The organism is Streptomyces flavidovirens DSM 40150 (genome assembly GCF_000429085.1).
GTDB classification, from domain to species: domain Bacteria; phylum Actinomycetota; class Actinomycetes; order Streptomycetales; family Streptomycetaceae; genus Streptomyces; species Streptomyces flavidovirens.
On the sequence record NZ_AUBE01000011.1, the window covers coordinates 133,905 to 249,247 of the forward strand.

The 115,343-nt window shown below is 69.8% G+C and carries 98 protein-coding genes, 1 tRNA gene and 8 pseudogenes (1 of these 107 only partly in view); 41 read left to right on the plus strand and 66 right to left on the minus strand.

Features of this window, described 5'->3' with window-relative positions; translation table 11 throughout:
* Positions 1–264: 264 nt before the first annotated feature.
* The 3 genes from icmA to G412_RS0117195 form a co-directional block, all read right to left on the minus strand.
* Positions 265–1,965: a coenzyme B12-dependent isobutyryl-CoA mutase large subunit gene (icmA, locus tag G412_RS0117185; protein ID WP_028813169.1), complete on the minus strand. Its 1,701-nt coding sequence runs from the start codon at positions 1,963–1,965 to the stop codon at positions 265–267.
* A 97-nt stretch (positions 1,966–2,062) separates the two neighbouring features.
* Positions 2,063–2,389, minus strand: coding sequence for a DUF3817 domain-containing protein (locus G412_RS0117190; RefSeq protein WP_037649066.1), 327 nt, complete (start codon positions 2,387–2,389; stop codon positions 2,063–2,065).
* A 69-nt stretch (positions 2,390–2,458) separates the two neighbouring features.
* Entirely contained in the window at positions 2,459–2,968 is a 510-nt protein-coding gene (locus G412_RS0117195; RefSeq protein WP_028813171.1) for a MarR family winged helix-turn-helix transcriptional regulator, read from the minus strand.
* Between the two features lie 241 nt (positions 2,969–3,209).
* Between G412_RS0117195 and G412_RS0117200 the strand changes: the two genes are divergently transcribed.
* Positions 3,210–4,271 carry a glycoside hydrolase family 6 protein gene (locus G412_RS0117200; RefSeq protein ID WP_028813172.1) on the plus strand — a complete coding sequence of 354 codons (1,062 nt, stop codon included), beginning with the start codon at positions 3,210–3,212 and terminating at the stop codon, positions 4,269–4,271.
* A gap of 102 nt (positions 4,272–4,373) precedes the next feature.
* Here the strand turns inward: G412_RS0117200 and glxA are convergent, their stop codons facing one another.
* The 4 genes from glxA to G412_RS0117220 all read right to left on the minus strand — a co-directional run bounded on the left by glxA (position 4,374) and on the right by G412_RS0117220 (position 8,902).
* A complete protein-coding gene (gene glxA, locus G412_RS0117205; RefSeq protein ID WP_028813173.1) occupies positions 4,374–6,329 on the minus strand; it encodes a radical copper oxidase GlxA in 1,956 nt (651 codons plus the stop codon).
* Between the two features lie 3 nt (positions 6,330–6,332).
* Positions 6,333–8,108 (minus strand): glycosyltransferase family 2 protein, encoded by a 1,776-nt coding sequence (locus G412_RS0117210; protein WP_028813174.1) that lies wholly within the window; start codon positions 8,106–8,108, stop codon positions 6,333–6,335.
* Positions 8,109–8,267: 159 nt separating this feature from the next.
* Positions 8,268–8,561, minus strand: a complete 294-nt coding sequence (locus tag G412_RS0117215; RefSeq protein WP_028813175.1) for an MTH1187 family thiamine-binding protein — start codon at positions 8,559–8,561, stop codon at positions 8,268–8,270.
* Entirely contained in the window at positions 8,558–8,902 is a 345-nt protein-coding gene (locus G412_RS0117220; RefSeq protein ID WP_028813176.1) for a DUF3817 domain-containing protein, read from the minus strand. Before G412_RS0117220 ends, G412_RS0117215 begins: the two co-directional genes overlap by 4 nt.
* Positions 8,903–9,061: 159 nt before the next feature.
* Here G412_RS0117220 and G412_RS0117225 point away from each other — a divergent pair, with 159 nt between their 5' ends.
* From G412_RS0117225 to G412_RS0117240, 4 genes are all read left to right on the plus strand, one after another.
* Positions 9,062–9,700: an AIM24 family protein gene (locus G412_RS0117225; RefSeq protein WP_028813177.1), complete on the plus strand. Its 639-nt coding sequence runs from the start codon at positions 9,062–9,064 to the stop codon at positions 9,698–9,700.
* Complete coding sequence (locus G412_RS0117230; RefSeq protein WP_028813178.1) at positions 9,700–10,350, plus strand: AIM24 family protein; 651 nt, start codon at positions 9,700–9,702, stop codon at positions 10,348–10,350. Before G412_RS0117225 ends, G412_RS0117230 begins: the two co-directional genes overlap by 1 nt.
* The gene (locus tag G412_RS0117235) at positions 10,347–11,123 is read left to right on the plus strand and encodes an AIM24 family protein (protein ID WP_028813179.1); all 777 of its coding nucleotides are present in this window, start codon (positions 10,347–10,349) and stop codon (positions 11,121–11,123) included. The genes G412_RS0117230 and G412_RS0117235 overlap by 4 nt, the downstream gene beginning before the upstream one ends.
* Before the next feature lie 107 nt (positions 11,124–11,230).
* Positions 11,231–11,707 carry a MarR family winged helix-turn-helix transcriptional regulator gene (locus G412_RS0117240; protein WP_028813180.1) on the plus strand — a complete coding sequence of 159 codons (477 nt, stop codon included), beginning with the start codon at positions 11,231–11,233 and terminating at the stop codon, positions 11,705–11,707.
* On the opposite strand, the gene G412_RS0117245 is transcribed toward G412_RS0117240, so the two are convergent.
* Positions 11,704–13,092, minus strand: coding sequence for a sensor histidine kinase (locus G412_RS0117245; protein ID WP_028813181.1), 1,389 nt, complete (start codon positions 13,090–13,092; stop codon positions 11,704–11,706). The genes G412_RS0117240 and G412_RS0117245 overlap by 4 nt on opposite strands.
* On the minus strand, positions 13,089–13,751 hold the full coding sequence (locus G412_RS0117250; protein WP_028813182.1) for a response regulator transcription factor: 663 nt from the start codon (positions 13,749–13,751) through the stop codon (positions 13,089–13,091). The genes G412_RS0117245 and G412_RS0117250 overlap by 4 nt, the downstream gene beginning before the upstream one ends.
* Before the next feature lie 114 nt (positions 13,752–13,865).
* Between G412_RS0117250 and G412_RS0117255 the strand changes: the two genes are divergently transcribed.
* A complete protein-coding gene (locus tag G412_RS0117255) occupies positions 13,866–14,381 on the plus strand; it encodes a PepSY domain-containing protein (RefSeq protein ID WP_028813183.1) in 516 nt (171 codons plus the stop codon).
* 266 nt (positions 14,382–14,647) lie between these two features.
* Here G412_RS0117255 and meaB read toward each other — a convergent pair whose 3' ends face one another.
* A complete protein-coding gene (gene meaB, locus G412_RS0117260) occupies positions 14,648–15,604 on the minus strand; it encodes a methylmalonyl Co-A mutase-associated GTPase MeaB (protein ID WP_028813184.1) in 957 nt (318 codons plus the stop codon).
* 72 nt (positions 15,605–15,676) lie between these two features.
* Positions 15,677–16,879 carry an acetyl-CoA C-acetyltransferase gene (locus G412_RS0117265; protein ID WP_028813185.1) on the minus strand — a complete coding sequence of 401 codons (1,203 nt, stop codon included), beginning with the start codon at positions 16,877–16,879 and terminating at the stop codon, positions 15,677–15,679.
* A gap of 136 nt (positions 16,880–17,015) precedes the next feature.
* On the opposite strand from G412_RS0117265, the gene mce reads away from it, so the two are divergent.
* From mce to G412_RS0117300, 7 genes are all read left to right on the plus strand, one after another.
* Positions 17,016–17,456, plus strand: coding sequence for a methylmalonyl-CoA epimerase (mce, locus tag G412_RS0117270; RefSeq protein ID WP_028813186.1), 441 nt, complete (start codon positions 17,016–17,018; stop codon positions 17,454–17,456).
* A 188-nt stretch (positions 17,457–17,644) separates the two neighbouring features.
* A complete protein-coding gene (scy, locus tag G412_RS0117275) occupies positions 17,645–21,952 on the plus strand; it encodes a polarized growth protein Scy (RefSeq protein ID WP_028813187.1) in 4,308 nt (1,435 codons plus the stop codon).
* Between the two features lie 122 nt (positions 21,953–22,074).
* The gene (locus G412_RS0117280) at positions 22,075–23,013 is read left to right on the plus strand and encodes a coiled-coil domain-containing protein (RefSeq protein ID WP_028813188.1); all 939 of its coding nucleotides are present in this window, start codon (positions 22,075–22,077) and stop codon (positions 23,011–23,013) included.
* Positions 23,014–23,180: 167 nt separating this feature from the next.
* Complete coding sequence (locus G412_RS0117285; RefSeq protein WP_028813189.1) at positions 23,181–24,158, plus strand: ABC transporter ATP-binding protein; 978 nt, start codon at positions 23,181–23,183, stop codon at positions 24,156–24,158.
* 3 nt (positions 24,159–24,161) lie between these two features.
* Positions 24,162–24,932: an ABC transporter permease gene (locus tag G412_RS0117290; RefSeq protein ID WP_028813190.1), complete on the plus strand. Its 771-nt coding sequence runs from the start codon at positions 24,162–24,164 to the stop codon at positions 24,930–24,932.
* A 145-nt stretch (positions 24,933–25,077) separates the two neighbouring features.
* A complete protein-coding gene (locus tag G412_RS0117295; RefSeq protein ID WP_028813191.1) occupies positions 25,078–26,322 on the plus strand; it encodes an ABC transporter ATP-binding protein in 1,245 nt (414 codons plus the stop codon).
* On the plus strand, positions 26,319–27,170 hold the full coding sequence (locus G412_RS0117300; protein ID WP_028813192.1) for an ABC transporter permease: 852 nt from the start codon (positions 26,319–26,321) through the stop codon (positions 27,168–27,170). Before G412_RS0117295 ends, G412_RS0117300 begins: the two co-directional genes overlap by 4 nt.
* 18 nt (positions 27,171–27,188) lie before the next feature.
* Here G412_RS0117300 and G412_RS0117305 read toward each other — a convergent pair whose 3' ends face one another.
* Positions 27,189–27,518 (minus strand): hypothetical protein, encoded by a 330-nt coding sequence (locus tag G412_RS0117305; RefSeq protein ID WP_028813193.1) that lies wholly within the window; start codon positions 27,516–27,518, stop codon positions 27,189–27,191.
* Between the two features lie 213 nt (positions 27,519–27,731).
* Here G412_RS0117305 and G412_RS0117310 point away from each other — a divergent pair, with 213 nt between their 5' ends.
* Positions 27,732–28,778: an LLM class flavin-dependent oxidoreductase gene (locus G412_RS0117310; RefSeq protein ID WP_028813194.1), complete on the plus strand. Its 1,047-nt coding sequence runs from the start codon at positions 27,732–27,734 to the stop codon at positions 28,776–28,778.
* 75 nt (positions 28,779–28,853) lie between these two features.
* Here G412_RS0117310 and G412_RS0117315 read toward each other — a convergent pair whose 3' ends face one another.
* Entirely contained in the window at positions 28,854–29,246 is a 393-nt protein-coding gene (locus tag G412_RS0117315) for an SCO5389 family protein (RefSeq protein WP_028813195.1), read from the minus strand.
* 210 nt (positions 29,247–29,456) lie between these two features.
* Here G412_RS0117315 and nucS point away from each other — a divergent pair, with 210 nt between their 5' ends.
* Entirely contained in the window at positions 29,457–30,128 is a 672-nt protein-coding gene (gene nucS, locus G412_RS0117320) for an endonuclease NucS (RefSeq protein ID WP_028813196.1), read from the plus strand.
* 298 nt (positions 30,129–30,426) lie between these two features.
* On the opposite strand, the gene G412_RS34850 is transcribed toward nucS, so the two are convergent.
* The 3 genes from G412_RS34850 to G412_RS0117335 all read right to left on the minus strand — a co-directional run bounded on the left by G412_RS34850 (position 30,427) and on the right by G412_RS0117335 (position 34,748).
* On the minus strand, positions 30,427–33,147 hold the full coding sequence (locus tag G412_RS34850) for an ATP-binding protein (protein ID WP_037649102.1): 2,721 nt from the start codon (positions 33,145–33,147) through the stop codon (positions 30,427–30,429).
* 281 nt (positions 33,148–33,428) lie between these two features.
* Positions 33,429–33,752, minus strand: a complete 324-nt coding sequence (locus tag G412_RS0117330; RefSeq protein WP_028813197.1) for an STAS domain-containing protein — start codon at positions 33,750–33,752, stop codon at positions 33,429–33,431.
* A 147-nt stretch (positions 33,753–33,899) separates the two neighbouring features.
* Positions 33,900–34,748 (minus strand): 3-hydroxyacyl-CoA dehydrogenase family protein, encoded by an 849-nt coding sequence (locus G412_RS0117335; RefSeq protein ID WP_028813198.1) that lies wholly within the window; start codon positions 34,746–34,748, stop codon positions 33,900–33,902.
* Between the two features lie 265 nt (positions 34,749–35,013).
* On the opposite strand from G412_RS0117335, the gene G412_RS0117340 reads away from it, so the two are divergent.
* On the plus strand, positions 35,014–35,586 hold the full coding sequence (locus G412_RS0117340) for a cob(I)yrinic acid a,c-diamide adenosyltransferase (RefSeq protein ID WP_028813199.1): 573 nt from the start codon (positions 35,014–35,016) through the stop codon (positions 35,584–35,586).
* A 211-nt stretch (positions 35,587–35,797) separates the two neighbouring features.
* On the opposite strand, the gene G412_RS0117345 is transcribed toward G412_RS0117340, so the two are convergent.
* Positions 35,798–36,343 (minus strand): hypothetical protein, encoded by a 546-nt coding sequence (locus G412_RS0117345; RefSeq protein ID WP_028813200.1) that lies wholly within the window; start codon positions 36,341–36,343, stop codon positions 35,798–35,800.
* A gap of 156 nt (positions 36,344–36,499) precedes the next feature.
* Here G412_RS0117345 and G412_RS0117350 point away from each other — a divergent pair, with 156 nt between their 5' ends.
* The 3 genes from G412_RS0117350 (at position 36,500) to G412_RS0117360 (ending at position 40,378) form a co-directional block, all read left to right on the plus strand.
* Positions 36,500–37,699, plus strand: coding sequence for a sensor histidine kinase (locus tag G412_RS0117350; RefSeq protein ID WP_244283056.1), 1,200 nt, complete (start codon positions 36,500–36,502; stop codon positions 37,697–37,699).
* A complete protein-coding gene (locus tag G412_RS0117355) occupies positions 37,696–38,346 on the plus strand; it encodes a response regulator (RefSeq protein WP_028813202.1) in 651 nt (216 codons plus the stop codon). The genes G412_RS0117350 and G412_RS0117355 overlap by 4 nt, the downstream gene beginning before the upstream one ends.
* A gap of 181 nt (positions 38,347–38,527) precedes the next feature.
* Positions 38,528–40,378: a glycoside hydrolase family 18 chitinase gene (locus tag G412_RS0117360; protein ID WP_028813203.1), complete on the plus strand. Its 1,851-nt coding sequence runs from the start codon at positions 38,528–38,530 to the stop codon at positions 40,376–40,378.
* 96 nt (positions 40,379–40,474) lie between these two features.
* Here the strand turns inward: G412_RS0117360 and G412_RS0117365 are convergent, their stop codons facing one another.
* The 26 genes from G412_RS0117365 to G412_RS0117490 form a co-directional block, all read right to left on the minus strand.
* Positions 40,475–40,921: a DUF2550 domain-containing protein gene (locus G412_RS0117365; RefSeq protein WP_028813204.1), complete on the minus strand. Its 447-nt coding sequence runs from the start codon at positions 40,919–40,921 to the stop codon at positions 40,475–40,477.
* Between the two features lie 138 nt (positions 40,922–41,059).
* Positions 41,060–41,434 (minus strand): F0F1 ATP synthase subunit epsilon, encoded by a 375-nt coding sequence (locus G412_RS0117370; protein ID WP_028813205.1) that lies wholly within the window; start codon positions 41,432–41,434, stop codon positions 41,060–41,062.
* 138 nt (positions 41,435–41,572) lie between these two features.
* Complete coding sequence (atpD, locus tag G412_RS0117375; RefSeq protein WP_028813206.1) at positions 41,573–43,015, minus strand: F0F1 ATP synthase subunit beta; 1,443 nt, start codon at positions 43,013–43,015, stop codon at positions 41,573–41,575.
* Positions 43,015–43,932, minus strand: a complete 918-nt coding sequence (locus G412_RS0117380) for a F0F1 ATP synthase subunit gamma (protein WP_028813207.1) — start codon at positions 43,930–43,932, stop codon at positions 43,015–43,017. The genes atpD and G412_RS0117380 overlap by 1 nt, the downstream gene beginning before the upstream one ends.
* Positions 43,933–43,952: 20 nt before the next feature.
* Positions 43,953–45,548, minus strand: coding sequence for a F0F1 ATP synthase subunit alpha (atpA, locus tag G412_RS0117385; RefSeq protein WP_028813208.1), 1,596 nt, complete (start codon positions 45,546–45,548; stop codon positions 43,953–43,955).
* 128 nt (positions 45,549–45,676) lie between these two features.
* Positions 45,677–46,492, minus strand: a complete 816-nt coding sequence (locus tag G412_RS0117390) for a F0F1 ATP synthase subunit delta (RefSeq protein ID WP_028813209.1) — start codon at positions 46,490–46,492, stop codon at positions 45,677–45,679.
* Complete coding sequence (locus tag G412_RS0117395; protein ID WP_028813210.1) at positions 46,489–47,031, minus strand: F0F1 ATP synthase subunit B; 543 nt, start codon at positions 47,029–47,031, stop codon at positions 46,489–46,491. Before G412_RS0117395 ends, G412_RS0117390 begins: the two co-directional genes overlap by 4 nt.
* 39 nt (positions 47,032–47,070) lie before the next feature.
* Positions 47,071–47,307 carry an ATP synthase F0 subunit C gene (gene atpE / locus G412_RS0117400; protein WP_028813211.1) on the minus strand — a complete coding sequence of 79 codons (237 nt, stop codon included), beginning with the start codon at positions 47,305–47,307 and terminating at the stop codon, positions 47,071–47,073.
* A gap of 76 nt (positions 47,308–47,383) precedes the next feature.
* A complete protein-coding gene (gene atpB, locus G412_RS0117405; protein WP_028813212.1) occupies positions 47,384–48,202 on the minus strand; it encodes a F0F1 ATP synthase subunit A in 819 nt (272 codons plus the stop codon).
* A gap of 225 nt (positions 48,203–48,427) precedes the next feature.
* Positions 48,428–48,865, minus strand: coding sequence for a Cg1360 family ATP-synthase-associated protein (locus tag G412_RS0117410; protein WP_028813213.1), 438 nt, complete (start codon positions 48,863–48,865; stop codon positions 48,428–48,430).
* A 264-nt stretch (positions 48,866–49,129) separates the two neighbouring features.
* Positions 49,130–50,458, minus strand: coding sequence for an MraY family glycosyltransferase (locus tag G412_RS0117415; RefSeq protein WP_037649103.1), 1,329 nt, complete (start codon positions 50,456–50,458; stop codon positions 49,130–49,132).
* A gap of 105 nt (positions 50,459–50,563) precedes the next feature.
* A complete protein-coding gene (locus tag G412_RS0117420; protein WP_028813215.1) occupies positions 50,564–51,826 on the minus strand; it encodes a serine hydroxymethyltransferase in 1,263 nt (420 codons plus the stop codon).
* 99 nt (positions 51,827–51,925) lie between these two features.
* Complete coding sequence (locus G412_RS0117425; protein WP_028813216.1) at positions 51,926–52,573, minus strand: arsenate reductase/protein-tyrosine-phosphatase family protein; 648 nt, start codon at positions 52,571–52,573, stop codon at positions 51,926–51,928.
* On the minus strand, positions 52,570–53,217 hold the full coding sequence (locus G412_RS0117430) for an L-threonylcarbamoyladenylate synthase (protein WP_028813217.1): 648 nt from the start codon (positions 53,215–53,217) through the stop codon (positions 52,570–52,572). Before G412_RS0117430 ends, G412_RS0117425 begins: the two co-directional genes overlap by 4 nt.
* Before the next feature lie 44 nt (positions 53,218–53,261).
* Positions 53,262–54,107 (minus strand): peptide chain release factor N(5)-glutamine methyltransferase, encoded by an 846-nt coding sequence (gene prmC, locus G412_RS0117435; RefSeq protein ID WP_028813218.1) that lies wholly within the window; start codon positions 54,105–54,107, stop codon positions 53,262–53,264.
* Positions 54,108–54,149: 42 nt separating this feature from the next.
* Positions 54,150–55,238: a peptide chain release factor 1 gene (gene prfA, locus G412_RS0117440; protein ID WP_028813219.1), complete on the minus strand. Its 1,089-nt coding sequence runs from the start codon at positions 55,236–55,238 to the stop codon at positions 54,150–54,152.
* 128 nt (positions 55,239–55,366) lie between these two features.
* Entirely contained in the window at positions 55,367–55,585 is a 219-nt protein-coding gene (gene rpmE, locus G412_RS0117445) for a 50S ribosomal protein L31 (protein ID WP_028813220.1), read from the minus strand.
* A gap of 136 nt (positions 55,586–55,721) precedes the next feature.
* Positions 55,722–56,837, minus strand: coding sequence for an LCP family protein (locus G412_RS0117450; protein ID WP_028813221.1), 1,116 nt, complete (start codon positions 56,835–56,837; stop codon positions 55,722–55,724).
* Between the two features lie 202 nt (positions 56,838–57,039).
* Positions 57,040–58,704, minus strand: coding sequence for a trypsin-like serine protease (locus G412_RS0117455; RefSeq protein WP_425274483.1), 1,665 nt, complete (start codon positions 58,702–58,704; stop codon positions 57,040–57,042).
* Between the two features lie 325 nt (positions 58,705–59,029).
* Complete coding sequence (gene rho / locus G412_RS0117460; RefSeq protein ID WP_028813223.1) at positions 59,030–61,111, minus strand: transcription termination factor Rho; 2,082 nt, start codon at positions 61,109–61,111, stop codon at positions 59,030–59,032.
* Between the two features lie 335 nt (positions 61,112–61,446).
* A complete protein-coding gene (gene thrB, locus G412_RS0117465) occupies positions 61,447–62,367 on the minus strand; it encodes a homoserine kinase (RefSeq protein ID WP_028813224.1) in 921 nt (306 codons plus the stop codon).
* Positions 62,368–62,649: 282 nt separating this feature from the next.
* Positions 62,650–63,720 carry a threonine synthase gene (gene thrC / locus G412_RS0117470; RefSeq protein ID WP_028813225.1) on the minus strand — a complete coding sequence of 357 codons (1,071 nt, stop codon included), beginning with the start codon at positions 63,718–63,720 and terminating at the stop codon, positions 62,650–62,652.
* Positions 63,721–63,726: 6 nt separating this feature from the next.
* Positions 63,727–65,028, minus strand: coding sequence for a homoserine dehydrogenase (locus tag G412_RS0117475; RefSeq protein WP_028813226.1), 1,302 nt, complete (start codon positions 65,026–65,028; stop codon positions 63,727–63,729).
* Between the two features lie 122 nt (positions 65,029–65,150).
* The gene (gene lysA / locus G412_RS0117480) at positions 65,151–66,542 is read right to left on the minus strand and encodes a diaminopimelate decarboxylase (RefSeq protein ID WP_028813227.1); all 1,392 of its coding nucleotides are present in this window, start codon (positions 66,540–66,542) and stop codon (positions 65,151–65,153) included.
* Between the two features lie 16 nt (positions 66,543–66,558).
* Positions 66,559–67,536: an ArgS-related anticodon-binding protein NrtL gene (nrtL, locus tag G412_RS0117485; protein ID WP_028813228.1), complete on the minus strand. Its 978-nt coding sequence runs from the start codon at positions 67,534–67,536 to the stop codon at positions 66,559–66,561.
* 420 nt (positions 67,537–67,956) lie between these two features.
* Positions 67,957–68,445, minus strand: coding sequence for a response regulator (locus G412_RS0117490; protein WP_078607096.1), 489 nt, complete (start codon positions 68,443–68,445; stop codon positions 67,957–67,959).
* Between the two features lie 151 nt (positions 68,446–68,596).
* Between G412_RS0117490 and G412_RS0117495 the strand changes: the two genes are divergently transcribed.
* Positions 68,597–68,668: transfer RNA gene (locus G412_RS0117495), tRNA-Arg, on the plus strand.
* A gap of 213 nt (positions 68,669–68,881) precedes the next feature.
* Positions 68,882–69,589, plus strand: coding sequence for an HNH endonuclease signature motif containing protein (locus G412_RS38130; RefSeq protein WP_157839114.1), 708 nt, complete (start codon positions 68,882–68,884; stop codon positions 69,587–69,589).
* A 110-nt stretch (positions 69,590–69,699) separates the two neighbouring features.
* Here G412_RS38130 and G412_RS38135 read toward each other — a convergent pair whose 3' ends face one another.
* The 3 genes and pseudogenes from G412_RS38135 to G412_RS40190 form a co-directional block, all read right to left on the minus strand.
* The gene (locus G412_RS38135) at positions 69,700–69,906 is read right to left on the minus strand and encodes a hypothetical protein (protein ID WP_157839115.1); all 207 of its coding nucleotides are present in this window, start codon (positions 69,904–69,906) and stop codon (positions 69,700–69,702) included.
* Between the two features lie 555 nt (positions 69,907–70,461).
* Positions 70,462–70,932: a FadR/GntR family transcriptional regulator gene (locus G412_RS37205; RefSeq protein ID WP_078607078.1), complete on the minus strand. Its 471-nt coding sequence runs from the start codon at positions 70,930–70,932 to the stop codon at positions 70,462–70,464.
* Positions 70,933–71,444: 512 nt separating this feature from the next.
* Positions 71,445–71,679: pseudogene (locus G412_RS40190) on the minus strand (replication initiator); the annotation flags it as partial.
* A 614-nt stretch (positions 71,680–72,293) separates the two neighbouring features.
* Between G412_RS40190 and G412_RS37210 the strand changes: the two are divergent.
* Positions 72,294–72,766: pseudogene (locus tag G412_RS37210) on the plus strand (NUDIX hydrolase).
* A gap of 316 nt (positions 72,767–73,082) precedes the next feature.
* On the opposite strand, the pseudogene G412_RS41625 reads toward G412_RS37210, so the two are convergent.
* Positions 73,083–73,223 (minus strand): annotated as a pseudogene (locus G412_RS41625) (phosphohydrolase); the annotation flags it as partial.
* Positions 73,224–73,998: 775 nt separating this feature from the next.
* Between G412_RS41625 and G412_RS34865 the strand changes: the two are divergent.
* Entirely contained in the window at positions 73,999–75,225 is a 1,227-nt protein-coding gene (locus tag G412_RS34865; RefSeq protein WP_037649069.1) for a DNA cytosine methyltransferase, read from the plus strand.
* A 54-nt stretch (positions 75,226–75,279) separates the two neighbouring features.
* On the opposite strand, the gene G412_RS38150 is transcribed toward G412_RS34865, so the two are convergent.
* Positions 75,280–76,041 carry a hypothetical protein gene (locus tag G412_RS38150; RefSeq protein ID WP_078607080.1) on the minus strand — a complete coding sequence of 254 codons (762 nt, stop codon included), beginning with the start codon at positions 76,039–76,041 and terminating at the stop codon, positions 75,280–75,282.
* Positions 76,042–76,305: 264 nt separating this feature from the next.
* Between G412_RS38150 and G412_RS38155 the strand changes: the two are divergent.
* A pseudogene (locus G412_RS38155) lies at positions 76,306–76,877 on the plus strand (transposase family protein); the annotation flags it as partial.
* A 183-nt stretch (positions 76,878–77,060) separates the two neighbouring features.
* Here G412_RS38155 and G412_RS34870 read toward each other — a convergent pair.
* From G412_RS34870 to ku, 4 genes and pseudogenes are all read right to left on the minus strand, one after another.
* A pseudogene (locus G412_RS34870) lies at positions 77,061–77,452 on the minus strand (LuxR C-terminal-related transcriptional regulator).
* Between the two features lie 38 nt (positions 77,453–77,490).
* Positions 77,491–78,709 (minus strand): annotated as a pseudogene (locus tag G412_RS40950) (sensor histidine kinase).
* Between the two features lie 167 nt (positions 78,710–78,876).
* Positions 78,877–80,937, minus strand: coding sequence for a phosphocholine-specific phospholipase C (locus G412_RS0117545; protein ID WP_028813233.1), 2,061 nt, complete (start codon positions 80,935–80,937; stop codon positions 78,877–78,879).
* A 214-nt stretch (positions 80,938–81,151) separates the two neighbouring features.
* Positions 81,152–82,204, minus strand: a complete 1,053-nt coding sequence (ku, locus tag G412_RS0117550) for a non-homologous end joining protein Ku (protein ID WP_028813234.1) — start codon at positions 82,202–82,204, stop codon at positions 81,152–81,154.
* 52 nt (positions 82,205–82,256) lie between these two features.
* On the opposite strand from ku, the gene ligD reads away from it, so the two are divergent.
* From ligD to G412_RS40955, 9 genes and pseudogenes are all read left to right on the plus strand, one after another.
* Positions 82,257–83,150, plus strand: a complete 894-nt coding sequence (gene ligD, locus G412_RS0117555) for a non-homologous end-joining DNA ligase (protein ID WP_028813235.1) — start codon at positions 82,257–82,259, stop codon at positions 83,148–83,150.
* Positions 83,151–83,155: 5 nt separating this feature from the next.
* Positions 83,156–84,076, plus strand: a complete 921-nt coding sequence (locus G412_RS0117560) for an ATP-dependent DNA ligase (RefSeq protein ID WP_051338423.1) — start codon at positions 83,156–83,158, stop codon at positions 84,074–84,076.
* 188 nt (positions 84,077–84,264) lie between these two features.
* The gene (locus G412_RS0117565) at positions 84,265–84,573 is read left to right on the plus strand and encodes a zinc-ribbon domain-containing protein (protein WP_028813237.1); all 309 of its coding nucleotides are present in this window, start codon (positions 84,265–84,267) and stop codon (positions 84,571–84,573) included.
* Positions 84,574–84,665: 92 nt separating this feature from the next.
* Positions 84,666–85,448: a hypothetical protein gene (locus G412_RS34880; protein WP_037649070.1), complete on the plus strand. Its 783-nt coding sequence runs from the start codon at positions 84,666–84,668 to the stop codon at positions 85,446–85,448.
* The gene (locus G412_RS34885; RefSeq protein ID WP_051338424.1) at positions 85,445–86,752 is read left to right on the plus strand and encodes a sensor histidine kinase; all 1,308 of its coding nucleotides are present in this window, start codon (positions 85,445–85,447) and stop codon (positions 86,750–86,752) included. The genes G412_RS34880 and G412_RS34885 overlap by 4 nt, the downstream gene beginning before the upstream one ends.
* Positions 86,753–86,877: 125 nt before the next feature.
* Positions 86,878–87,264 carry an SH3 domain-containing protein gene (locus G412_RS0117580; protein WP_028813238.1) on the plus strand — a complete coding sequence of 129 codons (387 nt, stop codon included), beginning with the start codon at positions 86,878–86,880 and terminating at the stop codon, positions 87,262–87,264.
* Positions 87,265–87,431: 167 nt separating this feature from the next.
* Positions 87,432–88,811: an FtsW/RodA/SpoVE family cell cycle protein gene (locus G412_RS0117585; RefSeq protein ID WP_028813239.1), complete on the plus strand. Its 1,380-nt coding sequence runs from the start codon at positions 87,432–87,434 to the stop codon at positions 88,809–88,811.
* Entirely contained in the window at positions 88,808–90,265 is a 1,458-nt protein-coding gene (locus G412_RS0117590) for a penicillin-binding transpeptidase domain-containing protein (RefSeq protein ID WP_028813240.1), read from the plus strand. The genes G412_RS0117585 and G412_RS0117590 overlap by 4 nt, the downstream gene beginning before the upstream one ends.
* A gap of 54 nt (positions 90,266–90,319) precedes the next feature.
* Positions 90,320–90,506 (plus strand): annotated as a pseudogene (locus G412_RS40955) (DUF3291 domain-containing protein); the annotation flags it as partial.
* On the opposite strand, the gene G412_RS0117595 reads toward G412_RS40955, so the two are convergent.
* Together G412_RS0117595 and G412_RS0117600 are read right to left on the minus strand one after the other, a co-directional pair.
* Positions 90,507–91,382, minus strand: coding sequence for a hypothetical protein (locus G412_RS0117595; RefSeq protein ID WP_028813241.1), 876 nt, complete (start codon positions 91,380–91,382; stop codon positions 90,507–90,509). It abuts the pseudogene before it with no gap.
* 81 nt (positions 91,383–91,463) lie between these two features.
* Positions 91,464–92,567, minus strand: a complete 1,104-nt coding sequence (locus tag G412_RS0117600; RefSeq protein WP_028813242.1) for a ferritin-like domain-containing protein — start codon at positions 92,565–92,567, stop codon at positions 91,464–91,466.
* Between the two features lie 176 nt (positions 92,568–92,743).
* Between G412_RS0117600 and G412_RS0117605 the strand changes: the two genes are divergently transcribed.
* The 6 genes from G412_RS0117605 (at position 92,744) to G412_RS0117630 (ending at position 100,596) form a co-directional block, all read left to right on the plus strand.
* The gene (locus G412_RS0117605) at positions 92,744–93,673 is read left to right on the plus strand and encodes an AurF N-oxygenase family protein (RefSeq protein WP_028813243.1); all 930 of its coding nucleotides are present in this window, start codon (positions 92,744–92,746) and stop codon (positions 93,671–93,673) included.
* A gap of 29 nt (positions 93,674–93,702) precedes the next feature.
* Positions 93,703–94,431, plus strand: a complete 729-nt coding sequence (locus tag G412_RS0117610; RefSeq protein WP_028813244.1) for a TetR/AcrR family transcriptional regulator — start codon at positions 93,703–93,705, stop codon at positions 94,429–94,431.
* Positions 94,432–94,576: 145 nt separating this feature from the next.
* Positions 94,577–94,852 carry a hypothetical protein gene (locus tag G412_RS0117615; protein WP_028813245.1) on the plus strand — a complete coding sequence of 92 codons (276 nt, stop codon included), beginning with the start codon at positions 94,577–94,579 and terminating at the stop codon, positions 94,850–94,852.
* 84 nt (positions 94,853–94,936) lie between these two features.
* Positions 94,937–98,140 carry an outer membrane protein assembly factor BamB family protein gene (locus G412_RS0117620; protein WP_028813246.1) on the plus strand — a complete coding sequence of 1,068 codons (3,204 nt, stop codon included), beginning with the start codon at positions 94,937–94,939 and terminating at the stop codon, positions 98,138–98,140.
* A gap of 221 nt (positions 98,141–98,361) precedes the next feature.
* Positions 98,362–99,129, plus strand: a complete 768-nt coding sequence (locus tag G412_RS0117625) for a hypothetical protein (protein ID WP_028813247.1) — start codon at positions 98,362–98,364, stop codon at positions 99,127–99,129.
* 246 nt (positions 99,130–99,375) lie between these two features.
* Positions 99,376–100,596: a C40 family peptidase gene (locus G412_RS0117630; RefSeq protein ID WP_028813248.1), complete on the plus strand. Its 1,221-nt coding sequence runs from the start codon at positions 99,376–99,378 to the stop codon at positions 100,594–100,596.
* A 241-nt stretch (positions 100,597–100,837) separates the two neighbouring features.
* Here G412_RS0117630 and G412_RS0117635 read toward each other — a convergent pair whose 3' ends face one another.
* From G412_RS0117635 to G412_RS0117655, 5 genes are all read right to left on the minus strand, one after another.
* Positions 100,838–102,085, minus strand: a complete 1,248-nt coding sequence (locus G412_RS0117635) for a styrene monooxygenase/indole monooxygenase family protein (protein ID WP_028813249.1) — start codon at positions 102,083–102,085, stop codon at positions 100,838–100,840.
* Positions 102,086–102,124: 39 nt separating this feature from the next.
* The gene (locus G412_RS0117640) at positions 102,125–102,733 is read right to left on the minus strand and encodes a GTP-binding protein (RefSeq protein WP_028813250.1); all 609 of its coding nucleotides are present in this window, start codon (positions 102,731–102,733) and stop codon (positions 102,125–102,127) included.
* Between the two features lie 85 nt (positions 102,734–102,818).
* A complete protein-coding gene (locus G412_RS0117645) occupies positions 102,819–103,229 on the minus strand; it encodes a DUF742 domain-containing protein (RefSeq protein ID WP_028813251.1) in 411 nt (136 codons plus the stop codon).
* Positions 103,226–103,711, minus strand: coding sequence for a roadblock/LC7 domain-containing protein (locus tag G412_RS0117650; RefSeq protein WP_028813252.1), 486 nt, complete (start codon positions 103,709–103,711; stop codon positions 103,226–103,228). The genes G412_RS0117645 and G412_RS0117650 overlap by 4 nt, the downstream gene beginning before the upstream one ends.
* On the minus strand, positions 103,708–106,710 hold the full coding sequence (locus tag G412_RS0117655) for a sensor histidine kinase (protein WP_028813253.1): 3,003 nt from the start codon (positions 106,708–106,710) through the stop codon (positions 103,708–103,710). Before G412_RS0117655 ends, G412_RS0117650 begins: the two co-directional genes overlap by 4 nt.
* A 379-nt stretch (positions 106,711–107,089) precedes the next feature.
* Between G412_RS0117655 and G412_RS0117665 the strand changes: the two genes are divergently transcribed.
* The gene (locus G412_RS0117665; protein WP_028813254.1) at positions 107,090–107,872 is read left to right on the plus strand and encodes a protein phosphatase 2C domain-containing protein; all 783 of its coding nucleotides are present in this window, start codon (positions 107,090–107,092) and stop codon (positions 107,870–107,872) included.
* A gap of 220 nt (positions 107,873–108,092) precedes the next feature.
* On the opposite strand, the gene G412_RS0117670 is transcribed toward G412_RS0117665, so the two are convergent.
* The 6 genes and pseudogenes from G412_RS0117670 to G412_RS0117690 all read right to left on the minus strand — a co-directional run bounded on the left by G412_RS0117670 (position 108,093) and on the right by G412_RS0117690 (position 114,150).
* Positions 108,093–108,587 carry a MarR family winged helix-turn-helix transcriptional regulator gene (locus G412_RS0117670; RefSeq protein ID WP_051338425.1) on the minus strand — a complete coding sequence of 165 codons (495 nt, stop codon included), beginning with the start codon at positions 108,585–108,587 and terminating at the stop codon, positions 108,093–108,095.
* Positions 108,588–108,822: 235 nt separating this feature from the next.
* Positions 108,823–109,359, minus strand: a complete 537-nt coding sequence (locus G412_RS37215) for an SAM-dependent methyltransferase (RefSeq protein ID WP_051338426.1) — start codon at positions 109,357–109,359, stop codon at positions 108,823–108,825.
* Positions 109,360–109,581: 222 nt separating this feature from the next.
* On the minus strand, positions 109,582–111,984 hold the full coding sequence (lon, locus tag G412_RS0117680) for an endopeptidase La (protein ID WP_028813256.1): 2,403 nt from the start codon (positions 111,982–111,984) through the stop codon (positions 109,582–109,584).
* 117 nt (positions 111,985–112,101) lie between these two features.
* Entirely contained in the window at positions 112,102–113,280 is a 1,179-nt protein-coding gene (locus G412_RS0117685; RefSeq protein ID WP_028813257.1) for a winged helix DNA-binding domain-containing protein, read from the minus strand.
* A gap of 18 nt (positions 113,281–113,298) precedes the next feature.
* A pseudogene (locus G412_RS39705) lies at positions 113,299–113,409 on the minus strand (VOC family protein); the annotation flags it as partial.
* A 21-nt stretch (positions 113,410–113,430) separates the two neighbouring features.
* On the minus strand, positions 113,431–114,150 hold the full coding sequence (locus tag G412_RS0117690) for an NADPH-dependent F420 reductase (protein ID WP_028813258.1): 720 nt from the start codon (positions 114,148–114,150) through the stop codon (positions 113,431–113,433).
* Between the two features lie 93 nt (positions 114,151–114,243).
* On the opposite strand from G412_RS0117690, the gene G412_RS0117695 reads away from it, so the two are divergent.
* Complete coding sequence (locus G412_RS0117695) at positions 114,244–115,203, plus strand: WYL domain-containing protein (RefSeq protein ID WP_037649113.1); 960 nt, start codon at positions 114,244–114,246, stop codon at positions 115,201–115,203.
* Between the two features lie 22 nt (positions 115,204–115,225).
* On the opposite strand, the gene G412_RS0117700 is transcribed toward G412_RS0117695, so the two are convergent.
* Positions 115,226–115,343 carry the final stretch of an MFS transporter gene (locus tag G412_RS0117700; protein ID WP_078607088.1) on the minus strand. 1,166 nt of this gene lie beyond the right edge of the window, so the window shows 118 of its 1,284 coding nt (coding positions 1,167–1,284); its start codon lies off the right edge, out of view — the gene reads right to left on this strand; its stop codon occupies positions 115,226–115,228.

Consider the following 115,343-nt stretch of genomic DNA (forward strand, 5'->3'; position numbering starts at 1 on the left):
GACCTCACGCGCCCCACCCACCGGACCCGCCGCCCGGCAGCGGCGAGCCGCCACTCCCCAAGCCGTCCCGTGGGCTCCCCCCGGGGGCCGCCCCCCAGAAGCATTGCGGCGGAGGTCCGGCGGTCAAGGGTGAAGCGAAGCGCAATCGCCGCAGGCGACGCGACGCAGGAGCGCCCTTTACCGCCGGGCCTCCGCCGCCACACTTACTCCAGGCGGCCCCCACCCCAGACGCAACCACCGCCCCAGGGTCGTACGCCCCACCCCCTAAAACCCCGGCGGCTCCGTATAAACGCCCCACTCCTCGCGCAGTACGCCGCAGATCTCGCCCAGGGTCGCTTCCGCCCGTACCGCTGTCAGCATCGGCTCTATCATGTTCGAGCCGTCGCGCGCCGCCGCCAGCATCGCGTCCAGCGATGCCCGCACCTTCGCGTCGTCCCGAGCCGCCCTGCGCTCCGCCAGCGTCCGGACCTGCGCGCGCTCGACCTCGTGGCTCACCCGAAGGATCTCCAGGTCGCCCGTCACCGAACCGTGGTGGCAGTTCACGCCCACCACCCGCTTGTCGCCCTTCTCCACCGACCGCTGGTACTGGAACGCCGACTCCGCGATCTCACCCGTGAACCAGCCGTCCTCGATCCCGCGCAAGATGCCCGACGTGATCGGACCGATGGGGTGCCGGCCATCCCCGTGCGCCCGAAGACCCCGCTCCTTGATCTGGTCGAAGATCTTCTCCGCGTCCGCCTCGATGCGATCGGTCAGCTGCTCGATGTACCAGGAACCACCCAGCGGGTCAGCCACATTCGCGACGCCCGTCTCCTCCATCAGCACCTGCTGCGTACGCAGCGCGATCTCCGCCGCCTGTTCGCTCGGCAGCGCCAGCGTCTCGTCCAGCGCGTTCGTGTGCAGCGAGTTCGTGCCGCCCAGCACCGCCGCCAACGCCTCCACCGCCGTACGCACAACATTGTTGTACGGCTGCTGCGCGGTCAGCGAGACGCCAGCCGTCTGCGTGTGGAACCGCAGCCACTGTGCCTTGTCCGTCTGCGCACCGTACACATCCCGCATCCACCGCGCCCAGATCCTCCTCGCCGCACGGAACTTCGCGATCTCCTCGAAGAAGTCCACGTGCGCGTCGAAGAAGAACGACAGGCCCGGCGCGAAGTGGTCCACGTCCATGCCCCGCGACAGTCCCAGCTCGACGTAACCGAAACCGTCCGCCAACGTGTACGCCAGCTCCTGCGCGGCCGTCGCTCCCGCCTCGCGGATGTGGTATCCGGAGACCGACAGCGGCTTGTACGCCGGAATCGACCGCGCGCAGTGCTCCATCAGATCGCCGATCAGGCGCAGGTGTGGCTCGGGCTGGAAGAGCCACTCCTTCTGCGCGATGTACTCCTTGAAGATGTCGGTCTGGAGCGTGCCGTTGAGGACGCCCGGGTCCACCCCCTGGCGCTCCGCCGCGACCAGGTACATGCAGAACACCGGGACGGCCGGCCCACTGATCGTCATCGACGTCGTGACGTCGCCCAGCGGGATGTCCTTGAACAGGACCTCCATGTCCGCCGCCGAGTCGATCGCGACTCCACAATGTCCGACCTCGCCGAGCGACTTCGGCTCGTCCGAGTCGCGGCCCATCAGCGTCGGCATGTCGAAGGCCACGGACAGGCCGCCACCGCCGTTCGCCAGGATCATCTTGTAGCGCTCGTTCGTCTGCTCGGCGTTGCCGAAGCCGGCGAACTGGCGGATGGTCCAGGTCCGGCCCCGGTAGCCGGTCGGGTGCAGGCCACGGGTGAAGGGGTACTCGCCGGGCCACCCGATCCGCTCGAATCCCTCGTACGTGTCACCGGGCCGCGGCCCGTACACGGGGTCTACGGGGTCTCCGGAGAGCGTGGTGAAGTCCGCGTCGCGCTTGCGGGCCTTGTCGTAACGGGCCTGCCAGCGGCGGCGGCCTTCCTCAATCGCGTCAGCGTCCATACCTTCGAATTTACTAGGACGTCCTAGTAAATGTCGATGGCTGGCCGCCACAAGCCACGCTTGTGGCGGTGAGAACGCCATCACAAGGGGTGAGTCGTTACGCCTTCGCCGTCGCCGGGCGCGCGTCCGTGATCAGCAGGCGGGCCTCACGGGTGATCTTCGGCTCGACAAAGAAGGAGGCCAGCGGGATGCAGCCGGCCGCCAGTACCCACAGCAGCTTGCCGAACGGCCACTTCGCCTTGGTGCCGAGATCGAAGGCGAAGATGACGTAGATGATGAACAGCACACCGTGGATCTGCGAGATCAGCATGGTGTCGCCGACGTGGAACACGTACTTCGCGATGATCGCGACGGTGAACACCAGCAGCCACACGGCGGTGATGTACGCCATCACCCGGTATCGGGACAGCACATTCGACTTCATGGCGTCGAGCGTAGCGGGGGCCGACGGGCGATCTTCGCGCGGGTTGCCGCTTCTCGCCCGTTTCGTCGCCTACTTCTCCTCGAAGTCGTGCGCCGCCACCCGCAGCGGCCGCAGCATCGCGAAGATCTCCGCGCACTCCTCGGCGTCGTACACGCCGAGCCCGAAGTCCATCGCCATCAGGTCGCGGGTCGCCGCCTCCACCACCTCGCGGCCCTTCTCGGTGATCGAGGCGAGCGTGCCGCGGCCGTCGTTCGGGTTCGGGCGCTTGTCGACGAGGCCGGACTTCACCAGCCGGTCTACGGTGTTCGTGACGGACGTCGGGTGGACCATCAGCCGCTCGCCGATCTTGGACATCGGCAGCTCACCCTGCTTGGAGAAGGTGAGCAGCACCAGCGCCTCGTACCGCGCGAAAGTCAGTCCGTACGGCTTGACGACGGCGTCGACCTCGGCGAGCAGGATCTGGTGCGCGCGCATGATCGACGTGATAGCGGCCATCGAGGGGACGGGTCCCCAGCGCTGCCGCCAGAGTTCGTCGGCTCTGGCGATGGGATCGAACGGGAGGCTGAGCGGCTTCGGCACGGCGTCGACCTTACCGGCCGGTCATATCGTGAACATCCCCGTCTCGCGCTTCGGTCGATTTCGAGCCGCCACCCGGACCACCCGGCCGACGCCGACCACCCGGACACCCCGCACCCCCCACCCCACCCCCCACTCCACCCCACCCCCACCTCAGCGGTGTCGCAGCCATAGGCGATATGCGCACTATGCAACGATTGTCCGGTCCATATCGTCGCCCAGTCGAACCGTTCAAGGGGGCTGGATGTCCGGCCGCAGACCGACCCGCTCGCTCACCGCCGCAGTCGTCGCCTTCCTCGCGCTGGGCGTCGCCGCCTGCTCCGACTCCGGCGGCTCCGGGCCCGGGTCCGGGCAGGCGGGTGAGTCCGCCGCCGCGCAGAGCCGGCAGAACCAGGGAGTGAGCCGGGACTCGTCGCCGTACTGGGTCGACCCGGAAAGCGACGCCGCCCGCCAGGTCAAGGCATGGGACGCGGAGGGCCACAGCGCCGACGCCGATGTTCTGCGGCGTATCTCCGAGCGGCCGGTGGCCGAGTGGCCGGCCGGGGACGACCCGGCGCCCGGCATCACGAACGCCGTACGCGGCGCCGCCAAGGACGGCCGGACCGTCGTACTCGTCGCGTACAACATCCCGCACCGCGACTGCGGCCAGCACTCCGCCGGCGGGGCCGCCGACGCCGACACCTACCGCCGCTGGATCGGCTCGTTCGCCGACAGCATCGGCTCCGCCCCGGCCATCGTGATCCTGGAGCCGGACGCCGTACCGCACATCGTGGACGGCTGCACGCCACCCGAAGAGCACGACGAGCGCACCGCGCTGCTCTCCGAGGCGGTCGACCGGCTCAAGCAGCAGCCGAAGACCAAGGTGTATCTGGACGCGGGCAATCCGGCCTGGATCGATGATCCCGCCAAGCTCGTGGACCCCCTCAAGCGGGCCGGCGTCGACCGGGCCGACGGCATCTCGCTCAACGTCTCCAACTTCCAGACCGACGCCGCCGTCAAAGCCTTCGGCGCCCGGCTGTCCGCCCTCCTCGGCGGCACCGGCGGCACCAACGGCACCCACTACGTCATCGACACCAGCCGCAACGGCAACGGACCGCTCTCCGGCGGCCGTACCGACGCCTGGTGCAACCCCACCGGCCGCGCCCTCGGTACGCCGCCCACCGACCGCACCGGCGACCCGCTGCTCGACGCGTACCTGTGGATCAAGCGGCCGGGCGAATCCGACGGCGAGTGCCGCGGCGGCCCGGCGGCGGGCACCTGGTGGCCGGACTACGCGCTGGGGCTCGCCCGCCGCGCGAAGACGTGAGCCGAGCAGGAAGCCTCACGGCAGGCAGGAGGCCTCACGGCAAGCACGCGGGAAGCCTCACGCACGCACCCCGGAAGCCACACGGCAAGCCCCCCGCAAGCCTCACGGCACGTGAATCCACTTCGCCTCCGACGGCGTCCCCTCGCCGTCCGTGACGAAGAGCATGTACCAGCCGGGCGGCACCAGCGACTTGTCGTCCGGCACCTGCACCGTCACCTCGCCCCTGCCCTTCGTCAGGCCCAGCTCGATCGAGCGCTGCTCGACGTCCGTCGTGTGCGTGACCGCGCTCGGCCGCATCAGCCTGGCCCGCGCGATCCGCTCCGGATGCGCGGTCTTGTACGTCGCCTTCCCCGACGCGGCCAGCTCGCGCGGTCCGGCCCCCAGCGCCGGACGCAGCGCCTTGTCGCGGAAGAGGTACGGCGGCGTGTAGACCTCCATCCGCTGCTCGAACTTGCCGAGTTTTGTGTTGTCCTTGTCGCCGAAAAGCGAATCTGAGCCGAAGGTCACCACCCGGCCGTCGGGCAGCAGCAGCGCCTCGGAGTGGTAGTTGCGGCCCACCGTCGGCTCGGCCGCCTCCTTGAAGGCGTTCGTCTTCGGGTCGTAGAACTGCGCCTTGAGGATGTTGCTGGCGCCGCGTCCCCGGTAGTCCGTCGAACCGCCACTGGTGAAGACGGTGTCGTCCGGCATGATGACGCTGTTCAAGTAGCGGGTGCCCTGCGGCAGTTGGGGTCCGGTCTTGAAGGCCGGGCTGTCCTCGTCCAGGTCGATGATCGCCGTACGGCCGGTCGCCTTGTCGGACTCGCCGACTCCGCCGCCGCCGAGGATCATCACCCGCTGGTCCTGCGCGGGCGGCAGGACCAGTGAGGCCGCGGTCTCGGTCTGGTCGAGATCGGTCAGCCCGCCGACCTTCTTGAAGGTGTTCTTCCGCAGGTCCCAGATGCCTGGCTCGCGGCCCTTGTCGGCCGGCCCGTAGCCGGCGTTCGCACCGGAGTAGAAGAGCTTGCCGCCCTTGGTGAGGAAGAGCGCCGGGTACGTCGGGAAGTACCGGAAGGGCGCCTTCGACCACTTCTTCGTCTTCGGGTCGTAGTACTCGTTGTCACCGGCCAGGATGGCGCCGACGTCGTCGAGCCCGGAGACGGCGAGCACCCTGCCGTCCTGGAGGGTGACCAGCGTCGGGTACCAGCGGGCCTCCTTCATGGGGTCGACGGGTATGTACTTCTCCGCCTTCGGGTCGAATTCGTACGCCGCCCTGATCCCCTGGAAGTCCTGCTTGTCCATGGTGATCGCCTCGGCGAGGCCGTACGTGTTGTCGGCGTCCTCCCCTTTGAGCCCCACGATCTCGTACTGCGCGGACTGCTTCGTGACGGCCCGCGGGCCCTCCTCGACGGCCTCGACGAAGACCCGCGCCTCCGCTGCCTTGACCGTGGTCTTCCAGGGCAGCATGCGCCCGCTCTTGGCGTACGAGATCTTGAATTCGCGCTTCGCCTTCGGCACGGTCACGTCGAACTTCGACACGTACGTGACGCCGGAGGGGGAGCGGAAACGGGTGCCCTTCTTGAAGGTGATGGGCTTGTCCGGGTTCTCGTTCTTGACGCGCATTCCGCCGCCGGCCCGCATGACCTTGTCGCCCAGCACCTCGTAGCGCGCGGTGCCGCCCGCCACCAGCAGCCGTCCGTCGGGCAGTTGGGCGTGCCCGGCGCAGAAGAAGTCCTCCGGGGTCGGGACCAGCTTGAAGGAGTTGTCCTCCGGGTTCCACAGCACGGTCTCGAAGGTGCCCTCGTCGAACTTCTTCTGCTCGTTGCCCGAGCCCGCGATGATCAGCACCTTGCCGGTGTTGAGCAGGGCCGCGTGGATCGCGTTCGTACGGTATTCCTCCGGTATGTCGACGGTCGACCAGGAGCCGTACCGCGCCTTGTAGCCGGGCTGGGCGATCTTGTACGCGTGGTACTTCTCCTCCGCGAAGGACAGCGCCGCCGGGGCGTTGAGTCCAGCGAGCACCACGACGGCTCCGCCGCCCAGCAGGGTCTTCTTGAACTTCTTCGTAGGCCGGTAGCCCATGGTTCAGTTCCCTCCGGTCGTCGTGGCGAATGCGGGCTCCGGCTCCTCGCCCGGCACCGCGCTGCTCGTGGCGACGCCCTTGGCGGGCCTGACCACCTTGGTCGCGGCGCGTTCGCGCGCGGAGGTCCAGCACCACACCGCGACCGGCGAGAGTGCGATGACGAGTGCGAGTACGGCCCAGGTGCGCATCGCCACGTGGGTGTGACCCAGGTGGAAGGACGCGACCAGAGAGCTGACCAGTACGGCCGCCCAGAACAGGTGGATGCGGAACGTCAGCAGCCGGTCGGGGCTCGCCTCGCCGCCCTTGGGTGTGACCACGAAGCTGCCGCGGGTGCGCAGCACCGCCGAGCCGAGGGACTTGGCGTAGATCGGCGCGCAGAGCGCGGACATCGCCATGCCGGCCAGGCCGCCGGAGCCCGCGGGCTCGTGCGGCGAGACGTTGTGCCGCCGGTTCCACAGGTACAGCCCGATCTGGAGGGCCGCCGCGTCGCTGTAGAGCATCAGCCACACCGACGACGACACCTGGGTGCCGGATGCCCCGAACCACAGGAACAGCACGCAGCTGAGGATGCCGAGCAGCCAGTTGACGGCCGTCATCGGGTAGTAGACGAGCATCAGGGTGTACGTGAGCAGCCGGCCCGGCGGCACCCGGAAGGGCGCCTTCCAGAACTGCTTGAACAGCGTCTCGTACGTCCCGCGCGACCACCGAAGCTGCTGCGTGAAGAAGTCGGTCCAGGAGGCCGGTCCCTCGCCGACGGCGAGCACGTCCGGCGTGTAGACGGACCGCCAGAACCGCCCGGTCTCCCGGTTGCGCCTGCGGTGCAGCTCGAAGCCGGTGGCCATGTCCTCGGTGATCGAGTCGTACAGGCCGCCGATCTGCTTGAGGGCCCGGACGCGTACGACGTTGTTGGTGCCGACGAACATGGGGGCGCCGTAGCGGTTGCCGGCGCGCTGGATCAGCGCGTGGAACAGAAATTGCTGCGACTCCGCGGCCTTGGTGACGCACTTGTCGTAGTTGCCGTACACCTGCGGTCCGACGACGAAGGCGATGTCCGGGTCGCGGAAGTAACCGAGCATCCGCTCCAGGAAGTTGGGGAGCGGCACGTGGTCGGTGTCGACGGAGGCGAAGAAGTCGTAGGCGTCGCCGTGCATGGCCAGCCAGGCGTTGTAGTTGCCGTGCTTGGTCCGCGCCCGGTGCGGGCCCTTCCTGGTGTTCCACTCCGGTACGCCGCTGCGGGTGAAGTGCCGTACGCCCAGCTCCGCGCAGAGCGCCCGCGCCTGCTCGTCGTTGCCCTCGTCGAGGAGCCAGATGTCGAGCGGCCCCTCGTGCCGCAGTGCGACCGCGCCTTCGAGGGTGGCGCGCACCATGGACAGGGCTTCCTTGCCCGGTACGTACGTCGTGAGGAACGCGACCCGGGTGCCCGGCTCGGGCGTCACGGGTACCGGGTCCCTGGCGACCATCGTGGCGTGTGCGATCGACACCACGTTGACCAGCATGAAGAACATGATCATGCCGATCGAGGCCAGCATCACCCGGTCCAGATGGACCAGCCAGCGGTCGCCGCCCTCCCGTTCGGTCCAGTGGGTCGGCCAGACCAGGTAGACCAGCAGGAGCGCCGAGAGCAGGGGAGCCAGCGTCATCAGCAGTACGGCGCGTATTCGGTGTGGTTCCTGCGCCATCAGGCTTCGGTACTGAACCCGGTACGCGGTGGTGCCGGGCTCCGTCAGCGGCCCGGCGAGCCGGCTGTGGGTGTCGTAGTCGTAGCCGTTCGGCCGCACTGTGCCTCCCGCAGTCGAGGGCGTTCGATACCCCCACATAAAAGGACATTTGGCGGCGTGTCGAACCGGGTCGTCCGAGCGGGCGGTTTTTGGCGCACGGCAGTTTGAACGACGAAGCCCCCGACCGCGACGGCGGTCGGGGGCTTCGCGTCAACAGGTTCAGGCACTCAGATGGCGCTCCACCGTCTCGACCTTCGAGGTCAGACCGTCGGTGACACCGGGCCGGATGTCGGCCTTCAGGACCAGCGACACGCGCGGCGCGCGGGCCTCGACGGCGGCGACGGCGCGCTTGACGACGTCCATCACCTCGTCCCACTCACCCTCGATCGAGGTGAACATGGCGTCGGTGCGGTTGGGCAGTCCGGACTCGCGCACCACGCGCACCGCGTCGGCGACGTACTCGCCCACGTCCTCGCCGACACCCAGCGGGCTGACGGAGAAGGCGACGATCATGCGCCGACCACGCCTTCCTTGCGGGCGCGGGTGGCGATGACGGCGTCCTCGGCCTCGCGCTTGAGGCGCTTGTCGGCGAAGAAGCCGCCGGCCGGCAGGATGGACATGGCGAAGTAGAAGGCGGCGGTCTTCAGCGGCCACTTGGTCCGGTTCCAGGCATCGGCCCAGAAGAGGACGTACAGGACGAAGAGCAGACCGTGGATCGCGCCCATGACCGGAACCGCGTTGAATTCCGTGGTGCGCTTGAGCACCGAGCAGACGAGCAGCAGCAGGAAGGAGACCGCCTCGGGTACGGACACCAGGCGGAGGCGGCGGAGTGCGGAAGCGGTCTTGATGTCCACGGAGGGGCAACCTTCGTCGTCGCAGGGAACTGTCGATCTTGTGCTGTGCCTTCTGGTGGACTCCCCCGGATCCCCTGACGCACAAGCTCGCGCCCCATTGTGGCAGCCCGCCGGAGCCGCCCTTTATCAGGGTCCGGTTCACGGGATACCGTCACTCATGTGGCTCAGTTCCGACTCCAAGGCAGCAAGGTGCTCGCCGTCGACATGACCGGCGACGCCGTCAAAGCGAAAAACGGCTCGATGGTCGCGTACGACGGCCAGATGGCCTTCAAGAAGATGTCCGGCGGCGGTGAGGGCGTGCGCGGCATGGTGACCCGCCGCCTGACCGGCGAGCAGCTGACCGTGATGGAGGTGAGGGGCCACGGCACCTGCTATTTCGCCGACCGCGCGAGCGAGATCAACCTCGTCTCACTCCACGGCGACAAGCTGTACGTCGAATCCAGCAACCTCCTGTGTACGGACGCGGGCCTGCGCACCGGCACCTCCTTCACCGGGCTGCGCGGCGGCGCGACCGGCAACGGCCTGTTCACCACGACCGTGGAGGGCACCGGCCAGGCGGCGATCATGTCGGACGGCCCGGCCGTCGTCCTGCGCGTCTCCGCCCAGTACCCGCTCCAGGTCGACCCCGGTGCGTACATCGCGCACCAGGGCAACCTCCAGCAGCACTTCCAGTCGGGTGTCAACTTCCGCACGCTGATCGGCGAGGGCTCGGGCGAGGCGTTCCAGATCCGCTTCGAGGGCGAGGGACTCGTCTACGTGCAGCCGAGCGAGCGCAACACCGTCGGGGGCGACGTCTGATGCCGTTCCGCGAAATCAACTCCCGCATGGTCGAGGCACAGATCGCCCCGGGCCAGAAGATGTTCAGCCAGCGCGGCGCGATGCTCGCCTACAAGGGCGACGTCTCCTTCACCCCCAACATCCAGGGCGGCCAGGGCGGCGTGATGTCCATGATCGGCCGCCGGGTCGCCAACGAGACGACGCCCCTGATGACGGTCGAGGGCTCGGGCACGGTGATGTTCGGGCACGGCGGCCACCACATCCAGGTGATCAACCTGACCGGCGACACCCTCTGCGTCGAGGCGGACCGCCTCCTGGCCTTCGACGGCACCCTCACCCAGGGCACGATGTTCATGGGTTCGCAGGGCGGCGTCATGGGCATGGTGCGCGGCCAGGTGACCGGCCAGGGCCTGTTCACCACCACCCTCAAGGGCCACGGCGCGGTCGCCGTGATGGCGCACGGCGGCGTGATCGAGATCCCGATCACCCCCCAGCGACCGATCCACGTCGACCCACAGGCGTACGTCGCGCACCACGGCGACGTACGCAACAAGCTCTCCACCGCACTGGGCTGGCGCGACATGGTGGGCCGCGGCTCGGGCGAGGCGTTCCAACTGGAGCTGTCCGGCCAGGGCGCGGTGTACGTACAGGCCTCGGAGGAAAAGCTGTGACCACCCCCGTGATCTTCGACCCGCACACGCTGCCCTCCGACGACAACGTCAATCCGTACACCTTCTGCGTGGAGCTCAAGGGGAGCCAGTGGTTCCTGCAGAAGGGCAAGATGATCGCCTATTACGGGCGCATCGACTTCAACGGCATCGGCCACGGCCGTTTCGACCGCCTCCTGCGCACCAGCTTCCACTCGCCGCTGCACGCGAGCGACTGGGTGGTGGCGGAGGGCCAGGGCAAGATGCTGCTCGCGGACCGCGCGTTCGACGTCAACAGCTTCGACCTCGACAACGGCAACCTGACCATCCGCTCCGGCAACCTCCTGGCGTACGAGCCGAGCCTCGCGCTCAAGCAGTCGATCGTGCCGGGCTTCCTCACCCTCATCGGCACCGGCAAGTTCGTGGCGGCCTCCAACGGCCCCGTGGTGTTCATGGAGCCCCCGATCCGCGTGGACCCGCAGGCACTCGTGGGCTGGGCGGACTGCCCGTCCCCGTGCCACCACTACGACCACGGATACATGACGGGCGTCATGGGCGGGATCAGGTCACTGACCGGCATCGGCGGTACGTCGGGCGAGGAGCACCAGTTCGAGTTCGCCGGGGCCGGCACCGTACTGCTCCAGTCCACCGAACTCCTTATGGCGGAGCAGGCCACGGGCGCGGTTCCGTCCCAGGCGGGGGTGCCCGGCGGCCAGGGCGCGGGGCAGGGGCATCCGGGCGGCGCACCGCGTCTTCCCGGTCAGCTGGGGGACCTCCAGCGTCGCTTCGGGCTGTGAGCGGTAGTCTGCGGAGTGTGACGTCGAACGTCTGCGCCCCTGCTGCGTGCCGGGCGTCACATTCCGCAACTTCGTCCAGTATTCAACTTCTTAGGTAGAATCCATACATGGAGACCGAGACGGCCACCCCCTGGCTGACCGATGCCGAACAGTGCGCCTGGCGGACCTACCTGGACGCCAACAGGCTGCTGACCTATCAGCTCGAAAAGGACCTTCAGCCCTTCGGGCTCACCATCAACGACTACGAGATCCTCGTCAATCTCTCCGAGTCGCAAGAGCGCCGGCTGCGGATGAGCGACCTCGCGGCAGCGACCCTCCAGTCCAAGAGCCGCCTCTCCCACCAGATCACCCGCATGGAGAGCGCGGGCCTGGTCCGCAGGGAGAACTGCGAGTCCGATCGCCGCGGCCTGTACGCCGTACTGACCGACCACGGCAGCGAAACGATGAAACAGGTCGCTCCACACCACGTGGAGTCCGTACGCCGGCACTTCATCGGCATGCTCTCCCCCGAGGCACTCGCCGACATGAAGGCCGCCCTCACCCCGGTGGTCGAGCAGTTGCGGGGCCGACGCGGAAAGATCTAGCCGGCCGGCAGCCGCAGTGTGAAGAGAGCACCGCCGCCCTCTCCTTCACTCACGGACAGTGAGCCGCCGTGCCGCATGGCGACATCACGCGCGATCGCCAGCCCCAGCCCCGCGCCACCGTCGTCGCGGGTGCGCGCGTCGTCCAGCCGTACGAACCGCTCGAAGATCCGCTCACGCTCCTCCACAGGCACCCCCGCACCGTCGTCGGCGACCCCGAGCACCACCGCGCCACGCTCACGGCGCACGGAGACTGCGACCGAACTCCGCGCATGCCGCTGGGCGTTGTCCAGCAAGTTGCCGAGGACCCGCGCCAACTGCCCACGCGACCCGGACACTTCGAACGAACCGGAGCCCACCACCGTCACCGGCAGCGGGTCGTTCCGCTGCGAGACCTCCTCCCGCACCAGCGCACCCAGGTCGACGCGCCCCTGCCCGGGCCGCTCCCCGGCGTCCAGCCGGGCGAGCAGCAGCAGATCGGCGGCCAGCCCCTGAAGCCGTACGGTGTCCCGCACCGCGCCCTCCACATCCAGCAACTCCGGATGCGCGGCGCCCACTTCCAACTGCGTCCGCAGCGAGGCGATCGGGCTCCGCAACTCGTGCGAGGCATCGGCGACGAACCGCCGCTGCCGCTCCACCGACGCCTCAAGTGCCGCGAGCGTCTCATTGGTGGTCACGGCCAGCCGCGCCACCTCGTCGCGCGCGTCGGGCTCCGGCACCCGCCGCGACAGATCCTCGGAAGCGGTGATCGCGGCCATCTCGCGCCTGATCCCCTCCACGGGCCGCAGGGCCCGCCGCGTCACCAGCCACGTCACCCCGCCCACCACCGCGAGCAGCGCGGGCAGCCCGATGAGCATGGACTCACGCACCGTCCCGACGGCGCTCCGCTCGGCGGCCAGCGGCGCCCCCGCGTACACCGTGACGTCCTCCCCGCGAGCCGTCCGCACTTCGACGGCGGCGAACCGGTAATCGGCCCGCTCACCGTCCACCGTGGCGCTCCCGGACGACATCCGGGGCTCATCAGCGGAAACCTCTCCGTCCCCCGAGTCGTCGTCCTCGCCCGCCCCCCCGCCTCTCACCCTGACCTCGGAACTCCCCGCCCCCTCGATGGCCTCCAGATCCTCACTCACGGCGACCACCCGCCCGTCCTCGTTCACCACCTGCACGGGACGGCCCTCGGGCCAGTCCACATCGGCGTACGAACGGTCCACGGCCATCTGCGAGGCCACGTTCTGCGCGGCCACCTCGGCCTGGAGGTCGGCCTGGTCGATCAGATTGGCCCGCAGCACCAGCAGCACGGCCAGCCCGGCGGCCACCAGCGCCACCGCGACGACCGCCGTGGCCCCGAGTGCCGCTCTGGCCCGTACGGACCCGAAAAGCCGCCTCATCCCGCCACCAGCCGGTACCCGGCGCCGCGCACCGTCTGGATCCGCCGGGCGCCGAGCTTCCGCCGCAGGGCGCTCACGTACACCTCGACGATGTTCGGATCACCGTCGTACGCGAAGTCCCACACATGCTCCAGAATCTGCGCCTTGCTGACCACCTCGCCGGCCCGCACCGCGAACTGCTCCAGCACGGCGAACTCCTTGGCCGTGAGTACGACTTCGTCCTCACCCGCATACACCCGCCGGCTGGCGGTGTCCATCCGCAGATCTCCCACCACGACCACCGGCGAAGCTCCGGCACTCGCCCGCCGCCGCAACAGGGCCTTGACGCGCGCGACCAGCACCACGTACGAGAACGGCTTCGTCAGGTAGTCATCAGCGCCCGTATCGAGCCCCTCCGCCTCGTCGTACTCCCCGTCCTTGGCGGTCAGCATCAGAATCGGCACATCATTTCCCGCGGCCCGCAACGCCGCACACACCCGATAGCCGTTCATGCCGGGCAGCATGATGTCGAGAAGGACGAGATCGTACGAGCCCTCCCCGGCCCGGTGCAGCCCTTCCAGCCCGTCGTGCACCACGTCCACGGCGAACCCCTCGGCAGTGAGCCCCTTGGCCAGGGCCACCGCGAGCCGCCTCTCGTCCTCCACGATCAACAAGCGCATGCGCCAAGGTTCGCAAACCGAACCTGAAGAAGCCTTCAGCACACTTCAGGTCGCCTTCAGCATCCCTCAGCCACATTAATCCCCGTAGCAACCAACCGCTCGGGAGGAAACCTCATGAAGCGCAAGCTCGTCATCGCCACCGCCGTCACGGCCCTGCTCATCGGCGGAGGCACCGCGACAGCGTTCGCGACATCGGACGCACCGGCCACGAGCACGGTGACCCTGGACGAGGCGACGGCAGCGGCCGTCAAGTCCACACCGGGCAAGGTCACCGGAGCGGAACTCGACGACGACCGGCCCATGTGGGAGATCGACGTCTTCGGCAAGGACGCCAAGTGGCACGACGTGGACGTGGACGCCAAGACCGCGAAGGTCCAGGGCACCCACACGGAGGCCGACGAAGACGACCGCGCCCCCAAGGACACGAAGGTCACCATGAGCGAGGCCGCGAAGGCGGCCCTGAAGGCGCGGCCCGGCACGCTGACGTCCATCGACCTGGACGACGACGGTACGTGGGAAGCGGAAATCCGGGCCAAGGACGGCAAGGAGCACGAGCTGACCGTCAACGCCACCACGGCAAAGGTGACGGCGGACCAGGCCGACGCGGACGACGACAACGACTCCGACTAGCGCCGACCCGCCGGCCACCCACCGGGCTGAACCACCTGGGCCCGGGCGCCACCCGCACCGTCATCCCACCGGCGTGAGGGGGCGGGACGCGCAGGGGGCGGTGTTCGGGACGTAAAGCGTGATTTGTGGGCAGGACGCGGGCTTCGCGATTCAGCTCCGTATCGCGCCTAAATCATGCAGTCCCGAACACCGCCCCCGGAGCGGCCCGCCCCCGGCACCACCGCGCCCGCACCACCACACCCGCACCACCGGCCCCGCACCCCCGACTACCCCTCGGTAAGCCCCGCCACCAGCTCGTCCGCCGCCGCGTAAGGATCAAGCTCCCCCGCCACGATCCGCTCGGCGAGTGCCCCCAGCCGCCGGTCGCCCCGCAGGTCGCCGATCCGCTCCCGCAGCGCGGTGACCGCGATCGTTTCCACCTCGTGCGCCGCCCGCTTCGCCCGGCGCTCCCCGAGCACCCCGCGCTCCTCCATCCAGGCCCGGTGCTTCTCCAGCGCCTCGACGACCTCGTCGATGCCCTCGCCCCGCGCCGCCACCGTCTTCACGATCGGCGGCCGCCAGTCCCCGGGCCCTCGGGACTCCCCGAGCCCCAGCATGTGGTTGAGCTCGCGGGCGGTCGCATCGGCCCCGTCCCGGTCGGCCTTGTTGACGACGTACACGTCACCGATCTCCAGGATCCCCGCCTTCGCGGCCTGGATCCCGTCCCCCATCCCCGGCGCCAGCAGCACCACGGAAGTGTCGGCCTGCGAGGCGATCTCCACCTCCGACTGCCCGACACCCACCGTCTCCACCAGCACCACATCGCACCCAGCCGCATCCAGCACCCGAATGGCCTGCGGCGCCGCCCACGCCAGCCCGCCCAGATGCCCGCGCGTGGCCATCGACCGGATGTAGACGCCCGGATCCGACGCGTGCTCGGACATCCGCACCCGGTCCCCCAGCAGCGCGCCGCCGCTGAACGGCGAGGACGGGTCCACCGCCAGCACCCCGACCCGCTTCCCGGCCCGCCGGTACGCCGACACCAGCGCCGACGTGGAGGTCGACTTGCCCACTCCCGGTGACCCGGTAAGCCCCACGACGTACGCGTTGCCGGCGAGCGGAGCCAGTGCCGCCATCACCTCACGCAGTTGCGGGGACGCCCCCTCGACCAGCGAGATCAGCCGGGCAACGGCACGCGGCCGGCCCTCTCGCGCCTGAGCCACCAGCCCGGGGACGTCCTGCATCACAACTCCGCTCCTCGATCAAGCACTACGGAAGGGTTACGCGTCCGTGATTACGTGGATTACGAGCCGTGATTACTGGCCCGCGACCTTGATGATCAGCGCGTCACCCTGACCGCCACCACCGCACAGCGCCGCAGCCCCGACACCCCCACCACGCCGCTTCAGCTCAAGCGCCAGGTGCAGCACAACCCGCGCGCCGGACATCCCGATGGGGTGCCCCAGGGCAATCGCACCACCGTTGACGTTCACCTTTTCCGGGGACACTCCGAGGTCCTTCATTGACTGCACGGCAACGGCCGCGAAAGCCTCGTTGATCTCGATGAGGTCAAGATCCTCAACCCCGATCCCTTCCTTCCCCAGCGCGTGCTCGATCGCGTTCGAGGGCTGGGACTGAAGCGAGTTGTCCGGTCCGGCCACGTTTCCGTGGGCGCCGATCTCGGCGATCCACTCCAGCCCGAGGGCCTCCGCCCTGGCCTTGCTCATGACCACCACGGCCGCCGCACCGTCCGAGATCTGCGAGGCGGTACCGGCCGTGATGGTGCCGTCCTTCGTGAACGCCGGCCGCAGCCTGCCCAGCGACTCCGCGGTCGTCTCGGGCCGGATCCCCTCGTCCTTCGAGAAGAGCACCGGCTCACCCTTGCGCTGCGGGATCTCGACGGGCGTGATCTCCGCCTCGAAGAGCCCGTTCTTCTGTGCGGCGGCGGCCCGCTGGTGCGACTGCGCGGCGAATTCGTCCTGCGGGCCGCGGGCGATCCCGAGCCGGGTGTTGTGCTTCTCGGTCGACTCTCCCATCGCGATGCCCTCGAAGGAGTCGGTCAGCCCGTCGTGGGCCATCGAGTCGAGCATCTCGATCGCGCCGTACTTGAAGCCGTCACGGGACTTCGGCATGACGTGCGGCGCGTTGGTCATGGACTCCTGCCCGCCGGCCACCACCACGTCGAACTCACCGGCGCGGATGAGCTGGTCCGCCAGCGCGATCGCGTCGAGCCCCGACAGGCAGACCTTGTTGACGGTCAGCGCGGGCACATGCATCGGAATCCCGGCCTTCACGGCCGCCTGGCGGGCGGGGATCTGGCCCGCCCCGGCCTGAAGCACCTGCCCCATGATCACGTACTGGACCTGGTCTCCGCCGATCCCCGCCCGCTCCAGGGCCGCCTTGATGGCGAACCCGCCGAGGTCCGCACCGGAGAAGGACTTCAGCGAGCCGAGCAGCCGGCCCATGGGCGTACGGGCACCAGCGACGATGACGGACGTTGTGCGATTCGTTCCAGACATGAGGCACAGCCCCTTGGGATGAGGAGTGAACGACGGTTTACCTCAATGTACTGAGCGGTACGGGCCCGGTCACCGGGCAGCGAGTGTGATCGCGCGCACGTTGCGTAACCACCACCAATCGCGCTGCACTGGACCCATGCTGACGCGAATCGACCACATCGGAATCGCCTGTTTCGACCTCGACAAGACCATCGAGTTCTACCGTTCGACCTATGGCTTCCAGGTGTACCACTCGGAGGTCAATGAGGAGCAGGGCGTACGTGAGGCCATGCTCAAGATCAACGAGACGTCCGACGGCGGCGCCACCTACCTCCAGCTACTGGAGCCCACCCGCGAGGACTCCGCAGTGGGAAAGTGGCTGGCCAAGAACGGTGAGGGGGTCCACCACATCGCCTTCGGCACCCCGGACGTGGACGCCGACGCGGAGGCGATCCGCGGCAAGGGCGTACGGGTCCTCTACGACGAGCCGCGCATCGGTTCCATGGGCTCCCGCATCACCTTCCTGCACCCCAAGGACTGCCACGGAGTACTGACAGAACTGGTCACTTCGGCCCCCGCCTCCACCACGGAGCACTGACCGGAGCACTGTCCCGCTGATCCCACGCCGGTAGAGTGGGCGGTTCCGGTCCGGGGCCGGACCGGGGCCTGTGACTCATGCCTCACTGTTGATCTGAGACCATTCCCCCCGGGGGCCGTCCGATGTCGGGCGGTGCTTGTTCTGAGAGTTCGGAAGAGTTGCGACCAGGGGACGGATGGGACCGCGCAGTGCGGGGCTACGAACGGCACGAGCCTGACGACCATCTCTCGCGGTTCGAAGCCGAGATGGAGCGGCTGAAGACCGAGCGGGAGAAGGCGGTTCAGCACGCCGAGGACCTCGGCTACCAGGTCGAGGTGTTGCGCGCCAAGCTCCATGAGGCGCGCCGCAATCTGGCGTCCCGTCCCGCCTATGACGCGGCGGACATCGGTGACCAGGCCGAGCAGTTGCTCCGTAACGCCCAGATCCAGGCCGAGCAGCTCCGTACCGACGCCGAGCGTGAACTGCGCGACGCCCGGGCGCAGACGCAGCGGATCCTCCAGGAGCACGCCGAGCACCAGGCAAGGCTCCAGGCCGAGTTGCACACGGAGGCGGTCACCCGCCGTCAGCGGCTCGACCAGGAGCTCTCGGAGCGCCGGCAGACCGTCGAGGCGCACGTCAACGAGAACGTGGCGTGGGCCGAGCAGCTCCGCGCCCGTACCGAGGCGCAGGCCCGCCGGCTCCTGGAGGAGTCCCGCGCCGAGGCCGAACAGGCGCTTGCCGCCGCCCGCGCGGAGGCCGAGCGCGTCGCCCGCGAGACCCGGCAGCGGCTCGGTTCCGAGGCGGAGAACGCCCGCGCCGAGGCCGAAGCGATTTTGCTGCGCGCCCGCAAGGACGCCGAGCGCCTGCTGAACGCCGCCTCGAACCAGGCGCAGGAGGCGACGACCCACGCCGAGCGGCTGCGTACGTCGACGACCGTCGAGTCCGACCAGGCGCGCCGGCAGGCCGCCGAGCTGAGCCGCGCCGCAGAGCAGCGGATGCAGGAGGCCGAGGCGGCGCTGCGCGAGGCGCGCGCCGAGGCCGAGAAGGTCCTCACCGAGGCGAAGGACGCGGCGGCCAAGCAGCTCACGTCGGCCGAGTCCGTGAACGAGCAGCGCACCCGTACGGCCAAGTCCGAGATCGCCCGGCTGGTCGCCGAGGCCACGAAGGACGCCGAGGCGGTCAAGGCGGAGGCCGAGCAGGCGCGCGCCGATGCCCGCGCCGAGGCGGAGCGGCTGGTGGCCGAGGCCGCCGAGAAGGCCCGTACGGCCGCTGCCGAGGATTCCGCGGCCCAGCTCGCCAAGGCGGCCCGTACCGCCGAGGAGGTCCTCACGAAGGCGTCGGAAGACGCCAAGGAGACCACCCGCAAGGCGTCCGAGGAGGCCGAGCGGATCCGCCGCGAGGCCGAGGCGGAGATCGAGCGGCTGCGCAGCGAGGCGGCGGCCCAGGCCGACCAGCTCAAGGGCGCGGCGAAGGACGACACCAAGGAGTACCGGGCCAAGACGGTCGAGCTGCAGGAGGAGGCGCGCAGGCTGCGCGGCGAGGCCGAGCAGCTCCGGTCCGAAGCAGTCGCCGAGGGCGAGCGGATCCGCGGCGAGGCACGCCGGGAGGCGGTCCAGCAGATCGAGGAGGCGGCCAGGACCGCCGAGGAGCTGCTGACCAAGGCACGCGGCGACGCCGACGAGTTGCGTACGTCCGCGTCCGCCGAGAGCGAGCGGGTGCGCGGCGAGGCGATCGAGCGCGCCACGACGCTGCGCAAGCAGGCCGAGGAGACCCTGGAGCGCACCCGCGCCGAGGCCGACCGGCTGCGCGCCGAGGCCGAGGAGCAGGCGGCGAGCACGACGGCCGACGCCGAGGAGGCCGCCCGCGCACTGCGCGAGGAGGCCGAGCGCGGCATCGCCGCCCGTCAGGCCGAAGCGGCCGGGGACCTGGCCCGGCTGCACACCGAGGCCGAGCAGCGTGTCACCGCCGCCGAGAAGGCGCTGGGCGAGGCCAGGACCGAGGCCCAGCGGCTGCGCCGGGAGGCCGGCGAGGAGATCGAGCGGCTGCGGACCGAAGCGGCCGAGCGGGTACGTACGCTCCAGGCGCAGGCCGAGACGGAGGCGGAGCGGCTGCGGACCGAGGCGGCTGCCGATGCCTCGCAGTCGCGCGCCGAGGGCGAGGCCGTCGCCGTACGGCTGCGCAGTGAGGCGTCGAACGAGGCCGAGCGGCTCAAGACGGAGGCGCAGGAGAGCGCCGACCGGATCCGCTCGGAGGCCGCCGCCGCCGCCGAGCGCGTCGGCGCCGAGGCCGCCGAGGAGCTGGCCGCCGCCCAGGAGGAGGCCGCGCGGCGCCGCCGGGAGGCCGAGGAGACGCTGGCCACCGCCCGCGAGGAGGCGGAGCGGGAGCGTACGCAGGCCCGCGAGCAGAGCGAGGAGCTGCTGGCCTCCGCCCGCAAGCGGGTCGAGGAGGCACAGACCGAGGCGCAGCGCCTGGTCCAGGAGGCGGACTACCGGGCGACGGAGCTGGTCGCGGCCGCCGAGCAGACGGCCCAGCAGGTACGGGACGCCGTCGCCGGGCTGCACGAGCAGGCCGAGGAGGAGATCGCCGGGCTGCGATCGGCCGCCGAGCACGTGGCGGAGCGGACGAAGAGCGAGGCGCAGGAGGAGGCGGACCGGCTCCGCGCCGACGCGTACGAGGAGAGGGAGCGGGCCACCGAGGACGCGAACCTGCTGCGCCGCCAGGCGCAGGAGGAGACGGACGCCGCGAAGGCGCTCGCGGAGCGCACGGTCGGGGACGCGATCACGGAGGCGGAGCGGCTGCGTTCCGACTCCTCCGAGTACGCGCAGAGGCTTCGCACGGAGGCTTCCGACGCGCTGGCTTCGGCCGAGCAGGACGCGGCGCGTTCGCGCGCCGAGGCCCGCGAGGACGCCAACCGCATCCGTAACGAGGCGGCGGCGCAGGCGGACCGGCTGATCGGTGAGGCGACGGGCGAGGCCGAGCGCATGGCGGCCGAGGCCGTGCAGTCGCTGACGGCCGCCGGGCAGGACGCGGCCCGGATGCGGGCCGAGGCCGAGCAGGTCAAAGCGGACGGCGAGGCCGAGGCCGAGCGGCTGCGTGCCGAGGCGCGCGAGGAGGGTGAGCGGCTTCTCGACGAGGCGCGCGAGGCCGCCGACAAGCGGCGCGGTGACGCCGCCTCCCAGGCCGACAAGCTCGTCTCCGAGGCGGCCAGTGAGGCCGACAAGCTCGTCACCGACGCGAACCAGGAGTCGGAGCGGCTGCGCGCGCAGGCCGAGCGAGTGCTCGCCGAGGCGCGCGAGGAGTCCGACCGGATCCTCGACGCGGCGCGCAAGGCCGCCGGCAAGCGGCGGGGCGACGCCGCCTCCCAGGCCGACAAGCTCGTCTCCGAGGCGAGCAGCGAGGCCGACAAGCTGCGCGCGGAGGCCGAGCGGGTGCGCGGCGAGGCGGGCGAGGAGTCCGACCGGATCCTCGACGCGGCGCGCAAGGCGGCCGACAAGCTGCGCGGCGACGCGGCAGCGCAGGCCGACCGGATCGTCGCCGAGGCGAGCGGCGAAGCCGAACGGCTGCGCGCGGAGGCCGCCGAGATGGTGGGCTCGGCCCAGCAGGCGGCGGAGCGCATCAGGTCCGAGGCGCAGAAGGTCAAGACGGACGCCGAGGAGGCGGCCGAGCGGGTGCGCGGCGACGCGCGGGGTGAGGCGGACCGGCTGCTCGACGAGGCGCGTCAGGCGGCGTCCAAGCGCCGCTCGGACGCGGCGGAGCAGGCCGACCAGCTCATGGCGAAGGCGCAGGAGGAGGCGCTGCTCGCCGCGACGCGGGCGGAGGAGCAGGCCGACACGATGGTCGGCGCGGCCCGCAAGGAGGCCGAGCGGCTGGTCGCGGAGTCGACGGTCGAGGGCAACTCCCTGGTGGAGAAGGCCCGTACGGACGCCGACGAGCTGCTGGTCGGGGCGCGCAGGGACGCCACCGCCATAAGGGCGCGGGCGGAGGAGCTGCGGGCCCGTACCGAGGCCGAGATCGAGGAACTGCACGAGCGGGCCCGCCGGGAGACGTCCGAGCAGATGCGGACGGCCGGCGAGCGCGTCGACAAGCTGGTGAAGGCCGCGACGGAGCAGCAGGCCGAGGCCGAGGCGAAGGCCAAGGCGATGATGGCCGAGGCGAATTCGGAGGCGGGCAAGGTCCGGCTCGCCGCGGTGAAGAAGGCCGAGGGGCTGCTCAAGGAGGCCGAGCGGAAGAAGGCCGAGCTGGTACGGGAGGCCGAGCGGGTGCACGCCGAGGCCAAGGCGGAGGCCGCGCGCATGGTCGAGGAGGGCCAGCGGGAGCTCGATGTGCTCGTACGCCGCCGGGAGGACATCCAGGCCGAGATTTCCCGTGTCCAGGACGTGCTTGAGGCGTTGGAGTCCTTTGAGGCACCGACCGGGGGCGGCAAGGCGGCGTCGAACAGCGGCTCCGGCGGCGGCGGTGTCAAAGCCGGCGCGGCCGCAGGTTCCACTCGATCGGGTGGCAAGTCATCCGACGGTTAGCCACTCAAAAGGGGTGTCATTCTCCAGATCAAACGGGCATTGACTCGATGACACGCCGCTTCGGCCCCTAGGATTCCCCCTAACACCTCACCGGTCACATTCGACAGGAACCCAGGAACCCCATGAGCGACACTTCCTCCCCCTTCGGCTTCGAGCTCGTGCGGCGTGGTTACGACCGCGGTCAGGTGGACGACCGCATTACCAAACTCGTCGCCGACCGTGACAGTGCTCTGGCCCGAATCACTGCTCTGGAAAAGCGCATCGAGGAACTCCACCTCGAGACGCAGAACGCCCAGGCCCAGGTGAGCGACGCGGAGCCGTCGTACGCCGGTCTCGGTGCGCGCGTCGAGAAGATCCTCCGCCTCGCCGAGGAGGAGGCGAAGGACCTGCGTGAGGAGGCCCGCCGCGCCGCCGAGCAGCACCGCGAGCTCGCCGAGTCCGCCGCGCAGCAGGTGCGCAACGACGCCGAGTCGTTCGCCGCCGAGCGCAAGGCGAAGGCCGAGGACGAGGGCGTTCGTATCGTCGAGAAGGCCAAGGGTGACGCCTCTACGCTGCGCGGCGAGGCCCAGAAGGACGCGCAGCAGAAGCGCGAGGAGGCGGACGCCCTCTTCGAGGAGACCCGCGCCAAGGCCGCCCAGGCCGCCGCGGACTTCGAGACGAACCTGGCCAAGCGCCGCGAGCAGTCCGAGCGCGACCTGGCTTCGCGTCAGGCCAAGGCCGAGAAGCGTCTGGCCGAGATCGAGCACCGCGCCGAGCAGCTTCGTCTGGAGGCCGAGAAGCTGCGTACGGACGCGGAGCGCCGTGCCCGTCAGACGGTGGAGACCGCGCAGCGCCAGGCCGAGGACATCGTGGCCGACGCCAACGCCAAGGCCGACCGGATCCGCAGCGAATCGGAGCGCGAGCTGGCGGCGCTCACCAACCGCCGCGACTCGATCAACGCGCAGCTCACCAACGTCCGCGAGATGCTGGCCACGCTGACCGGTGCGGCCGTCGCCGCCGCCGGTGCCCCGGCCGACGACGAGCCGATCACCCGCGGCGTCCCGGCCCAGCAGACCCGCTGACGGCTGTAAGTACCGCGAAAAAGCCCCCCGTCATTCCGGTGGCGGGGGGCTTCGTACGCCCTTAGCGTGGCCGACATGCTGTGCTTTCCCGGCGGACGACCCCCGGACCCCCAGCCGGAGGAACAGGTCGGCCACCTGACCGAGGCGCCTTCGCGAGGTGAGTTTCAGTGATCGAACTGACGGGGCTGACGAAGCGTTACGGCGAGAAGGTGGCCGTCGACCATCTGACCTTCACCGTACGGCCGGGCATCGTGACCGGCTTCCTGGGCCCGAACGGGGCGGGCAAGTCGACGACGATGCGGATGGTGCTGGGCCTGGACAACCCGACGGCCGGTGACGTCCGCATCGACGGCAAGCACTACGCCGACCTCAGGGACCCGCTGAAGTACATCGGCGCGCTCCTCGACGCGAAGGCGATGCACGGCGGCCGCAACGCGTACAACCACCTGCTGTGCCTGGCCCAGAGCAACGGCATCCCGCGCAGCCGGGTCTCGGAAGTCCTGGAGACGGTGGGCCTGACGTCGGTCGCGAAGAAGCGCGCGAAGGGCTTCTCGATGGGCATGGGCCAGCGCCTCGGCATCGCGGGCGCTCTCCTTGGCGACCCCGAGATCCTCATGTTCGACGAGCCGGTGAACGGCCTCGACCCCGAGGGCATCCACTGGATCCGCAACCTGATGAAGGCGCTGGCCTCCCAGGGCCGTACGGTCTTCGTCTCGTCCCACCTGATGAGCGAAATGGCGCTCACCGCCGACCACTTGGTCGTCATCGGCCAGGGCAGGCTGCTCGCCGACACATCGATGGCCGGCTTCATCCGGGAGAACTCGCGCAGTTACGTACGCCTGCGCTCCCCGGAGCAGGAGCGGCTGCGCGATGTCATGCACGAGGCCGGGATCACGGCGGTCAGCGCAGCGAACGGGTCGCTGGAAGTGGACGGCGTGACCTCGGAGCAGCTCGGTGAGCTCGCCGCCAGGCATCAGCTCGTACTCCATGAGCTGAGCCCTCAGCAGGCCTCACTGGAGGAGGCCTTCATGCGGCTGACCGCCGAGTCCGTCGAGTACCACGCTCACTCCGACGGCGACAGGCCCGAACCGCCGGGGGCGGGCTGGGGCGCCGGCGTGCAGCAGCCGAAGAGGAAAGGGGTCTGAGCCATGGCGGCCACACAGGTACTGAAGTCGGAATGGACCAAGATCAAATCGGTTCAGTCCACGATTTGGACACTCAGCCTTGCCGCAATCGTCACAATCGGCCTCGGTGTACTGATCAGTATTCTTTCGAAGAACGAATTCCAGAAGATGAGCGCACAGGACAAGCTCGCCTTCGACCCGACCTTTGTGAGTTTCGCGGGGATGAGCCTCGGCCAGCTCGCGATGATCGTTTTTGGTGTGCTCGTCGTGTCGAACGAATACAGCACCGGCATGATCCGCATGTCGCTCGCCGCCGTCCCGCAGCGCGGCACCTTCCTCTTCAGCAAGATCACCATCGCCTCGGCGCTGGCACTGGCCGTGGGTATGGTGACGAGTTTCGCCTCCTTCTTCCTCGGCCAGGCGATGCTCGGCGACCTGAGGGCGGACATCGGCGACCCGGGTGTGCTGCGCGCGGTGGTCGGCGGCGGCCTCTACATGACCCTGATCGCGCTGTTCTCGATGGGCGTGGCATCGATGCTGCGCAGTCAGGTGCTCGCTCTCGGCGTTCTGATGCCGTTCTTCTTCCTGCTCGCGCCGATCCTGGGCAACGTCTCCGCGACCAAGAAGGTCGGCCAGTACCTCCCCGACCAGGCCGGCAGCAAGATCATGCAGGTGGTCGCCCCGGCTGGCGACGACGCGCCGTACGGCCCGTGGGGCGGGCTGCTGATCATGGCCCTGTGGGTGGCCGCGGCCGTGGCGGGCGGATATGTCCTGCTGCGGAAGCGGGACGCGTAGGCCGGTCGGCGCCGGACAGCTCGCCCGCGTACCGGCTTAGCAGGAACCGTCAGCCGCTGGTTATCCTCCTAACCCTTACGGGGGCGCGTTCGGCCATGAGGTCACAGCCCCGACGACCCGAACCTGTCGATGGGGCTGCACACACATGATCGAGGCAGTCGGCCTGACGAAGCGCTACGGCGCCAAGACAGCCGTGTACAACCTTTCCTTCCAGGTGCGTCCGGGCACGGTGACGGGCTTCCTCGGCCCCAACGGCTCCGGCAAGTCCACGACGATGCGCATGATCCTCGGGCTCGACGAGCCCACGGCGGGCCATGTGACCATCGGCGGCCACCCCTTCCGACAGCTTCCCAACGCCCCCCGGCAGGTCGGCGCGCTGCTCGACGCCAAGGCCGTGCACGGCGGACGCAGTGCGCGCAGCCACCTCCTGTCGCTGGCGCAGCTCTCCGGCATCCCCGCCCAGCGGGTCGACGAGGTGCTCGGGGTCGTCGGCCTCCAGGACGTCGCCAGGCGGCGCTCCAAGGGCTTCTCGCTCGGCATGGGCCAGCGCCTGGGCATCGCGGCGGCCCTCCTCGGCGACCCGCAGGTGCTGCTCTTCGACGAGCCGGTCAACGGCCTCGACCCGGAGGGCATCCTCTGGGTCCGCAACCTCATGAAGTCGCTGGCCGCGGAGGGCCGTACGGTCTTCGTCTCCAGCCACCTCATGAGCGAGATGGCGGTCACCGCCGACCATCTGATCGTGATCGGGCGCGGGCAGCTGCTCTCCGACATGAGCGTGAAGGACTTCATCTCGGCGAACTCCGCGGACTTCGCGCGGGTGCGTACGCCGCAGACCGAGCCGCAGCAGCGCGAGAAGCTGTCCTCCGTACTGACCGAGGCCGGCGGGCACGTCATGACCGAGCAGGACGGGGCGATGCGCGTCACCGGACTGCCGCTGCCGCGCATCAGCGACCTCGCGCACGACGCCGACGTACGGCTGTGGGAACTCTCGCCGCACCAGGCCTCGCTGGAAGAGGCGTACATGCGGATGACGCAGGGCGCCGTGGACTACCGCTCGACGGCCGACCAACTGGCCGGCTTCCAGCAGCCGCAGCAGCAGCCCGGCGGGTACGTCCAGCCCGTCGGCCAGCAGCACGGCTGGTACGCCCCGCCGCCGCCCCAGCCGGGCGGGCAGCCGCCCTTCGCCGGTGCCCCGCTGCCGGGTGGCGGCCCGGCACCCGCCACGGGCTACGCGGCGCCCGCCCAGGCGCCCGCGCCGGGCCACAACCCGTACGCGGCGCCTGCCGCCCCGGCGGCACCTCCCGCGCCGGCTTCCGCGCCGGCGCCCGCGCCCGCGCCTGCCCCCGACCTGACCAAGAGCGACAGCGACAGCCCCGAGGACGCCCGATGACGACCCCGACCCCGTATCAGCAGCAGGCCCCTCAGCAGTACCAGCAGCAGGGCGTCGCGTCGTACGTCTCACCGATCCCGGTGCGCAGGGCGACACTCGGGGACGCGCTCGCCTCCGAGTGGACGAAGATACGGTCGGTGCGCTCCACGATGTGGACGCTCGGCGTGATGATCGTGCTCGTGCTCGGCATCGGGCTGCTCTCGGCGGTGGCCGTCGGCTCGTCCGGCGCCTCCCTCGGTGAGACCCCGGTCCTGAGCCTCGGCTTCTTCGGCGTGCTGCTCGGCGCGATCCCGGTGATAACGCTCGGCGTGATGACCGTCGCGTCCGAGTACGGCACGGGAATGATCCGTACGACCCTCACGGCCTGCCCCAGCCGCTCCCGCGTGCTGACGGCCAAGGCGATCGTCTTCTTCGTGCTGGCCTTCGCCATCACGCTGGTGACCACCGCCATCGTCGGAGCGCTCCAGACGGCGATGCTGGACGGCGTCACGCCCACCGGCGAGGACTGGCTGCGCGCGACGCTCGGCGTCAGCCTCTACGTCGCGACGCTCGGCCTGCTGTCGCTCGCCATCGGCTCGCTCATCCGCCACTCGGCGGGCGCGATCACCATCATGATCGGCGTGGTGCTGCTGCCGCTGGTGCTGGCGATGTTCATGTTCTCCGAGACGCTGGCCGACCTTCAGCAGGCGCTCTTCGAGTACTCGATCCCCAACCAGCTCGGTGTCTTCTACGACGCCTCCGTCACCGACTCCGGACCGTCCGGATGGGACCCGCTGTGGATCCTGCTGGGCGTGACGGCCGTGGCGCTCGGCGGCGCCTTCCTCGCCCTGGAGAAGCGCGACGTCTGACCGCGTAGGCCGCGCCGGTCAGTACCGCGGTGCGTTACGGGACCGCTGCACCTTCGTGGTGCGGCGGTCTCGCGCGTTCCAGCAGGCCTTGTGCCAGTGTCTGCGGTCGTCGACCCCGCCGTACTCCGGCCAGGCCACCAGGTGCGGGACCCCCGACGGGATCTCCTGGTCGCAGCCCGGACAGCGGTAGCGCTTGCCGGCCGCGCTCGCCCCGGCGACGTGGCGCACCGACCACTCCTCGCCCTGCCACGACTCGGTGCTCTGAAGCCCGAACCTGTCTCCTTCCACGCCACTTCGGGACTCGGCCGGACTCTCGCCGCCCCTGGGGCGGTTGCGACGCGGGGACACCTGAAACCTCACGGGTCGGACGGCACTGGTTTCCCCAAGCCTAGGGCCATCCAGCAGGGGTACACGTCCCGCATCGCGTGCGTGACCGCCGCCCACCCGGCGCGGCTTACCGGAAAATCGCAACAACTTCGCGCGCGGCCGTGCCTTTGGCACGTGTCAGACGTTGTTGCCAATAAGGGGGATGCCGCGTCGGCCGCAAGGAGGCAATAGGCGATGCGTGTCGGAACGTTTGTACTGGCGGCCCAGTTCCCGGGCCAGGGCCAAGGGGAGGCACTGCACCGGGCAGTGCGGTCGGCCGAGGTCGCCGAGGAAGCCGGCCTTGACTCGGTCTGGCTCGCGGAGCACCACTTCGTACCGTACGGCGTGTGCCCCTCCGCTGTGACACTCGCCGCGCTGCTGCTCGGCCGCACCCGGCGCATCCGCGTGGGCACGGCGGTCAGCGTCCTGCCGACCGTGCACCCGGTCACCCTGGGCGAGCAGGCCGCGCTGCTGCACCTCACCTCCGGCGGGCGCTTCACGCTCGGCGTGGGGCGGGGCGGGCCGTGGGTGGACCTGGAGGTGTTCGGGCAGGGCCTTTCGGCGTACGAGCACGGGTTCCCCGAATCGCTGGACCTGCTGCTGCGCTGGCTGCGCGAACCGCGCGTCGAAGCGCGGGGCGAACGGTTCGACTTCCGCGAAGTCGCCGTCGTACCAAGGCCGGACGAGCTGCTGCGCGCGGATGGCGATGACCAGGAACCGGGCGGCCCCGAGGTCGTGATCGCATGTACCTCCCCCAAGAGCGTGCGGATGGCCGCCGAGCGCGGGCTGCCGATGCTGCTCGGCATGCACTGCGGCGACGAGGACAAGGCGGAGATGGTCGCGCTGTGGCGCAGGCTGGCACTCGCCGCCGGACATGAGCCGGAAACGGTCGCGCGGGCGGGTCATGTCTCGGCCGGAGTGGCTCAGATCGCGAACAGCGTGGCCGACGCCACGGAAACGCTGACGAAGGCCATGCCCGGCTGGCTCAAGCAGGGGCTCGACGCCCATGTGACGGTCGACGGGCGGCGGCGCGCGATGCGGGATCCGGTCGCGTACACGGAAATGCTGTGCGAACTGCATCCGGTGGGCCCGCCCGGGCTGGCCGCCGACCGGCTGGCGGCCACCGCCGAACGGACCGGGATCACGCGCTTCGCGCTGCTCGTCGAGGGGTCGGGCGATCTTGCGGCAACCGAGGAGAACGTACAGCTGCTGGGGTCCGAAGTGCTGCCCCTGCTGTCCTGATCATGTCGCACCGGCGGGACGCCGCCGCTCCGCATCAGTGCACCTCGCGCGATGCGGAGCGACGACAGCATTGCCTCAGCAGTCCCGCAGTGTCGGTGACTGGTTGAGCAACTGCCCCCTGATCGACGTGAAGCGGCTGAGCCGCTCGTCCGACGAGGAGTCCAGCGGGAACACCGCTACGCGGTGGCAGTTCTGGAATGCAAGACGTACGCCGAAGTGCCGCTGCAGCGCACCGCGAATCGCGTCACTCGCGAGTGCACGCAGCAGCTGACCACGTGCCTGCTCGTCCGGCGGAGGCGTCTGGTTGTCGGCGAACTCGCCACCGTCGACCTTCAGCTGTGCCACCAGAGAGCTGATCATCTCCCATGCGTAAGGCAGGGAGGTCCGGACGCAGTCGACGAATGCGGCTTCGTCGACATCGCCTCGCTCGGCCTGTTCCAACAGTGCCGGTGAGACGTCGAGCGACATGGGTTCTCCTCTCGCGACCCCGGGACCGGGGTCTTACGGGCAGGGAAGACGGACGACGACGCAGAGTGCACGTACGACGACCTCCTGCATCCAAGTTAAGCGTGCGATCCGGGCCGCACCAGGAGATTGGGAACACAACCAGCCAACAACGAACGGGGTCTTACTGGGCGAATCGCGTAGACCGATCGTCGTCGAGTAGCGTTGCGCCTCATGCGTCTCGTCATTGCCCGCTGCTCCGTGGACTACGCGGGCCGGCTCACCGCCCACTTGCCCTCCGCTCCCCGTCTGATCCTGGTGAAGGCGGACGGCAGCGTCTCGATCCACGCCGACGACCGGGCGTACAAACCGCTCAACTGGATGTCGCCGCCGTGCACCCTCAAGGAGGGCACGGGGGACGACGCCGGCACCTGGACGGTGATCAACAAGGCGGGCGAGAAATTGATCATTACCATGGAGGAAGTCCTCCACGACTCGTCCCACGAACTGGGCGTTGATCCAGGGCTGATCAAGGACGGCGTGGAAGCGCACCTCCAGGAGCTGCTCGCCGACCGTATCGACACGCTCGGCGAGGGTTACTCCCTGATCCGCCGCGAGTACCCCACGGCGATCGGCCCGGTGGACATCCTCTGCCGTGACGCGGACGGGGCGACGGTCGCGGTGGAGCTCAAGCGGCGCGGTGACATCGACGGCGTCGAGCAGCTCACCCGCTACCTGGAACTGCTGAACCGCGACCCGCACCTCGCGCCGGTGAAGGGCATCTTCGCGGCGCAGGAGATCAAGCCGCAGGCGCGCGTACTGGCGACGGACCGCGGGATCGGCTGCGTCGTCCTGGACTACAACGCGATGCGCGGCATCGAGGACGACAAGCTCCGCCTGTTCTGAGGGCGGGGGACTTTCCCCCGCCCCACCCCTGCCCGCTGTGACACTGCGCGGCTCCGCCGCGTGGGGGGGCGGGCGCCGCCCCAGCCCCCGGACGCCCTCGGGGGGCGTGTCCTCAAACGCCGGACGGCTGGGTGGTTACCGCAGGGCATGGCGGAACACCACCGCCAGCGCGGGGCGGGTTGTGCGGTCCTGGGCGCGGAACTCGCCCCTGCCCGGTGCCATCCAGCCCCTCCGGCGTTCGAGGAGCGGGGTCTGGGGCAGCGCCCCAGGCGGCGGAGCCGCACAATGTCACGGCCCGCTACTCCGCCGGGGAGCTGTTGCTGCCGTCGGTGGTCGTTCCGCCGTTCGTCGTGCCACCGTCCGTGGTTCCTCCGTTCGTCGTGCCCCCGTCCGTGGTGCCTCCGTCCGTGGTGCCTCCGTCCGTCGTGCCCCCGTCCGTGGTCCCCCCGTCGGAGGTGCCGCCGTCGGAGGTGCCTCCGTCCGACGTACCGCCCGTCGCGGTGGGGCCTCCGGTCGTCGGGCCGCCGGTCGTGGGACCGCCCGTGGTCGGGCCGCCCGTCGTCGGACCACCCGTCGTCGGGCCTCCGGTGGTGGGACCGCCGGTCGTGGGGCCGCCCGTGGTCGGACCACCCGTGGTCGGACCGCTCGTCGTTGGATCGTCCGAGGTCGGCGGCTTGCTGCCCGGCGACGACGAATCGCCGTCCGACGGCTTGCCGCTCTTCGACGGATCGCCCACAGCCCCGCTGCCGCCGCTCTCGCCCGGCTGGGGCTGTCCCGACGTACCGGGACCCGTCGGACGGCCCGGATCGCCCGGGCGCTTGGTCGAGCCCTGGGTCGGCTCGTCGGCCGGCAGGCCGTCCTGCCCCGCGTCCTCGTTGGCGGACTGCTCGGAGGTGACCCTGTTCGTCGGCCCGTCGTCGTCCGAGGCCGCGCCGAGCGTCACCACAGTGCCGAGTACGGCGACCAGGAGCGCGCCCGCGCCCGCCGCGACCATGTTGCGCCGGGCGCCTGTGAGCATGGCGAGAGGGCCACGGCCACCAGCGCCGCCGGTCTCCGCCGAACGGTGGGTGACCAACGTGCTTTGCTCGCCCGCCCGTTCGGGCCTCACCGGCAGCGACGTGGGTACGACCGCCGTCGGTACGCCACCGGGCGGCGACGCCGACTCCTCGTACCGAGCCGCCGGCACCTCCTCCCCCGCGGGCGTACGACCGCCGAGCACAAGCCCACCCGCGACCACACCCGCACCCGCAACCGCACCGGAGCGGTCCGCGACCAGCGCCAGCGCCCTGCGTCCGGCGACCGTGCCGCTCTTGTCGGCCAGGGCGCCGCGCATGGCGACGGACGCCTCCAGCTCGGCGCGGGCCCGGTCCAGATTGCCCGTACAGAGCGCGAGGACACCCAACTCGTGGTGGAAGTACGCCTCTTCGGCGACCTCCCCCGCGATGCGCGCGGCCTCAAGCCCCGTGCGCAGCGCCCGCTCCCACGCACCCCAGCACAGCCCGGCGGCGAACGCGGGCGCCGCCGTACGGGCCAGCAGGACGGCGGCGCTCGCGTGCCCCGCCTCCGTGCCCGGCACCAGCGCGCCCATCGTCGCCACAATCGCGTCGGCCTCCGCGACCACCCGCTCCGGCGAGACCGAGGGATGCCCCGTCCACCAGGCGTAGTGCTGCGCGGCCGCGTGCGCCTGCTCCGTCACGTCGTCCGCGAACCCGGCGGCCTCCAGCTGTACGGCCACCCCCGCCGCCAGCCGGAAACGTCCCCCGGCCGGTGAGAGCAGCCCGCAGCTCATCAGCTCACCGAGCGCGGCGTCCGCGTGGGTGTCGCCCACGAGGGCCGGCAGGTGCGCCTGGTGCGGGACCTCGCCGCCGAGCGCGATGGCGAAGCGCAGGGTGGCGCGGGCGGACTCGCTCAGCCTGGACGCGAGCAGCGCCGCCGGCATCGCTCCCTCGGCGAGCGACGGCAGGGGTACGTCGTGACCGTCCTCCGCGTCGAAGGGCGCGTCGAACGGCTGCTCGTGGAAGTACCCGGACTCGTCGAAGGCGTGAGGGTCCGCGCGAAGCTGGTCGCGCTGCCGCAGCAGCGCACCCGCCTGCGTGAAGCGCAGCGGCAGCCCCTCGGACTCGAACCACAGGTCGCCCGCCCAGTTCGCCTCGTCCTCGGTGAGCGGGCGGTCCACGGCCCGCTCCAGGAGCTCCAGGCTGGCGCTGCGGCCGAGGCCGCCGAGGAACACCTCCTCGATGTGCGAATCGGGCGAGGGAGCGGCGACGCCGGGCGTCGCGGCGAGCAGGAAGGCGCACTCGGGGGTGGCCTCCAGCAGCTCCTCCAGCGCCGCCCCGCCGAACTCCAGGTCGTCGAGGACGACGACGGCTCCGATGTCGTGGACCAGGGCGAGCAGCCCCGCCCGGTCCGGGCGGTGCAGCGGCGCGCTGTACACGGCGGCGAACAGGTCGTGGAGCAGTTCCTCGGGCGTGCGGTGGGCTCCGCAGAGCCGTACGACTCCGTCGGGTGCCAGGTCCGCGCAGTCGGCGGCGACGGCGTCGAGCAGCGCCGTACGCCCGGATCCCGACGGCCCCGTCAGCCGCACGGAGCGGCCGCGGGCGAGCAGCCGTACGAGCCTCTCGCGCTCCTCCTGACGCTCCAGGAGCGGAAGGTCGGGCACCACGGGCCCGGGCGGGATGGGCGGCCTGGCCGCGCGCGCCAGCTCGGCACGGTCGTCGGCGCTGTGCCTGACCGGCTGCGAAGGCCGCTCGCCTGGCGGGCAGACTTCGATCTCGCTGCCGTCGACAGGGTTGACGGTGAGCAGGAAGTCGCCCGCGACGACCTGCACCGTGCGGGCGGGTGCCGACGTGGTCGGACCGCTCCCCTTGATCTGGCTGCTCTGCTTGCCCTGGCTGCTCGGCGCGGGCGCCGGCGCCGGCTCGTCCCGTGGTGACCGGCGCGATCCGTCACCGGTGTCGCTTTCGCCGAATCGGTCCTCGTCATGGCCGTACTCTTCCGGTCCCCGGTTCATCGGGTCCATGGTCAAGCCCCCCAGATGCGTCGCGTGTCGGATGCCCCTCCCGGCCTTTCACACGCCCGCTGTCGCTTCTGGTCCGGTGCCCGCCGTACTCGGGTTCGTCAATCGGCAGGCGACCGAACCCTAGACCTTCGCACAGTATCCGGGAACAGGAGGGGTGCCGCCCCGTCCGGGACGTCACAGTCTCGTGAGGATTGTGCGGCCACCGTACGGATCGCGCCGGTTCGCGCCGGTGCTGTGCCGTCGCTGTGCCGGCACTGTGCCGTCGTTGCCGTGGCTGCCGCTCAGACCCGCGGCAACGCCTCGGCGGCGATGCCGCCCTCGATGGCGAGGATGCGGTGCAGCCTGGTCGCCACCAGCAGGCGCTGCATCTGGGCCGGTACGCCGCGCAGCACGAGCCGGCGGCCCGCCCGACCGGCCCGCCGGTGGGCGCCCATGATCACGCCCAGTCCGGTGGCGTCCCAGGAATCCAGCTCGGTCAGGTCCAGCACCAGATCGCCGACACCGTCGTCGACGGCCGAGTGCAGGACCGTACGGGCGTCCGCCGCGCTGCGGACGTCGAGGCGGCCCCCGACGACCAGCTCGACGTGGTCGCCCCTGATGTGCATATGCGCTCCCCGAGAGTGCGTCAGTTCTCCGTGTCTTGCTTTCTTCCTTGCACCCAACTGACTACCGTGCGGGCAAAGAAGTTGCCGTCCGTAAGCGAACCGATACCGAATTCACCCCTGGGAGTGACCCCAGGGGCTGACGCGGCGTCAGTGCTTGTAGAAGCCCTGCCCGCTCTTGCGCCCGATGTCACCGGCATCAACCATCCGGCGCATCAGCTCCGGCGGCGCGAACTTCTCGTCCTGCGACTCCGTGTAGATGTTGCTGGTCGCGTGCAGCAGGATGTCGACGCCGGTGAGGTCCGCGGTGGCGAGCGGGCCCATGGCGTGCCCGAAGCCCAGCTTGCAGGCGATGTCGATGTCCTCGGCCGAGGCGACGCCCGACTCGTACAGCTTGGCCGCCTCGACCACGAGGGCCGAGATGAGGCGGGTGGTGACGAAGCCGGCCACATCGCGGTTGACGACGATGCAGGTCTTGCCGACGGACTCGGCGAACTCCCGCGTGATGGCGAGCGTTTCGTCGCTGGTCTTGTAGCCGCGTACGAGCTCGCAGAGCTGCATCATCGGTACGGGCGAGAAGAAGTGCGCGCCGACGACCCGCTCCGGACGCTCCGTCACGGCCGCGATCTTGGTGATCGGGATGGCGGAGGTGTTCGACGCGAGCACCGCGTCCGGCCGGACGATCTTGTCGAGCGCGCGGAAGATCTCGTGCTTGACCTCAAGCTTCTCGAAGACGGCTTCGACGACGATGTCGGCATCGGCGACCGCGTCGAGATCGGTGGTCGTGGTGATGCGGCCGAGCGCCGCCTCGGCGTCCGCGGCGTCCAGCTTCCCCTTGGACACGAACTTGTCGTACGAGGCCTTGATGCCGTCACGGCCGCGGGTCAGCGCGGCGTCGGTGACGTCGCGCAGGACGACGTCCCAGCCCGCCTGCGCCGAGACCTGCGCGATACCGGACCCCATGAGTCCGGCTCCGATGACGGCGAGCTTCCTGGCCACGACACACCCCTTGATTCCTTTGGCCTCAACACCTGTTTACTTCAGGCTCTCCGGCGGAGATTAGCGCCCGTGAGGGGCCGAGTGGCGGCGAAGAGATGCGCGTCACGTCCCAGATGGCGGACATCACACCGGTACGCCGCATTCGGGGCCCGTACCGCGTAGTTGAGCCCTGCGATCAGGGCGCCGACGAGCGAGACACGGGTGGCCGCCGTGACGGTGGGCACACGGGCCTGCCGGAAGGCCGGGTCGTAACTAGGCTGGCAGCATGGTCAATCTGACGCGCATCTATACCCGTACCGGCGACAAGGGCACCACTGCCCTGGGTGACATGAGCCGCACCGCCAAGACCGATCTGCGGATCGCGGCGTACGCCGACGCGAACGAGGCGAATGCCGCCATCGGGACGGCGATCGCGCTGGGGCAGCTCGACGAGGCGGTCGTGAAGGTCCTCGTCCGGGTCCAGAACGACCTCTTCGACGTGGGCGCGGATCTGTCGACGCCGGTCGTCGAGGACCCGAAGTACCCGCCGCTGCGTGTGGAGCAGGCGTACATCGACAAGCTGGAGGCGGACTGCGACCGGTTCCTGGAGGAGCTGGAGAAGCTGCGGAGCTTCATCCTTCCGGGGGGTACGCCGGGGGCGGCGCTGCTGCATCAGGCGTGCACGGTGGTGCGGCGGGCGGAGCGGTCGACGTGGGCGGCGTTCGAGGTCCACGGCGAGGTCATGAACCCGCTCACGGCGACATACCTGAACCGCCTGTCCGACCTCCTGTTCATCCTGGCCAGGGTGGCCAACAAGGAGCTGGGGGATGTGCTGTGGGTACCGGGCGGCGAGCGGTAGGGGCCGCGCGCCTGCGGCGGGCCTTTTGCCCTCCCCGCCCCTTCCCGAACCGGGGGCACGCACCCAGGCCCCCGGACGCCTGGCGGGCGTGACCTCAAACGCGGGCCGGGCCGGACTTTGCTGAGCGCGGCACCAATGTGCCGCGCTCAGCGGGCGCATCCCCGCTTGCGGACGCAGCCCCGCGCAGCGGCACCCCGCCCCCTCACCCCGCCTATCCCACCCGCTCCTGCTCCCGCTTCGGGAACACCGTGTACGTCCCCGCGATGATCGCGTTGACGCCGATCACGAAGAGCATCTTCTGCTGCCACATCCGCAGCGGCCCGATCTCCCCGCCCCCGCCCACGTACCAGATCGCCACCTGAAGCAGCCCCATCGCGATCCCCGCCGCCAGCATCCACCGCGCCGCGACCTTCCACTCGTGCACCGCCCGCGCCGTCCCGTACTTCGGCGGCCGCACCGGCGCGGGCCCGCACGCGAAGCGGTGGGCGAACCAGGCGTCGGCCCACTTGACGGCGCGACGGCCGAACGCGACCGTGAAGCCGATGTAGACGGCCGCCAGACCGTGCTTCCAGTCCGGCTCGGCGCCGTTCTTCAGGTCGACGGCCGTGACGACCAGCAGCACGACCTCCAGCAGCGGCTCCATGAGCAGCACGGCAGCCCCGGCGCGCGGCATCTTCGCCAGGTAGCGCAGGGCCAGGCCCCCGGCCAGCAGTACCCAGAAGCCGACTTCGCAGATGATGATCAGCATGACGATCACGGTGTTCACTCTCCTCCCGTTACGCTCCCCACCCTCCCGTCCGCGACGCCGCGAATCGTCGTCGCCAGTGACGAACCGGCACTGCATCCTTCGATGTAGCCCCGGCTCACCCCGCGCGGGGAGGACGAGCCGGTCCGCGCCCTGTTGGATGGTGACGTGACCCGCTTCCCGCGCCCGCACCGCGACGGCGTCCTCCTCGCGGTGACCGGCCTGCTCGGCGGAGTCCTGCTGTGGGGCCTCGGGCTGCACACCACGGCCTTCCGCGACCTCATGCCGTCCTGGGTGACTCTCGTACCGCTCGCGGTGATGGCCTTCCTGGAGCTGCTGCGCCGGTCGTGTCCCCGTACGGCGCTGCTCATCGGCACGGCCGCCGTGATCGCGGACCAGTTCACCCACGGCAATCTGGTGACCGTCCTGATGTACACGGACCTGATGTACGCCGCCGTGGTGTACGGAACGCCCGGCGCGGCCCGCCGGATCCCTGTCATCACCGGCTGGATCACCGTCGCCATGACGATCGCCGCCCTGGCGTGGCTGCGCCGCCCGGAAGCGCTGCTCATCGGCGTCGTCACCGGCCTGGTCTCCTTCGCGCCCGCCCTCACCGGCGCCACCCTGCGCAACCACCGCGAGGCGGCGGAGGCGGCCCGGCTGCGTGCCGAACAGACCGCGCTGCTCGCCGAGATCGACCGCGGTCAGGCCATCGCGGCCGAGCGGTCCCGGATGGCCCGTGAGCTGCACGACATGGTGGCCAACAACCTGTCCGCCATCGCGATTCACTCCACGGCCGCGCTGTCCATCGCCGACCCGAAGGCGTCGGCGGACGCGCTCGCCGTCATCCGTGAGAACAGCGTCCAGGGCCTGTCCGAGATGCGCAGGCTGATCGGTCTGCTCCGCGACAGCAGCGGCGACCAGGAGCCGGCCGTCGCCCCGTCGCTCGACGGACTCGACGCCCTCATCGGCCAGGCCCGTACGGTCGGCGCCGACAGCGGGCTCGTCTTCGTCCTCGACGACGGCCGCACGCCGGGCGGCCGGCTCCCCCCGCCGATCGAGATGGCCGCGTACCGGATCGTCCAGGAGTCCCTCACCAACGCGCTCAAGCACGCCTCCCCCGGCACGGTCACCGTGACGCTCGCGTACACCGACCACACGCTGAGGGTGGGCGTGACCAGCCCGTGCGGCGAGCGGCCCGGCCCGCGCGCGCCCGGTTCCGGCGCGGGTCTGGTGGGGATGCGGGAGCGGGTGTCGCTGCTCGACGGGTCTCTGGAGGCGGGCCCCGTCACCGCGGCGGACGGAACGAAGATCTGGCAAGTACGGGCGCAACTGCCCGCAGAGGACGATACGGAGCTGTCCGCATGACGATTCGCGTGCTGGTCGCGGAAGACCAGTCGGCCGTACGGGCGGGCCTGGTGCTCATCCTGAACAGTGCCCCGGACATCGAGGTGGCCGGTGAGGCCGCGGACGGCGAGGCGGCGGTCGCCTTGGCGCGCGAGCTGCGCCCGGACCTGGTGCTGATGGACGTACAGATGCCGCGTCTGGACGGGGTGTCGGCGACGCGGCAGGTGGTGGCGGAGCAGCTCGCCGATGTCCTGATGCTGACGACTTTCGATCTCGACGAGTACGTTTTCGGGGCGCTGCGCGCGGGGGCCGCGGGCTTTCTGCTGAAGAACACCGAGGCGAAGGACCTGATCGAGGCGGTACGGACCGTGGCGCGCGGCGAGGGGCTGATCGCTCCCGCCGTCACGCGCCGGCTGATCGCGGAGTTCGCCTCGCCCGCGCCCGTACGGTCCGCGAACGCGCCCGGTCCCGAGGCGCTGGAGTCGCTGACCCGGCGCGAGCGCGAGGTGCTGTCGTGTCTCGGGGAGGGGCTGTCGAACGCGGAGATCGCCCGGCGCCTGAGCATGGCCGAGGCCACGGTGAAGACCCATGTGAGCCGCCTGCTGGGGAAGCTGGAGCTGCGCAGCCGGGTGCAAGCGGCCGTACTCGCTCAGGAGTTGGGGCTCTGACGGGCGGATGTCCCCCAGGCAACGGTCTCGCGGACTCCTCTGGTCCAGACCTCTTGACGATTGGTCCAGACCTTCCTACGCTCACCGCACCGCAGTGGTGAGCGAGTCATGTCAAGAGAGCTCGCCCAGCGGCGCAGGTCCTATCCCCGTTCACCGCCGGACCTCTCTCTTGGGAGCACCCTTGAGTACAACCACCCCCCTGCGCACCCGCTTCAGAACCAGAGCGGCAGCCGGTCTCACCGCGCTGATCGTCCCGCTCGCCGCCATGGTCGGCCTCGCCTCCCCCGCACAGGCCGCCGCGTCCGCGACCGCCTCGTACACCAAGGTCTCCGACTGGGGCACCGGCTTCGAGGGCAAGTGGACGGTGAAGAACACCGGCACCACCACCCTCAGCACCTGGACCGTGGAGTGGGACTTCCCCGCCGGTACGTCCGTCACCTCCGCCTGGGACGCCGACGTCACCAACTCGGGCAACCACTGGACCGCCAAGAACAAGAGCTGGGGCGGAAACCTCGCCCCCGGCGCCAGCGCGTCCTTCGGCTTCAACGGCACCGGCACCGGCTCCCCCAGCGGCTGCAAGCTCAACGGCGGCTCCTGCGACGGCGGTTCCGTGCCGGGTGACACCCCGCCGACCGCGCCCGGCACCCCCTCCGCGAGCACCATCACCGACACGTCGGTGAAGCTCTCCTGGACGGCGGCCACCGACGACAAGGGCGTCAAGAACTACGACGTACTGCGCGACGGCGCCAAGGTCGCCACGGTCACCACCACGTCGTACACGGACAGCGGTCTCAGCGCCGGCACCGACTACTCCTATACCGTCCAGGCGCGTGACACCGCCGACCAGACGGGCCCGGTCAGCGGCGCCCGCGCGGTCAGGACCACCGGCGGCGGCACCGACCCGGGCCCCGGCCCCGGCGACCAGGTCAAGCTCGGCTACTTCACCGAGTGGGGCATCTACGGACGCAACTACCACGTGAAGAACCTGGACACCTCGGGCTCCGCCGCGAAGATCACGCACATCAACTACTCGTTCGGCAACGTCCAGGGTGGCAAGTGCACCATGGGCGACAGCTTCGCGGCGATCGACAAGGCGTACACCGCCGACCAGAGCGTCGACGGCAAGGCCGACACCTGGGACCAGCCGCTGCGCGGCAACTTCAACCAGCTGCGCAAGCTCAAGGCGAAGTACCCGCACATCAAAGTGCTGTGGTCGTTCGGCGGCTGGACCTGGTCCGGCGGCTTCACCGAGGCCGTCAAGAACCCGGCCGCGTTCGCCGACTCCTGTTACAAGCTGGTGGAGGACCCGCGCTGGGCCGACGTCTTCGACGGCATCGACCTCGACTGGGAGTACCCGAACGCCTGCGGTCTGTCCTGCGACACCAGCGGCCCGGCCGCGTTCAAGAACATGATGCAGGCGATGCGCGGCAAGTTCGGCACGAACAACCTGGTCACCGCCGCGATCACCGCCGACGCCTCGTCCGGCGGCAAGATCGACGCCACCGACTACGCCGGAGCGGCCGCGTACTCCGACTGGTACAACGTGATGACGTACGACTTCTTCGGCGCCTGGGCGGCGAAGGGCCCGACGGCCCCGCACTCCCCGCTGACGTCGTACCCGGGCATCCCGCAGGCCGGCTTCAACTCGGCCGAGGCCATCGCCAAGCTCAAGGCGAAGGGCGTGCCCGCCAAGAAGCTGCTGCTCGGCATCGGCTTCTACGGGCGCGGCTGGACCGGCGTCACGCAGAAGGAGCCGGGCGGCACCGCGACCGGCGCCGCAGCCGGTACGTACGAGTCCGGCATCGAGGACTACAAGGTCCTCAAGACCAAGTGCCCCGCCAATGGGACGGTCGCCGGCACGGCGTACGCCCACTGCGGGACCGACTGGTGGAGCTACGACACCCCCGCCACCATCGGCTCCAAGATGAGCTGGGCGAAGGGGCAGGGCCTGGGAGGCGCCTTCTTCTGGGAGTTCAGCGGTGACACCGCCCATGGCGAGCTGGTGACCGCGATCAACAACGGTCTGAAGTAGCTCCGCCGTAGTAAAGATCCGCAGCATAAAGGCTTGAAATAGTCGGGGGGACGGGTGATGACCCGCCCCCCCGACTACTTCTTCACGTCTGCGCGGCTACGCCACGTTGACGCGCTGGCCCGGAGGCGCGGCCTCCAGCCAGGCGAGGAAACCGGTGAGAGCGTCCTCGCTCATCGCCAGCTCCAGCCGCGTACCGCGATGCGCGCACACGAGGATAGAGGCGTCGGACAACAGCGCCAGCTCCTCCTCGCCCTCGGGGGCGCGGCGCGAGAGCACCTCGATCGCCGAGCGTTCGAGGACGCGGCGCGGGCGGGGCGCGTACGAGAAGACGCGAAACCAGTCGATGCGGTCGCCGCTGTAGCGGGCGACGCCGTACACCCAGCCCTTGCCCGAGCGGTCGGGTTCCTCGGGGACGTTCCAGCGCAGACTGCAGTCGAAGGTGCCGCCGGAGCGCTGGATCAGCCGCCGGCGCAGTCCGAAGACGAACAGTCCCACCAGTACCAGCGCGACTACCGAGCCGCTCACGAGCAGAGCGAGGAACATCTCCACCGACCTCCTCGCATCATCCAGTGCCAGTACCAGTAACGGAACGAAAGTGCCCCGATGTATCGCTTCAGCCGCGACCCGCCCTGGAGAGTCCAGTACGGGCCGCGGCTGAAGTCAAACTCGTCGTCGCGGGACTCAGTGTCCCGCAACCGCGCGCAGTCGGACGGCGGCGCGGCGCTCGGCGGCGGCATCCGCCTCCGCCTTCGCCCGCTCCAGCGCCCGCTCGGCGCGCGCGGGGTCGATCTCGTCCGCCAGCTCGGCGATCTCCGCGAGCAGAGACAACTTGTTGTCGGCGAAAGAGATGAACCCGCCGTGCACCGCGGCGACGACAGTGCCGCCGTCGCTCGTACGAATGGTCACCGGGCCCGACTCCAGCACGCCAAGGAGCGGCTGGTGACCGGGCATGACGCCGATGTCGCCGGACGTGGTCCGCGCGACGACCAGGGAGGCCTCGCCGGACCAGACGTTACGGTCCGCCGCGACCAGCTCGACGTGCAGCTCAGCAGCCAAGGTGGCTCCTCGGGTCACCACCCGGCGGTTGTGCCGGGTGTTGGGTCAATTCTAGGGGGCGTACGGAGAGGGGCGGGACGCACCCGCCCCTCTCCCACGAGTCACGTGAGTCACTTCGACTCGCGCGGCTCACTGCGTTCAGGAGACGCCGAGCTCCTTGGCCTTGGCCTTGAGGTCGTCAATGCCACCGCACATGAAGAACGCCTGCTCGGGGAAGTGGTCGTAGTCACCGTCGCAGATCGCGTTGAACGCGGCGATCGACTCGTCGAGCGGAACGTCCGAACCGTCCAGGCCGGTGAACTGCTTGGCGGCGTGGGTGTTCTGCGACAGGAAGCGCTCGACGCGACGGGCACGGTGGACAACGAGCTTGTCCTCCTCGCCCAGCTCGTCGATACCGAGGATCGCGATGATGTCCTGGAGGTCCTTGTACTTCTGCAGGATTCCCTTGACGCGGCTGGCCGCGTCGTAGTGGTCCTGCGTGATGTAGCGCGGGTCCAGGATGCGGGACGTCGAGTCCAGCGGGTCGACCGCCGGGTAGATGCCCTTCTCCGAGATCGGACGCGACAGAACGGTCGTCGCGTCCAGGTGGGCGAAGGTGGTCGCCGGCGCCGGGTCGGTCAGGTCGTCCGCGGGGACGTAGATCGCCTGCATCGAGGTGATCGAGTGACCACGCGTCGAGGTGATGCGCTCCTGGAGCACACCCATCTCGTCAGCCAGGGTCGGCTGGTAACCCACCGCGGACGGCATACGGCCGAGCAGCGTGGAGACCTCGGAACCGGCCTGGGTGAAGCGGAAGATGTTGTCGATGAAGAGCAGCACGTCCTGCTTCTGCACATCGCGGAAGTACTCCGCCATGGTCAGGGCGGACAGGGCGACGCGCAGACGCGTGCCCGGCGGCTCGTCCATCTGGCCGAAGACCAGCGCGGTCTTGTCCAGAACACCCGAGTCGGTCATCTCGTCGATGAGGTCGTTGCCCTCACGCGTGCGCTCACCGACACCGGCGAACACCGAGACACCCTCGTGCAGCTTCGCCACACGCATGATCATTTCCTGGATGAGGACCGTCTTGCCGACGCCCGCACCACCGAACAGACCGATCTTTCCACCCTTGACGTACGGGGTGAGAAGGTCGACGACCTTCAGGCCGGTCTCGAACATCTCGGTCTTGGACTCGAGCTGGTCGAAGGCCGGGGCCTTGCGGTGGATCGGCCAGCGCTCAGTGATCTGAGCCTCGGCCTCCGGCTCGTTCAGGATCTGACCAAGGGTGTTGAACACCTTGCCCTTGGTGATGTCACCGACGGGGACGGTGATGCCCGCGCCCGTGTCGGTCACCGGGGCCTGGCGGACCAGACCGTCGGTGGGCTGCATCGAGATCGCGCGGACGAGGCCCTCACCCAGGTGCTGGGCGACCTCGAGGGTCAGCAGCTTGCGCGCGCCCTCCTCGGCCGGGTCGTCAACCGATACGTGCAGTGCGTTGTAGATCTCCGGCATCGCGTCGACGGGGAACTCCACGTCGACGACCGGGCCGATGACCCGGGCGACGCGGCCCGTGGCGGCGGCCGTCTCAACAGTGGTCGTCATTACTTGTCACTCCCCGCGGTCGCGTCGGCCAGAGCGCTGGCGCCACCGACGATCTCGCTGATTTCCTGGGTGATTTCGGCCTGGCGGGCCGCGTTGGCAAGCCGGGAGAGGCTCTTGATGAGATCCCCGGCGTTGTCGGTCGCCGACTTCATCGCACGACGGCGGGCGGCGTGCTCGGAAGCGGCGGCCTGCAGCAGTGCGTTGTAGATACGGCTCTCGACGTAGCGCGGCAGCAGGGCGTCGAGGACGTCCTCCGCCGACGGCTCGAAGTCGAACAGCGGAAGGATCTCGCCCTTACCACCGTCCTCCTCCTGAGCCTTGTCGAGCGAGAGCGGCAGCATCCGGTTGTCCACCGGGTTCTGCGTCATCATCGACACGAATTCCGTGAAGACGATGTGCAGCTCGTCCACACCGCCCTCGGCCGTCTCCGTCTGGATGGCCTCGATCAGCGGTGCGGCAACCATCTTGGCGTCCGCGTAGGTCGGGCTGTCGGTGAAGCCGGTCCACGCTTCCGCGACCTTGCGCTCGCGGAAACCGTAGTAGGCGACACCCTTGCGGCCGACGATGTACGTGTCGACCTCCTTGCCCTCACCGCTGAGCCGCTCACGGAGCCGCTCCGCCGCCTTGATGGCGTTGGAGGAGTAGCCGCCGGCCAGACCGCGGTCGCTCGTGACGAGCAGAACCGCGGCGCGGGTCGGCGCCTCGACCTCGGTGGTCAGGGGGTGCTGGGTGGTGGAGCCGGTCGCCACCGCGGTCACCGCACGGGTGAGCTCGGTCGCGTACGGCATCGATGCCGCCACCCTGCGCTGCGCCTTGACGATGCGCGAGGCGGCGATCATCTCCATCGCCTTGGTGATCTTCTTGGTCGCGGTGACGGCTTGGATGCGACGCTTGTAGACCCGGAGCTGCGCTCCCATGAGTCAGGTCCCTTCCGTCGTCACTTGGAGACGTTGACGGCCGGCGCGTCCTCGCCCAGGAGCTGTCCGTCCGAGGTCTCGAACTGACGCTTGAAGGCCGCGATGGCATCGGCGACGGACTGCAGCGTGTCGTCCGACATCTTGCCGCCCTCGCGGATCGAGGTGAGGAGCTCCTTGCGCTCGCGGCGCAGGTACTCCAGCAGCTCGCCCTCGAACCGGCGGATGTCCTCGACCGGTACGTCGTCCATCTTGCCGGTCGTGCCGGCCCAGACGGAGACAACCTGCTCCTCGACCGGGAACGGCGCGTACTGCGGCTGCTTCAGCAGCTCGACCATGCGCTTACCGCGCTCCAGCGACGCCTTGGAGGCCGCGTCCAGGTCGGAACCGAAGGCGGCGAACGCCTCCAGCTCGCGGTACTGGGCGAGGTCCACGCGCAGTCGGCCGGAAACCTGCTTCATGGCCTTGTGCTGGGCGGAGCCACCGACACGCGAGACCGAGATACCGACGTTCAGCGCCGGGCGCTGGCCCGCGTTGAACAGGTCGGACTCCAGGAAGCACTGGCCGTCGGTGATGGAGATGACGTTGGTCGGAATGAACGCCGACACGTCGTTCGCACGGGTCTCGACGATCGGAAGACCGGTCATCGAACCGGCGCCCATGTCGTCCGAGAGCTTCGCGCAGCGCTCGAGCAGACGCGAGTGCAGGTAGAAGACGTCGCCCGGGTAGGCCTCGCGGCCCGGCGGACGGCGCAGCAGCAGCGACACGGAGCGGTAGGCGTCGGCCTGCTTCGACAGGTCGTCGAAGATGATCAGGACGTGCTTGCCGGCGTACATCCAGTGCTGGCCGATGGCCGAACCGGTGTACGGGGCGAGGTACTTGAAGCCGGCCGGGTCGGAAGCCGGGGCGGCGACGATCGTCGTGTACTCGAGCGCGCCCGCCTCCTCCAGCGCACCGCGAACGGACGCGATGGTGGAGCCCTTCTGGCCGATGGCGACGTAGATGCAGCGCACCTGCTTGTTCACGTCGCCCGAGCGCCAGTTGTCGCGCTGGTTGATGATCGTGTCGACGGCCAGAGCGGTCTTGCCGGTCTGACGGTCACCAATGATCAGCTGACGCTGGCCACGGCCGATCGGCACCATCGCGTCGACGGCCTTGTAGCCGGTCTGCATCGGCTCGTGGACCGACTTGCGGACCATGACGCCGGGGGCCTGCAGTTCGAGGGCGCGACGGCTTTCGGTCGCGATCTCGCCGAGACCGTCGATCGGGTTGCCGAGCGGGTCGACGACGCGGCCGAGGTAACCCTCGCCGACGCCGACGGAGAGCACCTCACCGGTGCGCTGCACCGGCTGGCCCTCCTCGATACCGCTGAACTCGCCGAGGACGATCGCACCGATCTCCCGCTCCTCGAGGTTGAGGGCGAGACCGAGGGTGCCGTCCTCGAACTTCAGCAGCTCGTTCGCCATGGCCGAGGGAAGACCCTCGACCTTCGCGATGCCGTCGCCGGCAACGCTTACCGTTCCGACCTCCTCGCGCGAGGCCGCGTCCGGCTGGTACGACTGGACAAAGTTCTCCAGCGCGTCCCGGATCTCCTCCGGCCGGATCGTGAGCTCCGCCATCTGGGTTCCCTGCTCTCCTTGTTGGGCCCGAAGTTCTTGGGGGTCTGGGGGCCGTCCCCCAGGAATCTTCTGCAATCTCTGCACGGCCCAACCGGGCCGCTAGTGATACGTGTTCAGTTGCTGGCTGGTCAGCCGGCCATGCGGCGGGTCGCCTCTTCGAGACGGTCCGCGATGGTGCCGTTGATGACCTCATCACCGACCTGTACCTGGATCCCGCCGAGGACCGCGGGGTCCACTTCGAGGTTCAGGTGCATCTGGCGTCCGTACAGCTTCGCCAGTGCGGCGCCGAGGCGCTGCTTCTGCTGGTCGGTGAGCGGCACCGCCGTGGTGACGACGGCGACCATGCGGTCGCGGCGCGCCGCGGCGAGCTTGGACAGGGACTCGAGTCCCGCCTCCAGGCTACGTCCACGCGGTTGAACCACGAGACGCACGACCAGACGCTCGGTGACCGGCTGGGCCTTTCCGCCGAGCAGGCTGCGCAGCAGCTCACTCTTGGCGGACACGGAAGCCGACCTGTCGGTCAGCGCGGCCCGCAGCCCGGTGTCGGACGCGACGATCCGGCCGAACCGGAAGACCTCGTCCTCCACGTCGTCGAGCGTGCCGGCCTGCTGCGCCGCGGTGAGGTCGGCGGTGTCCGCCAGCTCCTCGATCGCGTCGACCAGGTCACGCGACCGCGACCAGCGGGTGCGGACCATGCCGGAGACCAGGTCGGCGGCTTCGCCACCCACCTGACCGCTCAGCAGTCGCGCGGCCAGCTGGGCCTTGGCCTCGCCGGCCTGCGCCGGGTCGGTCAGGACCCGGCGCAGCGACACCTCGCGGTCGAGCAGCGCGGTAACGGCGGCCAGGTCGCCCGCGAGCTTCGTCGCGTCGACCGACGTGTTGTCGGTCAGCGCGTCGAGACGCTCACGTGCGGTGGCCAGTGCCTCGCGGCTCGCTCCGTTCATCGGGCGGCCTCGGCCTTCTCCTCGAGCTCGCTGAGGAAACGGTCGATGGTGCGGCTCTGCCGGGCGTGGTCCTCGAGGGACTCGCCGACGAGCTTGCCGGCCAGGTCGGTGGCGAGCTTGCCCACGTCCTGACGCAGCGACTGTGCGGCCTGCTTGCGGTCCGCCTCGATCTGGGCGTGGCCTGCGGCGATGATTTCCTCGCGCTGGCGCTGACCCTCTGCCCGAAGTTCTTCCTTCAGGACAGTGCCCTGTTCCAGCGCCTCCTGGCGCAGGCGGGCGGCCTCGTGGCGGGCCTCGGCGAGCTGAGCCTTGTACTGCTCAAGCACGCTCTGGGCCTCGGTCTGAGCTGCATCGGCCTTCTCGATGCCGCCCTCGATCGCCTCGCGACGCTCGTCCAGGACCTTGTTGATGGCCGGGAGGAGCTTCTTGGCGAGGAAGAAGAAGACGACGGCGAAGGCAAGCAGCCCGACGACGAACTCTGGACCGGGCGGAACGAGGGGATTCTGCTCCTCGGTCGCCGCCAATACCAGCGCGTTCACATCAGTGCCTTTCGTCGAAAAGATCTACGGGGGTGAAGATCACTGACCGTAGACGAACGGCATGACGATGCCGATCAGGGCCAGCGCCTCACAGAAGGCGAAGCCGAGGATCTGGTTGGCGCGGATCAGGCCGGCGGCCTCGGGCTGGCGGGCCAGGGCCTGGGTGCCGTTGCCGAAGATGATGCCGACGCCGACGCCGGGGCCGATGGCGGCGAGGCCGTAACCGATGGAGCCGAGGGAGCCGGTGACGGCAGCAAGGGTCTCAGTGGCAGCCATGCTGATTCTTCCTTCTCTGTACGGACCGGTGGGGGTTGGCCACCGGACGATGGGGGTGGTACTGGGCAGGCGCTGGTCAGTGGTGCTTGGCGAGCGCGCCCTGGATGTAGGTGCAGGCCAGGAGTACGAAGACGTACGCCTGCACAAGCTGCACGAAGAGCTCGAAGACGATCATGACGATGGTCATGACGAACGAGACCCCTGCGGCCGGGACCATCCAGCTGTTCAGCAGGTACCAGCTGGAGACGGTGAACATCACCAGCAGGAGGTGACCGGCGAACATGTTCGCGAACAGTCGGACCATGTGCGTGAACGGCCGGACGAGTACGTTCGAGAAGAACTCGATGACCATGACGAGCGGCAGTACGGCACCGAGCGACTTGTCGTAGCCGGTGACGTTCTTCAGTCCGCCGACGAAACCGTGCGTGCGGAACGTCAGCGACATCCACAGCAGGTAGACGATGAGCGCCAGAGCGGCCGGGAAGGCGATGACCGAGCTCACCGGGAACTGCATGAGCGGGATGACCGACCAGATGTTCATGATCCAGATGAAGAAGAACAGCGACACCATCAGTGGCACGTACTTCTCACCGTCCCTCTTGCCGAGGGTCTCGTAGACGATGCCGCGGCGTACGAAGTCGTAGCCCGCCTCGCCGATCATCTGAAGCTTGCCCGGCACGAGCTTGGGCTTGCTGAACGCCGCCCAGAAGAAGCCGACGACCAGGACGGTCGAAATCAGCGCCAGAAGCATCGGCTTGTTGAACTCGTAGCCACCGACGGTGAACATCGGCTTGAAGAGAAAGGAGTGCAGGCCCGGGGCCGGGAATCCACAGCCGTTGTCGGCGAGGATGCGGCAGCTCCAATCGAAGGCGAGCGTCGTCTTTTCAGCACTCACCGCGGGCTCCTTCAGCGTGGCGCATAGGTACGGCAACCTCGTTGTGTCGGCGCGGCAAGCGGCCGCGGTTCGGCACTGGACTGGTGTAACGGATGTGGGGGCGGCTGTCAGGCATTGAGCCTCGCGATGGAACAGGCGTCAGCTCGGATGCCCGCGCCCGCAGTGCCGCAGTTGGCACCGGACGATAGCAGGATCTCGAACGCGCCTTTATACCGGCCCTACCCTTCACGACGAAGACCCCGAGTTCTTCGGCTTCTGCGCCTCGGAGGATTCCGGTTCGACGTAAAGAATCTTGGCCTTCATGTGCGCACGCGCCTGAGCGGCGATCCACACAAGGGTCGTCGCGACCAATGTGATGGCAAACGCCTTCGGATTGAACAGGGTGGTGTCCTTGAACAGCGCCACGAAGATGAACAGCAGCAGCAGCTGGGCGGTGTAGAGCATCAGCCCCATCGCCTGGAAAAGCTGCGGCAGCGACTTCGCGGTCCGCTGGAGTACGACGAGCCCCACCCCCATGAAGAGGATCACGACCAGCGTCGCGACAACGGCTCCGAGCGCTCCCTTGCCGCCCGCGACCACAGCGCTGACGGCGGCGGCGATCGCGCCGGCGGCAGCGGTGGGTACGGCGGTCTGGAGGAGACTCCGGACGTCGTTGGACGGCATGGCGGCAGCTCCGCTTGGTGGTGGGGGCAAAAGGTGTCGTCATGGACGAGCGTAAGCCGGGACCGAAGTGTCACTTCACGTCCAAAAGGCCGTCGCACTACGGCCCTTCGGCTCTGTCGCCGGGTCTCGTGAACGGTATCACAAACTATTTGATGAGGTCTTTACCAAGGAGTGTGCCAACTGTCACACATGAGAGTGACAGTGCCCGTCTGTGCACGACAGCTCGGCACTATGTCTGCTATTAGGCCCCGACGCGTCAAATCGTCAGCGGGACGTCCCGGCCTTCCGCCGCTCGGGGAAGCGCGAACGGGGCCCGATGGCGGTCGCCCCGTTGACGCCCGCAGGCAGCGGCATACGCTCCTGCGGTTCCTCCACCGCCTCACCGGCCTCGTCCGTACCGCCCCCGTCGGCGAAGGCCCTGGTGCTCCTGCGGTAGCGCGGCGGGATGAAGGACTCCGCCCAGCGCGGGGCGCGGGGGGTGAAGCGGGGCAGGAGCAGGAGCACCAGGCCGACCGCGCTGAGCACGACGATGCCGAGCACGATCCACATGCTGGCCGAGTGCACGGAGTACGCGACGGCGCCGAAGGCGATCAGGGCGGACCAGAAGTACATGATCAGCACCGCCCGGCTGTGCGAGTGGCCGATCTCCAGGAGCCGGTGGTGCAGGTGGCCCCGGTCCGCCGCGAACGGCGACTTGCCCTGCCAGGTACGCCGCACGATCGCCAGCAGCAGGTCCGCGACCGGGATCGCGATGATCGTCAGCGGCAGGAGCAGCGGGATGAAGACCGGCAGCATCGCGTGCGTGACCTCGCGCGTGCTGGCGCCCGCGAAGAGCTTCATCGCGTCCGGATCCACCTGGCCGGTGACCGAGATCGCGCCGGCCGCCAGGACCAGGCCGATCAGCATCGACCCGGAGTCGCCCATGAAGATCCTGGCCGGATGCATGTTGTGCGGGAGGAATCCCACGCACATGCCCATCAGGATCGCGGCGAAGAGGGTGGCGGGCGCGGCTTCCTCGATGCCGTACCCGTACCAGATCCGGTACGCGTACATGAAGAACGCCGTGGAGGCGATGCAGACCATGCCCGCGGCGAGACCGTCCAGGCCGTCCACGAAGTTCACCGCGTTGATGGTGATCACGACGAGCGCGACGGTGAGCAGATTGCCCTGCCAGGCGGTCACCGAGACCTGGCCGATGCCGGGCACCGGCAGCCACAGGATCGTCAGCCCCTGCGCGACCATCACGCCGGCGGCGATGAACTGGCCGCCCAGCTTGATCAGCGCGTCGATCTCGAACTTGTCGTCCAGTACGCCGATGAGCCAGATCACCGCGGCACCCGACAGCAGCGCACGCGGCTCGTTCGACAGCTCGAAGACGCTGCTGAGGTTCTGCAAGTGGTCCGCGACCAGCAGACCGGCGCACAGACCACCGAACATCGCGATGCCACCGAGCCGCGGTGTCGGCTCCCGGTGCACGTCGCGGGCTCGGATCTCGGGCATCGCGCCGGTCGCGATGGCGAACTTCCGCACCGGTCCGGTCAGCAGGTAAGTCACCGCTGCCGTAACGCAGAGCGTCAGCAGGTATTCACGCACGGGCAGCCCCACAGGTATCGCCGGCCATCTCAGCCCCACACCCTAGCTTCGCGACCACATGCTCCAGGACATTCGGGTACCGGTTGATGGTTGCACGACGCGTTCTCAGACGGGATACGGCGGAAAATTCCCGGCCAGATCCCGCGCTTGTGCCGCGACCTTCCTGCCCTCCCCGCGCAGAGCCAGGGAGAAAAGCTCCGCGATGCGCGCCATTTCGGGCTCGCGCATGCCCTGGGTGGTGACGGCCGCGGTTCCGAGGCGGATGCCGCGCTCGTCGCCGTACGGAAGAGCGCAGCAGTCCACCACCATGCCGGCCGCCGCCAGCAGCCCGCGGGCCGTCCGGCCCTCGACGCCCAGCGGGGCGGGATCGGCGGTGATCAGGTGGGTGTCGGTGCCGCCCGTGGTGACGGCGAAGTCCTCCGCCGCCAGAGCGTCCGCGAGCGCGCGGGCGTTGGCGACGACCTGGTGGGTGTACGCCGAGAAGGCGGGGGTCGCCGCCTCGCCGAATGCGACCGCCTTCGCCGCCACCGAGTGCATCTGGGCGCCGCCCTGGGTGAAGGGGAACACGGCCCGGTCGATGCGCTGGGCGAGCTCCGCGCCGCACAGCAGCATTCCGCCGCGTGGGCCGCGCAGCACCTTGTGGGTCGTGGCGCAGACGACATCGGCGTACGGGACCGGGGTGGGCGCCGCTCCCCCGGCCACCAGGCCGATGGGGTGGGCGGCGTCCGCGATGAGGTAGGCGCCGACCTCGTCGGCGATCTCGCGGAAGTACGCGTAGTCGGGGTGCCTGGGGTAGGCGATGGAGCCGACGACGATGGCCCTGGGGCGGTGCGTACGGGCGAGGAGGCGCACCTGCTCGTAGTCGATGAGGCCGGACTCGTGGTCGACGCCGTAGCCGATGAAGTTGAACCAGCGGCCCGAGAAGTTGGCCGGGGAACCGTGGGTGAGGTGTCCCCCGTACGGGAGCCCCATGGCCAGCACGGTGTCACCGGGGCGCAGCAGTGCGGCGTACGCGGCGAGGACGGCGGCGGAGCCGGAGTGGGGCTGGACGTTGGCGTGCTCGGCGCCGAAGAGGGTGGCCGCGCGGTCGATGGCGATGCGCTCGGCCACGTCGACGAGCTCGCAGCCGCCGTGGTGGCGGGCGCCGGGATAGCCCTCGGCGTACTTGTTGGCGAGCGGGGAGCCGAGGGCGGCGAGGACGGCGGGCGAGCAGAAGTTCTCGGCGGCGATCAACTGGAGGCCGGTGGCCTCGCGGCCCATTTCACCGAGGATGACGTCGGCGATCTCGGGATCCTGGCGGCTCAGCGCTGCGAAGCCCGCCCCGAGGACGGGGTGCTCCTGCTGAACGGATGCGGCGGTGACCGGCATGGCTGGCTCCGGGCCTGGCGAAGGGGTGCGGCCCCTCCAATGTAGGCCGCCCCGGCCCACACTGCCCGGCGTACGAGGCGTTCCTTTCCCTGCTGTCCCTCAGGTGCGCGCCGGCGTCCCCGTGAGGGCGGTGACCACCGGGTCGAGCGCCGTGTTGATCTCGTCGCCGATCGAGCGGAAGAAGGTGATCGGCGCCCCGTACGGGTCGTACACCTCGTCGGCCTCGACGCTCGGGGCGAGCAGCCAGCCCCGCAGCGCCGCGGCAGCCCGTACAAGGGCCCTCGCGCGCTCCACCACGCCGTCCTGGAGGGGATCGGGCAGGGTGGCCGGGTCGATGGCCCGTACGAGCCGCGTGAACTCCTTGAGTGTGAACGTGCGCAGGCCCGCCGAGTGGCCCATGGAGATGACCTGGGCGCGGTGGTCGCGGGTCGCCGTGAGCACGAGATCCGCGCGGATGACGTGCTCGTCGAGCAGCTCGCGCCCGGTGAAGCCCGCCGCGTCCGCGCCGAAGTCGGCGAGCACGGCCGCGGCGTTGGCCTCCATGGGCGCGCCCTCGTGCCCCCAGGTGCCCGCGCTCTCCACGACGAGACCGCGGGTGAGCGAGTCGCCCAGGCGGTCGCTGAGGGCATGGCGGGTCAGCCGCTCGGTGATCGGCGAGCGGCAGACGTTGCCGGTGCTGACGTGGAGGATACGGAAGGTGTTCCCGGATATACCTTCGGCTGTGCCACGCCCGTCAAGGGCGGTCAACTGGCCACCTCGAGGTCGGGTACGACCTTGCGCAGCTCCTCGGCGGACAGGGCGCCCGCCCGCAGCAGGACCGGGACCTTCCCCGTGACGTCGACGATCGACGAGGGGACGATGCCGGGGGTCGGGCCGCCGTCGAGGTACACGGAGACGGAGTCGCCGAGCATCGCCTGGGCGGCGTCGCAGTCCTCCGGCGCCGGGTGTCCCGTGAGGTTGGCGCTGGAGACCGCCATCGGGCCGAACTCGGTGAGCAGCTCGATCGCGACCGGGTGCAGCGGCATGCGGACGGCGACCGTGCCGTGCGTCTCGCCGAGGTCCCACTGGAGGGACGGCTGGTGGCGGGCGACGAGGGTCAGGGCGCCGGGCCAGAACGCGTCGACGAGCTCCCAGGCCTGCTCGGAGAAGTCGGTGACCAGGCCGTGCAGGGTGTTCGGGGAGCCGATGAGGACGGGCGTGGGCATGTTGCGGCCGCGTCCCTTGGCCTCCAGGAGGTCGCCGACGGCCTCCGCGCTGAAGGCGTCGGCCCCGATGCCGTAGACGGTGTCGGTCGGCAGGACGACCAGCTCGCCACGGCGGACGGCGGCCGCGGCTTCGCGCAGACCGGTCGTGCGGTCGGTCGCGTCGTTGCAGTCGTATCGCCGTGCCATTTAACGGGCCTCCTCGTGCGGGAACTGGTTGGTGCGGCCGGCGGTCACGGCATGGCCTTGCGGGCGGTCGCGAAGCGGGGCCGGTTGTTGAGGTCGGGGTGGTCGGCCGCGTCGGCCCAGCCACGCTCCTCGGTGAAGATCCACGGCACCTGGCCGCCCTGGGTGTCGGCGTGCTCGATGACGACGACGCCGCCGGGCCGCAGCAGGCGGTGGGCGGTGCGCTCGATGTGGCGGATCAGGTCGAGGCCGTCCTCGCCGGAGAAGAGGGCCATCTCCGGGTCGTGGTCGCGGGCCTCGGGGGCGACGTACTCCCACTCGGTGAGCGGGATGTACGGCGGGTTGGAGACGACCAGGTCCACCTGGCCGTCGAGCTCGGGGAGCGCGTCCCTGGCGTCGCCCTGGTGGATCGTGACGCGCGAGCCCGCGGCGTTCTTGCGGGTCCACTTGATGGCGTCGTCGGACAGCTCGACGCCGTGCACACGCGAGCGCGGGACCTCCTGCGCCATGGCGAGGGCGATGGCGCCGGAGCCGGTGCACAGGTCGACGATGAGCGGCTCGACGACGTCCATGGCCCGTACGGCGTCTATCGCCCAGCCGACGACGGATTCCGTCTCGGGGCGCGGTACGAAGACGCCGGGGCCCACCTGGAGCTCCAGGAAGCGGAAGAAGGCGCGTCCGGTGATGTGCTGCAGCGGTTCGCGGGCCTCGCGGCGCGCGATCGTCTCCCAGTAGCGGGCGTCGAAGTCGGCGTCCTTGACGTTGTGCAGCTCTCCCCGCTTGACGCCGTGCACGAACGCGGCGAGCTCCTCCGCGTCGAATCGCGGTGAGGGCACGCCGGCGTCGGCCAGCCGCTGGGTGGCCTGAGCCACCTCTGCGAGCAGCAGATTCATCCCGGTCCTCCGACTTGCAGGGGGCTTACTGGCTTTGCTGGCTTACTGGCTTTCCTGGGCTGCCGCGAGCTTCGCGGCGGAGTCGGCGTCGACGCAGGCCTGGATCACTGCGTCCAGGTCGCCGTCGAGTACCTGGTCCAAGTTGTACGCCTTGAAGCCCACGCGGTGGTCCGAGATCCGGTTTTCCGGGAAGTTGTACGTACGGATCTTCTCCGACCGGTCAACCGTGCGGACCTGGCTGCGGCGTACGTCGGAGGCTTCCTGCTCGGCGGCCTCCTGGGCGGCGGCGAGCAGCCGCGAGCGCAGGATGCGCATGGCCTGCTCCTTGTTCTGGAGCTGGCTCTTCTCGTTCTGGCAGGAGGCGACGACGCCGGTCGGCAGGTGCGTAATGCGTACGGCCGAGTCAGTGGTGTTGACGGACTGGCCGCCGGGGCCCGACGAGCGGTAGACGTCGATGCGCAGGTCGTTGGCGTGGATCTCCACGTCGACCTCCTCGGCCTCGGGCGTGACCAGCACGCCCGCCGCGGAGGTGTGGATGCGGCCCTGCGACTCGGTGGAGGGCACGCGCTGCACGCGGTGCACGCCGCCCTCGTACTTCAGCCGCGCCCAGACGCCCTGGCCGGGCTCGGTCGCGCCGTTGCCGCCCTTGGTCTTCACCGCGACCTGGACGTCCTTGTAGCCGCCCAGCTCGGACTCGGTGGCGTCGATGATCTCGGTCTTCCAGCCGACGCGCTCCGCGTACCGCAGGTACATGCGCAGCAGGTCGCCGGCGAACAGGGCCGACTCGTCGCCGCCCGCGCCCGCCTTGACCTCAAGGATGACGTCCTTGTCGTCGCTGGGGTCGCGCGGGACGAGGAGCAGCCGCAGCTTCTCCGTCAGCTCCTCGCGCTGCTTCTCCAGCAGCTTCAGCTCGGCGGCGAAGTCCGGGTCGTCGTGGGCGTATTCGCGCGCCGTGACGATGTCCTCGTTCGTCAGCTTCCAGGTCCGGTACGTCCCGATGATCGGGGTCAGCTCGGCGTAGCGCTTGTTCAGCTTCCGCGCGTTGGCCTGGTCCGCGTGGACCGAGGGGTCGGCCAGCTTCTTCTCGAGATCGGCGTGCTCACCGATCAGATCCTCGACCGCCTCGAACATCTTCGGGCTCCTGGGTTGCAAAAACGAAAGGGGACTGCGGCCTGTACGGCGCGAGCCTGTACGTCACGACAAAGCGCCGGTCCTCCCCGCCCCTGTACGGAGCGGCCGAGGACCGGCGCAATGGCTCGCTACTTCGCGGCGGCAGCCTTGCCGAAGCGGGCCTCGAAGCGGGCCACACGGCCACCGGTGTCGAGGATCTTCTGCTTGCCCGTGTAGAACGGGTGGCACTCGGAGCAGACCTCAGCACGGACGGTGCCGCTGGAGATCGTGCTGCGGGTGGTGAACGACGCGCCACAGGTGCAGCTGACCTGCGTCTCGACGTACTCGGGGTGGATTTCGCGCTTCAAGGTGACTCCTAGTTTCGGGAGGGCGCCGGGTCGCTCGCGCGGATTGCGCGGACGTGAACCGGGGCCGACGTACCAGTCTGCCAGCACTGGCCGCATCTCCCAAAACCGGGGACCGGCCGGAACTATTCCCCGCCCGCTACCCGCTCTGTACGACCTTGCCCGCGTCGCCCTTGTCGCCCGCCGAGTCCTTGGTCGCGGAGGCCGGCACGGGCCTGTCCTGGCGCAGGGCGTCCCAGACCTGCTGCGACTGGCGCCGGAGCGGGAGGACCCGGTTGGGGTCGGCCGGGTCGTACTGCACGGGCAGCGTCACCATCTTCATGTCGCCCGCGCCGATGCCCTTGAGGCCGCCCGCGAAGCTCACCAGCTCATTGACCGAGGCGAGGTCCGAGTCGGTGGTGACGGTCCTGGTGGTGCTGTCGGCCAGGTCGTACAGCTTCTTGGGGCTGGTGAGGACGCCGACGTCCTTGACCTGGTTGATCAGCGCCTTCATGAACGCCTGCTGGAGCTGGATGCGGCCGAGGTCGCTGCCGTCGCCGACGCTCTTGCGGGTCCGTACGAGACCGAGCGACTGCTCGCCGTCGAGGGTGTGCGTGCCGGGCTTGAGGTGGAGATGGCTCTTGCCGTCGTCGATGGCCTGCCGGGTGGTGATCTCCACGCCGCCCAGATCGTCGATGAGCTTTTTGAAGCCGGTGAAGTCGACCTCGACGTAGTGGTCCATGCGGATGCCGGACATCTTCTCGACGGTCTTGACTGCGCAGGCCGGACCGCCCACCTCGTACGCCGTGTTGAACATCTGGTGGCCGGCGCCGGGGACGGTCCCGCCGCCGCTGTCCGAGGCGCAGGCGGGGCGGTCGATCAGGGTGTCGCGCGGTATGGAGACGACGCTGGCCTTCTTGCGGCCCTCGTACACGTGCATGACCATCGCGGTGTCGGAGCGGGCGCCGCCTTCGTCCTCGCCGTACTCGGCGTTGTCGCCCGAGCGGGAGTCGGAGCCGAGGACGAGGATGTCGAGGGAGCCGTTGTCGACGTCGTCGGGGCGGTCGCCGCCGAGCTGGGTGTTGATGTCAACACCCTTGAGATTGCCGTTGAGTTTGAAGTACACGTAACCGAGTCCGGTGCCGCCCAGCAGCACCACGCCCGCGGCGGCCCAGGCGGTGGCGGTCAGCGCCTTGGGGCGGCCGCCGGGTTCCGGCTCCTTCCGGCGTTTGCCGGTCCCCCGTATTCGGCTGCTCCTGCTCTGTTCTCCGGCCATGTTTCTCCCCAGCCCTCGTTGGTTCCGATTCCCCCTGCCGTGGCGATCAGGCACGGTATGTCGGCACTTACGACACTTGTCAGACGACGGATCACCGTGAAGGGTTGCACAACGCCCTGTGGCCCCTGCTCGGGGCAGGGGCCACAGGGCGCGCGTGGGCGGTGTGGGCGAGAGGGGCCGAAGTCCCGTCTCACCAGGGTTTTCAGCCGAAGATGTTGTACTGCTGCCAGCCGGTACCGATCTTGATGCGTGTGGCGAAGATCTCCGAGGTGGCCTTGCCGGTGCCCGGGTAGAGGTAGAGCGTGCCGCCGGGCGTACGGGCCAGATAGTCGGCCTTGCCGTCGCCGGTGACGTCACCGGCCGCGTCGAAGGCGTTGTAGCCGCTCCACGTACGGACCTTCACCTTGGCGGCGAAGGCGCCGGTGCCGGCCTTGCCCGTCCCCTTGTAGAGGAACATCTCGGACGTACTGGACTTGCGCGCGATCATGTCGGTCTTGCCGTCGCCGGTGAAGTCACCGTTGCCGCGCACCGAGTTGAACTGGCTCCAGCCACTGCCGACCTGGACGCGGGGCGAGAAGGTGCCGTTGCCCTTGCCCGGGTAGATCCACAGAACACCTGCGGAGTCGACGGACAGGAGGTCGGGCAGGGCGTCGCCGGTCACGTCACCGGGGACGATGATCTGCTTCCTGGAGCCCCAGCCGGACGCGATCTTCGTGTCGGCCCACTCCTCGGTGGAGGGCACGTAGTGCGACCACCAGACGTCTCCGGACTTGGTCCGGATGATCATGTCCTCGTAGTCGTCCCGGTTGAGGTCCGTCTGGAGGATCACGTTGGTGGCGCTGTAGTTGTCGACCGCGACGCGCCCGGCGAACGAGGTGCCCTTGGACGCGTAGTAGTAGAGCGTGCCGTCGGAGGCGCTGCGACGGGCCAGCACGTCGGACCGGTGGTCGTTGGTGATGTTGGCGTCGTCGACCCGCGGGACGACGGATCCGGCGTACCAGCTCACCTTGGAGTAGACGCTGTACGCGCCCTCCTCCACGCAGTTCTCGACGCCCCACGAGACCACACCGACGATCTTGCCGCCGACGACCAGGGGGCCGCCCGAGTCGCCGTTGCAGGCGGTCGTGGTGCCGTCGTCCTGGCCGCTCGCGGGCTGGCCCGCGCAGACCATGTGGTTCCTGATGTACTCGCCGCCGAGCTGCCAGTTCTCGCACGTGGCGTCCGAGTTGACGGGCAGGGTCGCCTTCTTCAGCGTCGGCGAGATGTCGTCGCTGGTGGAGGAGGTGCGGCCCCAGCCGTAGACCGTGGCCATGGTGCCCGGCTTGTACGACGTGGTGTCGTCCGACTTCGTGATGTTGATCGGCTTGGCCGTGACCGGGTAGGCCAGGGTCAGGACCGCGATGTCGTTGTCGAGCGTGTAGTCGCTGTACGACGGGTGGTTCCACTGCCGCCAGACACCGGTGATGGTGCCGCCGTGGTTCGCGTCGGTCGCCAGCGTCTCGGTGCCGGTGACGACGACACCCTTGTTCTTCCAGTCCGCACCCTTGACGCAGTGCGCCGCGGTGAGGATCTTCGTCGGCGCGATGACGGCGCCGCCGCAGAAGAACGAGTTTTCGCCGTCCTCGTAGAAGAGCTGCGCCATCCACGGGGCGGAGCTGATGCTGGTCTCCGTACCGCCGATGACCTTCGCGTCGGCCTTGCCCGACGAGCCGGACGAGAACTTGGCGCCCTTGGACGGCTCCTCGGCCTGCTTGGCCGCGGCCTCCAGACGCGCTTCCAGCTCCGCCTGCGAGGGCGAGGTGACGGCCGGCTTGATCGTGGGCTTGGGCGGCGGCACCGCGGCGGCGTTCGCCGGGGCCATCAGCATCACACCGGCGACAGCGGCCGCGATCGCGGTGGCGGCGGCCGGCACCGCGATGCGTATCCGGCGGCGGTGCTTGCCGCCCTGCTTGCCAGAGATCACTCGGGACTCCTGATTCAGATGTCGATGAGGACGCCCCAAATGGATCCCCCCACCTGTGGCCGAATGATCGTACGACTGACTCCCGTACACCAACAGCCACTTGTGGCCGACTGGTGAACACAACTTGGCAACATCTACGCGCTGGAGGCGTTTGGCGGGCGTGCAGACGGACATGGCAAAGCCGCCCCGCCACTTTCGTGACGGGGCGGCTTTGTTGGCGCTGCGGCGGTCAGTCGCTGCCGTTGCCCGAAGGAGTCGTCTTCGCGATCTGCATCAGGAACTCGGCGTTCGACTTCGTCTGCTTCATCTTGTCCAGCAGGAGCTCGATCGCCTGCTGCGAGTCGAGTGCGTGCAGCACCCGGCGCAGCTTCCAGACGATGGCGAGCTCTTCCGCGTTGAGGAGGATCTCCTCCTTGCGGGTGCCGGACGGGTCGACGTCGACAGCCGGGAAGATGCGCTTGTCGGCGAGCTTCCGGTCGAGCTTGAGCTCCATGTTGCCGGTGCCCTTGAACTCCTCGAAGATCACCTCGTCCATGCGCGAGCCGGTCTCGACGAGCGCGGTGGCCAGGATGGTCAGCGAGCCGCCGTCCTCGATGTTGCGCGCCGCACCGAAGAAGCGCTTCGGCGGGTAGAGCGCGGTCGAGTCGACACCACCGGACAGGATGCGTCCGGAGGCGGGAGCCGCGAGGTTGTACGCACGGCCCAGACGGGTGATCGAGTCCAGCAGGACGACCACGTCGTGACCCAGCTCGACGAGACGCTTGGCGCGCTCGATGGCCAGTTCGGCGACGGTGGTGTGGTCCTCGGCCGGGCGGTCGAAGGTCGAGGAGATGACCTCGCCCTTCACCGACCGCTGCATGTCGGTGACCTCTTCCGGACGCTCGTCGACCAGGACGACCATCAGGTGGCACTCGGGGTTGTTGACCGTGATCGCGTTGGCGATCGCCTGCATGATCATGGTCTTACCGGTCTTCGGCGGGGCCACGATCAGGCCACGCTGGCCCTTGCCGATCGGCGCGACGAGGTCGATGATCCGGGTCGTCAGGACGCCCGGGTCGGTCTCCAGACGCAGTCTGTCCTGCGGGTACAGCGGCGTCAGCTTGTTGAACTCCGGGCGCCCGCGGCCGGATTCGGCCGCCATGCCGTTCGCCGAGTCGAGGCGTACGAGCGCGTTGAACTTCTCGCGGCGCTCGCCGTCCTTGGGCTGGCGGACGGCGCCGGTGACGTGGTCACCCTTGCGCAGGCCGTTCTTGCGGACCTGGGCCAGCGACACGTACACGTCGTTCGGGCCCGGCAGGTAGCCGGAGGTCCGGATGAACGCGTAGTTGTCGAGGATGTCCAGGATGCCCGCGACGGGGATCAGGACGTCGTCGTCGGAGACCGGCGGCGCGTCGCTGCCGAACTCCTCGCGGCCACGACGGCCACGGCGGTCGCGGTAGCGCCCGCGGCGGCCACGACGGCCACCCTCGAAATCGTCGTCGTCCTGCGGCCCGGCGCCCTGGGGGCCGCCCTGGCCGCCCTGACGCTGCTGGCGCTGGCCGCCCTGGTCGTCGCCCTTGCCGCGGTCACGGCGCTCGCCGCGCTCGCCACGGTCCTGGCGGTCGCCGCGGGCGCCGTCACCACGGTCACCGCGCTCGCCACGCTCACGCTGGCGCTCGCGGCGGTCGCCGCGCTGACCGCGCTCCTGGCGGTCACCCCGGCGGCCATCGGTGCCCTCCTGAGGGGACGTGGTAACGGCGGCCTCGGCCTTGGCCTCGGGCTGCGCGTCGGCACGTACCTCGGTCTTGACGTCGGTCTTGGGCTCGGCCTTCACCTCGGTGGCGACAGCCGTCTCGGGGCTGCCCGCCTGGGCGGTGGCCCGGCGCCGGCGGCGCTCGCCGACCGGCTGGTCGTCGCTGGCAGGCTGACCGGGAATGTCGATCTGCTGCTGCGCGACAGCCTTCTCGGCGGCGGGCGCGGCGGCGGTGGCCGCGGCGGCCTCGTCTCCCGTGCGCGCCTTGGAGGTGGCACGGCGCTTCGGCTTGGTCTCGGCAGTGGAGCCGGCGGCCGTCTCGGCGCTCTTTGCCGGGGACGAGCCTCCGGCCTGCGCTTCCTTGATGACCTCGATCAGCTGGCTCTTGCGCATACGCGCGGTGCCCCTGATCCCGAGGCCGGACGCGACCTGCTGCAGCTCGGCCAGGACCATGCCCTCGAGGCCGGTGCCGGAGCGGCGGCGCCGTGCGGCACTACCAGTGGCAGCACCTGCGGCGGACGCGGTGTTGTCGACATTCTTGTCGGCAGTCACGCCCATCAGATCGGTGGTGTCGCTCACGAAGGGTCCTTCCCTGGAGCGGACGTCGGCCTGTCTGGCTCGGCGACCGGTTGTGCTGTCCGACTGCGGTCTTGAAAACCGTGCCGGGGCGGTGGTCCGCCGGATACGGCGGAAGAAATAAACGTGCTGGGGGTCCGGCTCTTGCATTGCCGGTTCCGGAGCGTGCTCAAAACTGCTCAGGCAGGCTGCTCAGGCAGTTGGGGAGGCTCCCGGAAGAATGATGGTCCCGAACGGGGACACGGTGCACCGCGCCACAAGGACGCCGGGTGCAACATTGAGATTAACACTACCGGATCCAATAAATATTCCCCCTCTCGTTCACCGGCAATCGCGTGTCACTGCGCTCCGAGCGGCAGAACACTCGCTCCCGCGGCGTCGAGAGCCAGCCGGTTGGCCGCCCACCCCTCGCCCGCCAGTCGTGCGACCTTGTCGGCCGCACCGTCCTCGACCAGCGCGAGGACCGTGGGCCCCGCGCCGGAGATGACCGCGGGGACGCCGTCCGCACGCAGTCGGTTGACCAGGGCCAGGCTCTCCGGCATCGCCGGGGCGCGGTAGTCCTGGTGGAGTCGGTCCTCGGTCGCCGCGAGCAGCAGCTCTGGACGCCTGGTCAGGGCCTCTACGAGCAGGGCGGCGCGGCCCGCGTTGGCGGCGGCGTCCACATGGGGGACGGTGCGCGGCAGCAGGCCGCGGGCGGTCTCGGTGAGCACCGGCCTGCCGGGGACGAAGACCACCGGAACGATGGAATCCGCAGGGTCCATCCTGATCGCCCTGGCCGCTCCCCCGTCGGTCCAGGCGAGCGTGAAGCCGCCGAGCAGGCAGGCGGCGACGTTGTCGGGATGCCCCTCGATCTCGGTCGCCAGCTCCAGCAGCGCGGCCTCGTCGAGGCGCGCGTCGCCGCCTATGGTCACGGCGCGTGCGGCGACGATGCCGGCGCAGATGGCGGCGGAGGAGGAGCCGAGGCCGCGGCCGTGGGGGATGCGGTTGGCGCAGACGACCTCGAGGCCGCGCGGCTGTCCGCCGAGCAGGTCGAAGGCGGTACGGAGCGACCGTACGAGCAGATGGCTCTCGTCGCGGGGCAGCGTCTCGGCGCCCTCACCTGCGATGTCGACGTGCAGCCCGGAGTCGGCGACCCGGACGACGACATCGTCGTACAGCCCCAGCGACAGGCCCAGGGCATCGAAGCCGGGACCAAGATTTGCGCTGGTGGCGGGGACGCGCACCCTTACGGCGGCGGCGCGGAACGCGGGACCGGCCATCGCTCGACGACTCTCCTTGTGGGACTGCGAAATGTGGGACTGCGAGATGTGTGAGACTGCGACATTTTGACGTACGAACACCCGAAGGCCATGACGGCAACAGCACCCGCGGCATACGCGGCGGGGTGGGTTGAGTACAGCCTATCGAAGGAAGGTTCTGTGACGACATAGGGCGCACAGGAGGCGCACGATGCGTGTCGCGAACCGTCCTGTGCTCCTATGTCTGGCCTTACGGGGCCTTACGTGGCTTTACGCCACCTGCCGGCCCCCGCCGGGCACCTGCTACACCAGGCCGAGGCGTTCCGCGGCCGTCGCGGCGTCCACGGGCACCGTGACCGGCTGCGGCGCTCCGGCCACCGCCCAGTCCGGGTCCTTGAGGCCGTTTCCGGTCACCGTGCACACGATCTTCTGGCCGGGGTCGACCTTGCCCTCGTCGGCGGCCTTGAGCAGACCGGCGACACTGGCTGCCGACGCGGGCTCGACGAAGACGCCTTCCTGCGAAGCCAACAGGCGGTAGGCGCGCAGGATCTCACGGTCCGTCACCTCGTCGATGAGGCCGCCCGACTCGTCGCGCGCCGCAAGGGCGTACTGCCACGAGGCAGGGTTGCCGATGCGAATCGCGGTGGCGACGGTGTGCGGGTCCTTGACGATCTCGCCGCGCACGATCGGCGCCGAGCCGGAGGCCTGGAAGCCCCACATCCGGGGGCTGTGCGTGGAAATCTTGTCCGCCGCGTATTCGCGGTAGCCGCGCCAGTACGCCGTGATGTTTCCGGCGTTGCCCACGGGAAGCACGTGAATGTCCGGGGCGTCGCCGAGCCGGTCGACGATCTCAAAGGCGGCGGTCTTCTGCCCCTCGATGCGGACCGGATTGACCGAATTGACCAGCGCCACCGGGTAGTTGTCCGACAGGCTGCGGGCCAGCGTCAGACAGTCGTCGAAGTTTCCGTCGACCTGGAGGATCTTGGCGCCGTGCACGAGCGCCTGGCCCATCTTGCCGAGCGCGATCTTGCCCTGCGGCACGAGGACGGCGCAGACCATCTGGGCGCGTACCGCGTAGGCGGCGGCCGAGGCGGACGTGTTGCCGGTGGAGGCGCAGATGACGGCCTTCGCGCCTTCCTCCCTGGCGCGGGTGATCGCCATGGTCATGCCGCGGTCCTTGAAGGAACCGGTCGGGTTGGCGCCCTCGACCTTGAGGTACACCTCACAGCCGGTGCGCTCGGAGAGGACCTGCGCCAGTACGAGCGGCGTGCCACCCTCGCCGAGCGTGACGACAGGCGTCGTCTCCGTCACCGGAAGGCGGTCCCGGTACTCCTCGATGATGCCGCGCCACTGGTGGGTGCCGATGCTGGTCATGGGTCCTTACTCCCCTTCAACACGCATGATGCTGGCGACACCGCGCACGGTGTCGAGCTTGCGCAGCGCCTCGACGGTCCCCGAAAGGGCGGCGTCGGGCGCGCGGTGGGTGACGACGACGAGGGATGCCTCGCCGCCTCCGTCCTGCCGGCTCTGCTGGCGCACGGTGTCGATGGAGACACCGTGCTCGGCGAAGACCGTCGCGACCTGGGCGAGAACACCCGGTTTGTCGGCCACATCGAGGCTGATGTGGTACCGCGTGACGACCTCCCCCATGGAGCTGACAGGAAGCTGGGTGTACGCGGACTCGCCGGGCCCGGTGGTCTCGGCGACGAGGTTGCGGCAGACGGCGACGAGGTCACCGAGGACCGCGGAGGCGGTCGGAGCGCCGCCGGCGCCCGGACCGTAGAACATGAGCTGTCCGGCCGCCTCGGCCTCGATGAAGACCGCGTTGTACGCCTCGCGGACCGAGGCCAGCGGGTGGGTCAGCGGGATCATCGCCGGGTGGACGCGCGCGGTGACGGACTTGCCGTCGGCGGCGCGCTCGCAGATGGCGAGCAGCTTGACGGTGCACCCCATGCGCTTCGCGGAAGCGATGTCGGCGGCCGTGACCTCCGTCAGCCCTTCCCGGTGTACGTCGCCGATCCGCACGCGGGTGTGGAAGGCGATGCCGGCCAGGATGGCGGCCTTGGCGGCGGCGTCGAAGCCCTCGACGTCGGCGGTGGGGTCGGCCTCGGCGTACCCGAGGGCGGTGGCCTCGTCGAGCGCCTCGGAGTAACCGGCTCCGCTCGTGTCCATCTTGTCGAGGATGAAGTTGGTCGTGCCGTTGACGATCCCCAGCACCCGGTTGACCTTGTCACCGGCGAGGGACTCGCGCAGCGGCCGGACGAGCGGAATGGCACCGGCCACGGCGGCCTCGTAGTACAGATCCCGCCCGTGCTCCTCGGCGGCGGCGTGCAGGGCGGCGCCGTCCTCGGCGAGCAGCGCCTTGTTCGCGGAGACGACGGAGGCGCCGTGCTCGAAGGCGGTGGTGATGAGGGTGCGGGCCGGCTCGATGCCGCCGATGACCTCGATGACGACGTCGATGTCCCCCCGTTTGACCAGGGCCGTCGCATCAGTCGTGATCAGAGCGGGGTCGATGCCCTCGCGGACCTTGGAGGGGCGTCGCACGGCGACCCCGGCCAGCTCGACCGGGGCCCCGATGCGGGCGGCGAGGTCGTCGGCGTGCGTCGTCATGATGCGCGCCACCTCTGAGCCGACCACACCACAGCCCAGCAGCGCCACCTTCAGCGGACGCGTACGCATCATTCGACCTACGCCTTTCATTGGGCACAGCGTTTCTTGCTTGGTTTCTTGCTTGAGTGTGAACCAGTCTCACTCACCGGACGGGAGTTTCTGTCCCCGGTCCAGATTGCGAGACATCTATTTCATCAGCCGACATCAAGACGCAGGAGATCTTCCTCCGTCTCGCGCCGGACGATCACGCGTGCCTGACCATCATTGACGGCGACAACGGGCGGGCGCAGCGCGTGGTTGTAGTTGCTCGCCATGGAGCGGCAATAAGCGCCGGTGGCGGGCACCGCGATCAGATCACCGGGCGCGAGGTCGGCGGGCAGAAAGGCGTCCCGTACCACGATGTCGCCACTCTCACAGTGCTTGCCGACGACGCGGACGAGCATCGGCTCGGCGTCCGAGGTCCGCGACACGAGCGCCACGCTGTACTCGGCGTCGTACAGCGCGGTGCGGATGTTGTCCGACATGCCGCCGTCCACGCTCACGTACGTACGCAGCCCCTCCAGCGGCTTGATCGTGCCGACCTCGTAGAGGGTGAAGGCGGTGGGGCCCACGATGGCGCGTCCCGGCTCGACGGAGATGCGGGGCGTGGCGAGCCCGGCGGCCTCGCACTCCCGGCTGACGATCTCGTGGAGCGCCTTGGCGATCTCATGCGGCTCGCGGGGGTCGTCCTCGGAGGTGTACGCGATGCCGAGCCCGCCGCCGAGGTCGATTTCCGGCAGCTCGACGCCGTGCTCGTCCCGTACCTCGGCGAGTAGCTGCACCACGCGCCGCGCGGACACCTCAAAACCCGCCATGTCGAAGATCTGCGACCCGATGTGCGAGTGAATGCCGATGAGCTCGATACCGTCGAGCCGCAGGGCCCGGCGTACCGCTTCGGCGGCCTGCCCGTCCGCGAGCGCGATGCCGAACTTCTGATCCTCGTGGGCGGTGGCGATGAACTCGTGCGTATGGGCCTCGACACCCACCGTCACGCGAATCTGCACGCGCTGGCGCTTGCCCAAGCTCTGCGCGATGTGGGCGACGCGGACGATCTCCTGGAAGGAGTCGAGGACGATCCGCCCGACGCCCACCCGCACGGCCCTCTCGATCTCCTCGGCCGACTTGTTGTTGCCGTGGAAGGCGATGCGCTCGGCGGGCATGCCGGCGTCGAGGGCGGTGGTCAGCTCCCCACCGGAACACACATCCAGATTGAGCCCCTCCTCCTTCAGCCAGCGGACGACGGCCCGCGAGAGGAAGGCCTTGCCGGCGTAGAACACGTCGGCGTCCGGCCCGAAGGCCCCGGCCCAGGCGCGGCAGCGGGCACGGAAGTCGCTCTCGTCGAGGAAGTAGGCGGGGGTGCCGAACTCCTCGGCGAGGCGGCTCACTTCGATACCGCCGACGGTGACGACACCCTCGCTGTTACGCCGGACCGTCCTGGCCCAGACCTTCTCGTCGAGGACGTTGAGATCGGCGGCCGGGGCGGTGTAGTGCCCCTCGGGGTAGACATCGGCGTGACGGGGCCCGGCGGGGTGTGCGGAACGGCTCATGTCTGTTCTGTCTCTCTCACAGATGTTCGGGTGCGCTGATGCCGAGCAGGGACAGGCCGCCGGCGAGCACCGTTCCGGTGGCCTCGGCGAGGGCCAGCCGGGAACGGTGGGCGACCGAGGGTTTCTCGTCGCCGGGGGGCAGGACGGGGTGGGTGTCGTGGAAGCGGAAGAAGGCCTCGGCCGCCATGTCCAGGTGCCGCGCGAGCCGGTCGGGCGCGCGGTGGCGGGCGGCGGCTTCGAGGACGCCGGGATAGTCGACAAGAACACGAACGAGCTGGTAGCCCTCCCTCTCCAGGCCCCCCTCCCCGCGCACCTCCCCCTCTCCACCCTCTCCTCCCTCTCCACCCTCGAACCCGAGCGTGCCGGCGTTCCGTACCAGGGCGCGGGTGCGGGCGTGGGCGTACCGGACCCGGAAGAGGGGGTTGGTCTCGCGCTGCACGAGGAGGTCGTCGGGGGCGGCGGTGGCGGTGGGCCAGATGAGACTCCAGACGGCGGCGTCACGCCCGAGCCGGGCGACGAGGGCCGGCGGGAGGGAGCCCGGCTCCCCGGTTTCCGTCCGTACGACGGTCGCCCCCTGGGCATGGGCGAGCCGGGCCACGGCGTCGGCGAGGGGCCCGCGCCCGACCCGGACGACGTCCCCGGCGAGCGCGCCGCCGTGCCCGTAGGCGTGCCCCTGGGTGAGGACCGTACGTACGACGGAAGCGTGCGTGTCCTGCGCGAGCGTGACATTCAGGAACCCGGGCCCGGTGACCTCGACGTCGGAGATCGCCTCGTACCCGATCAGCAGGGCCCGGAGGATCTCGGCGACCTCGCGGGCGGGGCGGCCGGCGGGGCCGGCGAGCTTGAGGGCGACGTTGGTGGCGTAGTCACCACGCCCGCCGGGCCGAGGCCGCTCGACGACGGCGCGCTCCGGCACCGGCGCCCGCAGCACGCCCTCGTCCACGGCGCGACGCACGACGCGCAGCACGGTACGGGAGAGCTCTGCGGGGGTCACGGGACAAGCGTATGGGAGGAGGGGGGTGACAACGCGAACCGGTTTCGCCATCCGGTCACGGACGGGGGCAGGGCGGGGCCGCTCAGCGCGGATCTCAGCTGCGGGGTGCTCGGCCGCAGGGCCCTGGGCTGCGGGGCTCCCTCCACAGGAACCTCAGCGACCAGGACCTCACCGCAGGGACGTCTGCCACCGGGGGTCACCGGGGCCTCAGCCACGCGGACCTCTGCCAATGGGCCCCACCGCGCGGACCTCACCACCGAGCCTCACCCCCAGGGACCACAGCCACCGGGGTCTCACCCCAGCGGCGCCGATGATCGCTGCGGCCTCGGCCGGAGGCAGGCCTGCGCGGGACCTCATCCAGCGGGGGAACCGGGGCCCAGCCGCGCGGACCTCAGCCACCGGGGCCTCAGCCCGCGAACCTCAGCCGACCGTGCGGCCCGCCTGCCCGGCTTCATGCCTGCCGTCGGCTGACGGCGGACCCTCCCGGCGCGTCAACTGCCGTACGAGCCTGACCAGCTCCGCAGGCTCGAAGGGCTTGGCAAGAAAGGCGTCGATACCTGCCGCGAACCCGCTCTCCCCCTCATGCTGCGTACACGCACTGATGATCGCGATGGGCAGATGGGCGGTCCGGGGGTCCTCCCGGAGCCGGGCGGCCGTACGAAGCCCGTCGAGCCGCGGCATCACCACGTCCAGCGTCACGACATCGGGGCAGACCCGGTGAACGATGTCCAGCGCCTCGACACCATCGGCCGCGGTCACCACCTCGAAGCCCTCCAGCTCGAGATTGACCCTGATCAGCTGCCGGATGACCTTGTTGTCGTCCACAACAAGCACGCGGCCGGACACGCCTGGCACAACTCGAGAGTAGGTCGCCGTCCACCACCGCGTCCGGCTTTTCCTCACTTCCACCCGCACGGGGTGCTGACAGCCAACGAGGACCCGCCCCACCCGACCCCACCCCGACCCGTCGCAGCACCGGTGCGGCCTCCCAAAACCTGTTCATGAACACCCGGCCGAAGCTGGTAGTGTTCAACCCGTCGCCGCTTAACCACGGCGGTACGCCCCCGTAGCTCAGGGGATAGAGCAACGGCCTCCGGAGCCGTGTGCGCAGGTTCGAATCCTGCCGGGGGCACTCGCCGGTCAGAGACCCGGAAACGCGGTCTGACCAGGGCGGGAGCCGACAGAACGGGGCGGGAGTCAGTTTCACTGACTCCCGCCCTTTCTCACTGTCGATCACGGTTCGCGTGTGAGGAGCGTGTGAGCCACAGGCCGCCCGATGCCGTACCCGCACGCCTTCGCTCCTGCGTCGCCGCCTCTCGTCAGTGCCGCCGTCTACGATCCCGCCATGCCTGACAACCGCCCCGCAGTGCCACGCCAGTTAGCCCGCGACCTGCTGGTCGAGGCTGGGCACAGGTGCGCTATCCCCACCTGCCGTGCCACCACCCTCGAGCTCGCCCACATCACTCCCTGGGCCAAAACCCGGGCGCACGACTTCGACAACACGATCGCTCTCTGCCCCATTTGCCACACTCGCTTCGACAAGGGAGAGATCGACCGACTTTCGATGCTTCAGTACAAGGCGGAACTCGGCTCCGGAGGTGCGCGAGCAAGAGTTCTCAGCGCATACCGAACGATGCAGGGAGCTCTGGACCGCTGGGGTAAATCCATCGCGATTCTGGCACGCGCTCATGTGGCTTTCGCTCCCGATTTTTATTTTATTATGCAGGCTCGGAGTACATGTGAGCGCGAAGCCGGGCTAACGCATGCCGCGGTTGCCGATCTACAGTCCGCCGGCGATGACACAATCGAACTCATAGCCCATTTCATTTATGACTGGTTTATTCACTGGGCGAGTAGCACAGTCGATATGAAATGGCCCGACTACTCTCAGTCGAGAGAGGAGCGAAATAGCGAATTGAACATCCTCCATGAGGCCCTTCTTGAACTTCACCTGACTGTCGCCGATTTACTCGGATTCGGATTCGATGAGTTGCCTTTCTGGGAGGAGCCTCCCCCTTCTCCGCAGCCACGCCCACTAGGCACCGCTTACTAGTATCACCATGACGCTGCCGACGAAAGGGCGGAAGCCAGGTTCAGTGACTCCGCCCCTTCCAGAGCTCTACCATGGCCGTGCCTGAGCCCCTATTTAATCCACGCGCGGGCTCATGTGCCGCTCGGTGAATCCCACCCCATGGCCATTTCGATCCTCTTATTGTTCTCCTCCTGGCTGTCGTCGATGACACCGGCGTAGCGGCGGTGGATGACCTCCGGCGAGTTGCCGGCGCGCCGGGCCACCTCAGCTACGGGGAGGCCTGCGCGGAGCCAGTTCGTGATGCACGTGGCCCGGAGGTGGTAGGGCTTCCGAGCCAAGGGCGAGTCCACCTTGTCCGGCGGGAACGTCAGCGGTCTTGCTTCCTGTTACACCCGCCAATAGCTGGACGTCCCGAGCAGGTCCCCCCGTTCGTTGGGAAAGAGTCGCCCGTCTTTGGCGGTGCCGAACTCCTTCAGATGCGCTCGGAGCATCGCCACCAGCACGGGCGGAATCGGCACCCGCCGGTCCGTGCCTGGCTCGCGTGACTTCAGCCCCCGCTTATCGTGCCGCTCACCCGAGTCCGTCCACTTCTTTCCGGAGATAGGGCGCGTCTCCCAGAGAGTGAGAGTTCCCCACCCCTTTCAGGAAGATGGCAGTCAGACAGTCTGAGCCCGACGACTTCCGCCGGACGCATCGCCGCGTACAGGATGCAGGCGAAGAAGGCGACAAGGCGCCGCCCCCGGTTCCGGTGCACCGAGCCGACATACGAGACGGCCGTAAGGAGTTGCCGCCCCTGCACCTCGTTGACCAATACCCGCGGGTCCACGGCATCGCTCCCATTGGAGGTAGGCCGCTTCAACCCAGCGAGCGGATTTCCATCTAGGTATCCCTCCTCAATCGCGTAGTCCATGGCCGTGTTGAATCCACGACGATGGCGCTTGTACATATCCGCTGCCGCCGGTTTGCCGTCCAGTTTGAACGACAGCCGATAGTGGACGTTTCGCACGGCCTTGGAGTCTCTGAGAGCCGACAGGGGTGCTGAAGCGCTCACAGAGCTTCGCTTCCGACGGATACGGATCGCCCACCGACAGCGACTCCTCGGCGATCAGGTCAGACATCTGTTCCGCAAGGGAGCGACGATCACCACCCCGCACGATGCGCCACCCAATGCCAGGGGCTGACTCCAGGACACCTTCGGCTTCAAGAACCTTGAGAGCCCGGCGGATCGTGTTGCGACCGACACCGTACTCACGCATCAAGTCAGCCTCCGACGGCAGCACATCGGCGCTCTCGTCTCCTCCGATCAGCTCACGCAGCTTCTCCGAGACGACCAGGTAGGTCCCACACGGAGTGGCCTCCGACACTCCGACTCCTCTCGCTGCCTCCACTACCCGCTGCCAAGAGTGCCACGAAGCGCCCAGGGCATCGCCGGACAGACAGTCCGGCTGTCCGACTGTCCCAGCATGCCAACTGACCTGCACAAATGGCTGGGACAGTCACAAGCGAGAGTGTCCCACCTGTCCGCACTGCCTAGGGAGGGGCTGTAACACCCTGGGTTGTAACAGCATGTCAGTGCGCAATCCTCACGGGAACTCGAATAACAGTCGTCCGTCCTCGGCAGTGCCGAACGTGTCGAGATGCTGCCGGAGGATGGCGACGAGCTGGGAGCGGTACCGGTACGAGCCGAACCTCTTCCGTCGGCCGGTCTTGGGGCCCCGGACGCCCCGGAGTCCGTCCACTGTTTCCCGACGCTGGGACGCGTCCGGGTCCAGCGATACCGCCCCCAGCTGACTTCGAGCAGCTTCAGGTCCGCATCGGTGAGACCCGCAGCCTCAGCAGGGCGGAAGACCCCGTAGTAGATGCAGGCGAACAGGCCGACGAGCACGGTGTCCGGCTCGCGGTCGTCCAGCCGAGGTGGCGTGTTCCTGTGCGGCGCGGTAGTCGGCGCGTGCCTGGCCCAGAGCGCCGAGGGTGGTCGAGTAGCGGCGGGACTCGGAGGAGAACTGGCCGCGGACGCCGAGCATGTGAGCCCACGCCCACAGGCGCCGGTCCGGGTAGAGCACATCGAGCGTCTTGCACGCCTCGATGAGCCGACGGGTGTGGTCGGGCACCGATGAGGTCTACATCCGGCCCGCCGTCCAGAAGCAAGCAGAGTCGGCGAGCACTTCGGATCTGATCACGTACTACTCGCCCCCTGAGGCAGTGCCGGCCAAGTTGTGGGCGTCGCCGATCGAGAAGGCAAGGGACCACGTAGGCATCCTCGTGTAGGCGGGACTGTTCCTCTTTAGCAGCCACCCGGACCTTCCGGACCAGTTGGCGGAGCAGGCCAAGGCCGGTAGACGAGTCCGCGTCCTACTCGGTGACCCCGACTCGGAGGTGGTCCGCCGGCGCGGCGCAGAGGAAGGCATCGGCGGAGATCTGACCGCACGCGGATCACCGGGCTACCTGGCACCGGCCATGACGGCCCCGGGCGTCGATGTGCGGTTGCACGACACGATCCTCTACAACTCGATCTACCAGGTGCGAAGGCGAGGTGTTGGTGAACCCGCACGTACTCGGAGCGCCCGCGGGGCAGAACCCGGGCTGCACTTCCGCTACATCCCGGGGGGGGGGGACGGGCGTTCCAGCACTACATGCGGAGTTTGACTATGCGTGGGAGCGTGGGCGAACCGAGTAGGCAGCTAGGGCACGTCATCCACCCGGCGGAGCGTGTATGGCTTGGCACATGGCCCGAGTCGACTACTTCGACGATCCGAACGCCCCGAAGGCGAACAGCATCGTTCCGTCCGTCACGCAGTGGCGCTCAACGATGCCGGGGAAGTCTTGCTGATCCACAAGACGGACACCAACCTGTGGGCACACCCCGGCGGTGGCGCCGACGTCGGCGAGTCAGCCCCCGATGCCGCTCCGTACGTGAGACCAAGGAAGAGACCGGGGGTTCGACATCGAGGTGACGGGACTGGTCGGCATCTTTACCAATCCGGCGCACCTCATGGCGTATGACGACGGGGAGGTGCACCGACAGTTTTCGATCTGCTGCCGGCCCGCATCGTCGGCGGTGAGCTGCGTACGAGCAGCGAGAGCAAGGAGGTGGCGTTGGTCCACCCCAGCCGGCTGGACGGTCTGAACATCCACCCGTCGATGCGGATGCGGAGTGATCGCGGGCTGACTGATCGCCCCGATCCCTACATCGGCTGATCAGCGAGGCGAGAGGGCGTCCGATCAACGGCGGCCCCGAGGCCCGGACGCGCCTTGCTGGTTGCGTTGTGCACCTCGCTGCCCGGCTCGTACCGCACCAGGATCTCGTCAATGCGGTGATCGAAGTTGAACGACGTCCGACCGACCCAGTCGTCATGTCCGCATAGATCAGCGCGTCGAGGACGGGACAGTCCTCCCGCTCGTACACGTCCAGCTGGGCGGTCAGCCCACGCTGCTCAGCCTCGTACACCGCTCCGGAGCGATGGGCAACGAGGCGTACGAGCCGGGAGAGCGCCGCCCCGAGGCTTCCCAGATGGCGAGCACCGTCGAGCGGGTGGAAGCCCGTGTCTCGCAGCTCCGGGGCGTAGCCGATGTCATGCAGCCAGGCAGCGGCGACGAGTAGATCACGGTCGCCTTCGGACACAGCCGCGGATGCTTCGCTTGTACGAGCCGCCACCTCCTGAGTGTGCAGCCAGCGGTTCCCGAGGAGGCAAGAGCGACTCGGCCAGTTCAGCCGCGCCTTGAGACGTATCCAATCCAGAGGGCATAGATCGCACGGCAGCCTGATGAGCGTGTAGCCGACAGCCTGGGATCGGCCGCCCAGGGCATTGCGGGTAAGAGTTTTCCTGCTTCATCAAGACCCCGCGCACGGCGCCGGCGCGCGCCGCCTTGCGGCGCGCTGCGTGCTCGGGGTGGTTAGGAGACCCGTTGCGGGGCGGTCGGCTCCACGGCTTTAGGCAGCCACTTTGGGGTCGCGCCCCAAAGCAGCTCCAGCCCAAAGCCGCTCCGCCGACCGCGCGTAGTGGTGCCCGTGCCCGATCAAGCGGGGACCGACGGGATGGCAGCGGCGTCAGCGCAGGTGGGAAACGTCACAGGTCAGCGACCATCCGCGTGCGGGATGTTCCAAACAAGTACACAAGGGCCCGGTGCCGGCGCTTGACGGTGTCAGTGAGACTCCACCGACCTGTGGCCGCGCTCTCGGCCTGTCTGGGCAAGCAACCGAATCGACAGCACAACGTAGACTCGCTAACCGCAAAAGGATCTGTCGCCAGCTAGCACTGGCAATTGTCCAGCTCCTCCGGCCATGGCTGCGGACGGATGAGGCGACAGCGCTCGCCGCGATGTCAGTGGCTCCCGCCACAATGGATGTGCTCATGGGATGCCCATCGAGCGTGACGAGGTCGCTAAGATCACAGCGCGACTGCTGCAGTCGCCACGGAAGGGACATCTGGATGCATCGATGGACGTTCGCCGACCTTTTCAGTGGCGCCGGCGGGATGAGTTATGGGTTTCATGCACATGGCGACTTTGAGCTTGTCGGGGCCGTTGACGCCCAAGTAGGCAAGCCCAGCAGCGGCAGAGGGACGCTGGAGTGCAACGACACCTACGCAGCCAATATGCAAGTTCAGCCGTTCGAAGAAGACATCGCTGCGCTTTCCGGATCAAAACTACGGTCACTGCTGGACCTGCGGCTTCAGGGTCGGGAACTCGACGTACTCAGCGCTTGCCCACCTTGCACCGGTTTGTCACGAGCCAACCCGAAGAACCACATCGCGGACGATGCCCGAAACTCACTGATCGGGAAGACGGCAGAGTTTGTCGCCGAACTGATGCCCTCCATCTTGGTGATGGAGAACGCACGGGAGATGCTCCAGGGGAACTTTCGGCATCATTTCGAGCAGCTCCGTGCGGACCTAAAGGACATGCACTATAGCGTCCACGCCAGCACCCACACGCTCACCAGGTTCGGACTGCCGCAGCAGCGTGAGCGCGCCTTGGTAATCGCCGTGCGTGAGGATAAGCAGTTTCATACCCTTGAAGAGCTGTGGGGCGATTCGATGGTGAAGCCGGAAGCCATCTCAGTGCGACGGGCGATCAGTCATCTACCTCAGGTAGCAGCAGGCGAACGCCACTCAGCCGATCCGATGCACGTCTCACCTTCAATTGGTACAGACGTCACGCTCAGGCGACTTCAGGCTACCCCTCGCGATGGCGGATCTTGGATCGATATGCGAGAACATCCGGACGCCGACATCGTATTGACGCCAGCAATGAAAAGGACGATCGCCGCTAGCAAGTTCGGCTCTTATCCAGATATTTACGGGCGTTTGTGGTGGGATAGGCCTGCACCCACCATCAAGCGGGAGTGCTCACATTTCGGCAACGGAAGGTACTCGCATCCCGAACAGGACCGGCTTTGCACCGTTCGTGAACTCGGCCTTCTGTCGGGCTTTCCGGAGAACTTCATCTTCAAGGCGCGGGCAGTCTCCAACATGTACCGCCACATCGGCGACGCGGTACCGCCGCTCATCTCGTACCAACTGGCGCATGTCGCCGAGTGGGTGTTGACAGGAGCGCGTCCTGAACTGGAAAGCGTCGTACTCCCTGGAACAAGCCTGCGAGCGGATGACATCGTGCGGTCGAACCAGCCGGTACAGCTGGATCTCGTCGCAGTTTGATGTCAGCACGGCGGAGCGCCGTTTGACCGCGCTCCGCCACACGCTGCACCCCGTCTATTCCTCAATTTCAGGAATAGTAGGCACTGTCCAACTCGAATGAAATCGGCAGCGCTTGACTGGGAGCCGACTTAGGGTGACCTTTTCCACACTGCCGTCAAGAACCACCTTAAAGGCGATACCACTAGAGTCCCTGACGAGCGCGGAGCTACCCCCGTTCTTCGTTCGGGGCGTGAAGTCGTCTTCACCGAGATCAGCCACGCGCACCAAGAGGCTTTTCGGTATCTCTATGAGCTCATAGCGCACGAGTTCGGGCCCCATTGAAAACGCGCGCAGCGTGGCGATTCTGTCGTACTCGTCCAGATGCCGAAGAAACCTTGGCACGCATTCACGGGCAAAATCACTGGGCGTCTCACAATCGCGAATCCAGCGAGCCTCAGAGAACTTCGATACTCCAATAGTGGACTTGCTTATTTTGGCCGACGCCTCCGTCTTCAGCGACCAGCGCACCCCGTCAACCGCGGCGTCAGCACCTTGGAAGGTTTGCGATTTTGTCTTGTTCGCCGAGACACCCGAGTACCTAGCTGCAGCAATGAAGGCATATTCAAAGGAAGCCTTCTTAAACTTCTCTTCTGACGTCGCGTGGTGAATCTTCAGACGATTCAAAAAGTAGTCGCTAAATTTACCGCCAGCTAGATCAGAAGACGGATCAACTCGAACCTGGCACGGCGCCCGCAAAGCCTCGGCCATCTCCCCGAGCATCTCCAGCTGCGCATCATCCAAGAGTTGCGCTTCCGTCATCAAACGCTCCAGCGTCACTCAAACCCCTCACGTTAACACCAGCGGGGGAACTATGTGATCATCTGGCCTTGAACGCTGTCAACTAGTTCACTTGGTCACCTGCGCCGGCATTCAACAGCCCCAGCTGGCTCCTATAAGCATTCAGAACGGGTCAATACTGCTAGGCGTTCCCCACCTGGCTGTATTGATCACGAGCGTTGTCGACTGTCATGGTCTTGATCATGGAGAAGACCTCCGGTGTGGTGGAGGTATCTAGGCTCCACACCACGCACGGAGGTCTTCGTGTCACACCGTAATGCCCGTCTGACCGTTCACGGCAGGCGACTGTCGGTCGAATGTGCCGTTCCCAGCCGGCCTGGCACTACACCGCACCGGACCTCGGCCGTGACCGAGGTGCGTGTCTGCGAGCTCCGCCGCCCGAAGCCCGGCCCGGCCCGCATCGGCCCGGCCCTCGGCCTGCCCGCTTCGACGGTGCACCGCGTTCTTGCCCGGCACGGGCTGAACCGGCCTGCGTTCCTGGACCGGCCACCAGGACGGTGATCCGCCGTTACGAACGCGACCGTCGCGGAGAACTGCTGCACGTCGACGTCAAGAAACTCGGCCGCATCCCAGACGGCGGCGGCCACAATGCGCTCGGCCGCCAGGCCGGCCGCGACACCGCAGCGGCATGGGATTCGACTACGTCCACTCCGCCGTGGACGACCAACCCACCTGGCCTACAGCGAGATCCACGACGACGAAAAGGCCGCCACCTGCGCAGGCTTCTGACGCGGGCCGCCGCGTTCTTCGCCGGCCACGGCATCGACCGGGGTGTCCCATGGCGGTCGGGAGCTGCGGCCGCCCAGACCGGCCTGCGAGCTGATGGCCTCGACCAGCGCGTGGCCGTCACTGCGATTCCGAAGACGAAGACGAATAGCAGCGCGGGCCAGCAGGGTCGGGCGCCCCCTGGTCTTGGGCAGGGGGCCCGTGGTGCTCGCGTGCATCAGTAGTCGGCGTACGGTCGCCCTCCGCGCTCGCGCGAAGCCCTGCGCGGGGGATCAGGCGCGTAGGAATGTGAGTACCGCCAGGACGCGGCGGTGGGATTCGTCTGCGGGGGGTAGGTTCAGTTTGGCGAGGATGTTGCCTATGGGCTTGCCCACCGCCGCCTCGGAGACCACCAGTTGACGGGCTACCGCCGCGTTGGACTTGCCCTCCGCGACCAGTGCCAGTACTCCCTTTCGCGGAGCGTTAGCGCTCCAGGGGGTCGCGGCGGCGGCGCAGGAGATGGCGTACCACTTCCGGTCTACGACCATACCGTCGGCGGCGACCTCCTGGAGGGCCGTCTGGAACTCCTCGACCTGGCCGACCCGGTCCTTGAGCAGGTAGCCGATGCCGGTGCCGTCGCCGACGGCCGCCGCGACCTCGTGGCGAAGCGGGCCAGCAGAGCCATCAGTCCTTCACGCAGCAGCACGCTGTCCTCGGCCAGGACTACCCGCAGCGCTCGGTCGGCTCGGTCGGCTCGGTCGGCTCGCAAGGGATCTCCACTCCCAACAGGGGTGGGCGCCAAGGGGGCTGGGCAGGGCAAGAATGCCATCCAGTACTGACACCCGGTCGGCGAGACCGGTCAGGCCGCTGCGTCCCTCCGCGTGCGCGCCGCCCCTTCCGTCGTCGCGTATCTCGACCACCAGACGGCCGTCGGCATGCCGGCCGGTCACCTCGGCGCGCCGCGCCCCGCTGTGCTTGCCGATGTTCGCGAGTGCCTCGCAGACGACGAAGTACGCCGCCGCCTCGACCGATTCGGGGAGGCGACCGGGAAGGTCGAGGGTTACGTCGACGGGGATGGCGGACCGGTCGGCCGCGTCGGTGACGGCCGCTGCGACACCGTAGTCGGCTAGCAGCTTGGGGGGGATGCCCTGGATCAGCTCGCGCAGTTCGGCCAGCGCCTTGCCCGCTTCGTCATGGGCCTTGGCGAGCTGGTCCGCGAGCGGGCCGGGGAGTGCGTCGAGGCGCGCCAGGCCGAGGGCCATGGTCAGGGCGACGATGCGCTGCTGGGCGCCGTCGTGCAGGTCGCGCTCGATGTGGCGCCGCTCCGCCTCGAAGGCGTCGACCAACCGGACCCGTGAGCGTACGAGTTCGGTGACTCGCGCCCGCAGGTTCGGCGCGGGCGGGGCGATGAGGAGTCGGGTGAGTTCCGCCCGGGCGACCGCCATGATGCCCAGGACCCAGCCGCACACGGGGAACATGAGGAGGCCGACGACGGCGGTGGCGATCGCCTCCGGCATCGAGGTCGCCGTCCACATCTTCAGTACGCGGGCCTCCTCGCCGCCGCCGACCGTCATCATCAGCACCGGAGTGGCCAGCAGGCCCAGCGGCCACAGGACCGTCGCGAACACCAGCGTGTAACCAGCAGCCCCGGCGCGGCGGGCACCTGGTGCGGGGTCGGAGCGGGCCGGTTGTCGACCGGCCGCAGCCGCAGCCGCTCCGTCGCCGCCACCGGCACTCCGGAGAGCGCCAGCAGGGCGAGCAGTGGCAGGCCGATCAGTACGACGGCGAGTACGGTGCCGACCGACGCCCCGACGGTGATCGCCACCAGCGCCGCCAGGCCGACCGACGCGCTGCTGAGCAGGTAGCCGGCCGACCGCCAGGGCCAGGGCGTCAGCAGGTAGCGGGGCCGGGCCAGGGCCTGCCACACGTTGATCGGGCGCATGGCCTCACCGTAAAGCCGGGGCCGGGCCATACCCATCCCACCAGGTGGAGGTGAGGGGTATGGCCTGCCCTACCCGTGCCCCGGTCAGGCGGTGAGGGTGGCCGGGGCCTCACGCCGGGGGCGCCGTCAAGTGGTGAGGGTGGCCGGGGCCCACGCCAGGTGCGCCGTCAGGTGGTGAGGGTGGCCGGGTCGCTCACGCCGGGGGTGCCGGTTTCCACGTGGCCGGCGAAGCGGCGCAGGAACGTGGTGTTCGTGTCGGAGACCACGGACACGTCGTACCAGCGCTTGGTGGCGCGCAGGTCCACCGTGTGCGTCACCGTGGCGCCCGCGCGCACCGTGAAGGTCTGCGGCTGGCCGCCGTACGCGTTGCTGACGGTGAGGTGGGCGGTCGTGGTGCCCGGATTGGTCAGCGTCAGGTCGAGGTTCCCGGTGGTCGCGTTGTGGCGGGCCGTCGCCTCTGGGCACGCGGTCTTGGCGGGGCTGCGGAAGGTGCGCAGGAAGCCGTTCGGGCCGTGGACCGTGAGGTTGTGCGTGACCTTGGAGTACGCCGAGTTCCAGGTGTCGGAGATCTTCTTGCCGGCCTCGGCGGTGTACGTCCACGGGGCGTCGGTACGGTTCGCCGACGTGACGTAGAACTGCGCCCCGGCCACCGCGCCCGGGCTGAAGGTAAGGGCGATCCGGCCGTCGGCCGTGTTGACGGCACCGTCGACGTAGGGCGCGTACGGCAGTGCGCGGGCCGGGCGCGCGCCGGGCTCCTGCCTGGGCATGCTGCCGACGGCGGGCGGTGTGGGCCGGTAGTCGGGGTGGCGCTCGTGGTCCGGCGGCTCGTACGCGGCGGTGTCGGGCAGTTCGGCCGGCCGCGCGTCGGAGGCGCTGAAGTCGAAGGCCGAGGTGAGGTCGCCGCAGATGGCGCGGCGCCACGGGGAGATGTTGGGCTCGTTCACGCCGAAGCGGCGTTCCATGAAGCGGATGATCGAGGTGTGGTCGAAGACCTCGGAGCAGACGTAACCGCCCGTGCTCCAGGGGGAGACGACGAGCATCGGGACGCGCGGGCCGAGGCCGTAGTTGCCCGCCGCGTACGACGTGCCGCCCGCGTACTGCTCGGCGGAGGTGTCGACGGTGGACTTGCCCTGCGCGGCGGAGGCCGGCGGGTACGGCGGCACGATGTGGTCGAAGAAGCCGTCGTTCTCGTCGTACGTGATGAACAGGGCCGTGCGGCTCCACACCTCGGGGTCGGACGTCAGCGCGTCCAGCACCTGCGCGATGTACCAGGCGCCGTAGTTCGACGGGAAGTTGGAGTGCTCGGTGAAGGCCTCGGGGGCGGCGATCCAGGAGATCTGCGGCAGCTTGCCCGCCTGCACGTCGGCCTTGAGGTCGTCGAAGTAGCCGTCGCCGTTCTTGACGCTGGTGCCGGTGCGGGCCTTGTCGTACAGCGGGTCGCCGGGCTTGGCGTTGCGGTACTGGTTGAAGTAGAGGAGGGAGTTGTCGCCGTAGTTGCCCCGGTAGGCGTCGTTTATCCAGCCCCAGTGGCCGGCGGCGTCCAGGCCGTCACCCGTGTCCTGGTAGATCTTCCACGACACCCCGGCCTTCTCCAGCCGCTCGGGGTACGTCGTCCAGCCGTAGCCCGCCTCCTCGTTGCCGAGGACGGGGCCGCCGCCGGTGCCGTCGTTGCCGGTGTAACCCGTCCACATGTAGTAGCGGTTGGGGTCGGTGGCTCCGATGAACGAGCAGTGGTACGCGTCGCACACCGTGAACTTGTCGGCGAGGGCGTAGTGGAAGGGGATGTCCTCCCGCGTCAGGTAGGCCATCGTCGTCGGCGTCTTGGCGGGCACCCACTGGTCGTACTTGCCCTTGTTGATCGCCTTGTGGCCGCCGGCCCAGTCGTGGTTGAGGCCCTGGAGGAACTGCATGCCGAGATCGTCGGCGGTCGGGTGGAACGGCAGCGTCACCTTCTTGTTGCCGTCCGCCTGGTGCCAGACCGGCTTGCCGCTGGGCAGCGTCACCGGGCGCGGGTCTCCGAAGCCCCGTACGCCCTTCATCGCGCCGAAGTAGTGGTCGAAGGAACGATTCTCCTGCATCAGTACGACGATGTGGTCGACGTCCTGGATCGTGCCGGACACGCGGTTGGCGGGGATGGCGGCGGCACGGTCGATGCTGCTCGACAGGGCGGCGAAGCCCGCGGTCGCGCCGGCGATCTGGAGGAAGCGGCGCCTATTGAGTTCTGGCATGGGTGTGGGGCCTCTTGGGGGTGAGGAGTCAGAAGCGAACAGAATGTTCCAAGAGGACCGGGTGGAAAGGAAGAGGTAGGGAAGGGGTGGTGGCGTCACCGTAAAAAATTGCGGTATACCTCGCCAACACGGGTGCCGGGCAAGGCCGGGCGTCAGGCCCCAGGCATCAGGCGTCAGGTGCAGGTGTCAGGGGTCAGGTGTCAGGTGTCAGGTGTCAGGCCGAGGTGCGCTTCCTGGGGGCCGCCTTCTTGGCAGTGCTCTTCTTCGTCGCGGCCTGCTGCGACTCCTTCTGCCCGGCGGACTGCTTCTGAGACGACGCCGAGGCCGTCTTCTTGGCCGCGGTCGTCTTCTTCGCCGTGGCCGCCTTCTTCGCCGCCGGCTTCTTCTTCGCCTCCGTGGAGGACGCCGCCGCCTTGCGCCTCTCCGTGCCCCTCTCCTTGCCCCGCGCCATCTGCGTGACCTCGGCGACCTCCTCGCCCTCCTCCTCGCCGCGCGACTCCTTCGCCGCCCGTACGCTCTTCTCCAGCGCCGCCATCAGGTCGATCACCTGGCCGCCGCCGGCCGCCGGCGGGGCCTCCGCGGGAAGCTCGCCGCCGGAGGCCTTGGCGGCGATCATCTCCTCGACCGCCTCGCGGTAGTCGTCGTGGAGCGATTCGAGGTCTACGTCGCCCAGGGTGTTCATCAGGGCGTCCGCGAGGTCGAGTTCGGCGTCGCGCACCGTCACGTTCGTCTCCGGTGCGACGCCCTCGGGCTCCCGTACCTCGTCGGGCCAGAGCAGGCCGTGCATCACGATCGCGTCGTCCACGACGCGCAGCATGCCGAGCCGCTCGCGGCCGCGCAGCGCGAACTTGGCGACCGCGACCTTGTCGCTGCGCTTGAGTGCCTCGCGCAGCAGGACGTACGGCTTGGCGGCGGGCACACCGCTCGCGGACAGGTAGTACGCCGAGTCCATCTGGAGGGGGTCGATCCGGTCGGCCGGCACGAAGGCGACGATTTCGATCGTCTTGGCCGTGGGCAGCGGGAGTGCGGCCAGGTCGTCGTCGGTGATCGGCATGATCCCGCCGCCCGGTTCCTCGTACCCCTTGCCGATCTCGGACGCCGGGATCTCCTCGCCGTCGAGCTCGCAGACCTTCCGGTAGCGGATCCGGCCGCCGTCGGCGGTGTGGATCTGGCGGAACGAGATCGAGTGGTGCTCGGTGGCGTTGACCAGCTTGATCGGGATGCTGACCAGACCGAAGGAGATGGCGCCGTTCCAGATCGACCGCATGTTTCGCCCCTTTGAAACGCATTTATCGATGAATACGTGGGATTGTCATCGTATGTCGCCTATCACAGAGGTGGAGGGGCGGCGCCTGGCGCTCAGCAACCTGGACAAGGTCATCTATCCCGCCACCGGGACCACCAAGGGCGAGGTGCTGCACTACTACGCCGTCACCGCGGACGCGTTCCTCCCGCATCTGCGCGACCGGCCCATCTCGTTCCTGCGCTATCCGGACGGGCCCGACGGGCAGCTCTTCTTCACCAAGAACCCGCCGCAGGGTACGCCCGACTGGGTGCGGACGGTGGAGGTGTCGCGCTCCGAGGGCCAGCTCGCGCGGCAGGTGATCATCCAGGATCTGCCGACGCTGATGTGGGCGGCGAACCTCGTGGTGGAGTTCCATACGCCGCAGTGGCTCGCCCCGGAGCCCGGCGTCGCCGACCGGCTGGTCCTCGACCTCGACCCCGGTGCGCCGGCGAGCGTCGCGGAGTGCTGCGAGGTCGCGCTGTGGCTGCGGGAGCGGCTCGCGGCGGACGGCATCGAGGCGTACGCGAAGACCTCCGGCTCCAAGGGGCTGCATCTGCTGGCCGCGCTGGAGCCGACGCCGTCCGAGGAGGTCTCGGCGTACGCGAAAGGGCTCGCGCTGGAGGCGCAGGAAGCGCTCGGGGAGCTGGTCGTGCACCGGATGACGCGGGCGCTGCGGCCGGGGAAGGTCTTCGTCGACTTCAGCCAGAACGCCGCCGCGAAGACGACCGCGGCGCCGTACACCCTCCGGGCGAGGGTCGAGCCGACCGTGTCGGCGCCGGTGACCTGGGACGAGGTGGAGGAGGGGCGTGCGGACCCGGCGCGGCTCGTCTTCCGGGCGACGGACATCGGCGTACGGCTGGAGCGGTACGGCGACCTGCTCGGCCCGCTGGTCTATCCGGGCCGGGCCCGGCCGCTGCCGAAGGGGTGAGCGCGGTGGTCACGGTCGTACCGCCCGTCGAGGTCATGCGGCCCCGCGCGGCCGCGGAGATTCCGGCGGCGAACGGGCTGGCGGGCGGCGTGCAGTACAGCATCAAGCTGGACGGGTTCCGGTGCGTGGCGTTCGCGCGGGGCGGCCGGGGTGCGGGACCGGGCTCCGGCCCGGCCGTTCTGCAGTCCCGCTCCGGGCGGAACATGGCGCTCGACTTCCCGGACGTCGCGGCGGCGATCGGCGCGCTGCCGGCGGGGCTCGTACTGGACGGGGAGGTGTGCGCGTGGGCGGACGGGGCGTTCGCCTTCGCGCAGCTGATGCGGCCGCACGCGGCGCGGGTGGCTGACGGCGTCGTGGTCGCGTACGTCGCCTTCGACGTACTGGCCGTGCCGGGGCGCGACGTACGCGAACTGCCGCTGGCGCAGCGGTGGGAGCTGCTCACCGCCGCGCTGGAGGATGCGGGTCCGCAGGTGCAGCGGGTGCTGGCGACGACCGACCGCGAGCAGGCGCTGATCTGGTACGAGGCGCTGCTGGGCCAGGGGGTGGAGGGGCTGGTGTGCAAGGGCCTGGCGTCGCGCTACCGGCCTCGGGACGCCAAGTCCTGGGTGAAGGTGCGGCATTCGGACACGCGCGACGCGGCTGTCGTCGGCTACACGGGCCCCGTGGCGCACCCGCGGGCGCTGGTGCTCGTGCTGCCGGGCGACGCGGACCCCCTGCTGTCGAGCCCGCTGACACCGGCGGTGCGGGCGCAGGCGCGGGAGGCGCTGGCGGGGGTGCCGGACGAGGGTGAGGAGCGGATCGTCGCGATCGGGCTCGGTGATGTGCCGTACCGGCGGGTGGGCGCGGGTCTGCTGGCGGAGGTACGCCAGAACGTCGGCCGCCACGGCACCTCGGCGGTCCAGCGGCTGCGCTACGGGGACCGCTGAGCGGCCCCGCGCCCACCCCCCGCCCACACCCGCCGGTAGATTCTCAGTCCCGTGCATGCCTCGTCACCGCCCCATGCCCATGGGAGCGGTACTGGAGCAGCGGGGGCATTGCCCCTTCCCGGTCCGGTTGGTGCAGACTCGACAACAGGGCACGTCACGGCACGTCACGGCACGGAGGGGACCACCGAATGATCATCTTTGGCAGCAAGAGCTACCTCTACCAACTGGCCATGCTCACGCTGGTGTGCGGGCGCTGCGGCAATCCCGCCGCGCACACGCTCAGGAAGCGGGTGGCCAAGTTCACGCTGTTCTTCGTTCCGCTGTTCCCGTTCTCCACGAAGTACACGACTCAGTGCACCTTCTGCGGCGCCGAGGAGCGGCTGAGCAAGGAGCAGGCGGAGTATCTGGAGGCGACGCAGGCGCAGGGCGGCGGCGGTCAGGCGTACGCGCAGCCGCCGCAGCAGGACCAGCCGGGGCGGAATCCGTATCAGCGCTGAGCCGAGCCGCCCACGAAGTAGAAAAGCCACTTTCCTGCACATATGGTCTACGGGACGACTCGCACGACCTCGGCCCCGCTGAGAGGGAAGCCTTGAGCGCGCACCGCCCCGCCCGCGCGGCACTGCTGCTCCTGACCGCCGCCGCAGCGCTGTCGGCGCTGTCGGTGTTGTCCGGCTGTGCCGACGCGGGCAAGCTGGAGAGCGCCGGGCCCACACCCACCGCCATCGGTCCCACCCGGCTGTGGCCCGAGCGGCAGCCCGCCTCGATCCCTCCCCTGGACTACGGCGAGGGCGAGACGGAGACGGTTCGCGGCATCAAGGTGCCGGGCGACGACGTGCGCGAGGTGAAGCCGGTGGACGTCGTCCGGGCCGAGCAGGCCGCGCATCCCGACGCCCTCAGCGGGCCCGACGGGATGTACGAGGAGACCGTCCGGCAGCTCCGGGACTGCGACACGAAACCGAAGTCGTGTCCCGTACTCAAGGCGTACCACCGCGACCTCACCGGCGACGGCAGCGCCGAACTGATCATCGGCGTCTCCATGCCCGAGGGCCAGCTCTCGGTCCGCTGCTACCTGGCCGAGAAGGGCCGGCTGACCCGCATCATGGGCACCAGCGACGCCGTGATCGGGGTTTCGCTGGCGGGCCGCGACCTCATCATCCGGGCGCCGTCGAACCTGCCGGGATACGAGTACAGGACGGCCTGGTCCTGGGACGACCACCAGCACGCCATGCTCCCCACCCACGACGAAATCCTCCGGGTGGACAAGGAGAGCGGCGAGACGCTGCCCTCCCACTCCCACACGACCACCCCCACGGCCACCACTCCCACAGCCACCACCCCCCCAGCCACCACCACGCCCGGCGGCCGCCCATGAGACCCCGCCTGCCCGCCTGGACCGCGCGCCTCACCTGGAAGGCCGCGGCCTTCATCACCGTGATGTGCTGCGCGCTCGCGGCGCTCCTCGGCGCGCTCGTGCACGTCTCCGTAACGCATCAGACGCTCAACCAGGCCCGCGAGAAGGCGCTCACCAGGCTGGAGGAGGCGACTCGGGCGTACGAGGCCGGCGACCCGCTGCCGCCGGACACCGGCATCGACCCGGAGGGGCTGCCCTCCTCACTGCGCGACCTCGCCCTGTCCGGCCGGCACGGCACGATCGTCAGCGAGCACGACGGCCGCCCGACCATGTGGGCGGCGGCCCCGGCCGACCGGCGCGCCATGGCCGCCGAGATCGACTACAGCCAGGGCGTCAGTACGATCACGGGCCTGGACCGCGCCATCGTCGGCTCGTCCCTCCTCGCCATCTCCGCGACGCTGCTCGTCGGCGTCTTCGCCGTCACCCGCGTGACCCGCCGCCTGCACCAGACCGCCGGGGTGGCGCGCCGGATCAGTGCGGGCGACCTCGACGCACGCGTCAACGACCCGCGCACGAAGGACCCTTCGCGCCCCCAGGACGAGGTGGCCACGGTCGCCGGCGCCCTGGACACGATGGCCTCCACCCTCCAGGGCAAGCTCCAGAGCGAGCAGCGCTTCACCGCCGATGTGGCCCACGAACTGCGCACCCCGCTGACCGGCCTGCACGCGGCGTCGGAGCTGTTGCCGCCCGGCCGGCCGACCCAGCTCGTCCAGGACCGGGTACGGGCGCTGCGGCTGCTGACCGAGGACCTGCTGGAGATCTCCCGGCTCGACGCGCGCAGCGAACAGATCAGCCCGGACGTGCACCGGATCGGACCGGTCGCCGAGCGCGTGGCGGGCGCGGCGCGCGGGACGGGGGCGCCGACGCAGGTGCGGATCGTACGGGACACGTCCGTGGAGACCGACCGGCGGCGGCTGGAGCGGGTGCTCGGCAATCTGATCAGCAACGCCCACCAGCACGGCCGCGAGCCGGTCGTACTGACCGTGGACGGCCCCGTGGTGACAGTTCGCGATCACGGCGAGGGCTTTCCCCCGTACCTGGTGGAGCACGGTCCGCAGCGCTTCAGGACCGAGCCGCGCGCGGGCGCCAAGGGGCACGGTCTTGGCCTGACGATCGCCGTGGGGCAGGCGGAGGCCATCGGCGCGGAACTGACGTTCACGAACGCGCCGGACGGCGGGGCGGTCGCGACGCTGAAGCTGCCCGAGGTCCCCGACGAGGAAACCCCCGGCGGGATGGGCAGCGGGGGCAATCGGCACGCACAGTGACATATTGCGATCAGAGAGTGTCGAAATTAGTGTGAATCGGGCGAGTCGAGGACCGGTTCATTACGGACCGGAGTCCCCCGCCGTCCTTCGCCACGGCGAAGGCCTCTCACCCGTCAGGAGCCAACATGCCCCTGCTCCCCCGGTCTCCGCTCTCCAGGCTCGGCCTGTACGCCGCCACAGGCGCCGTCGCCGCCCTCACCGCCGCGGGCCCCGCGCTCGCCGCGGCGGACCCAGAGAAGCCCCCGGCCGCCCCGGCCGCCCCGGCCGAGAGTTCCTACGCGTACAAGGGGCGCGTCATAGCCAAGTCCGGGCTGCTGCTGCGCGACAAGCCCACCCGCGCCAGCCGCGTCATCGGCAAGAAGCACTACGGCGCGATCGTCCACATCTTCTGCAAGACCCGCGGCGGCAACGTGCACGGGAACGACCGCTGGTACCTGCTCACCGACGGCACCTGGGCCTGGGGCTCGGCGCACTACATCGCGAACATCGGCGCCGCCCCGCGCTGGTGCTGACGCCCCGCCAGAGCCACGCCACAGCACCCGTCGGCGCACATCACAGGCACCCCGCTCACGCCCGAAGAGTCCGGCTCCCGCCGGGCGGAACCCGTCGGGCGTGAGCAGACATTTCGTGAGCAGACATATACGGTGATACAGCCTGCCCGCTTGCTACGTTGCCTGACATGACCGCAACGACGGTGGACGATCCCCCGCCCGACGTACGCCTCCCCAAGCGGCGCGGCGTCGAACTCTCGCTCCTCGTCGGCGCCGTCCTGATCGCCGTGTACGGCTACATCGACGTGGGCCTCACCAAGAACGGCGCCGTACCTCCGGACGCCGCCGGCTACGGCGCGGGTCTCGGCGTGCTCGCGCTCCTCGCCCACCTCGCCGTCCGCTTCCGCGCCCCGTACGCCGACCCGCTGCTGCTGCCCATCGCGGTCCTCCTCAACGGCCTCGGCCTGGTGTTCATCTACCGCCTCGACCTCGAAACCCCCAGTGACCAGGCGACCCCCACCCAGCTCGTCTGGTCCACGCTCGGCGTCGCCCTCTTCATCGGCGTCGTGCTCCTGCTCCGCGACCACCGGATCCTCCAGCGGTACGCCTACCTCTCGGTCGCCGCCGCCCTGGTCCTGATGACCGTGCCGATCTTCTTCCCCGCCATCAACGGCGCGAAGATCTGGATCCGCGTCGGCGGCTTCTCCTTCCAGCCCGGCGAGTTCGCGAAGATCCTGCTCGCCGTCTTCTTCGCCGCCTACCTCGCGGCGAACCGCAACGCCCTCGCCTACACCGGCCGCAAGATCTGGAAACTCCAGCTCCCCACCGGCCGCGTGCTCGGCCCGATCGTCGCGATCTGGCTGCTCAGCGTCGGCGTACTCGTCCTGGAGCGCGACCTCGGCACCTCGCTGCTCTTCTTCGGACTCTTCGTGATCCTGCTGTACGTCGCGACGGGCCGCACCGGCTGGATCGCCGTCGGCCTGCTCCTCGCCGCGGTCGGCGCCTTCGTCGTCGGCTCGCTCGAACCGCACGTCCACAGCCGCGTCCAGGACTGGCTGCACCCCTTCGCCTCCATCGAAGCCGGCCAGGGCCCCGGCCAGCTCGCCCAGTCACTCTTCGCGTTCGCGGCCGGCGGCATGCTCGGCGCGGGTCTGGGGGCGGGCGAGTCCATCCTCATCGGCTTCGCGGCCAAGTCCGACTTCATCCTGGCGACGGCGGGCGAGGAGCTCGGCATGACCGGACTGACGGCCATCTTCCTGCTGTACGCCTTGCTCGTCGCCCGCGGCTACCGGGCCGGCCTCGCGCTGCGCGACCCGTTCGGGCGGCTGCTCGCGATCGGCCTCGCCTCCATCCTCGCCCTCCAGGTGTTCGTCATCGCGGGCGGCGTGATGGGGCTGATCCCGCTGACCGGCATGGCGATGCCGTTCCTCGCGCAGGGTGGCTCGTCCGTCGTCACCAACTGGATCATCGTGGCGCTGCTGATCCGGGTCAGCGACTCCGCCCGCAGGCCGGAGCCAGAGCACGTCGAGACCGGCGTCATCGCGACCGTCGGGGAGGACGACCAGTGATCCGCTACATCCGCCGCGCGGCCGGGTTCTGCCTGCTGCTGCTCATCGCGCTGCTGCTGAACGCCGCCCGTATCCAGGTCTTCCAGGCGGAATCGCTCGACGACAACCCCGCCAACCGCCGTAAGACCATCGGCCGTTACGAGCAGCCGCGCGGCACCATCATGGTCGACGGGCAGCCGGTCACCGGGTCCAGGGACAGCGGTGAGCAGCTTCGGTACGAAAGAACGTACCGGCACGGCCCGTTGTACGCGCCCGTCACCGGCTACGCCTCCCAGACGTACGGCACGACTTTCATCGAGAACGCCGAGGACGACATCCTCGCCGGCACCGACTCGATGCTCGCCCCGCTCCCCCTGTGGAACGAGATCACCCGCTCGCGCCAGCCGGGCGGCCACGCCGTCACCACCATCAAGGGCGCGGTCCAGCGGGCGGCGTACAACGGGCTCGGCGGCCGCAAGGGCGCCGTCGCGGCGGTCGAGCCGTCGACGGGGAAGATCCTGGCGCTGGTCAGCAGCCCGTCGTACGACCCCGAGGAGATCGCCGGGACCGGGAAGCGGGTCACGGACGCGTGGGCCCGGCTGAACGGCTCGCCGAGTCAGCCGATGCTCAACCGGGCCATCCGCCAGACGTATCCGCCGGGGTCCACGTTCAAGATCGTGACGGCGGCGGCGGCGCTCGACACCGAGGTGGTGACGGACATCGACGCGCCGACGAAGACTCCGGAGCCGTACGTCCTGCCCGGCACCAGCACCACGCTCCCCAACGAGGCGAGCGGCTGCCGCGACGCGTCGCTGGAGCACGCGATCCGGGTCTCGTGCAACACGGTGATGGCGGAGCTCGGCGTGCGGGTCGGACTGGCCGGAATGCTCGACACGGTGGAGAAATTCGGCTTCAACGACGACGCGCTGAAGATCCCGTCCGGGGTGTCCAGGAGCCACTTCGACACCGAGATGACCGCCGACCAGCTCGCGCTCTCCTCCATCGGCCAGTACGACACGAGGGCGACGCCGCTCCAGATGGCGATGGTCGCGGCGGCGGTCGCCAACGGTGGCGAGCTCAAGTCCCCGTACCTGGTGGACAGGACGACGGACTCGGACGGCGACACCGTCTCGCACTACCGTCCGAAGTCCCTGCACCAGGCGATGAACCCGTCCACGGCCATCCAGCTCCAGCAGATGATGGTCGACGTCGTGGAGAACGGGACGGGCACGAACGCCGCCATCCCCGGGGTCCGGGTCGGAGGCAAGACAGGCACGGCGCAGCACGGCATCGACAACACGGGGACGCCGTACGCCTGGTTCATCTCCTGGGCGCAGGAGCACGGCGACGGCCGGCCCGCTGTCGCCGTCGCGGTCGTCGTGGAGGACGCGTCGGCGGACCGCGCCGACATCAGCGGCGGTGGCAGCGCGGCGCCGATCGCGCGGGCGGTGATGCGGGCGGCGCTGGACGACTGACCGGGTGATCGTCCCGGTCCGCGAATCACCACGGAGCGGGCCGGTGGTACGCCCAGCCGGCGCAACGAGTGGTTCGAGCGCGTCAAGGAGTCGATGACGGCGCTGTGGTGGTCGAGGCGGGCTGCCGCCCGGCGGTGGCGGACGCCGAGAAGGCGCTCCTGCGCTGCGCGAACACGGCCCGACGCCGGAGGCCTTCACGTTGCGTACGTCGTTCCCGGCCCCCGGCGGCGCATCGGCGTGATCAGCCGATCGGCTGGCGCGCTTCCTCGCGCACCTTGAGGGTGGTCGCGGCGATCTCGTCGAGGTCGACGGACTCGGGGTCCTGCTTCGCGGTCTCGGGGGTGACGACGGCGACCGAGGCGCCCGTGTTCTCGTCCGCCCAGGCGCACATCGGCATGGTGACCGTGGAGCCGCTCTGCGTCGAGGTGAGCACCTGGCAGGTCAGCGTGATGCCGGAGCCGGCCGGGGTGATGTCCCTGGCGGGGACGGCCGGGGCGGCGCCTTCGCCGTCCTCGGCGCCGGCCATCATCTTGCCGCGCGCGCCGTCGGGGTCCTTGAACTGGCCGTACATTCCCGAGATGACCAGCACGCCGAGCTCGGCCGGCGAGCCGGAGGTGTACTGGCCGACGACCGGCTTGGGGTTACGGATCTTCGAGTCGTACGTCCCGGCCAGAGCTTCCTTGCCCTTGGTCTGCGACAGGTCCTGGGCCAGCTTGAACTCGCCGTCCAGCATGGTCTTCGGCACGGTGAGCCGGTACTCGGCCTCGGGGAAGCCGGCTCCCGTGGTCACGGCGTTGGCCTCAAGGATCCGGGGCACGACGAACCCGAGGAGACCGAGGCCCACCAGACAGGCGGCGACGATCCCGATCACCTTGCCGGGCCCGCGCTTGCCCGGCGGCGGCCCCATCGGCGGCTGCCCCCAGCCGCCCTGGCCGGGATGCTGCTGCTGCGGATAGGGCGGCCCCGCGTACGGCGCCTGCCCCGGCGGGTACGGCTGCTGTTGGGGGAACTGCGGCTGCGGAAGCTGTTGTTGCGGGTACTGCTGCCCGCCGTACGGATTCGGCGGCTGCGGGTGCCCGTACGGGCCGGGGGGCTGCTGGGGCGGCGGCATGGTCATGACTGAACGCTACGTCACGCAGGCGAACCGAAGGCGCCCAGGCCCCGGCCGCCGGTACGCGCTTCAGCGCCGCCCGCCCGCTCAGGCCGCGCCCTCCGCGATCGCGTTCTGGATCTCCGCCACCCGTGCCGCGTCCTCCGCCTCGAAGCGCTGCCTGTCGAGTGCTTCCGCGATTTCCTCGTCCTGGGTCATGAGGAGGTCCAGGTTCGAGTCGCCCATCTCGAAGACGCCCATGTCCAGGTAGGCCTTCTGGAGGCGCGGGCCCCACAGGCCGATGTCCTTGACGCAGGGCACGATGCGGCTGAAGAGGAGCTTGCGGAAGAGGTGCAGGAACTCGGACCGCTCCGTGTACTCCTGCGCCTCCTTCTTCGACACGCCGAAGTTCTCCAGCACCTCGACGCCGCGCAGCCGGTCGCGCATCAGGTAGCAGCCCTCGATGACGAACTCCTCGCGCTCACGCAGTTCGGCGTCGGACAACTGCTTGTAATAGTCGCGCAGCGCCATCCGGCCGAAGGCCACGTGCCTGGCCTCGTCCTGCATGACGTACGCGAGGATCTGCTTCGGCAGCGGTTTGTCGGTGGTGTCGCGGATCATGCCGAAGGCGGCCAGGGCGAGGCCCTCGATGAGGACCTGCATGCCGAGGTACGGCATGTCCCAGCGGGAGTCGCGGAGGGTGTCGCCCAGCAGGCCCTGGAGGCTGTCGTTGACCGGGTAGAGCATCCCGACCTTCTCGTGCAGGAAGCGGCTGTAGATCTCCGCGTGCCGGGCCTCGTCCATGGTCTGGGTGGCGGAGTACAGCTTCGCGTCGAGGTCCGGGACGGACTCGACGATGCGGGCCGCGCACACCATCGCGCCCTGCTCGCCGTGCAGGAACTGGCTGAACTGCCAGGAGGAGTAGTGCCGGCGCAGGTCGCCCTTGTCCTTTTCGGTCATCTTCGCCCAGTGGCGGGTGCCGTAGAGGTTGAGCGCCTCGTCGGGGGTGCCGAGGGGGTCGTACGGGTCGACCTCGATGTCCCAGTCGATGCGGGTCGCGCCGTCCCACTGCTTGTCCTTGCCCTTCTGGTAGAGCGCGAGGAGGCGGGCGCGTCCCTCGTCGTACTCCCAGCTGAAGCGCGCGGCGCCGGAGGCCGGCACCTGCCAGAGCGGGTCGGACGGGGCATTTATGTAGAGCTCGTGCGTCGACATTGACGCCTCCTTGCCGCATATCCCTTGAGACATTGGACAGTTGGCAGACTCACACGTTGGTAGACGACGGGTCAACAAGTCGCGCACAAGGGATTGACTGCCTTGCTGACAAGCAGTCTCATAAGAGGAACGTAGCTGTGACCCCCGGTAACCCAGCCCGTGAGGTGCCCCCCGCCATGACGACAGTGACCGAACGCGACGTACTCAGGGACGCACTCGGCCTCCTCAAGGACCGTGAGCAGGTCGCCGAGCGACTGCTGGAGTCGTCCGCCAAGCACTCCTTCGACCCTGAGACGGAACTCGACTGGGCCGCCCCGATCGAGGAGGGCAAGTGGTTCTGGCCGCCCGAGCTCGTATCGCTCTACGACACCCCCCTGTGGCGGAAGATGTCCGAGGAGCAGCGCATGGACCTGGCCAGGCACGAGGCCGCGTCGCTCGCCTCCCTCGGCATCTGGTTCGAGATCATCCTGATGCAACTGCTGGTCAGGCACATCTACGACAAGTCCGTGACCAGCAACCACGTGCGCTACGCGCTCACCGAGATAGCCGACGAGTGCCGGCACTCGATGATGTTCGCCAAGATGATCCAGAAGGGCGGCGCGCCCTCGTACCCAGTGCCGAGGCTCTACCACAACCTCGCACGCGTCCTGAAGACCGTCTCGACCACGCCGGGGTCCTTCGCGGCCACACTCCTCGGTGAGGAGATCCTCGACTGGATGCAGCGGCTGACGTTCCCCGACGAGCGCGTCCAGACCCTCGTGCGCGGCGTGACCCGCATCCACGTGGTCGAGGAGGCGCGCCATGTCCGGTACGCCCGCGAGGAGTTGCGCCGCCAGATGGTGACCGCGCCCGCCTGGGAGCGCGAACTGACCCGGGTGAGCTGCGGCGAGGCGGCCCGCGTCTTCTCGACGTGCTTCGTCAACCCGAAGGTGTACGAGAACGTCGGCCTCGACCGCCGCGAGGCCGTCGCCCAGGTCAGGGCGAGCGGCCACCGCACGGAGGTCATGCAGAACGGCGCGAAGCGGCTCACCGACTTCCTGGACGACATCGGTGTGCTCCAGGGCGTCGGCCGCAGGCTCTGGAAGAGCTCGGGGCTCCTCGCGTAAACGGTCAAATGTGGGGTTACGCTGCCGACATGACCCCGGCAGCGACGACACCCGCGTACCGCAGACTCAGCGTCGAGGAGCGTCGCAGGCAGCTCCTCGGCGCCGCGCTGTCCCTCTTCGCGCACCGGGCGCCCGAGGACGTCTCGCTGGACGACGTGGCGGAGGCGGCGGGGGTGTCGCGGCCGCTCGTGTACCGCTACTTCCCGGGCGGCAAGCAGCAGTTGTACGAGGCCGCGCTCGGCTCCGCCGCCGACGAGCTGAAGCTGTGCTTCGCCGAACCGCAGACCGGGCCGCTCACCCGGCGGCTCACCCGCGCCCTCGACCGCTATCTCGCGTTCGTCGATGAGCACGACGCGGGGTTCAGCGCGCTGCTCCAGGGCGGCAGCGTCGCCGAGACCTCCCGTACGACCGCGACCGTCGACGGGGTGCGGCGGGCCGCGGCCGAGCAGATCCTGACGCACCTCGGCGTCGCGGGGACGGCCGGGCCGCGGCTGCGGATGATGGTCCGCACCTGGATCACGGCCGTCGAGGCGGCCTCCCTGATCTGGCTGGACGAGGACAAGCAGCCGCCGGCCGGCGAGCTGCGGGACTGGCTGGTCGACCACTTCGTCGCGCTGCTGACCGTGACCGCGGCGACGGACGCGCAGACGGCGGCCGTGACGCGGGCGGCGCTGGCGACGGAGACGGCGGACGGCCCGGCGGGGGTGCTGGCGCGGCGGGTGATCCCGGTGATCGAGGAAGCGGCACACCTGCTCTGACGGCCTCACCCCCTGCGCGCCCTGCGCGCCCTGTTCGCCTCGCTCAGCCTGCTCGCCCTGCTCGCCCTGCTCACCCTGCTCACCCTGCTCAGCCTGCTCACCCTGCTCAGCCTGCGCGCGCTGCTCAGCCTGCGAGACTGGCCGGGTGAGAAGCGAGAACACGCCCTTCGTGGGCGGCCCCCTGGACGGGCGGGTGCTGCCGGTCCTCGTCGGGCCGACCGGACACCCGCCGAAGTGGTACGAGGTGCCCGTGCCGGACGACGACGGCGGGCCGCCGACCGTGCACGCGTACCTGCGCGTTCCCGCCGGGTACAGCAAGCGGCTGGGGCTCCAGCGCGGCTGGAAGTACGAGTACGCGCCCGGCGGCCGCGAGCGCCACCGGCCCAGGTGGCCCTGGTCGAAACCGGACAGCAACCCATAAGATCGGCGGTTGTGCCGGACGTGGCCGCCGTGTCCGAAGGAGCGGCCCCGGCACGGTGACCACGGTGATCACAGGGGGTGCGCCTTGGAGGCGCTGCGTCAGGACGATCCACGCCGAATCGGGCCGTACGCCCTGCTGTCGCGCCTGCGCGAGACGGCGAGCGCCGTGCAGTACCTGGCGCACGGTCCCGACGGTACGACTGCCGTGGTCGCGGTGGCCCGCCCGGAGCTGGCCGGCCTGCCCGCGTTCCGCCGCCGCTTCCAGACGGAGGCGCAGACGGCCGAACGGCTGGCCGGTGGTTGGGTGCAGGCCCCGCTCGCGTCCCGCACCGACGGCCCCGACCTGTGGACGGCGACCGACTACGTACCCGCGCTGAACCTCGCCGAGGCCGTCGCGCTGGCCGGGCCGCTGCCGGAGCCGACCGTACGCGTCCTGGGCGCCGCGCTCGCCGAGACCCTGTCCCGGGTGCACGCCACCGGCGCCGTACTCCACGGCCTCGCGGCGGACACCGTGCTGCTGGCCGCCGACGGGCCGCGCCTGACGGCGTTCGGTGCGCTGGGCGCGGCGGCGGCCGCCGAAGCGGGGCCGGGTGGCCAATTGTCCGTACGTCTCGGCTATCTGACCCCGGAGCAGCTGGCGGGGCGGGAGCCCGGCCCCGCGTCCGACATCTTCGTCCTCGGCCTGCTGCTGGCGTACGCGGCGACCGGTGCGACCCCGTGGGCGGCGGGGCCGCAGGCCGGCGCCGCCGACCGTATCGCGCACGCGGAGCCGGAACTCGCGGCGGTACCGGCCGAATTGCGCACGCTGATCGCCCGCTGCCTGGCCAAGTCCCCGGCCGACCGCCCGGCCCCCGGCACGCTGGCAGCGGAGCTGGCCCTGGAGGGAGCGGCGGCGCTGGCCCGGCCGGGCTGGCTGCCGGGCGGCCTGGTAGCGGCGCTGGCGGACCAGGCGGCGCGGGTGGCGGATCCGGGGCCGGGCGCGGGGCTGCACGCGCTTGTTCCCCTATCCGCCCCTTCCCGTAACCGGGGCTCCGCCCCGGACCCCGGTCCTCAAACGCCGGACGGGCTGAAAGATCCAACGCACCCGGCAGCAAGCGACGCCCGCCGGCCAACCGCCGCTGGTCCCCGCGAAACCCAAGCCGAACCGCCCAACGGCCATCAAGCCCGCCCGACGCTTGAGGACACACCCGAAGGGCGTCCGGGGGCCGGAGGGCTTGCCCCCTCACGCGGCGGAGCCGCGAATGCCACAGCCAGGAATGGACGGGCGGGGGAAAGCGCCGCGGGCCCCACCAGCACGACAGACGTTTCCGGCGCCGCCGACGTTTCCCGCACCACCGACCTCTCCCGCGCAGACGTTTTCGGCGCCGCCGACCTCTCCCGCACCGCAGACCTCTCCGGTGCCACCAACCTCTCCCGCACCGCAGACCACTCCGGCGCCACCAACCTCTCCCGCACCGCAGACCACTCCGGCACCGCCGACCACTCCAGCGCCACAGACCCTCCCGGCGCCACAGACGTTTCCCGCGCCCCCGACGTTTCCCGCACCACCGACGTTTCCCGCACCACCGACCCTCCCTGCGCCACCGACCTCTCCGGCGCCACCGACCTTTCCCGCACCACCGACGTTCCCGATGGGCTGACCCGGCGGCTCGTGGCGCGGCGTGGTGCCGAAGAACCCACCGAGAACCTCAGCGGCGTAACCCGCCGGCTTGTGGCGTCCCGAGGCCCGAGCCTCCCCCCGCGAGACCCCGCCGCCCCGCGACCCGCCGGACAGGCGCCCAGCGCTTCAGGCGTCGTGGGTCCGCTCGCCCCCGCACCTCCCCTCTCGCACCCCGCCACCGCACTCACCCTGCCGCCGGCAGCCACCGCACCCACCCAGCCCGCGCCGCTGCCGCCCCCCGCGCCCGCCCACACACCCACCCGCGCCGGCGACCGGCTCGGCGGCGGCCTGAGCAGGCGCGGCCTGTTCACCGGGGTCGCCGCCGGCGCCGCAGGGCTCCTCGTGGGCGGCGGCGCAGCGCTCGCCCTCTCCGGCGGTGACGCCGACGCGCCCCCGGCCCGTACGGACGACGACGCCCCCAAGCCCGCCGCAAGCCGCAAGCCACTGCCGGGCGTTGCCCCCGACCCGCTCTGGCACTACCAGCACCCCGTCGCCCTCGCGGCCGACGGCCCACCCGCCCGCCTCTGGCGCGACCAGGTGCTCCTGATCCCCGGCGAGGAACTGACGACCGCGCTGGACACGCGTACCGGCCGCCGGCTGTGGGAGCAGAAGGCCGCCGGTACGACGTACGGCCCCGAGGTCGCCGACAGCACTCACTGCTTCGTCGTCACCTCCACCGACTTCCTCTGGCTGTCCGCGAAGGACGGGCTGGTCAGGCATCGTGCGGCGTACGCGCCCCTCCTGACGAAGGGCCGGAAGGACACCCGCGCCACGCTGGGCGGGAGGGTGGCCGCGGACGGCCCCGTCGTCTGGTTCTCCGGGAGGGTCGAGACACTGGGCGGGAAGAAGGGCAAGGTGACGCGCACGCGGACGTACCTCTTCGCGTACGACATGGCCGCACGCAAGGAGCTGTGGCGGACCGAGATGCCGAACGGCCGCCCCGGCCCCGTCCCGCGTTACGAGGCGGTCGGTATCCGCCCCGGCAGCCTGCTCGTCCGCCAGGACACCGGCTCCCTCACCGCGGACCAGAAGAAGAAGGCGAAGGGCAAGTCGGCCTTCATCCTCATCGACCGCAGGACCGGCAAGACACTGTGGCGCAAGTTCTTCCCCGGCGTACGCCCCGACGCGGGCGCCACGGACGACCCTTCCGGCCGGCTCTACGCGGCGGTGCGCGGAAACCTCCAGGCGTACGACACCCGCAACGGCAAGAAGCTCTGGCAGCTCAAGGACGCCTCGGGCCCCGCCGGCGACGCCCCCTTCGGCTTCGGCCCCGGCGTCGTACGCGACAAGACGCTGTACGTCCCCAGTGGCCACAACGAGGTGTACGCCGTCGACACGGCATCTGGCGCCCAGCAGTGGAAGCGCGCCACGGAATACCCCGGCGGGTCCGTCCCCCGGCTCTCCCTCAGCGGCAGCGGCCGTACCGTCTTCGCACTCAACGCGACGCAGGCCACGGCGATCGGCGCGCGCGACGGGCAGCGGCTGTGGAAGTTCCAGGACTCCGGCGTCACGGCGCCGGGCGCAAAGGACGAGGACGAGGCCGCCGGCGCCTCGTACGGGGCACTGACATCAGGCAGCAGGGCCGTGCTGTGGCGAGGCCGCAATTTCTACGCGCTGCCGCTCGGCTGAGGGCAGGCGGGCAAGGGTTGTACCGAAACGCGTTTCGATTCCATGCCTCTGGGATTGCACAGGCATCACAATCGACACGGCGAGCCCAATTTGTTGATCACCAGGCCGATGCAGGCCGTAAGTTCACTGGTCACAACAGATTCCGCGTGTCACCGGCCGGTGAACTTCGCGCGGGGCGAACGTCGTTCACCGATTTCGTCGAACCAGAGGAATGCCTTTCCATGCGTCGCACCACTGTCCGCCGTACCGCCGTCGCCGCCTCCGCGATCTCGCTGGCCCTGCTTGTCAGTGCCTGCGGAGCCGACAAGTCCGCCGATGCCACCCCCGAGGCGAAGGGCAAGGACAGCGCGGCCGCCGAGCCCGCCGCGAAGGCCCTGTCGCAGGCTGAACTGGACAAGCTCATCCTGGCGGACGGTGACGCGAAGAACCACAAGGTCATGAAGCCGTTGAAGGCGGACCTCGCCGCGTCGAAGATCGCCACCACCGACAAGGCCGAGTGCAAGCCGCTCCTCGACGCCACCTGGATGCGTCCTCTGGGCTCGCCCGCCGCGACCTCGGTACGCAGGGTCTCCAGCGTGCCCGAGAAGCCGGGCAAGGACGCTTCGCCCGAGGACAAGCTGAAGGCCGGTCTGGGAGCCCTCAGCGGTGCGGTGATCATGACGGACACCCTGGGCTCGTACGACGGCAAGAGCGCCCAGGAGGTCCTCGCCGGGCTGCGCACCGCCGGCAAGGCATGCGCTGGCGGCTTCACCACGACCGCCGGCCCGGACAAGATGAAGTACACGAAGGTCACCCCGGCCTCCTACACCGGCGGTGACGAGGCGGTCGCCTTCACCCTGACGACCGACCTGGAGGGCGAGACCGGCTCGGCCCAGCTGGTGACGGTGCGCAAGGGCAACACGGTCGCCTCCTTCTTCGCGCAGAGCTTCTCGGGCAAGTCGGAGCAGCCGAAGGACGCCATCGAGGCGCAGCTGGCCAAGCTCGGCTGACCATCGCTCCAGAGCTGAACCGGCGCGACCCCGTCCCCCTCGCCGGGGGGCGGGGTCGCGCCCTTTCCGCTCCCCTCGCTCCACTCCCGGCCGGGGCCCGGCAGCCACGCCGGACGCTCCCCGCTTTGCCCCTCGACGGGTGACGGCGTTGGCCCAACCCGCCCAGTCACCCGCTCACCGTCCCGACGCCGCCGCACATCATCACCTATGGGCCGGACCGCCCGGCCGCGAACCGGAGGTGATGACGTGTCAGGCAGACTCGCCAAGTCCGTCTGTACGGTGGCGCTGGCCGCCGCCACGGTGCTCACGCCACTGCCGGCCCCAGCCACCGCGGCGGCACCGGGCGCACCCACCCCTCTTCCTCCCTCCCCACCGTCCCCCGCTCCCGCACCACCCGTGGTGCTTCGCGCGCCCGGGAAGGCGACCGTCGCTGAGCTGCTGACGGAGCTCCAGCGGCTGTACCAGCGGGCCGAAGAGGCCAGTGAGACGTACAAGGCGACGGAGGAGTCCGTCAAGAAGCAGCTCGGCGAGGTGAAGAGGGTGACCGCGGGCCTGTCCAGGGCGCGGATCGCGCTCGCCGAAAGCCGGGGCGCGGCGGGCCGGCTGGCGCGCGAGCAGTACCAGGGGCTGAGCGGCCTCTCCCCGTACCTGCGGCTCCTGCTGGCGAGGGACCCGCAGCACGCCCTGACGCAGGGCCACGTACTCCAACGGGCAGCGGACGTCCGGGCGGCGACGATCGCGCGGCTGGAGCGCGGCGAGCGGCGGGCGGACGAGCTGGCGACCAGGGAACGGTCCGCTCTCGACAAACAGCAGACGCTCGCCAGGAAACAGAAGAGGCAGCGCGACGCGGTGCGGGCACGGCTCGGGGAGGTGGAGGCGCTGCTGGCGTCGCTGACGGAGGAGCAGCTGACCGGTCTGGCGCGGCTGGAGGAGCGCAGGACCGGCGCGGCGCAGCGCGACCTGCTCGCCTCCGGCGCACTCGGCAGCCCCGGCTCGGCCGCTGTGCGGGCGCCGTCGCGGCTAGGGGACCGGGCGCTGGAGTACGCCGTACGGCAGATCGGGAAGCCGTACGTGTGGGGTGCGGAGGGGCCGGGCTCCTTCGACTGCTCGGGGCTCACCTCGCAGGCGTGGGCACACGCGGAGCGGGCGATTCCGCGGACGAGCCAGGAGCAGTGGCGGCAGCTGCCGAAGGTGGCGCTGCCGGATCTGCGGCCGGGTGACCTGGTGATCTACTTCCCCAAGGCAACGCATGTGGCGATCTACCTCGGCAAGGGCCTGGTCGTCCAGGCCCCGCGTCCCGGCTCCCGAGTGAAGGTCTCCCCCATCGCGGCAAACCCCCTCCTGGGCGCGGTCCGCCCAGACCCCCAGCTGAACCCCCTCCCGTCCTACACCCCACCGAAGCTGCCACGCGGCGCGTCGGCGGGCGCTGACCGAGGCTACGGGGAGGAGTCGGCGCCGGGGGTATAGCCCTGCGGGGGGGAAGTTGCGAGGCGAGGGGCCGGAAGTCGTGAGGCGGGGTTGATCTGGCTGAGCGCGGCTCGTTTGAGCCGCGCACAGCACAGTCCAGCCCGTCCGGCGTTTGAGGACACGCCCGCAGGGCGTCCGGGGGCCTGGGGGCTTGCCCCAGTGTCGGGAAGGGGCGGGTAGGGGAACAGCGCCGCAGGCACCCGCACCCGCACCCGCACCCGCACCCGCACCCGCCCGAAAGCTACGCCCCCGCCGACGCTCCGGTGACCGAGGACAGGTACGCCGTCGTCTTTTCCGGGTCGTAGAAGAAGTTCTCGAAGTCCGACGGGTCGTTGAAGCCGTTCGCGAAGCGGTCGGCCACGGGCTGGAGGTCGCCTGCCGCACCGATCAGGTTCAGGACGTGCTCCGGCGGAACGCCCAGCATCGCGTTCGTCCACTTCGTGACGTGCTGCGCCGTGTCCCAGTACCGGTCGAACGTGGACTGCATCCACGCCTCGTCGAACGGCTGGTCACCGTGCGACGTGATCGAGGAGAGGTACGACGCCGCGCACTTGGAGGCGGAGTTGGAGCCCTGGCCCGTGACCGGGTCGTTCGCTACGACCACGTCCGCGACACCGAGGACCAGGCCGCCGGACGGAAGGCGACCGATGGGGTTGCGTACGGTCGGGGCGTACCGGCCGGCCAGCGTGCCGTTCGCGTCCGTCAGTTCGACCTTCGTCGCTCGCGCGTACTCCCAGGGCAGGAACTTCTCCATCAGTTCCAGCGTGAGGGACAGGTGCTCGGCCGGGTCCTTGACGCCCTTGAACGCGTCCACAGGGCCGCCCGGAATGCCCTCCCAGAAGAGGATGTCCGCGCGGCCGGACGTGGTGAGCGTCGGCATGACGAACAGCTCGCCGACGCCCGGCACCAGGTTGCAGCGGACCGCGTCGAACTCCGGGTGCTCGGGGCGCGGGCCGAGCCCGTGGACGTACGCCACAGCGAGTGCGCGCTGCGGGGCGTCGTACGGCGAGCGGGACGCGTCACGGCCGAACATCGAGACCAGCTCGCCCTTGCCCGCCGACACCATGACCAGGTCGTACGTACGGGAGAAGTAGTCGAGGTCGGAAACGGCCGCGCCGTGGATGACGAGCTGCCCGCCGCGCTGCGCGAACGTCTCCATCCAGCCGGCCATCTTCACGCGCTGGTCGACGGACTGGGCGTACCCGTCGAGCTTTCCGACCCAGTCGATGGCGCGGGAGGAGTCGGGGGCGGCGACGGATACGCCGAGGCCCTCGATCTTCGGGGCCTGCGACTCCCAGAAGTTGATCTGGAGGTCGCGCTCGTGCTGGAGGGCGGTGTGGAACATGCACTGCGTCGACATGACCCGGCCCGACCGGATCTCGTCCGCCGTGCGGTTGGACATCAGGGTGACCTCGTACCCGCGGGTCTGGAGTCCGAGGGCGAGCTGGAGACCGGACTGGCCGGCTCCGACTATGAGTATCTTCCGCATGACGGGATTCTCCGTTGATTAGCTGTTCGGGGGTACGCGCTATTCGGGCGTGGTGGTGAGCGCGTGGGCGACGAGGGCGAGCAGCGACTCGACCACCGTGATCCGCTTGCGCGCGTCCATGATCACGACCGGTACGTGCGGCGGCACTGTCAGGGCTTCCCTGACGTCCTCGGCCTCATACGCCGCCGTTCCCTCGAAGTGGTTGACGGCGACGATGTACGGCAGCCCGCAGCTCTCGAAGTAGTCGAGCGCGGGGAAGCAGTCCGACAGACGGCGGGTGTCAGCCATGACGACCGCACCGATCGCGCCGCGCACCAGGTCGTCCCACATGAACCAGAACCGCTGCTGGCCGGGCGTTCCGAAGACGTACAGCACGAGGTCGTCGTCGAGGGTGACGCGGCCGAAGTCCATCGCGACGGTCGTCGTGGTCTTGTCCGGCGTGGCGGTGAGGTCGTCGGTCCGCTCGCTCGCGGTGGTCATCACCGCCTCGGTCTTGAGCGGGGTGATCTCGGAGACCGAGCCGACGAACGTGGTCTTGCCTACGCCGAAGCCGCCCGCCACTACGATCTTGGTGGCTATCGGGGCCCGCGTGCGGTCGGTCTGCCAGTCACGGGCGCCTTCGTCCGCCTCGGGCGGGAGGGCCGGCAGGGGTACCTGCGGCTGGGCCGGGACCGACGGTGTGTGCCCGGTGGTGCGGGCATTGGCGGTCCGGGTCCCCGTCCCGGTAGCGGTCTCAGAGACGACGGAGTCCACTCAGCACCCTTTCGAGCAGCGCGCGGTTCGGCTGGCCGGGGGCGTGCCCGGTCCCGTACACACGGATCTTTCCCTGGTCGGCCAAGTCGCTGAGCAGCACGCGGACCACGCCCAGTGGCATCTTCAGCAGTGCGGAGATCTCCGCGACCGTACGCATACGGCGGCACAGCTCGACGATGGCCCGCAGCTCCGGCATGACGCGCGTCTGGAGGCCGCCGTTGGTCAGCTCGCGCCGCTCCTCGGGCGCCTCGATCGCCGCCACGAACGTCTCGACGAGCAGGACGTGCGTGAAGCGGGTGCGACCGCCGGTGAGCGAGTACGGGCGTACGCGGGCGGGCCTGCGGCCGTCGCCCCGTACCGGAAGTTTGGAGGGGGTGGGGGGCGGCGTCACAGGGCGCTCTCCAGCGATTTGCGCAGCTCACTGCGGAGTTCGGGGGTGAGGACGTGGCCGGCGCGGCCGACGAAGAGCGCCATGTGGTACGCCACGACGCTCATGTCGCAGTCCGGCGATCCGTGCACGCCGAGCAGCGAGCCGTCGCTGATCGACATGACGAAGAGGCTTCCCGACTCCATCGCGATCATCGTCTGCTTGACGCCGCCGCCGTCCATCAGCTTCGCCGCGCCCTGGGTGAGGCTGGCGAGTCCCGAGACGATGGTCGCCAGGTCGGCGCTCGAACCCTTCGGGCCGTCCTGGCGGACGGAAGGGGTGGTCGGTCCGACGTTCTGCGCAGGGTCTGAGGACAGGAGGAGCAGCCCGTCGGACGACACGACGGCGACCGAGAGGAGACCCGGCACTTCGTCGACGAGATTGCTCAACAGCCAGTGGAGATTGCGGGCCTCGCTACTCAGCCCGAATGTGCTGGACGCAGTCAACTGCGTGCCTCCTCAACTGTGTCCCCCTCGGTAGTGGTCTCGGTCCGGTTGTCTGTCGTGCTCTCTGCCGCGCTCTGTGTCGCGGTCTCTGTACGGTCCCCGTCGGATGAAATCTCTGCCTCTGAAATCTCTGCCTCGACGTCGCGGCGGCCCTTGATCGCGCCCTGGTGGAAGCCGCCGAGCCGGCGCCGCAGGTCGTCCGCGTCGACGGCGGCGGAACGCTCCTCGGGCTCCGCGGGGCCGGACTTGACGACCTTGGGGGTGCGCTTGGGCAGCCCCTTGTCGGTGACCGGCTCGACCCTTGTCCTGGCGGGGGCGGGCGGCTCGGAGGTGTCGTCGGTGTCGCTGTCCGCCTCCTTGCCCGCGTCCATCTCGCCTTCGGGTGCGGCGGACTGCTTGGGCAGCCGCACGGCCCAGGTCGATGCGTCGACCGGGGCCTCGGTGTCCGCGTTCCCGTCGGCGGCGCGTTCATGTGCGTCGGGGCCGATGGCGTAGGGGCCGGGGGGCGGCGTCGGCGTCGATGTCGGCGTCGGCATCGCAGCGGACTCGATGCGCGCGAGGGGCGCTGCGGGCTCGGCCAGCTCAGCGAGCTCGGCGGCCTCAGCAGGCTCAGCCGGCTCAGCCGGCTCAGCCGGCTCAGCGGGCTCGGCGTCGTCCGTCGGCTGGATCGCCTCGGCCTCGGCCACCGCCGGCTCGGGCTCGGGCTCCTGCTGCGTCTGCTCCGCGTCCGCACGGATCGTCCGCTCGGCCGCCTCCACCAGCGGGTCCTTCAGGCCCGCCCGCCGCATCCGATCCCCGGGCGCCGCGTCCGAACGCCCCGGCAGCGCGTTGGAGTTCGCCTCCGCGACAGAGCCGGGCAGGTTCAGCGTGGGCGCGTCCCCCGCCACCGGCACCGCGGGCGGCACGGCCGCCGGCGGCGCGGAAGGCAGCAGCGCGTCGGGCAGTACGACGACCGCGGCGATGCCGCCCTGCTTCTGCTCACGCAGCGTCACCCGTACGCCGTGCCGCGCCGCCAGCAACGCGGCCACGTGCAGTCCGATGCCGCCGTCGGTGCCGTCGCCCGGCTCGTACGAACCCGGTGCGGCCAGTCGCGCGTTCAGCTCCGTGAGCCGGTCCGGCGGTACGCCGATGCCCTCGTCCTGTACGGAGAGCATGACCTCGCCGCTCTCCAGGAGCCAGCCCGAGAGCTCGACCTTGGCGTCCGGCGGGGAGAACGCGGTGGCGTTCTCCAGGAGTTCCGCGAGGAGGTGGCTGAGGTCGTTGGCGGCGAAGCCCGCGACCTGGGCGTGCGGCGGGATCGACTGGATGGCCACCCGCTCGTACCGCTCGATCTCACTGACCGCCGCGCGCAGTACGTCGACGAGCGGCACCGGGGCCTGCTGCCCCTGCCCGTGCTCCGTACCGGCCAGGACCAGCAGGTTCTCGCCGTGGCGGCGCATGACGGTGGCCATGTGGTCGAGCTTGAAGAGGGTCGAGAGGCGCTCCGGGTCCTGCTCGCGCTCCTCCAGGCTCTCGATGACTCCGAGCTGGCGCTCGACGACGCCCAGCGTGCGCAGCGAGAGGTTGACGAAGGTGGAGTTGACGGTGTGGCGCATCCGCTCCAGCTGCTTGGCGGCCTCGGCGAGCTGCTCCTGGAGCTCGGCGCGCTGGGTGGCGAGGGTCTCGCGCTGGCCGATCAGGTGCGTACGGTCGGCGGAGAGCTTCTCCGCGCGGGCGCCGACCTCGGCGAGCCTGCCGTGGAGGGTGTTGAGGGAGCGTACGACCTGGGCGAACTCGTCGTTGCGTCCGGTGTAGCGGACCGGCTCGACGGCCTCGCCCGCGGTCCGCGGTTCGGCGGCCAGCCGCGCGGCGCCGAGGCGCAGTACGGCCAGCGGCTGGGTGAGCGTACGGGCGACGGCTGTGCTGACGCCGATGGCGATCAGCAGGCAGGCACCGGCCAGGGCGATCCGGATCTCCAGCGCGGTGACGTCGTCGTCGCGGAGCTGGGAGAGCCGGTTCACCTGCGCCGAGCCGAGGGAGGACTCGACGCCGCGCATCAGGTCGATACGCGCCGACAGGGCGGCCTCCGCCTTCGTACGGTCGGTGGCCAGCTCGTCGTCGGCGAGCTGCGGCTGGTCGGTGAGGCGCGCGAGGAACCGGTCGGCGGTCTTGACCTCGGGCCCCGTGACGGTGGTCTTGAGGGACTCGCGGGCGGCGTGCCCGGCGGCCTGGTCGAAGTCGGCGAGCGCGGCGAGTTCGCGTACGCGCGACTGCTGGGCCGCGGCGCTGAGCGCGTTGCGGGTGCGGACGCTCTCGGAGTCCGGGTCCTCCTCGGCCGGGACGAGGAGTCCGGTGATGGGGTCGATGCGGTTGCCGGTGTTCTCACGCGGCACGGAGAGCGCGGCGAGCAGCAGCCCGCGGGTGGCGGCGGCCTGCTCGACGGCCTGACCGAGCGCGGCGGGCGCGCGGGTGGCCTCGGCGGCGCGCGGGGGTGTCTTGTCGGCGAGCTCGTCGGCGAGGTCCTGGAGCTTCTCGATCGCCTCGGTGTACGCCTTGTGGGCCTCCAGCGCGGTGCCCTTGCCGGTCAGGGCGGACCTGCGGATGCCGGGGATCCTGGCCAGGTCGCGGCGCAGGCCGGCGGGGGCCACGAGCTCGATCTCGTCCATCTGCCGGTCGACGCGGGCGCTGTGGCTCTCCGAGAGGCCCTTGTTCTTGCCGCCGTCCCCGGTACCGCTGCCGTCGCCGTCGCCGCGTCCGGCCGCGATGTACGCGGTGACGTCGTCGCGTTCGTCGGCGAGGGAGTGGGCGAGGGTGACTGCCTGCCGGTTCAGTTCGGCGAGGGTGACCAGACGCTGGGATTCGGAGAGTTCCGAGGAGGCGCTGAGGATGGCGGGGGTACCGGCGGCGAGAACAGTGACGCCGACGACGGCCACGCCGGCGACCAGCCGACTGCGTACCCGTACGGTGCGTTCGGTCCGCTCGCCATTACCGCTATCGCCCCGAGGCCGCTTTTTCTGCACCGGTGCTCGCATTCTTGCTTGGCTCGTCTGCTCACGTGGCCGAGGTGACGACTGGTCACACAAGGGTGTGCCCCCACCCCAGGAATGGCTTCAGACCATTCCAGTGCTTTTGGGAAGAAGCCGCGCATCACGCGCTCCGCCACCTGAACGAGTGAACATCAATCAGGAGTTGGCGAACAACTCCCGTTCCGAATCGTCTCGCGGGCGCGCGGAGCGCGGGTTGGAAGTTCCGCCCAGCCTTTGGCAAGATGCGCCCCCGCAGCTTCGCGGAGTGCCTCATTCCACCCATAAACCCGTGCTCACCTGCTGGTACGGGCCAATTGGGCACCGCGGGATAGCCCTCGGGCGGCGCCCCGCCGCCTCGGGCAGACTTGGCCGCATGCGCTTCGAACTGGCCACGGCCCCCGGCGACCCCGAACGCCCCAACGAGGACTGGGCGTCTGTCGCCCTGCCTGCCGCCGGCCAGGGTGGAGCGCTCGTACTGCTGGACGGCGTGACGCCTCCGGCGGGCGATTACGGGTGTGTCCATCCGGTCCCCTGGTTCGCCGCCCGGCTCGGTGGCGCGCTACTCGAATTGTCCGCTTCGCGGCGGGATTTGAGCCTTGCCGAGGTCCTGGCGGAGGCCATTCGCCGCACCGCCGAAGCCCACCGCGACACCTGTGACCTTTCTCACGTGCGCACGCCCCAGGCGACGGTGGTCCTGGCGCGCTGGGGCACGGACGAGATCGAACACCTGGTGCTGTCGGACTCGGTACTGCTGCTGGAGTCCCCGGACGGCGGGGTGCGCGCGGTACTCGACGACCGCCTCGACCGCGTCCCCCCTGAGGTACTCGCCTCCCTCGCCGCGACCGACGCCCTGCGCAACGCCGAGGGCGGCTTCTTCACGGCGGCAGCGGATCCGGCGGTGGCCGGGCTGGCGGTGACGGGGGTGACCGCACGGACGGAGGTACGGGCCCTGGCGGCGCTCAGCGACGGGGCGTCGCGGTGGGTGGACATGTTCGGGGAGGGGGACTGGGGGGACTGTGTGGGCGTACTGCGCAAGGAGGGCGCGCAGGGTTTGATCGACCGCGTGCGGGCGCTGGAGCGGGCGGAGTCGGCCACCCCGCTGGTACGCCGCTGGAAACGGCACGACGACGCGGCGGTGGTTTACGCGGAGCTGTGAGGGGGGCGGGTGCCGTGCGGACGCGGGTGGGGGTGGGGGTTCGGGCGCGGGTGCGGGTGGGTTCGGGTGCGGGTGGGTTCGGGTGCGGGTGCGGGTGCCGGTGCGGGTGGGTTCGGGTGCGGGTTGCCTGCGGCGCTGTTCCCCTACCCGCCCCTTCCCGAAACTGGGGGCAAGCCCCCAGACCCCCGGACGCCCTGCGGCGTTTGAGGAGCAGGGTCTCTCACCCCTCCGCCCTCGCGTTCAACTGGTGCAGCAGCCGCGCCAGTTCCGCCACCTCCGCCCGGTCCCAGCCCGCCAGCTTGCGCACGTACCGGGCGCGCCGCGCATCGCGCACCCGCCGGAAGCGAGCCCGCCCCTCCTCAGTGAGCGCGACCAGCGACGCCCGCCCGTCCGCCGGGTCGGGCTCGCGTGTGACCAGGCCGAGGTCTTCCAGGGCCCGAAGCTGCCGGCTCATCGTCGCCTTGCCCACGCCGAACCACGCGGCCAGTTCCGTGGCCCGCTGCCGGTCCGCCTCGTCGAGCCGTACGAGCAGCCCGTACGCCGCCGGCTCCAGCTCGGGGTGGACCTCGCGGGCCATGTCGCCGGAAGACGCCCGGGCCCGGCGCAGAAACACAGCCAATTCACGCTCCAGCGCGAGGAATTCGCGGTCCACACCACTCCCCTCCGCCACGCGCCCGTCATCCGCTCTTCCGTTTCCGTGCACGTCGGAACTCATTGCGCGCTTTCCTCACCCTGAAGATTTCTTTCACCAGCGTCCATTGCCGCAGCTCGGCCAGTATTTCGCAGGAGTAGACCAACAGCGGCACCCGGACCCCCGGCGCGGCCACCGCCACCGACGCCGCCAAGAAGCCCGAGGGCGTGGACGACAGCAGCCTCACACCTACAAGGACTGCAGCGGCTGCGACGCCGTCATCTACACGGCGACCGGCTGCTGGAAGACCTGCGCGGCGTCAGTCCGCCGACAGCCGCGCGGCCGTCGCGACCACGGCCAGCAGGGACGAGTCACCGGCGAGCGGATGCGTCGTCGCGGTGGCGATGAAACCGGCGTCGCTCAGGTGCGTGAGCAGCAGGCCCTTCACCTTCGCGACCTGCGCGCGGTCCGGTGGTGCGTAACAGAGCACCAGGCTGCCCGACGGACGAAGCAGACGGGTGACGACCTCCAGCTCGCGGGTGGCCGCTCCGGTCCAGAAGACGTTGACGTCAACGGCGAGGATCTTGTCGAAACGGCCGAGCGAGTCGGGGTCGGCGTCGGCGAGGGCGGTGTGGCGGAACGCGGCCCTGCCCGCCGACACGGCATCGGCGTTGCGCTCACTCGCCGCCGCTACAGCCACCTCGGAGCGGTCAAGCCCCACGAACTCGCCGCGCGGCAGGCGCTGGAGGATCAGCTCGGCGGCGACACCGCGCCCGCAGCCGATCTCCAGAACGCGATCGCCGGGACGTACGTCGAGCAGGTCGACAGCCACCGTGAGCCGCTCCGGAACGCCCATGCCGCCACCTCGCCCTCACCGTCGCCCCTCCACCACCGTTCGCGTCCTATCTCCGTTGTATCCGATTACCTGCCTTTCCGCGCGGAAGGCACAGCCACTCGCCAGCCACTCCCCAGCCCCCTTCCCAGCGCCTCCCCAGCGCCTCAAGCAAGCGGAAGCCCCCCGTCCCCTCGGGCGAGGGGAGCAGGGGGCTTGCCACAGCCGGGCCACCGGCGGCGTCCGTCACGCCGCCGCCGGCACCCGTACCTCTGCCGGAGTCAGCGCGATCTCCAGGACCTGGCGGACGTCTGTCACCGGGTGGATCTCCAGCTTGTCGAGGATCTCGGCCGGGACGTCATCCAGGTCGGCCTCGTTCCGCTTCGGGATCACGACCGTCGTCGTACCCGCCCGGTGCGCCGCCAGCAGCTTCTGCTTCAGGCCGCCGATCGGCAGGACGCGCCCGGTCAGGGACACCTCGCCCGTCATGGCCACGTCCGTACGGACCAGCCGCCCGGACAGCAGCGACGCGAGGGCCGTCGTCATCGTGATGCCCGCGCTCGGGCCGTCCTTCGGTACCGCGCCCGCCGGGAAGTGGATGTGTACGCCACGGTCCTTCAGGTCGGCGACCGGCAGCTCCAGTTCCGCGCCGTGCGAGCGCAGGAAGGACAGCGCGATCTGGGCGGACTCCTTCATGACGTCGCCGAGCTGGCCCGTGAGGGTAAGACCGGCTCCGCCCGTCTCCTCGTCCGCGAGCGACGCCTCGACAAAGAGCACGTCACCGCCCGCACCCGTGACGGCGAGACCGGTGGCCACGCCCGGAACCGCCGTACGGCGCTTCGACGGGTCCTGGGCCGACTCGGGGACGTGGTGCGGCCGGCCGATCAGGGCGCGGAGGTCACCGTCCGTGATCGTGAGCGGCAGCTCCTGCTCGCCGAACTCGTGCTTGGCCGCCACCTTGCGCAGGAGGCGTGCCACCGACCGCTCCAGGTTCCGTACGCCCGCCTCGCGGGTGTACTCCCCCGCCAGCTTGCGCAGCGCGGACTCGTCCAGCGTGACCTCGCCCGGTTCCAAGCCCGACCGCTCCAGCTGGCGCGGCAGCAGGTGGTCGCGGGCGATGACGACCTTCTCGTCCTCCGTGTAACCGTCGAGCCTGACCAGCTCCATGCGGTCGAGCAGCGCCTCCGGGATCGCTTCCAGGACGTTGGCGGTCGCGAGGAAGACCACGTCGGAGAGGTCCAGCTCGACCTCCAGGTAGTGGTCGCGGAACGTGTGGTTCTGGGCGGGGTCGAGGACTTCGAGGAGCGCCGCGGCCGGGTCGCCGCGGAAGTCGGACCCCACCTTGTCGATCTCGTCGAGCAGGACGACGGGGTTCATCGACCCGGCTTCCTTGATGGCGCGCACGATCCGCCCCGGAAGAGCCCCGACGTACGTACGACGGTGTCCGCGGATCTCCGCCTCGTCGCGTACGCCGCCGAGCGCGACCCGTACGAACTTGCGGCCCATCGCGTGCGCGACGGACTCGCCGAGCGACGTCTTGCCGACGCCGGGCGGCCCGACGAGCGCGAGCACGGCGCCGCCGCGACGACCGCCGACCACACCGAGTCCGCGGTCGGCCCGGCGCTTGCGCACCGCGAGGTACTCGGTGATGCGCTCCTTCACGTCCTCCAGGCCGGCGTGCTCGGCGTCCAGGACCGCCTTGGCGCCCCGGATGTCGTACTGGTCCTCGGTCCGCTCGGTCCACGGCAGCTCAAGAACGGTGTCGAGCCAGGTCCGGATCCAGGACCCCTCGGGGGACTGGTCGGACGACCGCTCCAGCTTGTCGACTTCCTTGAGGGCGGCTTCACGCACCTTCTCGGGAAGGTCGGCGGCCTCGACGCGGGCCCGGTAGTCGTCGGACTCGTCCTCGCCGTCCTTGCCGTTGATCTCGCGCAGTTCCTTGCGTACGGCGTCGAGCTGGCGGCGCAGCAGGAACTCGCGCTGCTGCTTGTCCACGCCCTCCTGCACGTCCTTGGCGATGGACTCGGCGACGTCCTGCTCGGCGAGGTGCTCGCTGAGCCACTTCACGGCGAGCTTGAGCCGGAGCACCGGGTCGGCAGTCTCGAGGAGCTCGACCTTCTGGGAGGTGGTGAGGAAGGGCGAGTAGCCGGAGTTGTCGGCGAGGGCGGAGACGTCCTCGATCTGCTGGACACGGTCGACGACCTGCCAGGCGCCGCGCTTCTTCAGCCAGCTGGTGGCGAGTGCCTTGTACTCCTTGACCAGCTCGGTGACCGCTCCGGGGAGGGGATCGGGCACCGCCTCGTCGACGCCCGTGCCTTCGACCCACAGCGCGGCGCCGGGTCCGGTCGTCCCGGCACCGATCCGCACGCGGCTGCGGCCACGGATCAGGGCGCCGGGGTCACCGTCGGAAAGCCGCCCGACCTGCTCGACCGTGCCCAGGACGCCGATCGCGGCGTACGTACCGTCGATGCGCGGAACGAGCAGGACCTGCGGCTTGTTGCCACTGGAACGGGCGGCGGCCTGGGCGGCCTCCACGGCGGCGCGTACGTCGGTGTCGGAGAGGTCCAGAGGCACCACCATTCCCGGCAGCACGACCTCGTCATCGAGCGGCAGCACGGGCAGGGTGAGCGGATTGGACGTCGATGCCATGATCTCCCCTTCGGCAGTGAACTTGAGCTATGCCGACTCAATGCTTAGGCGCATCCGAATGTTCCCCGGCCGCGCGGCCGTTCGCTGTCAGCGATCACCCTTGTCCTGCGGTGCTGCTCAGCGGGTGGCGAGGCGGCGTTCGAGAGGGGTGCGGTAGCAGGGTGTGACGCGGGTGCCGTCGAAGAAGGCGGTAAGCCGCTCGATTTCGGTGTCGACGGCGGCGCGGGCTTCGCGGCCGATGTCGGTGAGGAAGTGGTGGTTTATGTGGCCGTCGGGGTGCTGGGCCCAGGCGCCGACGATGCGGCCGTTCCACCAGGTGGTGGGGCCGATGTTGCCATTGCGGTCGAAGAGGGCCTTGGCGTGGGCGGGGTCGAGGTACCAGTCGCGGTGGCGCCAGCCCATGGCGGTGGGGTCCAAACCCGGCAGGAGAGCGGCCGCGGGTTCGAGGGGCGGCTCGGCGTCGAGGTCTTCGGGCAGGAGGTAGCCGGTGCCGTGGTGGAGTTCGACGGCCTGGGCTCCGGTGGCGGCCAGGGCCTTGCGGGTGTCGGTGAGGTTCCAGCCGGTCCACCACTTCACATCGTCGGCGGTGACGGGGCCGAACGCCTTCACGTAGTGGCGGGCGAGCGTGGCCTTCGCCTCCGCGTCAGGTAGGTGTGAAAGGGGCCGGGCCGGGGCCCAGCGGAACTGGGCGGAGGTCCACGAGCCGGCGGGGCGGGAGCGGCGGATACGGCCCTCGGCGGCGAGTACACCGAGGACCGGTGTGCTGGCGCGCTGGCGGGACTCGTACGGCTTGCCGGGGAAGGTGACGATCTGCTCGCGCAGGTCGGGTACGTCGGCGGCGAGCTGGGCCGCGGTGGCCTCACCGCGCGCGGTGAGAGCGGCGACTGTGGCCTGCTCGACTGCCGTGTAACGCGGTTCGTCCCACCCAACGCCGTCACGGAGTTTCGCCATGGCGTCGGTGCGGTGGCGTGTGGCGTCACGGACGGTCGCGGACTGGACGGTCGGGGCGAGCTGGGCGGGGACGACGAACATGGTGCGGCGCATGCACCGGATGCGCTCCAGTACCGGGACGCCGGTGGGCGTGGCGTAGAGGGACCGTTCGATGGCGGCGGCGGTGGGCCGGCGCATGCGGGCGGCCGCGGCGAGGAACACGGTGGCAGGGTCGGTCGCGTGCAGGCCGACCAAGGCCTCCGTGACCGCCTCGGCTGTCTTCTCCCGCACGGATGGTGCGAGGAGGTGACGGCGTACGAGGCGGTCGCGCCGCTGGCCGGGGGTGATGGAGGGCAGGGTGGTCATGCGGTGAGTGGGGTGCTTTCAGTGGGTGTCGTGGACGCAGAAGGGCTGGCTCGAGGGGTCGAAGAGGACCGTCGAGTGCTTTCCGCCTGGTTGGTGGCCGGGTTTGGTGGCGCCCAGTTCCACAAGGCACGTCTCGGCCGCCGCGCCAGGTCAGCGGACGACTTTGATGCCGAAGTGGCCGCCGAACTGGTGGCCCAGGCCGAAGCCGATGGCGGAGTGCATGTGTGCGTACATCTCCATGCCGCGGGCGCAGACGAGCGGGCCGAGGTCGAGGATGTCGGTCCAGCCGTAGGACCTCAGCAGCTCCGTGGCCTGTTGCTTGGCGCCCGTGTCGTCGCCGGCGACGAACATGGTGTGATCCCCGGCGCCGACGCTCGCCGGGTTGACGACGGTGGTCTGCTCCTGGGTGACGAAGGACTTCACGACCTTGGTCCGGGGCAGGGCGCGCTGGATTTGCTCGCCGAGGCTGTCGCTGTCGCACGGGTCCAGCTTCGGCATGATCCCCCACGGCGTGGGCCAGGGATGTTCCGGGGTGTGCTGGTAGACGAACGGGACGGCGTAGTCGATGAGCGTCTTGCCGGCGAGCTGGTCGGCGATGACGGACAGCGCCTTGACGGCGTTGTGGCCGTCGATGCCGTTGATCACCAGACCGTCTGAGGCGGCCGCGGCGTCGCCGAAGGAGTGCAGCTCGATGCCGGGGTGTTCGGCGAGGAACTCCTTGAAGGGCGGGGTGCCCATCATGTCGGGCTCGGTGCGGGCCAGGGTGGCCTCGGGGTCGCGCGTACCGACGTGGACCTCGTGGCCCAGTTCGGCGAGCTTGGCGATGTGGGCGCGGGCCCCGCCGCCGGTACCGAGCACAGCGATCTTCATGGTGGAATCTCCCGATTTGCTCCGTTCGGACATCTCCACCGTAGGACCATTTCAGGACAGAGCATGTCCTCTAACACCGCCATGATGGAATTCATGACGAGCGACATGACCACCCGCGTGCTGCGACTGCTGTCCCTGCTCCAGACCCGGCGGGAATGGTCCGGCGCCGACCTGGCCGTACGCCTGGGGGTGACCGTACGCACCGTCCGCCGCGACATCGACCGCCTGCGCGACCTCGGCTACCCCCTCGACAGCGCCCGCGGCCACGCCGGCGGTTACCGCCTCACCTCCGGCAGCGACCTGCCGCCGCTCCTCCTCGAGGACGAGGAGGCCGTCGCCGTCGCCGTGGCCCTGCGCACCGCCGCCGGCGGCCTCACCGGCATCGAGGAGTCCGCCCTACGGGCCCTGGCCAAACTCGAACAGGTCCTCCCCAGCCGCCTGCGCGGCCAGGTCACCGCCCTGCAGACCTCCCTCGCCAACATCACCTGGGAGGAACGAGGGCCGCGCGCCGACCCCGCCCTGCTGGCCACGCTCGCCGTCGCCTGCCGCGACCACGAGATCATCACCTTCGACTACACCACCCGCCACCACGCCGCTACCCGGCGCCGCGTCGAGCCGTGCCACCTGGTCGACTCCGGCGGCCTGTGGTACCTCCTCGCTTACGACACCGACAAGGACGACTGGCGTCTCTTCCGCCTCGACCGCACCACCGACGCCGTACCCACCGGCCGGCGCGTCCCGGCCCGCGCGGTACCCGGCGACGACCCCGCCGCCTTCGTGGCAAGCCGACTGTCCACGGCCCCCACCCGCTACCGCGCCATCGCCACCGTCCATGCCCCCGTCGACCAGGTACACGCCCGCACCCGTGGCCTGGCCACCCGCCTGACCCCCATCGACGAGCACACCTGCCGCCTCGACGCCTCCGACGACCACCTGCCCCGTATCGCCCAGACCCTCGCCGGCCTCGACTGGGACTACACCCTCGACGCCGACCCCGAGATCATCGACCACCTCCGCGCCACCGCCCACCGCGCCCTGCACGCCATGAGCTGACACCGCAGCCGGCGGCACGCGGTCACAGCGGACCCGGAAGCGCCCGTCCCAGCCGTGCGAGCGGGGACAGAGCCATGAGCACGGGAGACAACATCATGCCCGCGGCCGTCACCAGGAGACTGGTGCGCAACCCCCACTCC

What these genes read in the sequence shown, in the direction of transcription:
- G412_RS0117310 (WP_028813194.1), top strand. Translation starts at nt 27,732, where the DNA reads ATGCGTGTCGGAACGTTTGTACTGGCGGCCCAGTTCCCGGGCCAGGGC.
- lon (WP_028813256.1), bottom strand. Translation starts at nt 111,984, where the DNA reads ATGGCATCGACGTCCAATCCGCTCACCCTGCCCGTGCTGCCGCTCGAT.
- G412_RS0117695 (WP_037649113.1), top strand. Translation starts at nt 114,244, where the DNA reads ATGACGAGCGACATGACCACCCGCGTGCTGCGACTGCTGTCCCTGCTC.
- ligD (WP_028813235.1), top strand. Translation starts at nt 82,257, where the DNA reads ATGTCGCCTATCACAGAGGTGGAGGGGCGGCGCCTGGCGCTCAGCAAC.
- lysA (WP_028813227.1), bottom strand. Translation starts at nt 66,542, where the DNA reads ATGAGCCGTTCCGCACACCCCGCCGGGCCCCGTCACGCCGATGTCTAC.
- G412_RS0117635 (WP_028813249.1), bottom strand. Translation starts at nt 102,085, where the DNA reads ATGCGGAAGATACTCATAGTCGGAGCCGGCCAGTCCGGTCTCCAGCTC.
- meaB (WP_028813184.1), bottom strand. Translation starts at nt 15,604, where the DNA reads ATGCAGGACGTCCCCGGGCTGGTGGCTCAGGCGCGAGAGGGCCGGCCG.
- G412_RS0117190 (WP_037649066.1), bottom strand. Translation starts at nt 2,389, where the DNA reads ATGAAGTCGAATGTGCTGTCCCGATACCGGGTGATGGCGTACATCACC.
- G412_RS0117230 (WP_028813178.1), top strand. Translation starts at nt 9,700, where the DNA reads ATGCCGTTCCGCGAAATCAACTCCCGCATGGTCGAGGCACAGATCGCC.
- G412_RS0117240 (WP_028813180.1), top strand. Translation starts at nt 11,231, where the DNA reads ATGGAGACCGAGACGGCCACCCCCTGGCTGACCGATGCCGAACAGTGC.
- G412_RS0117565 (WP_028813237.1), top strand. Translation starts at nt 84,265, where the DNA reads ATGATCATCTTTGGCAGCAAGAGCTACCTCTACCAACTGGCCATGCTC.
- G412_RS0117690 (WP_028813258.1), bottom strand. Translation starts at nt 114,150, where the DNA reads ATGAAGATCGCTGTGCTCGGTACCGGCGGCGGGGCCCGCGCCCACATC.
- G412_RS38130 (WP_157839114.1), top strand. Translation starts at nt 68,882, where the DNA reads ATGCCTGACAACCGCCCCGCAGTGCCACGCCAGTTAGCCCGCGACCTG.
- G412_RS0117255 (WP_028813183.1), top strand. Translation starts at nt 13,866, where the DNA reads ATGAAGCGCAAGCTCGTCATCGCCACCGCCGTCACGGCCCTGCTCATC.
- atpA (WP_028813208.1), bottom strand. Translation starts at nt 45,548, where the DNA reads ATGGCGGAGCTCACGATCCGGCCGGAGGAGATCCGGGACGCGCTGGAG.
- G412_RS0117300 (WP_028813192.1), top strand. Translation starts at nt 26,319, where the DNA reads ATGACGACCCCGACCCCGTATCAGCAGCAGGCCCCTCAGCAGTACCAG.
- mce (WP_028813186.1), top strand. Translation starts at nt 17,016, where the DNA reads ATGCTGACGCGAATCGACCACATCGGAATCGCCTGTTTCGACCTCGAC.
- G412_RS37215 (WP_051338426.1), bottom strand. Translation starts at nt 109,359, where the DNA reads ATGGGCGTTCCGGAGCGGCTCACGGTGGCTGTCGACCTGCTCGACGTA.
- G412_RS34885 (WP_051338424.1), top strand. Translation starts at nt 85,445, where the DNA reads ATGAGACCCCGCCTGCCCGCCTGGACCGCGCGCCTCACCTGGAAGGCC.
- G412_RS0117670 (WP_051338425.1), bottom strand. Translation starts at nt 108,587, where the DNA reads ATGAGTTCCGACGTGCACGGAAACGGAAGAGCGGATGACGGGCGCGTG.
- G412_RS0117475 (WP_028813226.1), bottom strand. Translation starts at nt 65,028, where the DNA reads ATGATGCGTACGCGTCCGCTGAAGGTGGCGCTGCTGGGCTGTGGTGTG.
- G412_RS0117665 (WP_028813254.1), top strand. Translation starts at nt 107,090, where the DNA reads ATGCGCTTCGAACTGGCCACGGCCCCCGGCGACCCCGAACGCCCCAAC.
- G412_RS0117355 (WP_028813202.1), top strand. Translation starts at nt 37,696, where the DNA reads ATGACGATTCGCGTGCTGGTCGCGGAAGACCAGTCGGCCGTACGGGCG.
- G412_RS0117390 (WP_028813209.1), bottom strand. Translation starts at nt 46,492, where the DNA reads ATGAACGGAGCGAGCCGCGAGGCACTGGCCACCGCACGTGAGCGTCTC.
- G412_RS0117365 (WP_028813204.1), bottom strand. Translation starts at nt 40,921, where the DNA reads ATGTTCCTCGCTCTGCTCGTGAGCGGCTCGGTAGTCGCGCTGGTACTG.
- G412_RS0117450 (WP_028813221.1), bottom strand. Translation starts at nt 56,837, where the DNA reads ATGGCCGGAGAACAGAGCAGGAGCAGCCGAATACGGGGGACCGGCAAA.
- prfA (WP_028813219.1), bottom strand. Translation starts at nt 55,238, where the DNA reads ATGTTCGAGGCGGTCGAGGATCTGATCGGTGAGCACGCCGATCTCGAG.
- G412_RS34865 (WP_037649069.1), top strand. Translation starts at nt 73,999, where the DNA reads ATGCATCGATGGACGTTCGCCGACCTTTTCAGTGGCGCCGGCGGGATG.
- G412_RS0117410 (WP_028813213.1), bottom strand. Translation starts at nt 48,865, where the DNA reads ATGCCGTCCAACGACGTCCGGAGTCTCCTCCAGACCGCCGTACCCACC.
- nucS (WP_028813196.1), top strand. Translation starts at nt 29,457, where the DNA reads ATGCGTCTCGTCATTGCCCGCTGCTCCGTGGACTACGCGGGCCGGCTC.
- G412_RS0117605 (WP_028813243.1), top strand. Translation starts at nt 92,744, where the DNA reads ATGACGACAGTGACCGAACGCGACGTACTCAGGGACGCACTCGGCCTC.
- G412_RS0117250 (WP_028813182.1), bottom strand. Translation starts at nt 13,751, where the DNA reads ATGCGCTTGTTGATCGTGGAGGACGAGAGGCGGCTCGCGGTGGCCCTG.
- G412_RS0117610 (WP_028813244.1), top strand. Translation starts at nt 93,703, where the DNA reads ATGACCCCGGCAGCGACGACACCCGCGTACCGCAGACTCAGCGTCGAG.
- G412_RS0117380 (WP_028813207.1), bottom strand. Translation starts at nt 43,932, where the DNA reads ATGGGAGCGCAGCTCCGGGTCTACAAGCGTCGCATCCAAGCCGTCACC.
- thrB (WP_028813224.1), bottom strand. Translation starts at nt 62,367, where the DNA reads ATGGCCGGTCCCGCGTTCCGCGCCGCCGCCGTAAGGGTGCGCGTCCCC.
- G412_RS0117455 (WP_425274483.1), bottom strand. Translation starts at nt 58,704, where the DNA reads ATGCTGATGGCCCCGGCGAACGCCGCCGCGGTGCCGCCGCCCAAGCCC.
- G412_RS0117545 (WP_028813233.1), bottom strand. Translation starts at nt 80,937, where the DNA reads ATGCCAGAACTCAATAGGCGCCGCTTCCTCCAGATCGCCGGCGCGACC.
- G412_RS0117280 (WP_028813188.1), top strand. Translation starts at nt 22,075, where the DNA reads ATGAGCGACACTTCCTCCCCCTTCGGCTTCGAGCTCGTGCGGCGTGGT.
- prmC (WP_028813218.1), bottom strand. Translation starts at nt 54,107, where the DNA reads ATGAATCTGCTGCTCGCAGAGGTGGCTCAGGCCACCCAGCGGCTGGCC.
- G412_RS0117595 (WP_028813241.1), bottom strand. Translation starts at nt 91,382, where the DNA reads ATGACCATGCCGCCGCCCCAGCAGCCCCCCGGCCCGTACGGGCACCCG.
- G412_RS0117580 (WP_028813238.1), top strand. Translation starts at nt 86,878, where the DNA reads ATGCCCCTGCTCCCCCGGTCTCCGCTCTCCAGGCTCGGCCTGTACGCC.
- glxA (WP_028813173.1), bottom strand. Translation starts at nt 6,329, where the DNA reads ATGGGCTACCGGCCTACGAAGAAGTTCAAGAAGACCCTGCTGGGCGGC.
- G412_RS0117585 (WP_028813239.1), top strand. Translation starts at nt 87,432, where the DNA reads ATGACCGCAACGACGGTGGACGATCCCCCGCCCGACGTACGCCTCCCC.
- G412_RS0117315 (WP_028813195.1), bottom strand. Translation starts at nt 29,246, where the DNA reads ATGTCGCTCGACGTCTCACCGGCACTGTTGGAACAGGCCGAGCGAGGC.
- G412_RS0117245 (WP_028813181.1), bottom strand. Translation starts at nt 13,092, where the DNA reads ATGAGGCGGCTTTTCGGGTCCGTACGGGCCAGAGCGGCACTCGGGGCC.
- G412_RS0117295 (WP_028813191.1), top strand. Translation starts at nt 25,078, where the DNA reads ATGATCGAGGCAGTCGGCCTGACGAAGCGCTACGGCGCCAAGACAGCC.
- G412_RS0117290 (WP_028813190.1), top strand. Translation starts at nt 24,162, where the DNA reads ATGGCGGCCACACAGGTACTGAAGTCGGAATGGACCAAGATCAAATCG.
- G412_RS0117600 (WP_028813242.1), bottom strand. Translation starts at nt 92,567, where the DNA reads ATGTCGACGCACGAGCTCTACATAAATGCCCCGTCCGACCCGCTCTGG.
- G412_RS0117215 (WP_028813175.1), bottom strand. Translation starts at nt 8,561, where the DNA reads ATGATCGTCGCCTTCTCCGTCAGCCCGCTGGGTGTCGGCGAGGACGTG.
- G412_RS0117685 (WP_028813257.1), bottom strand. Translation starts at nt 113,280, where the DNA reads ATGACCACCCTGCCCTCCATCACCCCCGGCCAGCGGCGCGACCGCCTC.
- G412_RS0117200 (WP_028813172.1), top strand. Translation starts at nt 3,210, where the DNA reads ATGTCCGGCCGCAGACCGACCCGCTCGCTCACCGCCGCAGTCGTCGCC.
- atpE (WP_028813211.1), bottom strand. Translation starts at nt 47,307, where the DNA reads ATGGCTGCCACTGAGACCCTTGCTGCCGTCACCGGCTCCCTCGGCTCC.
- ku (WP_028813234.1), bottom strand. Translation starts at nt 82,204, where the DNA reads ATGCGGTCGATCTGGAACGGCGCCATCTCCTTCGGTCTGGTCAGCATC.
- G412_RS0117265 (WP_028813185.1), bottom strand. Translation starts at nt 16,879, where the DNA reads ATGTCTGGAACGAATCGCACAACGTCCGTCATCGTCGCTGGTGCCCGT.
- G412_RS0117430 (WP_028813217.1), bottom strand. Translation starts at nt 53,217, where the DNA reads ATGGCACGGCGATACGACTGCAACGACGCGACCGACCGCACGACCGGT.
- G412_RS0117420 (WP_028813215.1), bottom strand. Translation starts at nt 51,826, where the DNA reads ATGCCGGTCACCGCCGCATCCGTTCAGCAGGAGCACCCCGTCCTCGGG.
- G412_RS0117330 (WP_028813197.1), bottom strand. Translation starts at nt 33,752, where the DNA reads ATGCACATCAGGGGCGACCACGTCGAGCTGGTCGTCGGGGGCCGCCTC.
- atpD (WP_028813206.1), bottom strand. Translation starts at nt 43,015, where the DNA reads ATGACGACCACTGTTGAGACGGCCGCCGCCACGGGCCGCGTCGCCCGG.
- G412_RS34850 (WP_037649102.1), bottom strand. Translation starts at nt 33,147, where the DNA reads ATGGACCCGATGAACCGGGGACCGGAAGAGTACGGCCATGACGAGGAC.
- thrC (WP_028813225.1), bottom strand. Translation starts at nt 63,720, where the DNA reads ATGACCAGCATCGGCACCCACCAGTGGCGCGGCATCATCGAGGAGTAC.
- icmA (WP_028813169.1), bottom strand. Translation starts at nt 1,965, where the DNA reads ATGGACGCTGACGCGATTGAGGAAGGCCGCCGCCGCTGGCAGGCCCGT.
- G412_RS0117625 (WP_028813247.1), top strand. Translation starts at nt 98,362, where the DNA reads ATGCGTCGCACCACTGTCCGCCGTACCGCCGTCGCCGCCTCCGCGATC.
- G412_RS0117340 (WP_028813199.1), top strand. Translation starts at nt 35,014, where the DNA reads ATGGTCAATCTGACGCGCATCTATACCCGTACCGGCGACAAGGGCACC.